The following is a 112,524-nucleotide window of genomic DNA, read 5'->3' as shown; positions in this document are numbered from 1 at the left end:
ACCCGATCAGCGAGGCGAGCATCAGGCCCGGGTCGACCCGGGAGACGGCCTGGTCGGTGGGGAGCAGCCCGTACGCGGCCCAGGGTTGGCGGCCGACCTCCCGGGCGAGCCAGCCGAGGATCACCGCGACGAACGGCAGCGGCAGGGCGAGCAGGACGAGCCAGAGCGGGAAGCGCAGCCGGATCGCCAGGTCCCGCCAGAGCAGCGGCAGCAGCAGCCACACGCAGCCCAGGGTGAACCCGATCAGGATCATGAAGCCGAGTCCGACGTTGGACAGCGCCGGTGGGGTGTAGTCACCGGGGCCGAACCGGGTGGTCCACTCGGCGATCCGGGCGTCGGCGGTCGGGCCGGTGTCGAACTTGGTGGGTTGCAACTCGCCGACCGGCCCGAACTGGGCGAAGCCGAAGCCCTGCACCAGGCTGACCGACAGGGCGGCGGTGACCAGCCCGATCCGCAGCGCGGTGCGGTGCAGGGCGACGTCGGCGGTCCGTCGGATCAGGTGCCAGGCGCTGACGGAGGCCATCAGCATGCCGCCGGTGAGCAGGCTGGCGGCGATCACGTGGCCCAGCGCCATGCCGAGGGTGGGGTTGGTGAGCAGGGCCCCGATGTCGGTCAGGTGGGCGACCCCGTCGTCGACCCGGTAGCCGACCGGGTGCTGGAGCCAGGCGTTCGCCACCATGATCCAGAAGGCGGAGGCGTACGCGGTGAGCGCGACCCCCCAGAGCAGCGCCAGGTGGACGCCGCGCCGCAGCCGCTGCCAGCCGAAGATCCACATGCCGAGGAACGTCGACTCCAGGAAGAACGCCACGAGCGTCTCGATCGCCAGTGGGGCCCCGAAGACGTTGCCGACGTAGCGCGACAGCCCGCTCCAGTTCAGCCCGAACTGGAACTCCATCACGATGCCGCTGGCGATGCCGAGCACGTAGTTGATCACGTAGAGCTGGCCCCAGAACCGGGTCAGCCGTTCCCACTTCGGGTCCCCGGTCAGCGCCCAGGTGGTCTGGAGGCCGACCAGCAGGGTGACCAGGCCGAGGGTGACCGCCACGAAGAGGAAGTGGATCGAGGTGGTGGTGGCGAACTGGAGGCGTGCGAGGAGCAGGGTGTCCATGGACCTCTCCAGAGGTAGTCCCGCTTGTCGTAGCGATGCTACACGTAGCCTGGCTACCTATAGGCGCGCGTGGCACCGCCGGCCGACGCGGGCGGCGTCAGCTCAGGAACAGCGAGATCGGCAGGGCGGCCAGGGTGGTCGTCACCGCCAGCGCGGCGGCCCCGAGCAGCCGGGGCGGCCGGTCGGCGACCAGCAGCCGCTGCACCCGGACGTCGAGGTCCCGGTCACCGAGACCGAGCGTGCCGGCGGGGGTGATCCGGTGCCCGGCGGCGGCGAACCGGCGCAGCGCCCCCGCCAGCGGCGCCTCGGCGTGCAGCGCACGGGCCTTGTCGTCGGCCCGCATCTCGACCAGCAGGGCGACCCGCTCGTGGGCGGCACCGACCCAGCGGAACCACGGCAGCGCCCGGCGCAGCGCGGTGAACGGCAACAGCACCAGGTCGTGCCGCTCCTGGGCGTGCGCCCGCTCGTGGGCGAGCACCGCCGCCAACTCGGCCCGGTCCAGCAGGCTGAGGGTGCCGGCGCTGACCACCACCCGGGGCCGCACCCCGGGCAGGCAGTACGCGGCGGCGCCGGGATGGTCGAGCACCAGCGCGCCGGGGATCGCCGGGTCCCGGCGGGCCACCAGGGTGAGCAGGTCCCGGTGCCGGCGCTGGGCCCGCACCGTGGAGTACACGCTGCGGACGGTGGTGCCGAGCAGCACCGCGCCGATGCCGAAGCCGACCCCGACCAGACCCAGGTGGACGGCGGTCACCCCGGCCGGCAGCGTGCCGTGGGCCAGGTCGTCGGCGAGGGCCAGCAGCGCCCCGCCGGTCGGCCTGTCGTACGCGGTCAGCCCGAGCGCCATCGGCAGGCCCATCGCGGACAGGCCGAGCGCCAGCCCGACCGCCTGCCAGCAGACGATCGCGACCCGGGGGGCCCGCCACGTCCAGGTGGCGCGGGCCAGCACCTGGGCGGTCAGCCAGCAGGCCAGGACCGCCCCGGCGAAGTGCACGGCGTACGCCACGGCGGTCGCCCTACCGGTCCGTGGCCTCGTCGACGGCCCTGGCCCGGCCGGCGCGCGGGTCACCGACCCGGTCGGTCAGCCCGGCCCCGGTCGACCCGGCGTCGGGTCCGGCCGGTGCGGGGTCGGTCAGCCCCGCCTCCGCGCCGAGCGCCGCCCGCAGCACCTCGGCCTCGGTGCCGGTCACCGAGCGGGCGAACCGCACCAGTGCGGCGTCCCGGCTGCCACCGAGGTCGAGGGCGTCGAGCATGAGCTGGGCGATGTGCGCCTCGCGGCTGGCGGCGGCCCGGTAACGCCAGGCCCGCCCCTCGCGTTCGCGCTGCACCATGCCCTTGCCGGCGAGCCGGTCCAGCACCGTCATCACCGTCGTGTACGCCAACTCGCGCCCGTCCAGCGCCTCGGCGACCTCGCGTACGGTCACCCCGTCCGACGTGCCCGGGACCCCGTCCCAGAGCACGTCCATCACCGCCCGCTCAAGATCGCCCAACCGAGTCACCAGGTAATCCTACCCCCGGTAGTAGAACCCCTCCGGGGGCAGGACACCCGTGATCACACCCCCTTGGGGTGCCAGACCGTCTTCGTCTCCAGCAGCGCGGTCATCCGGCCCAGACCCGGGTCGCCCGTCCAGTCGTGGTCGGCCGGGACCGGTCGGAGCACCCGCTTGAGGTTCTCCGCCGCCCTGGCCTCCAGGTCGGTCGCCAGATCGGCATCGGTCACCCCGGCCAGGTCGATCGCGTTGACGTCCAGGTGCGCGGCCAGCGTCGGCGCGGTCTCGGTGATCCGGCCGGTGAGCAGGTTGACCACCCCGCCGGGCAGGTCCGAGGTGGCCAGCACCTCGGCCAGGGTCACCGCCGCAAGCGGTGCCGCCGGGGACGCCGCCACCACCACCGTGTTGCCGGTGACGATGGCCGGGGCGATCACGCTGACCAGGCCGAGCAGTGCCGGGGCCTCGGGGGCCACCACGGCCACCACCCCGGTCGGCTCGGGCGCGGACAGGTTGAAGTACGGCCCGGCGACCGGGTTCGCGCCGCCGTACACCTGGGGGAGCTTGTCGGCCCAGCCGGCGTACCAGACCCAGCGGTCGACCGCCGCGTCCACCTCGTCGCCGGGGACGCCGAGCGCCACGAACTGCTCGCGGCGGCCCTCCAGCATCTCGGCCACCCGGTAGAGAATCTGACCCCGGTTGTACGCGGTCGCGCCGGCCCAGCCCTGCACGGCGGCGCGGGCGGCGACCACGGCGTCCCGCGCGTCCTTACGGGAGGCCAGTGACACGTTCGAGTCCTGCACGAGATACGACCGTCCCGACTCGCTGCGCGGGAACTTCCCGCCGATGAAGAGCTTGTACGTCTTGCGTACCGCGACCCGCTCAGACATTGAGGTACGCCTCCAGCCCGTGCCGGCCACCCTCGCGGCCGTAACCCGACTCCTTGTAGCCGCCGAACGGCGAGGTCGGGTCGAACTTGTTGAACGTGTTGGCCCAGACCACCCCGGCGCGCAGCCGGTCGGCGGTCCACAGGATGCGCGAGCCCTTGTCGGTCCAGATCCCGGCCGACAGCCCGTACGGCGTGTTGTTGGCCTTCTCCACGGCCTCGGCCGGGGTGCGGAAGGTCAGCACGGACAGCACCGGGCCGAAGATCTCCTCGCGGGCGACCCGGTGCGCCTGGGTGACCCCGGTGAAGATGGTCGGCGCGAACCAGAACCCCCGCTCGGGCAGCTCGCACGGCGGCGACCACCGCTCGGCACCCTCGGCGGCTCCGGCGTCGGACAGCTCCCGGATGCGGGCGAGTTGGGCGGCCGAGTTGATCGCCCCGACGTCGGTGTTCTTGTCCAGCGGGTCACCGACGCGCAGCAGCGCCATCCGCCGCTTGAGCGCGTCGAGCACCTGCTCGGCGACGTTCTCCTGGACCAGCAGCCGGGAACCGGCGCAGCAGACGTGACCCTGGTTGAAGAAGATGCCGTTGACGATCCCCTCGACGGCCTGGTCGATCGGCGCGTCGTCGTAGACGATGTTGGCGGCCTTGCCGCCCAGCTCCAGGGTGACCTTCTTGCCGGTGCCGGCCACCGACCGGGCGATGGCCTTGCCGACCTCCGTGGAGCCGGTGAACGCGACCTTGTCCACGCCCGGGTGCTCCACCAGCGCCCGGCCGGTGTCGCCCGCGCCGGTGACGATGTTGACCACGCCGGCCGGCAGGTCGGCCTGCTGGCAGATCTCGGCGAACAGCAGCGCGGTCAGCGGGGTGGTCTCGGCGGGCTTGAGCACCACCGTGTTGCCGGCGGCCAGCGCCGGGGCGACCTTCCAGGCCAGCATGAGCAGCGGGAAGTTCCACGGGATGACCTGCGCGGCCACCCCGAGCGGTCGCGGTTCGGCCCCGAATCCGGCGTACGGCAGCTTGTCGGCCCAACCGGCGTAGTAGAAGAAGTGCGCGGCGACCAGCGGCAGGTCGACGTCCCGGGACTCCCGGATCGGCTTGCCGTTGTCCAGCGACTCCAGCACCGCCAGCTCGCGGGAACGTTCCTGGACGATCCGGGCGATCCGGTACAGGTACTTGGCCCGGTCCCGGCCCGGCATCGGACCCCACACCGTGTCGTACGCCGTGCGGGCGGCGCGGACCGCCCGGTCGACGTCCCGGGTGCCGGCCCAGGTGACCTCGGCGAGCACCTCCTCGGTGGCCGGGTTGACCGTCTTGTCGAGGTGCTCGCCGTCGATGAACTCGCCGTCGATGAACAGCCCGTAGGACGACCTGATGTCGACGATCGCGCGCGACTCGGGCGCAGGGGCGTATTCGAACATCATGCTCAGTCCAGGGTGAAGTAGTCGGGACCGGAGTAGGTGCCGGTCGTCAGCTTGGTGCGCTGCATGAGCAGGTCGTTGAGCAGGCTGGACGCGCCGAACCGGAACCAGTCCGGGTTGAGCCAGTCGGCACCGACGGTCTCGTTGACCATGACCAGGTACTTGATCGCGTCCTTGGTGTTCTTGATCCCGCCGGCCGGCTTGACGCCTACCTGCCGCCCGGTGGCGGCCCGGAAGTCGCGGACCGCCTCCAGCATCACCAGGGTCACCGGCAGGGTGGCGGCGACCGGGACCTTGCCGGTGGAGGTCTTGATGAAGTCGCCGCCGGCCAGCATCGCCAGCCAGGAGGCCCGCCGGACGTTGTCGTAGGTGGCCAGCTCGCCGGTCTCCAGGATCACCTTGAGGTGGGCGTCCCCGCACGCCTCCTTGGTGGCGACGATCTCGTCGTAGACCTCGGCGTAGCGGCCGGCCAGGAACGCGCCCCGGTTGATCACCATGTCGATCTCGTCGGCCCCGGCGGCGACGGCCGCCCGGGTGTCGGCGAGCTTGACGTCCAGCGGCGCCTGCCCGGACGGGAACGCGGTCGCCACGCTGGCCAGGTGCACGGCGCTGCCGCGCAGCACCTCGGCCACGTGCGGCACCATCGCCGGGTAGACGCAGACCGCGCCGACGTGCGGGCAGGTCGGGTCGGCCGGGTCCGGCCGCAGCGCCTTGGCGGCCAGGGCGCGCACCTTGCCCGGGGTGTCGGCCCCCTCCAGGGTGGTCAGGTCGACCATCCGGATGGCCAGGTCGATCGCCTGCGCCTTGGCGGTGGTCTTGATCGAGCGGGTGCCGAGCTGTGCCGCCCGCTGCTCCGCGCCGACCTGGTCCACCCCGGGCAGGCCGTGCAGGAAGGTCCGCAACGCGGTCTCGGATCGCCCCAGCTCGGACAGGTCCGACCGGGCCGACGTCGTTGTCGCCGTCATGCCCCGAATACTACGCAGCCGCGAGTCGGGTGATCCTGGTCACAGCGCCTCGGGGTGACCGGCCCGACCCGCCGGGCCGGGGGTGAGCGACGTCGCCGCCCGCCGCGCACCCGTACTCCCGGCCGACCGGGACCGGTAGGTTGAGCGATCGTGGACGTACACGTCATTGACCACCCGCTCGCCCAGTCCCGGCTGACCGCCATGCGGGACGCCCGGACCGACTCGTCGTCGTTCCGGGCCGCGCTGCACGAACTCACCACCATGCTGGTGTACGAGGCCGCGCGCACCTTCCCCGTCGAGAAGTACCCGGTGCAGACCCCGGTCACCGGTGCCGAGGGGACCCGGCTGGCGAACCCGCCGCTGCTGGTGCCGGTGCTGCGGGCCGGGCTCGGGATGGCCGACGCGGCGCTCGGGCTGTTGCCGGAGTCGTCGATGGGCTTCGTCGGCCTGGCCCGCGACGAGGAGACGTACGAGCCGCGCGCGTACATGGAGTCGCTGCCCCGGGAGTTGGCCGGTCTGCCGGTACTGGTGCTCGACCCGATGCTGGCCACCGGCGGTTCGCTGGAGCACTGCTGCCGGCTGCTCGCCGACCGGGGCTGCACCGACATCACCGTGCTCTGCGTGCTCGCCGCGCCGGTCGGCATCGCCCGGCTGGAACGGTCGGGGCTGCCGCTGCGGCTGGTCACCGCGTCGATCGACGAGGGGCTGAACGACAACATGTTCATCGTCCCCGGCCTCGGTGACGCCGGTGACCGCCAGTTCGGCGGAATGCCCCGCTTCTGACCGGCCCGGCGTGCGGCCGGCATGCCCCGCTCAGTTTGCGGCCGGCAGGCCCCGTTTCCGGCCCGTCCGGCTCCGGTGTTTCCGGGCTGGGCGGGTGGGCGGCCGGCACGTCGCGGGGGAGTGGTCGGACCGGCCGTGGGGGTCGCCTTCCCACCCAGAGCGAGTCGGTGAGCGCGGGGTGCGTTCAGGCGCTACCGTCTCGGGCCATGACTGGTGTTGCGCTGGCGGAGGAGTTGTTGCTCCTCGCGTATGACGATGAGACCGGCAAGGCGACCATGCCCCGGATCAGCCTCGACCTGGGGATGGCCGCCGCCGTCCTGGTCGAGCTGGCCCTTGCCGGCCGGATCGCGTACGTCGATGGGAACCTGGCGGTGACCGACCCGACGCCGGTCGGCGAACCGATCCTGGACGGGGTGCTGGGCCGGATGGCCGCCGACACCCCGCACAGCCCCTCCTCCTGGGTGCAGCGGCTGCGGCACGGCCTGCGTGACCGCATCCTCGGCGACCTCGTCGACCGGGGCGTGGTGCGCGACGTCGAGGAGACCGAGCTGGACTTCATCGTGGTGCACCGCTACCCGACCACCGACCCGTCGGTGGAGCAGGACAGCCGGCGGCGGCTGGCCGAGGCGTTGGCCGGCGAGCAGCTTCCCGACGAGCGGACGGCGGCGCTGGCCACCCTGGTGGCGGTGCTGCGGATGGAACCGGCGCTCGGCCTGACCGGCAGCGCCGCGCAGGACGCCCGGCGTCGGCTGGAGGAGATCGCCGGCGGGGCCGGGTTCTCCGGCACGATCAGCCTGGAGGAGTCGGTGGTCCGCCCGTCGGTCGCCCTGGTGGTCACCGCCCTCGGCCAGGCCGTCGACCAGGCACTCGGCAAGCGCGCCGTGGGCTGACCCGGCTTTCCCGGGCGGGTGCGGCGGCTTTGGCGGATACGCGAGGGCCGGTCCTCAGCGGGTGAGTCGGTGCGCCTTGACGTCGGTGACGAAGGCGGACCAGGCGGTGGGTGCGACGGTGAGGGTCGGGCCGGTCGGGTCCTTGCTGTCCCGGATGCCGATGATGCCGGGGAGGTTGTCGGCCACCTCGACGCACTCGCCGCCGTTGGTGCCGCTGCGGGTGCTGGTGCGCCAGCGGGCGTCGGTCAGGTCACTCATGGCACTCTCCCCGGATCGCGTCGATCAGCTCGGTCGATTGTCGTGCCGTCAGTGGGTCAGCCGGTGCGCCTTGACGTCGGTGACGAAGGCGGACCAGGCGGTGGGTGCGACGGTGAGGGTCGGGCCGGTCGGGTCCTTGCTGTCCCGGATGCCGATGATGCCGGGGAGGTTGTCGGCCACCTCGACACAGTCGCCGCCGTTGGTGCCGCTGCGGGTGCTGGTGCGCCAGCGGGCGTCGGTCAGGTCAGGCATGGCACTCTCCCCGGATTGCGTCGATCAGCTCGGTCGATTGTCCCGCGTCGAGGGCGAGGGAATCCAGCCCCTTCCATACCCGCTCGTAGGCGGCGATCTCCGCCGGCTGGTCGAGGTAGAGCGCGCCGGTGAGCCCTTCGACGTAGACGGTCGGCGGCTCGCTCGGGCTGCCGAGCGCCGAGGGTGGGAAGTCGAGCAGCACGAAGGTGCCGGCCTCGGCGGCCAGGGGCGGCCCGGCGGCCAGCGGCAGCACCCGGATCGTGATGTTGTGCCGCTCGCCGACGGCCGCCAGGTGCCGGAGCTGGTCGGCCATCACCGACCGGCCCGGCACCGGGCGGCGCAGCACCGCCTCGCTGAGGATCACCGTCAGCGCGGGGGCCGGTGGGAGCCGCCGGGCCAGCAGCCCCTGCCGCTGGAGGCGGAAGCTCACCGCCCTCTTCTGCTCCTCCTCGCCCAGTTCGGGCCGGTTGTGCTGGAAGAGCGCGGTGGCGTAGCCGGGGGTCTGCAACAGCCCCGGCACCAGCTCGGCGTTGTAATGACGGATGCTGCTGGCGACGTTCTCCAGGCCGACGTAGAGCGAGAACCAGGCCGGCACGGCGCTCCCGTGGGCGTGCCACCAGCCCTCGGCCCGGCTCACCTCGGCCAGCCCCAGCAGCACGCTCGTCTGGTCGGGGGTGGCCCGGTAAAGCTCGCAGAGCACCCGGACGTCAGGCGTCTTGGCCGCCGTCAGACCCCGCTCGATGCGCCAGAGCTTCTGCCGTGAGCAGTCCAACTCCCCGGCCGCCGCTTCGATGCTGAGTCGGGCGTCCTCCCGCAATTGGGTGAGCAGCCTGCCGAGCTGCCGTCGCGGCACGGTCGAACTGTTTGTTTCACGCACCGTGCAACACCTTTCCGGCTGAAATGAAACAACGGGTCGCCGACGATGCAACATCAGAGAGAACGCATACCGGTGACGTCAGGAAAATGGCGAGATCGATGCGCTGATGCTAATCACGCAAGCGGTCGGTGTGCAAGAGGTGACACCCAGTGATGTCGCTGCTGGTCCCAGCTCGCGGGCCCCGACCGAGCCCTGCCCAGCCACCTTCGGCAGGCTGCCCACCAGCCCGGGGCGGGATCGGGCGAATTCGGGGAAGAGTTGCGCCATGTCACCGATACAGCGGCATCCCCGGGCGCGGATACCGCTATTTAACCCACATCGAGTTGACTGCACGGCCGAGACCGCCCTATCGCGGTCGACCGATTCGTTGGATAAGGCCGCACGATGTCGCGGATATAGCGGTATCCACCTCGTCCGGATACCGCTATATCGGCCCCACTGAGTTGATCATGCGCCGGACGCGCGGCGAAGCACGCGGCGGGCCGGGGTCAGATGCCGAGGGCGGTGGCCACCTCGCCGCGCAGCGTGGTGAGCGCCGCCGCCGCGCGGGTCCGGGCCGCCGGCACGTCCCCGTCCGCGACCGGTTCCACCACCTCCAGGTACGCCTTGAGCTTCGGCTCGGTACCCGACGGACGGATCACCACCCGGGCGGCGGCGGTCCGCAGGATCACCACGTCGGCGTCGGGCAGCAGATCCTGCGCTTCGGTGACCGGCGCACCGAGCAGCGTGGTCGGGGTGGCCGCCCGGACCCGGGCCATCGCGTCGGCGATGATCCGCAGGTCGTCCACCCGGACCGACAACTGGTCGGTGTGGTGCACCCCGAACTCGGCGGCCAACTCGTCCAGCCGGTCGGTCAGCGTGCGCCCCTGCGCCTTCAGCCCGGCGGCCAGCTCGGCGACGGTCAGCGCGGCGGTGATGCCGTCCTTGTCGCGTACGTGGTCGGGGGCCACGCAGTAGCCGAGCGCCTCCTCGTAGCCGTACGCCAGTGGCGGGGTACCACCCCCGGCCCGGACGATCCACTTGAACCCGGTCAACGTCTCGTCGTACGCCCGGCCCCGGGCCGTACACATCGCCCGGAGCAGGGACGACGACACGATCGTGGTCGCGTACAGGCCGTCGACGCCGCGCCGCATCAGGTGGTCGGCGAGCAGCACCCCCACCTCGTCCCCGCGCAACATCCGCCACCCCGTCCCGGTGCCGGCCGGCTCGCGGACCACCACCGCGCAGCGGTCGGCGTCCGGGTCGTTGGCGATCGCCAGGTCGGCGTCGGTGGATTGGGCGAGGGCCACCAACCGGTCCACCGCGCCGGGCTCCTCCGGGTTGGGGAAACTGACGGTGGGGAAGGCCGGGTCCGGTTCCGCCTGGTCGGGCACCACGCCCGGGGTCGGGAAACCCGCCCGCGCGAAGGCCGCGGTCAGCACCGCCGCCCCCACCCCGTGCAGCGGGGTGTACGCCACCCGCAGGTCACGCGGCCCGCCCGGGGCGATCACCGCGACGGCCCGTTCCACGTACGCGGCGACCAGGTCGTCGCCGAGCACCTGGCCGGGCGGCCCCAGCGGCACCTGCGCCAGCGGGCCGACCGCCCGGATGGCCGCCTCGATACCGGCGTCGGCCGGCGGCACGATCTGCGCCCCCGCGCCGAGCGCCCCACCGAGCTGGGCACCCAGGTACACCTTGTAGCCGTTGTCCTGCGGCGGGTTGTGGCTGGCCGTCACCATCACCCCGGCCACGCCGCCGAGCTTGCGCACCGCGTAGGCCAGCACGGGCGTGGGCAGTGGCCGGGGCAGCAGCAGCGCCGGCCGGCCCGCGCCGGTGGCGACCTGGGCGGTGCGCTCGGCGAACTCCCGGGAACCGTGCCGGGCGTCGTACCCGATGACCAGCGGACCCTCGCCGCCCTCGGCGGCGAGCCAGCCGACCAGCCCGGCCGCCGCCCGGGTGACCACCGCGAGGTTCATGCCGTTCGGCCCGGCGCGCAGCGGGCCGCGCAACCCGGCCGTGCCGAAGGTCAACGGGCCGGCGAACCGGTCGGCCAGCTCCGGCGCGCTGGCCGGCAGCCGGTCGAGCACGGCCCGCAGCTCGTCCCGGCTGGCCGGGTCGGGGTCGTCGTCGAGCCAGCGTCGAGCCTGGTCGCGCATCCGGTCGAGGTCAGTGCTTTCCGCCGCCATTGCCCCTTGATAGCACGGCGGTGGTTCGCCGGGCCCGGTCGACCCGGATCACCTCGCCGGGCGGACCGGACCGGCCCGCCCGGCGACCGGCTCAGCTGGAGCCGGTGAGCTGGAACGACTTGACCATCTCGTCGAAGATCGGCTTGCTCTCGGTGAACCTGGCGTCGTTGGCGGTGAGGTAGAACGAGTAGATCCGGCCCTCGTGCACCAGACCCCGCCACACGCCGTGCCGCTTGGTGTCGCCCTTGCCGCAGGTGTACTCCAGCTCGGCGGCCGGCTTACCGGCCAGCGTGTTCTCGGTGATCCCCACCTGCTGGTAGGGCTCCACGCAGGACCGGGACCGGGTACGCAGGTTGTCGCCGGCCACCTCGGCCCAGCGGACCGAGGAACTGCCGCCCCGCTCGACCAGGATGCGGACCTTGCGGGTGTCGTCCTGCGGGTCGATGTAGTCGACCCAGTCACCGGCGCTCTTGCGTGCCCACCCCTTCGGCACGTTCACCCGGATGCCCTTGGCGTCGTGCGCCTGCGTCTCGAACCCCCCACCGGCGGGTGCGCTCGGGCCGGCCTGCGGGGGTGGGGTCGACTCCGGGTCGCCGCCGCCGAACAGCGCCACCGCGCCGATCAGCAACACCACGGCCAGGCCGCCGGCCGCCGCGAGCTGGAGCTTGCGCGGCCAGCCCTTCACCGTGCCGACCAGGCGACCGCCGGCACCCTTCGCCCGGCCGAGCGCGCCACCGCCGTCCCCGCCCGGCGGCGGGGGCGGCGACGTCCACGACTGACCGGTGCCGGGGATGGACCACTGCCCGCCGTACACCGCCTGGGTCGGCTCGGCGTTCCCGCCGCTGCCGTAGATGGCCTGGGTCGGCTCCGCCGCCCCGTAGGCGGGCCGGCCGGCCGGGGTGCCCGTGCCGATCCGCTGGGTGGCGTCGGCGGTGCCGCCACCGATGCGCTGGGTGGCCTCCGGCGGGGTGCCCGGGGTGATCCGCTGGGTGGCATCCGGGGTGATCCGCTGGGTGGCCTCGGTCCTGCCGTACGTCCCGGCGACCGGGCCGGTCGGCAACGCGCCGGCGGTGGACCCGGTCGGCGGCATCGCGCCGGTCGGGGTGTGCAGCGGGCCGGCGAGCGCGTCGGCGCTGGTGTCGTCGAGGGCACCGGCGGAGGAGGTCGCCACCGGCTCGGGGCGTTCACCCCGGCGCAGCTTCGCCAGCCGGTCGGTCAGCGACTCACCGGCGGCCAGCATCGCCCGCCCGCCGATCTGCCCGCTCGGCTTCGACTCCGCCGGCGGCGCGGCGATGGCCGGCGGCCCCGACGGACGCTGCACCGGCACCACCGAGTACGGGTCGGTGATCGAGTTGACCGCCGTCGCCGTGCTGGTCAGCGGGCCGGCGAGGAGTTCGCGCAGCATCGCCCGCGCGGTGTGCACGTCGAGCCGGCGGGCCGGGTCCTTCTCCAGCAGACCCATCAGCACCCGGGTCAGCGGGCCGCTGCGCTGCGGGGTGGCCGGCGGGTCCTCGACGACCGCATGCATGGTCTCGATCGGGTCGCCCTTGTCGAACGGGGGACGCCCCTCGACCGCCGTGTAGAGGGTCACGCCGAGCGAGAACAGGTCGCTGGGCGGGCCGAAATCCTGCCCCATGGCGCGCTCGGGGGAGATGAAGTGCGGCGAGCCGAGCACCATCCCGGGGGTGGTGAGCTGGACGTCGGTGGGCATCCGGGCCACCCCGAAGTCGGTCAGCACGCAGCGGCCGTCGGTGCAGATCAGCACGTTCGCCGGCTTGACGTCGCGGTGCAGCACCCCGTTGGCGTGCGCCACCTCCAGCGCGCCGAGCAGCGCGATGCCGATCTTGGCGACCGCGCGCCCGGCCACCGGGCCGTCCTCGATCACCATGTCGGCGAGGCTGCGGGCGTCCAGCAGCTCCATCACGATCCACGGCCGGCCACCCTCGGTGACCACGTCGTACACCTGGACCACGGCCGGGTGCTGGATCGCGGCGGCGGCGCGGGCCTCGCGCAGGGTGCGTTCGTACATTGCATCCCGGTCGCTGGGGGCCAGCCCCGGCGGCAGGACGACCTCCTTGACCGCCACGTCACGTCGCAGCAGGGTGTCTGTCGCGCGCCAGACCGTGCCCATGCCGCCGTTGCCCACCGAGGAGCGCAACTCGTACCGGCCGCCGATGGTGGTGCCGGGTGCTGCGCGTCCGTTGGGAGGACTCACTGGTCCGCCGCTCCACGTCGGGATCTGAGTCACAGGAAAAGCCACCGGGAAAGTCGAGGGGGCTGGGACACAACCTCTCTATCTTGCTGGTTCCGACGCCCGATGCGAAACCCGACGCGGCGGACCTTTGTGCTATCCGACCGTACCCACCCCCGGGTCGAACGGTGTGTACCTGGCCGTTCACCTCCCGTCGACCGATGCCGAACCGAGATGTGCGCCATCCCTCACCCCACCGACGGCCCCCCGCGTCCTACCATCCGTGGATGAGTGAAGCGCGGGCGAGCGAGTCGGGGTTCGCCATCAAGGGTGTGTACACGGCCGCGGACCTCCCCCCGGAGCTGGACTCCCGCCTGGGCGAGCCGGGTCGTTACCCGTACGCCCGCGGGGTCTACCCGACGATGTACACCTCCCGGCCGTGGACGATGCGGCAGTACGCCGGCTTCGGCACCGCCACCGAGTCCAACGCGCGCTACCACCAGTTGCTGAAGGCCGGCACGATGGGCCTGTCGGTCGCCTTCGACCTGCCCACCCAGATGGGCTACGACTCCGACGACGCCATCGCGCACGGCGAGGTGGGCAAGGTCGGGGTGGCGATCGACTCCATCGAGGACATGCGGCTGCTCTTCGCCGGCATCCCGCTGGACAAGGTCTCCACCTCGATGACCATCAACGCGCCCGGCTCGGTGCTGCTGCTGCTCTACCAGCTCGTCGCCGAGGAGAACGGCCTGTCGGGCTCGGCGCTCAACGGCACCATCCAGAACGACATCCTCAAGGAGTACATCGCCCGGGGGACGTACATCTTCCCGCCGAAGCCGTCGCTGCGGCTGGTCGCCGACACCTTCGCGTACTGCCGCAAGGAGGTGCCGAAGTGGAACACCATCTCCATCTCCGGCTACCACATGGCCGAAGCCGGTGCGACGCCCGCGCAGGAGATCGCGTTCACCCTGGCCAACGGCGTGGAGTACGTCCGGGCCGCACTGGCCGCCGGGCTGGCGGTGGACGACTTCGCCCCCCGGCTGTCGTTCTTCTTCGTGGCCCGCACCACCCTGCTGGAGGAGGTCGCGAAGTTCCGCGCCGCCCGGCGGATCTGGGCCCGGCTGCTGCGTGACGACTTCGGCGCGAAGGACCCGAAGTCGATGATGCTGCGGTTCCACACCCAGACGGCGGGGGTGCAGCTCACCGCCCAGCAGCCCGAGGTGAACCTGGTCCGGGTGGCGATCCAGGGGCTCGCCGCGGTGCTCGGCGGCACCCAGTCACTGCACACCAACAGCTTCGACGAGGCGATCGCGCTGCCCACCGAGAAGGCCGCCCGGCTGGCGCTGCGCACCCAGCAGGTGCTGGCGTACGAGACGGATCTGACCGCCACCGTCGACCCGTTCGCCGGGTCGTACGTGGTGGAGGCGATGACCGCCGAGATCGAGACGGCGGTCAACGACCTGATGGACCGGGTCTTCGACCACGGTTCGGCGGTGGACGCGATCGAGGCCGGGTTCCAGAAGCGGGAGATCGAGCAGTCGGCCTACCGGTTCGCCCAGCAGATCGACGCGGGGGAGCGGGTCGTGGTCGGGCTGAACCGGTTCCAGATCGACACCGAGGAGCCGTACGAGCCGCTGCGGGTGGACCCGACGATCGAGGCGACCCAGGCGGAGCGGCTGGCCCGGCTGCGGGCCGAGCGGGACGGCGCGGCGGTCGAACGGGCCCTGGCCGAGCTGCGGACCGCCGCCGAGGGCGACGAGAACGTGCTCTACCCGATGAAGGAGGCGCTGCGGGCCCGTGCCACGGTGGGCGAGGTCTGCGGCACGCTGCGCCAGGTCTGGGGGACGTACCGCCCGAGCGACCGCTTCTGATCTTGGTCGGACCACCACGGTCCCGGGTCGGCGCGCCGCCCGCGACCCGGCGGACGGGCCGACCCCCGACGCTGATCCGCACGGCGACCTCCGCCGGCAGTCCGCTGCCGGCAGGGGTCGCCGTCGTCGTCCGGTCGGGGCCGCTAGGGGTCGCCACCCGACGCCCGTGGGGCTACCGTCGGTGACAGTCTGGCGGTGCTGTGCCGGTCGGTTCGCCCGCCTGGTGGGCGGCCCGCCTGACCGGGGCGTGCGGTGCGTGGTTCGTGGGTAAGTCCGGGCAGGTGAACGGGACGGACAGCATGTCCGGGCGGGCCCGGAGACGGTGTGTCACCGTCGGGAGTCGGTTGATCACCCGGCGGCGTCGGCTAATTGTCGGAGCGGCGGCCAACCGGGGCGACGAATGCGACAATTCGGATACGACGGCCCCGGATCGATGCCGATTTCGCGACCGCCCAATCGGTTACGCGTTGTAGGAGGTGGGGGGCAGATGACGGCGTCCGACCGCGATCTACCTGCTATCCCGCAGATATTCGAGCCCTCCCACCAGGGCTTACGTGACGCTGTGCGCTCTGATCGCTACCGTAACGAGGTTGCGCAGCGTCACCATCGGAGGTCTAGGCTGTCTGCTGTCCTCCCCGAAGATCCATCCATTTCTAGTGATCGAGAATTCGACGTGACGAGTGCGTTGACGCTGCCGAACGGCAGCCAGCTGGCGTCGTCCTGGCCGGAGGCGCCGTCCGGGTCCCAGCCCCTGCCCCACGATCTGGATCACCTGCTCGCGCTGCGGGTACCCGGTCTGATCGCCACCCGCCGCCACCTCCACTCCCACCCGGAACTGTCCGGGGAGGAGTTCGAGACGGCCGCGCTGATCGCCCGGGAACTCACCCTCGCCGGGCTGCACCCCCGACTCCTGCCCAAGGGCAACGGGGTGATCTGCGACATCGACGGGCGGCCGGACGGCCCGATCGTCGCGCTCCGCGCCGACATCGACGCGTTGCCGCTGACCGACGTCAAGGAGGTCCCCTACCGGTCCACCGTGGAGGGGGTCTGCCACGCCTGCGGTCACGACGTGCACACCGCGGTGCTGCTCGGCGTCGGCATGCTGCTGGCCCAGCTCGCCGACTCAGGCCAGCTCGACGGCCGGGTCCGGCTCATCTTCCAGCCGGCCGAGGAGATCCTGCCCTGCGGCTCGCTGGAGGTCATCGAGGCCGGTGGTCTGGAGGACGTCGTGCAGATCTTCGCCCTGCACTGCGACCCCAACCAGCCGGTGGGCAAGGTGGGGCTGCGGGTCGGTCCGATCACTGCGGCGGCCGACAACGTCACCGTGAAACTCACCGGGCCCGGCGGGCACACCGCCCGCCCACACCTGACAGTCGACCTGGTCGACGCACTCGGCCGCCTGGTCACCGAGGTTCCGGCCCTGGTCAACCGCCGGGTGCCGGCCAACAGCGGGCTGCTGCTGGTGTTCGGCCACGCCTCGGCCGGCACCCGGTACAACGTCATCCCGTCCGAGGCGTGCGCGGCCGGCACCCTGCGGGTGATGGACCGCGACACCTGGGAGCAGGCCCCCCAGATCGTCGCTCAGGTCGTCCGGGACGTCATCGCGCCCACCGGCGCCACCGTCGACCTGGAATACCTGCGGGGCCGGCCACCGGTCAGCAACGACGCCCGCGCCATCGGTATCCTCACCGCCGCCACCGCCGCCGCGCTCGGCCCGGAAGGCATCGCGGAGACCCCGCAGAGCATGGGCGGCGAGGACTTCTCCTGGTATCTCGAACACGTTCCCGGCGCACTGGCCCGGCTCGGTGTCGGCCGGGTCGGCGGCCCCACCGTCGACCTGCACCGCGCGTCGTTCGACGTCGACGAGCGGGCCGTCCCGGTCGGGGTACGGCTCATGGTGCAGACCGCGTTGCGGGCACTGGCGGCGGTCCGCTAGGCGCCGGTGGGTGGCCCCCGCCCGGTCCCACGGGCGGGTGGCCCCCGCCGACCGGTCCCACCGGCGGCGCGGGCCGCCGCTGACGGCGTCGCCGACGCAGCAGCACCACGGCCACCGTCACCGGCACCCCGATGAGCAGCAGCCAGGGCAGCAGCGCCCCGAGCACGGTGAGCAGCACGCCCATCGAGGCGAGGAAGACGGTCCAGCCGCCGCGCAGACCCACCATGAAGCCGGTCCGGTCCTCGGCCTGCTCGTCGTCGGCCGTCGAGGCGTCCCGGCCGACGAAGGTCACCGTGACCGTGGAGAGCGCCGTCAGGTCGGCCAGCCGACGCTTCTTCGCCTCCAGCGAGGCCAGGTCCGCCTCCCGACGACTCACCTCGTTCTCCAGCGAGACCAGTTCGGCCACCGTGTCGGCCCGCGCCAGCAGCCGGCGGGCACTGTCCACCCGGGCCCGCTGGGTGGTGATCCGGGCGTCCAGGTCGACGGTCTCCTCGGTGACGTCCTGGGTACGGATCTCGCGGCGCTGCTGCCGGCCGTAGGTGGCCAACTCGTCGACGAGCGCGGTGAACTTCGCCGCCGGCACCCGCAACTCCAGTTCCGCCTGCGCGGACGCCGAGACACTGCGCCGCTGGTCCCCGCCGACGAACCCGCCGGTCGCGGTGACCGCCGCCACGGCCCGTCGGGCCGCCGCCTCCACGTCGTCCACCTGCACCCGCATCGTTCCGGTGTAGATGATCGCCCGCTGGTCGACCCGCAGGTCGGCAGCGCCCGTACCGGCCTGTCCCGCAGCCGCGTCGCGGTCCGGCGCCGCCCCACCCGGCGCCCCCTGCGCCGGTGCCTTCTCCTGCGGCGCGGAACCGGCCGAACTGCCGTCGCGGTCGGCCGCCCCGCACCCGGCCAGCAGCAGCGCCGCCAACCCCATCGCCGCCAGGGCCCGCGCCCCGGTTCCCGCCGTCCTCAGTGTCATCCCCGCTCCCGTCGTCGTCCGCGCCCCGGTCGCGGGGCGTTAGCTCGGACGCGGCGCACAGCCGCCCCGGTTCCGGCAGACTGCGCTGAGGAGATCACGATTCGATATTCGAGGAGTCACGATGCGGCTCACCAAGTACACGCACTCCTGCCTCCGCATCGAACGCGACGGGGCGGTGCTGGTCGTCGACCCCGGCGTGTTCAGCGAGGCGGCGGCGCTGGACGGGGCGGACGCGGTGCTGGTCACCCATGAACATCCCGACCATGTCGACGTCGCCGCGCTCACCAGGCGGCTGGACCGGGAGCCGCTGCCGGTGTACGGGCCGGCCGCGCTCGGCACGGTGCTCGGCGACGCGGCCCCGGCCCTCACCCCGGTCGCCCCGGGCGACACGTTCACCGCCGCCGGCATCCCGGTGCGTGCCGTCGGCGGCCGGCACGCCGTCATCCACCCCGACATCCCGGTGGTGGAGAACGTCGGCTACCTGTTCGACGACACGGTCTACCACCCCGGCGACGCGCTGTACGTTCCCACCGGCGTCGAGGTGCAGACGCTCTTCGCCCCGATCCACGCGCCCTGGTCGAAGTTCTCCGAGGTGGTCGACTTCATCCGGGCGGTCGCCCCGCGCCGGGCGTACGCCCTGCACGACGCGTTGCTCAACGACAACGGCTACGGTGTGCTCGACCGGCAGTACACGGCACTGTCACGGACCGACTACCAGCGGCTGGAGCCGGGCAGCCGGATCGACGCCTGAGTCGTGGCCGTCGACGAGTCCGAGCTGGTCCGGCAGCTCTACCGCACCCCGCCCGACCGGTTCGTCGCCGCCCGGGACGCCGCCGTCGCCGAGGCCCGCCGGGCCGGCGACCCGGCCACCGCCCGGCGGATCGCCGGCTGGAAACGGCCCACGGTGGCGGCCTGGCTGGTGAACCTGCTCGCCCTGGACCGCCCCGAACTGGTCGCCGACCTCGGGCCGCTGGCCGAGGCGCTACGCACCGCCCAGCGTGACCTCAAGGGCCCCCGGCTGCGCGAACTGTCCGCGCAGCGGCGGGAACTGGTCGCCGCCCTGGTCGCCGAGGTACGCCGGATCGCCGCCGGCCGGCCCGACGCGCCGCCGGCCGCCCGGCTGCCGCTGGCCGAGGTCGAGGCCACGCTGCACGCCGCACTCGCCGACACCGCAGTCGCCGAACAGGTCCGCACCGGACGGCTGCTGCGGGCGGTGCACCACTCCGGATTCGGCGAGGTGCCCCGTCCCCAACTGCGACTGGTCACCGGTGGCGTGGCGGAGCCCCCCGGTGGCGGTGCGGCGGACGTCGTACCGCAGCGGGAGACCGACCGGGGCGGTGCGCGACAGGGCCGTGCCGAGCGGCTGGCGGCGCGGGCCGAACGGGCGAAGCGTCGCCGTGCGCTGGACCGGGAGCTGGCGGCGGCCCGGGCCGCCCAGCGGCAGGCCGAACGGGAGCTGGACGGCACGGCCACGGCCGAGCGGGACAGCCTCGCGGCGCTCGACCGGATCGAGGGGGAACTGGCCGAACTGGAGCGTCGTCGGGCCGTCGCCGAACAGGAGCTGAGCCGGGCGAAACTGGCCCGCCGGGCGGCCGAGCGGACGCTGACCGCGGCCCGCCGCCGCACCGGTGAGGTCGAGGGGGCGATCGAGGCGGTGGACGCCGAAGAGGCGGACCCCACGGCGGGCGGTGAGGAGGCAGACTGAACGCGATGAATGCGTGTTACGGGCGTGCGGGATGACGCCGGAACAGGTGGCCGCCGGGAGCAAACCCGCCGTGCTGGAGCTGGGGGAGTTGTTCAGCCGCTGCCCGGGGACCCTGCGCCGGGCCAGGACGATGGGCATCCCGAGCTGGGCGTTCTATGTCACCGGGCGGGCCGGCGCACTGGGCGACATCCGGGCCGAGACGGTGGCGGCGGCGCTCGGCTTCCTCGCCCCGGAGGCGGTCGCCGACGGCTGGGACACCGCCGTGCGGGTGGTCCGGCCGCTGGAGGTGGCCACCGCCCACCTGACCGAGTGCTGCCGGTGGGGCGCCCAGCATCTCGACGACCTGCCCGGCACACCCCGGTTGACCGCCCTGCTGGAACGGGTGGTGGCCGCCGCCGACGCGACAGGCATGCCGCTGTTCGCCGCCTGGCGGGCGATGCCGCTGCCCGTGCACGCCGAGGGTGCCCGGGCCGCCGTGGCGCTCCTGCTGCTGCGGGAACACTTCACCGGGGCCTACCTGCTCGCCGTGCGGGCCGCCGGGATGACCCCGCTGGAGGCGGTGCTGGCCGGGCCGGAGGGGGAGGCCGGGGCGGCGGCGTGCGGGTGGTCCCCGCCGTACCCGCCGGTCGGGCCGCTGGTGCGGCGGCGGCTCTGGGCCGAGGCGGTGACCGACCGGTTGGCCTCGGCCGGTTTCCGGGCGCTGCGCCCGGCCGAGGGCCGGGAACTGATCGCGTTGCTCACCGACGTGCGGGCCCGGCTCCGCGCCGACGCGGACGGCTGACCTGCCGACCGGGGACCGTCCGACGGCGGCCCGGCCCGACGCGGCCGGGCGGCTGCCGGTCCGGCCCCACTCCGCCGGGCGGCTGGCGGTCCCGGCCCGGCCTGACCGGCCGGCGGCCCGGAAAATCGGCGGCGCAGCGGTGGGCGGGCTGCCAGGATCTGCGGCGTGACGCTCCCCGCCGGCTGGACCGCCCGCCGCCCCACCCTGGACGACGTGCCCGCGCTGCTCGCCGTGGTGCACGCCGCCGACACGTTCGCCATCGGCCACCCCGACTTCGACGCCGACGACGTCCGGGCCGCGCTGACCGCGCCGTTCTTCGACCCGCAGCAGGACTCCTGGGTGCTGACCGATCCTGATCAGCGGGTGGTCGGCTGGAGCGTGGTCGACAACCCGACCGGGGTGGGCCGCGAGTACCTCGACGTCTTCGTCGACCCGGAGCATGCGACGGCGCTGCGGGCCGTGCTGCTCGACCGGATGCTGCACCGGGTCGCCGAACGCGCCACCGAGCGGGGCCGGCCCGCGCTCACCGCCCGCGCCGCCGTGTGCGCGCCGGAGACCCGCTGGGCCGGCGAGCTGACCGCCGCCGGGTTCACCCGGGCCAAACGGTACGTGCGGATGAGCCGGTCGCTGGCCGACCTGCCCGCCGAGCCGCCGCCCCCGCCCGGGGTGACCGTCCGGCCGCTGCACGCCGGTGACGAGGCCGACCTGCGGTTGTTCCACCACATCCACGACACCGCCTTCCGGGACACCCCGGACTACGAGCCGGCCGGGTTCGAGGGCTGGCGGGACCGGCTCACCGACGGCGGGCGGGTCTGGGACGAGTGGTTCATCGCCGAGGTCGACGGCGAGCCGGCCGGCGCGCTCAACTCGTCGGACCAGGCGCTGGAGCAGGACATGGGCTGGGTACGCACACTGTCGGTGCTGCCCGCGTACCGGCGGCGCGGGGTCGGGGCGGCACTGCTGCGGCGGGCGTTCGCGGTCTACGCGGCCAAGGGCCGGGGCCACGCCGGGCTCGGCTTCGATCTGGCGAACCCGACCACCCCGGTCACCCTCTACCGCTCGGTCGGGCTGCACGAGACCCGCTGGATCGACCTGTACGAGCGGAGCGTGCCCGCCGCCTGAGCACGCCGACCCGGTACGGGCCGGCTGCCGTCAACGGCCCAGGTGTATGCCGGCTGCCCTCGGCGGGCCCGGCTGCCCTCGCCGGCCCGGCTGTCGGCAGCCGGCCCCGGTGTGTGCCGGGTGACGCCCGGCGGGGTCGCCGTCGGGTGGTCCCGCCGCCGGGAGCACACTGGACGGGTGCGATACGCGTTACGCCGAGGCGGTGCCGGTGGGGCGGGACCGCAGCTCGGAGACGTAGTCGTCGGGCGCGCCCGCCTTCTCGGCGGCGTTGGCGATCTCCGACAGGTACCAGGCGGTCGGCAGGCCACCCTCGTAGCCGTCGAAGACGTACACCCAGGCGGTCACGTCCCCGTCCAGCGTCGATACCCGCACGGTGAGCTTGCGGTACGTGCCGGCGGTGACGCCCTCCAACTCGTCGAGCTGGGCGGCGTCGTACGGGTCGATGTCGTACAGCGCCACGAAGACCCGGTCGCCCGGGGACTCGACCACGGTGCTGACGGAACCCTCCCAGCCGATCACGTCCTCACCGGCGAAGGTCAGCCGCCACCCCTCCAGCCAGCCGACGCCCACCATGGGCGAATGCGGGCAGTAGGCCCGCATCCGGGCGGGGTCCAGGTTTGAGCCGTAGGCCGCGTAGTGACGCACGGCGATGACGATAGCCCGGCGGACGGGTGGGGGAGAATACGACAGTGCGTGTCGGACGGGTTCGGGAGAAGAAAGTCACTATGAGCACCGAGGAAGGGCGAGGGCTGTGAGCCACATCGTGATCATCGGCGGGGGGCCGGCCGGCTACGAGGCGGCCCTGGTCGCCGCGCAGCTGGACGCCGACGTCACCGTGGTGGAGGCCGAGGGCGCCGGGGGGGCCTGCGTGCTCTCCGACTGCGTCCCGTCGAAGACCTTCATCGCCAGCTCGGAGGTGGTGACCGGCTACCGGGACACCGAGGAGTTCGGCATCCACTCCGACGGCCTGGAGGCGGTCACCGTCGACGCGCGGGCCGTGCACGAGCGGGTGAAGCGGCTCGCCCTGGCCCAGTCCGCCGACATCCACACCAAGCTGATCAAAGCGGGTGTGACCTTCGTCGCCGGCACCGCCCGGCTCGGTGAGGACACCCTCGGTCACACCCACCGGGTCGTCGTCACCCCCGCCGACGGCGGCGGGGAATACCCGATCGACGCCTCCACCGTGCTGATCGCCACCGGTGCCACCCCGCGTCAGCTCCCCACCGCGCTGCCCGACGGGGAACGGATCCTCACCTGGCGGCAGGTGTACGACCTGCCCGAGCTGCCCACCCACCTGATCGTGGTGGGGTCGGGCGTCACCGGTGCCGAGTTCGCCAGCGCCTACCAGGCGATGGGGGTCGAGGTGACGCTGGTCTCCAGCCGGGACCGGGTGATGCCGCACGAGGACGCCGACGCGGCGATGGCCATCGAGCAGGTGTTCCGCAGCCGGGGCATGAGCATCCTCAACAACTCCCGGGCGGACGCGGTCCGACGCGTCGGCGACGGCGTCGAGGTGGTCCTCTCCGACGGCCGGGTGGTGACCGGTTCGCACGCCCTGATCGCCGTCGGCTCGATCCCGAACACCGCCGACCTCGGGCTCGCCGAGTACGGCGTCGAGCTGGCCAAGGGCGGCTACGTCACCGTCGACCGGGTGTCGCGTACCAACGTCCCGGGCATCTACGCCGCCGGCGACTGCACCGGGGTCCTGCCGCTGGCCAGCGTCGCCGCCATGCAGGGCCGGATCGCGATGTGGCACGCCCTCGGCGAGGCGGTCCGGCCGCTGCGGCTGCGTACCGTCGCCGCGAACGTGTTCACCGACCCGGAGCTGGCCACCGTCGGCGTCTCCCAGGACGAGGCGGATTCCGGCCGTACCCTGGCCCGCCAGGTGATGCTGCCGCTGACCGGCAACGCCCGCGCCAAGATGGACGACCTGGCCGACGGGTTCGTCAAGCTGTTCTGCCGCCCGTCCACCGGGCAGGTGGTCGGCGGCGTGGTGGTGGCCCCCAAGGCCAGCGAGCTGATCCTGCCGATCACCATGGCGATCGAGAACAACCTCACCGTCAACGAACTGGCCCAGACCATCACGATCTACCCGAGCCTGTCCGGTTCGATCACCGAGGCCGCCCGCCAGCTCATGCTCCACGAACTCGAATGACCCCTGACCCGGGTCGGGCGTCGGTCGCGCTCCGGCCGATATCCGACCCGGGCCGGGACGGCGTGCGGTCAGGCCACGTTGAGCCGGATGTTTCCGATGCGGGCGACCACGTCCACCTGGCCGCCGAGGCCGGTGACATAGGCGCGGAGCGATTCCAGGCTGGTGTGCTCGCCGTTCTCGATCTGGCTGATTCGGGCCTGGGACAGGCCGGCGGCCTCGGCGAGCTGTTGTTGGGTCATGCCGAGCTGTCGGCGGATGTCGGCCAGTTGCGCGCCGCTGACGGAGGCGAGCATCCTTTCCCGGAACCGACCACGACGGGTGACCCGCTCGGGGTCGTCCCAGGATGGGTCGATCTCACGCGCCTTGGCCCTGACCTCACGCCAATCGGAACCGTTGCTCATCGTTGCGCTTCCTTAAGTGCGATCAGGTGTTCCTCGAACCTTGTGTCGCGAGCGGCACGGCCTTCCGGTACCAGCTCTGCCACTGACCCGACTTGTCGCCGGCGACCAGGAAGACCGCCTCACGTAGCGGATCGAAGGCGAAGATCATCCTGAGGCAGCCTGACGTCCCACACCTGCCAAATATAAGCGATCCTTATGAGCTTGCCGCGGTTTCCCGCACCGGAGACCGGGCCGGTCGCGCTGGCCACGGCCACCGTCGGTGACCGCGTGGCTGCGCACACCAGGGTGGTGTGCCGCCCGCCGCACGACGGCTGCCGTCCGGCGCGGCCGGCGGGAGGGGGTCGGCGAAGCGGAGGGCGTCGGCGTACCGTTGAGTACGCGGCCCCCACACCGTCAGGTCCCCCGTTCCTGACGAGCGGGCCGCCGAGGGTCGCCGGCAGGTCCCGTGCCGGCGACCCTCCCCCTTTCCGGCACCGACGGGTGCCACGCGTCACTGCCTGTGCTGCACGCCCGCGCCGGACAGCGCGGAGAATGCGGTCGCGCCGGGCATCCCGCAGGTCGTACGGTGACCGCATGCGCAGTGCCGTGGTGACCACGACGCCGGGAGATCCCGGCGTGCCGCACTGACGTTCACCGTCGACGAGGCCCCGGGCGATCCGCCCGGGGCCTCGTGGCGTCGCGGGCACGGTCGCCTCCGGGTCGTACCCGATCAAGGAGCGCGACATGATCGACCACCGTAGGCTCGGCCGCGAACTGGACCTGTTCGTCTCCGACCCGCTGGCGGGCGCCGGGCTGCCGATCTGGCTGCCGGCCGGCGCGGCGGCCCGGCACGCCGTCGAGGAGTACGTCCGCGAGCTGGAACGCCGGGCCGGCTACCAGCACGTCTACTCGCCACCGCTGGGCCGGCGCGAGTTGTTCGCGCTGTCCGGGCACCTCGGTCACTTCGCCGACGAGATGTTCCCACCGATGCGGATGGGCGACGACGAGTTGCTGCTCCGGCCGGCGCTCTGCCCGCACCACGCGCTGGTCTACCGGGCCCGGGGCCGCTCCTACCGGGAGTTGCCGCTGCGCGTCGGCGAGCTGGGTGGGATGTACCGGGCGGAACGGTCCGGGGTGCTCGGCGGGCTGGCCCGGGTGCGGGCGATCTCGCTCAACGACGCGCACAACTTCTGCACCCTGGAGCAGGTCGGCGACGAGGTGCGGGAGATCCTGCGGCTGATCCGCCAGGCGCACGCGGCGCTCGGCGTCCGCCCGGCCGGGTTCCGGTTGTCGCTGCGCGGGCCGGGCGCGAAGTACGTCGGGGACGACGCGTCCTGGGCGCGCGCCGAGGAGCTGCTCCGGGCCGCCCTCGACGGGGTGGACCACGTGGAGGTCCCCGGTGAGGCCGCCTTCTACGGCCCGAAGATCGACATCCAGATCGTCGACGCGGCAGGCCGGGAGTCGACCATCTCCACCGTGCAGATCGACTTCGACAAGCCGGAGAAGTTCGACCTGTCGTACACCGATGCGGCGGGTGCCCGGCGACGGCCGGTGCTGGTGCACCGCAGCCTGGTCGGGAGCATGGAACGGCTGTTCGCCCACCTGATCGAGGAGCATGAGGGCGCGTTTCCGCCCTGGTACGCCCCGGTGCAGCTGCTGCTCCTGCCGGTCGACGCCGGGCAGTCCGACGCGGTGGACCGGGTGGCCCGCCGGGCGGTCGACGCCGGGCTGCGGGTCGAGGTGGACGCGGGCGGCTCGCTGGGTGCCCGGGTCCGCGACGCGGCCCGCCGCCGGGTGCCGTACGTCGGGGTGGTCGGGGCCCGGGAGGCGGCCGACGACGCGGTCGCCCTGCGGCTGCGCGACGGTCGCAGCCTCGACCCGATGCCGGGGGTGGACGCGGTGCGGCTGATCGGCGCGGTGGTGGCGGCCCGCTCGGCGCAGCTGCTCCCGGCCGGCTGACGGTGCGGGGACCGGGGCACGACGCCCCGGCCCCCGCACCGTCTGTCACTCAGCCCCGGGCCGGTGCCGCCGCTGCCGGCTCGGCCTCGTCGTCGACCACCGCCGCGGCGAACTGCGCCTGGTAGAGCCGGTGGTACGCGCCCCGCGCGGCGAGCAGTTGCTGGTGGGTGCCCTGCTCGACGATCCGCCCGTTCTCCATCATCAGGATCAGGTGGGCGTCGCGGATGGTGGACAGCCGGTGCGCGATGACGAAGCTGGTCCGGTCCGACCGCAGCGCCGCCATCGCCCGTTGCAGCAGCACCTCGGTACGGGTGTCCACCGAGCTGGTCGCCTCGTCCAGGATCAGCAGCGACGGCTCGGCCAGGAACGCCCGCGCGATGGTGATGAGCTGCTTCTCCCCGGCGCTGACGTTGCTGCCCTCCTCGTCGATGACGGTGTCGTACCCGTCGGGGAGGCTACGGACGAACCGGTCCACGAAGGTGGCCCGCGCGGCGGCGAGGATCTCCTCCTCGGTGGCGTCCGGCCGGCCGTAGGCGATGTTGTCCCGGATGGTGCCGCCGAACAGCCAGGTGTCCTGGAGCACCATGCCGATCCGGCCGCGCAGGTCGTCGCGGCGCAGCGTGGTGATATCCACCCCGTCGAGGGTGATCCGCCCGGCGTCCAGTTCGTAGAAGCGCATCACCAGGTTGACCAGGGTGGTCTTGCCGGCGCCGGTCGGGCCGACGATCGCCACGGTGTGACCGGGTTCGGCGACCAGGGACAGGTCGTCGATCAGCGGCGTCTCCGGGTCGTACCGGAAGGAGATGTTCTCGAACTCGACCCGGCCGTGCGGTTCGACGACCCGGGCCGGGGTGGCCGGGTCGGGGCTCTGCTCGTCGGCGTCGAGCACGGCGAAGACCCGCTCGGCGGAGGCCACCCCGGACTGGAGCAGGTTCGCCATCGAGGCGACCTGGGTCAGCGGCTGGGTGAACTGCCGCGAGTACTGGATGAACGCCTGCACGTCACCGAGGCTCATCGACCCGGAGGCCACCCGCAGCCCACCGACCACGGCGATCGCCACGTAGCTGAGGTTCCCGACGAACATCATCGCCGGCATGATGATCCCGGAGATGAACTGCGCGCCGAAGCTGGCCCGGAACAGTTCCTCGTTCTTGGCGTGGAAGCTGGCCTCCACCTCCGGCGAGCGGCCGAAGACCTTGACCAGCTCGTGCCCGGTGAACGCCTCCTCGATCTGGCCGTTCAGCTCGCCGGTGTGGGTCCACTGGGCGATGAACTTCTGCTGCGACCGCTTGGCGATCTGCTGCGTCACGATCACCGACAGCGGCACCGCGACCAGCGCGACCAGCGCCAGCAGCGGCGAGATCCAGAACATCATCGCCAGCACGCCGACCACGGTCAGCAGCGAGGTGAGCAGCTGGCTCAGCGTCTGCGACAGGGTCTGCGAGATGTTGTCGATGTCGTTGGTGACCCGGCTGAGCAGCTCACCGCGCGGCTGCCTGTCGAAGTAGGGCAGCGGCAGCCGGTTGAGCTTCTCCTCCACCTCGGCGCGCAGCCGCAGCACGGTGGCCTGCACGACCCCGTTGAGCAGCCAGCCCTGCCACCACATCAGCAGGCTGGCGACCACGTACAGACCGAGGGCGAACAGCAGGGTCCGGCCGAGGGCGTCGAAGTCGATGCCCGCCCCGGGGACCACGTCCATCCGGGCGACCATGTCGGCGAGGTTGTCGTTGCCGGCGGCCCGCATCCCGGAGACCGCCTGGTCGACGGTGCTGCCCGCCGGCAACTGCCGGCCGATCACCCCGGCGAAGATGATGTCGGTGGCGTGGCCGAGGATCTTCGGCCCGATCACGCCGAACCCGACGCTGGTCACCGCCAGGGCGATGATGCCGGTCAGCGTCACCCGGTGCGGTCGTAGCCGGCCGAGCAGCCGGCGGGCCGACGGCCCGAAGTTCATCGACTTCTCCGCCGGCATGCCGGCGCTCATCCACGGCGGGCCGCCGGTGCGCCGGCCGGCCGCCGGCAGCCGCTTCGGCGTGGTCTCCTCCGGGGCCTTCTTCTGCTCGGGTACGGCGGTCATGCCGGCACCCCCGCCGTCTGCTGCGACGCCACGATCTCGGCGTACGTCGGGCAGGTGTCGAGCAGCTCGTCGTGTCGGCCCATCCCGACCACGCCTCCGTCCTCCAACACGATGATCTGGTCGGCGTCGATGATGGTGGAGACCCGCTGGGCGACGATCACCACTGCGGCGTCGGCGGTGACCGGGCGCAGCGCGGCCCGCAACCGGGCGTCGGTGCCCAGGTCGAGCGCCGAGAACGAGTCGTCGAACAGGTAGATCTCCGGCTTACGGACGAGTGCCCGCGCGATGGCGAGGCGTTGCCGCTGCCCGCCGGAGACGTTCGTGCCGCCCTGCGCGATCGCCGCGTCGAGACCACCGGGCATCTGGGCCACGAAGTCGCGGGCCTGGGCGATCTCCAACGCCGTCCACAGTTCCTCGTCGGTGGCGTCGGGGTTGCCGTAGCGCAGGTTGCTGGCCACCGTGCCGGTGAACAGGTACGGCTTCTGCGGCACCAGGCCGATCCGCCGCCACAGCTCCTCCGGGGCCAGTTCGCGGACGTCGACCCCGTCGACCAGCACCGTGCCGGCGGTCGGGTCGACCAGGCGGGGGATGAGGGTCAGCAGGGTGGTCTTGCCGGCGCCGGTCGAGCCGATCACGGCGGTGGTCCGCCCCGGGGTGGCCCGGAACGAGATGTCGTGCAGCACCGGCGCGCTGGCCCCCGGGTACTGGAAGGCCACGCCACGCAGTTCCAACTCACCGTGGCCGTCGACCCGGGTGACCGGGTCGGCCGGTGGCACCACAGTGGACTCCGTGTCCAGCACCTCGGTGACGCGTTCCGCGCAGACCGCCGCGCGCGGCACCATCATCAGCATGAAGGTGGCCATCATGACGGCCATCAGGATCTGCATCAGGTACGCCAGGAAGGCGGTCAGCGCACCGATCTGGATCTGCCCGGAGTCGACCCGCTGCGCCCCGAACCACAGCACGGCGACGCTGGAGACGTTGAGCACCAGCATCACCACCGGGAAGATCAGCGCCATCAGCCGGCCGACCCGCAGGGCGGTGGCGGTCAGGTCGGCGTTGGCCACCCCGAACCGCTGCGTCTCGTACGGTTCGCGGACGAACGCCCGGACCACCCGGATGCCGGTGATCTGCTCGCGGAGCACCCGGTTGACCGTGTCGATCCGGGTCTGCATGAGCCGGAAACCGGGCACCATCCGGCGGATGACCAGGCCGAGCGCGACGGCGAGCACCGGCACGCTGACCAGCATCAGCCAGGACAGGCCGATGTCCTCCCGCAGCGCCATCACCACCCCGCCGATGCTCATGATCGGGGCGGCGACCAGCATGGTGCAGCTCATCAGCACGAGCATCTGCACCTGCTGCACGTCGTTGGTGTTGCGGGTGATCAGCGAGGGCGCGCCGAAGCGGGCCACCTCGCGGGCGGAGAACCGGTTGACCTGCCCGAAGATCGCCGCGCGGACGTCCCGGCCGAAGGCCATCGCGGTCCGCGCGCCGAAGTAGACAGCGGTCACCGAGCAGGCGATCTGGACCAGGCTGACCAGCAGCATCCAGCCGCCGGTACGGATGATGTAGTCGGTGTCGCCCCGGGCCACCCCCAGGTCGATGATGTCGGCGTTGAGGCTCGGCAGGTAGAGCGAGGCCATCGTGCCGACGAACTGGAGCAGCACCACCAAGCCCAGCGGCCGGTGGTAGGGCCGCAGGTAGCGGCGCAGCAGGCTGATCAGCACGGATGGCTCCCGGGCTTCGGGTGGTCGGTCGATTCCTGGTCCTGTGTTGTTGTCAACCTCTTGTCCTCCCCGTCGGACATGGTCGTGATGACCTCGATCAGGAAATCCCGGATCACCTCACGTCGGGCCGGGTCGGCGTCGACGGAGGTGAGCGGGGTGTCGGTGCGCATCCGGCCGGCCAGGGAGCGGAGGTGTTCCCGCCCCTTGTCGGTCAGCGCCAGTCGTACGCTGCGCCGGTCGGCGTCGTCGCGGTGACGCTCGACGAAGCCGTCCCGTTCGAGGGTGTCGACGATCCCGGTGAGGGTGGCGGGCCGGACGAAGCAGCGGTCGGCGACGTCCCGGTGGGTGGCGTCGTCGAGGTGGTTCAGGGTGAACAGCACCCGCATCCCGGCCGGGGTCAGGCCGTGGTGCTCGGCCAGGTATCGACCCCAGTGCTGGTCGACGAGGTGGCCGGCGACCGACAGCAGTCGCCCGAGCGGCACGTCGCGGAGCACGGCGGGAAAGACGATGAGTGGTTCCCTCTGCACGCTGAGTATGTTAGTCCCCAAACCGTCAGGGGCCAAACAGAATGGTCAGGGCGGTGCCGACGTAGAGAATCTGCATCGCCGTACGGATGCCCAGCGGGGTGACCGGGCGGCCCGCCAGGGTCAGGCGTCGCCGGGCCGCCGAGACGTTCGCGGGGAACATCGCCACCATCAGCAGCGCCAACCCGGCGGCGGCCGGACGGGCGGTGGCCGGGATCAGCAGCCCGACCGCGCCGGCCAGTTCCAGCACCCCGGTGACGGTGACCAGCGTGCCGGGTCGGGGTAGCCGGGGCGGAACCATGGCGATCAGATCCTCCCGACGGGGCGAGACGAAATGGGCGAAACCGGTCATGACGAACAGTAGTGCCAGCCCGACACGGAGTGCGGGGTGCCAGCCGTCGAGCGCGTCCACGCCGGCCAGTCCGGCCAGGCGTGCGGCGACGGCGCCGACGAGCAGAGCGATGAACGGAACCATGGATGCCTCCTCGGTCGCAAATCTTTATGCTGACAAGATTGGATCGCGGATGGCCTTCTTGTCAATGCAAAGTTATCCTGGTGTCATGACCGTCACCCGGCCCTACCACCACGGCGACCTGCCCCGCGTCCTGCTCCAGGCGGCCGTTGCGGCGATCGAGGAAGCCGGGCCGGCGGCCCTGAGCCTGCGCGACCTCGCCCGCCGTACCGGCGTCTCCCACGCCGCACCGACCCACCACTTCGGCGACAAGGCGGGACTGCTCACCGCCCTCGCCGTCGAGGGGTTCGACCTGCTCGCCGCCGCCCTGACCGCAGCGGGCGACGACCTGCTCGACGTGGGCGTGGCGTACGTGGACTTCGCCGTCCGTCACCGCGCGCACTTCGAGGTGATGTTCCGACCCGACCTCTACCGGGCCGACGCCCCCGAGGTCCGGGCCGCCCGGGAACGGGCCGGCGCGGCGCTGCACACCGGCGTGGCGACGCTACCGCCCGACCGGGCCGAACCGGGCGAAGCGCGCACGGACGCGCTGGCCGCCTGGTCGATCGTGCACGGCTTCGCCACCCTCTGGCTCTCCGGCGCACTACCCCCCGACGTCGAGGCCGACCCCCGCGCCGCCGCCCGCACCGTCATCCGCCGCCTCTTCCCCCCACCCTGACCCTCCCCATCCCCGCCCGTCTCACCCCCGCCTCCGGTCCCCGTCTCCGCCTCCGGTCCCCGTCTCGCCCCGTCCGCTCCCGCCCCGTCTTGCCCCGGTGATCAAGAGGTTTACGTCAACTCGGCGCGATAATCTGACGCAAATCTCTTGATCATCGGCGCCGGTGGGGTGATTGGTGCGGTGATCAAGAGGAAAGCGTCAGCTGGTGGCGAATGGATGACGTAAACCTCTTGATCACCGGGGCGGGGCGGGTTGCTGGGCGGTGATCAAGAGGAAAGCGTCAGCTGGTGGGGCGCGGGTGACGTAAACCTCTTGATCACCGGGACAAGACGGGGCGGGGTGGGACGGGAGCGGGCGGGGCGGGGCGGGGCAAGGGCGGGGTGTGGGAGGGGGAGTTACCAGCTGGTGGGGAGGGGCATGCCTTCGGTGTAGCCGGCGTGACTCTGGACGCCGACCAGGGCGCGCTCGTGGAACTCGTCGAGGGTGCGGGCGCCGGCGTAGGTGCAGGCGCTGCGTACCCCGGAGATGATCTCGTCGATCAGATCCTCGACGCCGGGACGGGCCGGGTCCAGGTACATCCGGGCGGTGGAGATGCCCTCCTCGAAGATCGCCTTCCGGGCCCGGTCGAAGGCGCTGTCCTCGGCGGTCCGGGCGCTGACGGCCCGCGACGAGGCCATCCCGAAGCTCTCCTTGTAGCGTCGCCCGTCCGGCTCGGTGTAGAGGTCACCGGGCGACTCGTAGGTGCCGGCGAACCAGGAGCCCACCATCACGTTGGACGCTCCGGCGGCTAACGCCAGCGCCACGTCCCGGGGGTGGCGTACCCCGCCGTCGGCCCAGACGTGCCGGCCGAGGGCGCGGGCCGCCGCCGCGCAGTCCAGCACGGCGGAGAACTGTGGCCGGCCGACCCCGGTCATCATCCGGGTGGTGCACATCGCCCCCGGGCCCACCCCGACCTTGACGATGTCCGCGCCGGCCTCGACCAGGTCGCGTACCCCCTCGGCGGTGACCACGTTGCCGGCCGCCACGGGGACCGGCGGGTCGAGCTTGCGGACCGCCCGCAGCGCGGAGATCATCCGTTCCTGGTGCCCGTGCGCGGTGTCCACCACCAGGGTGTCGACCCCCGCCGCGAGCAGCGCCTCGGCCTTGCCGGTGACGTCGCCGTTGATGCCGACGGCCGCCGCGATGCGTAGCCGCCCCCGGTCGTCGACGGCCGGCTTGTAGAGGGTGGCCCGCAGCGCGCCCTGCCGGGTGAGCACCCCGACCAGGCGGCCGTCGTCGTCGACCACCGGGGCCAGTCGCCGCCGTCCCGCGTTGAGCCGTTCGAATCCGGTACGCGGGTCGGCGTCGGCCGGCACGGTGTGCAGCTCCGTCGACATCACGTTCTGGAGCTGGGCGAACCGGTCCACCTCGTGGGTGTCCGCCTCGGTGACCACCCCCACCGGCCGGCCGGCCTCGTCGACCACCACCACCGCGCCGTGCGACTTCTTGGGCAGCAGGTGGATGGCGTCGCCGACGGTGTCGGTCGGGCCCAGCGTGATCGGGGTGTCGTGCACCAGGTGCCGCTGCTTGACCCACTCGACCACGGTGGCGACCACCTCGATCGGGATGTCCTGCGGGATGACCGCGATCGCGCCGCGCCGGGCGACCGTCTCGGCCATCCGGCGGCCGGCCACCGCCGTCATGTTCGCCACCACCAGCGGGATGGTGGTGCCGGTGCCGTCACCGGTGGACAGGTCGACGTCGAGCCGCGAACCCACCTCGGAGCGGGCCGGGGCCATGAAGACGTCGTTGTAGGTCAGGTCGTGCGCGGGCACCGCGCCATGAAGGAACCTCACCCGACCATCATTCCCGCTTCCGGCCCGTCCCGCCGCCGTCGGTGGCTCACACCACCCCACCGCTGCGGGAGCCGTCCGGCGGCGGGAGGCCGGGGATCCGTCGGCCCCACCAGGGGGTACGGCGAAAGAACGGAACCGACGGCGGGGTCGTGAAGCGGCTCAGGAGATGGTGCAGATCGCCGCTCCGGCGGTGAGCACCGCACCGACCTCGGCGGCGAGCCCGGCGACCGTGCCCGCCTTGTGGGCGTGCAACGGCTGCTCCATCTTCATCGCCTCCAGGACGACCACCAGGTCCCCCTCGGCGACGGTGTCCCCGTCCGCGACGGCGATCTTGACGATGGTGCCCTGCATGGGGGAGGTGAGCGCGTCGCCGCTGACCGCCGTACCCGTGCCGGTGCCGCTGCCGCGACGGGCCGGCCGGCGGGCGGCGGGGGCGGCGGTGGTCGTACCCCCGGTGAGGCCGGCGGGGAGGGTGACCTCCAGCCGCTTGCCGCCCACCTCGACCACGACGGTCTCGCGTGCCGCCGCCGCCTCGGCGGGGCCGGCGGTCGGGGTGAACGCCGGGACGGTGTTGTCGAACTCGGTCTCGATCCACCGGGTGTGCACGGTGAACGGCTCGCTGGTGAACGCCGGGTCGCGGACGACGAGGCGGTGGAACGGCAGCGCGGTGGCCATCCCCTCGACGACCATCTCGTCGAGCACCCGGCGGGCCCGCTCGATCGCCTCGGCGCGGGTCTCGCCGGTGACGATCACCTTGGCCAGCAGCGAGTCGAAGTTGCCACCGATCACGTTGCCCGCGCTCACCCCGGTGTCGACCCGGACTCCGGGGCCGCTGGGCAGCCGCAGCGCGGTGATGGTGCCGGGGGCGGGCAGGAAGTTGCGGCCCGGGTCCTCGCCGTTGATCCGGAACTCGATGGCGTGCCCACGGGGGGTCGGGTCCGCGGTGAGCCGCAGCTTCTCGCCGTCGGCGATCCGGAACTGCTCGCGGACGAGGTCGACGCCGGCGGTCTCCTCGGTGACCGGGTGTTCCACCTGGAGCCGGGTGTTGACCTCCAGGAAGGAGATGGTGCCGTCCGCGCCGACCAGGTATTCCACCGTGCCGGCGCCGTGGTAGCCGGCCTCCCGGCAGATCGCCTTGGCGCTGTCGTGGATCTGCCGGCGCTGCGCGTCGGTGAGGAACGGCGCGGGGGCCTCCTCGACCAGCTTCTGGTGCCGGCGTTGCAGGGAGCAGTCCCGGGTGCCGACGACGACGACGTTGCCGTGCCGGTCGGCCAGGACCTGCGCCTCGACGTGCCGGGGCTGGTCGAGGTAGCGCTCGACGAAGCACTCGCCACGCCCGAACGCGGCGACCGCCTCCCGGGTGGCCGACTCGAACAGGTGCGGGATCTCCTCCAGGGTGCGGGCCACCTTGAGGCCCCGCCCGCCCCCGCCGAAGGCGGCCTTGATGGCGACCGGCAGGCCGTGCTCCACGGCGAAGGCGGTCACCTCGTCGGCGTCGGCGACCGGGTCGGCGGTGCCGGGGACCAGGGGTGCGCCGGCCCGCTGGGCGATGTGCCGGGCGGTGACCTTGTCGCCGAGGTCGCGGATCGCCTGCGGGGTCGGGCCGATCCAGGTCAGGCCCGCGTCCAGCACGGCCTGGGCGAAGTCGGCGTTCTCGGAGAGGAAGCCGTAACCCGGGTGTACGGCGTCCGCGCCGGCCCGCCGGGCCACCTCGATCAGCTTGTCGATGCGCAGGTAGCTGTCGGCGGCGGTGTCGCCGCCGAGGGCGTACGCCTCGTCGGCGAGGGTGGTGTGCAGGGCGTCCCGGTCGGAGTCGGCGTAGACGGCGACGCTGCCCAGACCGGCGTCGCGACAGGCCCGGATGACGCGGACGGCGATCTCGCCACGGTTCGCGATGAGTACCTTGCGCACCTGGTGCTCCTCCCGGGGTCGTTGCCTCGGGAGTGTATCGGCAGCCCGGAGGCCCCCTAACGATCATTCAGTGTGGGATGTCGCACTGTAGCCCGATGGGTTAGTCAAACTTGGCTATTACGCTTGTGCGGTGTCTGCGACTCGGATGATGATCCTGGGGCTGGTCCGGTGGATGCAGCCCGTACACGGCTACGACGTGCGCCGCGAGCTGTTGAGCTGGGGCGCCGACAAGTGGGCGAACGTGCAGCCCGGCTCGATCTATCACGCGTTACGCAAGCTGGCCGAGGAGGGGCTGTTGCGGACGGTCGCGACCGAGCAGGTCGGGGCCCGTCCGGCGCGTACCACGTACGAGGTGACGCCCAAGGGGGACGAGGAGTTCGAGACGTTGCTGCGGGCGCAGTGGTGGCAGCTGCACGAGGTGCCGGACCCGTTCGCGGCGGCCTTCTCGTTCCTGCCGGCGATGCCCCGCGAGGAGGCGGCGGCGGCTCTGCGCAACCGGGCGAACCTGCTGCGTGCCGGTGTCGAGTGGATGCGTGCCTCGTTGGACTCCGACTGGGCACGCAACAGCAGGCCGGTGCACGTGGCCTGGATGTTCGAGCTGTGGTTGGCCCGGGCCGAGGCGGAGATGGCGTGGTGCGGGCGGATCGCCGACCGGATCGACTCGGGGGTGTCGTACCTGCCTGCTGGGCTGGCGGGGGCGGACGTCTGGCCCGGCTGGACCGATGGTGGTTCGCCGTCCGACCGGAAAAGTAATAATCAAAGTTGACCATTGAAGCTATATCGCGTTAGCCTGCTCCCGACCCGATGGTGGGGAGTGCGCCGCACGGTGCCTCGGGGCAGAGAGCGGCCGGCACGACCCGGCCCGGACGACCAGGAGCAGAAATGATCGAGACCAGGGGGCTGCGGAAGTCGTTCCGCTCCCGGCAGGGTCGGGAGACGAAAACGGTCGACGCCGTCCGGGGGGTGAACCTTCAGGTCAAGGCGGGGGAGATCTTCGGCTTCCTCGGCCCCAACGGCGCCGGCAAGACCACCACCCTGCGAATGCTCGCCACGCTCATCGAGCCGGACGGCGGTGAGGCCACCATCGCGGGCGCCGACCTGCGCAAGGACCCGGCCGAGGTGCGCCGCCGGATCGGCTACGTCGCCCAGGGCGGCAGCACCTGGGACGAGAGCACCGCCCGCGAGGAACTCGTCCTGCACGCCCGGATGTACGGCATCGGCAAGGCCGAAGCACACCGCCGCGCCGTCCGCGCCCTGGAGGCCTTCCAGCTCACCGAGTACGCCGACCGCAAGTGCAAGACCTACTCGGGGGGTCAGCGGCGACGGGTGGAGATCGCCCTCGGCATCATCCACGAGCCGAAGATCGTCTTTCTGGACGAGCCGACCACCGGCCTCGACCCGCAGAGCCGCGCGCACATGTGGGACGAGATCCGCCGGCTGCGTACCGAGGGGATGACCGTCTTCATCACCACCCACTACCTCGACGAGGCCGACGCGCTCTGCGACCGGATCGCGATCATGGACCACGGCGAGGTGGTCGCCGAGGGTACCCCCGCCGAGCTGAAGCGGGAGATCTCCGGGGACGTGGTGTTCGTCGGCCTGGACCTGGTGAGCACCCCGCAGGCCGCCCAACTCCTCGACGGCGAGGAATACCTCAACAAGCTGGAGACCACCGACGAGGGTGGGCTGCGCCTCTACGTCGACGAGGGCGCCACCGCCATCCCGCAGATCCTGCGCCGGCTCGACCACGCCGGGCTGGCCATGAGCTCCATCGAGCTGCACCGCCCCAGCCTCGACGACGTCTTCCTCACCAAGACCGGCCGCTCGCTGCGCGAGTCCTGAGACACCGGAGACCACGGATGAAATTCGCCCGCGACACCTGGCTGATCTTCCAACGCCAACTTCAACTGCTGCTGCGCAACCCGGTCTGGGTCTTCGTCGGCGTCTTCCAGCCGGTGATGTACCTGCTGCTCTTCGCCCCGCTGCTCAAGCCGGCGCTGAACGCGCCCACCCAGGCCGCCGCCTACAAGATCTTCGTCCCCGGCCTGCTGGTGCTGCTGGCCATCTTCGGCGGGCTGTTCCAGGGCTTCGGCCTGATCGCCGAGCTGCGCGCCGGCGTCATCGAGCGGTCCCGGGTCACCCCGATCAGCCGGCTCGCCCTGCTGCTCGGCCGCTCCCTGCGCGACGTCGTCTCGCTGCTCACGCAGGCGGTCATCATCACCCTGCTGGCGCTCCTGTTCGATCTGCGGGTCTTCATCGGCGACCTGCTGCTGGCGTACCTGCTGCTGGCCCTGATCGCGCTGATGACCTCGGCCGTCTCGTACGGCGTCGCACTCAAGGTCAAGAGCGAGGACGCGCTCGCCCCGCTGATGAACACCGTGGCCCAGCCGGTGCTGCTGCTCTCCGGCATCCTGCTGCCGCTCACCTTCGCCCCCGGCTGGCTTCAGGGGGTCGCCGAGTGGAACCCGTTCTCCTGGGCGGTCGACGGCACCAGGGCGCTGTTCGCCGGTGACCTCGGCAACGACAAGGTCTGGCAGGGGCTGGCCATCATCGCGGTGCTCGCCGCCGCCGGCGTCTACTGGGCGGCCCGCCAGTTCGCCCGCAGCGTCCGCTGACGATCCCACCCCGGGGCGGGGCCCGCGCCCCACCCCGGGGTGATCGACCCATGTCGCCGCCGTAGCGCTATCGGTACGAGGTCGACACCGCACCATCGGCCCGGGTGAGCCGATCCTGCCGGGTGCCCGGCCGGTCGCTCAGCGCACCCGGGCCAGGGTGACGCCGTCGGCGAGGGGCAGCAGAACCGCGTCGACGCGTACGTCGGCAAGCACTTCGTCGTTGAAGGCGGCGATCGCCCGGTCGGCCTCGTCGCGCGGCGCGAGCACCCGGCCGGCGCGCAGCGTGTTGTCGACCGCGATCACCCCGCCGGCCCGCATCCGGGGCACCAGTTCCGCCCAGTACACCGGATAGCCGACCTTGTCGGCGTCGATGAAGGCGAAGTCCAGGTGACGCTCGTGTGGCAACTCCCGCAGCGTCTCGGCGGCCGGGCCGATCCGCAGCTCGATCTTCTCGGCCACCCCCGCCCGCTGCCAGTACGACCGCGCGATGCCGGTGAACTCCTCGGAGATGTCGAAGCAGGTCAACCGGCCGTCCTCGGGCAGCCCCCGGGCGATCGCCAACGACGACAGCCCGGTGAACGTGCCCACCTCGACCGCCTGCCGGACCCCCAGCAGCCGGGTCAGGAAGGTGAGGAACGCGGCCTGCTCCGGCGCCACCTGCATCTCGGCGTGTGCCGGCAGCACCGCCCGCGTCTCCTCCGCCAGGTCACGGATGATCTCGTCAGGTGGAGAACCATGGGCGACGATGTAGGCCTGTAGTTCCGGCGTCAGCGGCAACGGCTTCGTGGTCATGACCGGACGTTAGCCGAGCGGCCGGACCTCCTGGCCACCCGGCGCGACCTTCGTCCACAGGTCCGTGACGCTCAGCCCCAGATCGTGCAGGAGCCGACGGAGCAGCGGCAACGACAACCCGACCACCGTGCCCGGATCACCCTCGATCCCGGTCAGGAACGCCCCACCCAACCCGTCGATGGTGAACGCGCCGGCCACCGCCAACGGCTCGCCCGTGGCCACGTACGCCGCGATCTCCGCATCGGTGACGTCGGCGAAGTGCACGACCGTCGAGGCCACCGCCCCGACCCGTGATTCGTGTCCCACGTCGACCAGGTAGTGCCCGGTGTGCAGCACCCCGCTACGTCCGCGCATCCGCTCCCAACGGCGGGTAGCGTCGGCCGCGTCCGCCGGCTTGCCGAGGATCTCACCGTCGAACGCGAGCACCGAGTCACAGCCCAACACGAGCGTCCGCTCGTCCGGAGTGGAACGCAGCCGCCCGGCGACGGCCTGCGCCTTGCGCCGGGCCAACTCCAGACACAGGTCCTCGGCCCGTTCCGCAACCACCAGGGATTCGTCGACGCCGCTGACCAGCACGTCGGGTTCGATCCCGGCAGCCTGGAGCAACTTGCGGCGGGCGGGGCTCTGCGAGGCGAGCACGAGACGGAGCGGCAGGGAGTTCGACACGGGCCCGACGCTACCGGCTGATTCTCGGCGGCGGGTCGTCGGCACGTCGACGTCGACGCCACACCAGGAACCCACCGCCGGCCGCCACGATCACCCCCAACGTGACCCACCCCCGCACGACCGAACCCCCGTCACCGCCGTCGCCGGCCGGCTGGGCGGCGGCGCTCGTCGCACCGCTCGGCGGGGTCACCGTCGCACCCTCGAAACCCAGCGGCGGTACGTCGGCGGTGAGCGCGGCCACCAGATCGATGACGCCGTAGCCGTATTCGTCGTCCCGGCCGGGTGGACCCTTGTCGACAGCGGTCGCGGTGAGCCGGTGGACGACCTCGGCGGCGGGGAGGTAGGGGTACTTCGACCGGACCAACGCCGCCGCCCCAGCCACAATGGCGGTGGCATCGGACGTCCCGGTGCCCTTGCGGTATTTGCCGTTGATGCTGGTGCTGTAGATGTCCACCGCCGGAGCAACAACATCAATCTCTGGCCCACTGACAGAAATCGCTGCACGCTTACCGTCGCGGCCAATGCCCCCGACCGACAAAACTCCGCGTTCGCTGGCTGGGTACCCGACCGTTGAGGAATTTGGATGATTTCCCGCAGCTGCAACAATGATTATTTCCGCATCGAGTGCGGCCCTGACGGCCCGTTCTAGGCGGATACTGATTGAAGCCACAGCCGAAATGCTGATGACGTCCGCGTGCCTTGCTGTTGCATACTCGACTGCTGCGGCTAGATTGTCGATATCTCCATTTTCGTGGGGCGGTGAGTAAAATATCGGAAGTATTTTTGCTTTTGGCGCGATTCCAATGATGCCGCGACTGTTCGATTGGCCATGGGCGGCTATTAAGCCGGCCATTCCCGTGCCGTGGCCATCTCGATCTCTCCTGCCGTCGCCGCTGCCGCCGGGAATTAGATCAATCCCGGGTAAGATATTGCCGGTGAGGTCGGGGTGGCGGTCAACTCCGCTATCTGGAACTGCAACAACAATCCCCGATCCTTGATTTATTTCTTGTGCCTTCGAGGTATTCAGATATGAGAGGTGCCACTGTTTTTCACGATCATGATCGGCGGCTGCGTAGGCTTGCGGTGAAGTGGCTAATCCTGCAATTAGTGTGAGTGCTGCTACGGAATGGGTGACTTTTTGTCTCACCGGTTGAAGCCGATTACTGGTCCGGGGTCGATCGGGCCCTCGTCTTCAGGTGGCAATACGATCGGGTTGACCCCCTCGTCTGTCTCCCATGGGTTATCCTTATCCCAACCTCGAGGCAGTGCGTCGCTATGGTTGCGCCGATCGGGCCGGCTTTCATGACTGCGGTGGGTTCCAAAGTTGGGTGCCCCGCCGAATGGTGGTAGGCCGTTTAGTCCGCCGGATTGAGTGGTGCGGCCGATGCCGGGCCGAGTGCCGGCCGCGCCGGTTGGCGCAGTTCCGGCTGACCCCCCTCCGATGACGCCGCCGATAGGATTCACGTGCTTAGGTGAGGCTGCACTGCTTGGTGGCCCGAGATTCACGCCAGGAGGACTGCCGATTAATCCGCTAGGGAGTGCCGGTCGAGAAAGCGCAGAAGGTGGTCTGCCTTTCGGGTCGGAAGTTATGGGTATTCCGGGCGCGTGAATCTGGGCCGGGGGGTGTTGGGGTAATGCGGAGGGCCCACTTGTTTGAGGGCCTATGGTGCTCATCGGTGGCGTTGTCGGGGTGGCGCTAGGGGGGACCGTATTGATTAATTGAGAGCTGTTTGTTGCGCTAGCCCCACCTAGGATAGGTCCCGAGCGGGGTGCAGCCGAAGGGGAACTGGGTCGAGAGCTCGATGATGAACGATTGGCTCTTGTTGTGGGAGCGATGGGCGCGGGAATGATCGGGGGGATGAGTGGTCCCGATTGGCCATCTGTGATACCTGGGCGTACTTCATCGTCAACCTTTGGGACGGGTCGAGTAACAGGGGGTCTTTGGAGCATGGTTTGGGCTTGTTGGAGTTCACCGCTGAGCCCGAACATCAACCCCCGTGCCTGCACGTTGAGCCGTTCCAGGTCCGCATCGGTCACCGGCGGGTCCACCACCCGGCTGCCCGCCGCCGCCCTGGGGTCGGCAAGCGTCGCCTCGTAACCACGCTTGCGCGCGAGTTTCTCGGCGTAGTCGTCGCGTATCCGCTTGAGTTCCGGCCTGGTGCTGTCGATGGCGCGGGCGACGGCGGCGAGGGCATCATGGTTGGCGGCGGCCGTATCGTGGGTGCGCTGCACCTTGCTGATCAGCTCGTCCAGTTCTCCGAGGTACGTCCTGGCGGCGGCGTTCGTCGCCGGTGGCCACGCCTCGGCGAGGCCGGCGCGGTACCGCCGGAGTTCCCGCAGGTGGTTCTGGGCGAGTTCGCAGACCTTGCGCCAGCCGGCAACGTGTTTCCAGTGCCCCGGCGTGTCCTGGTCCTGGAGGCACGCCCACATGCTGAGCACGTCCATCAGTTGCCAGTCGGTGAGGCCGGACGTCCGGCCGCTGCCCCGTTCGATCACGGCAGCACCACGGGGCCCGGGTTCTCCGGACTGTTGGGTTCGGGGGTCGTCCACGAGGGACGGTCGGTGGGCGGGGTGGAGGCGGCGATCCGCGGGTCGTGCAGGGCGCGTTCGACGTCGGCCACCCGGGCGTCGGCGAACGCGTCGGAACCCTGGTAGTCGGCGGCGATCCGGTGGGCGGCGGCGGCCAGCCGGCCGGTGTTGCCGGCGAGCCCGTGCACCAGATCGGAGGTGGCCTGCTGGGTCTCCCAGTGCGCCTGGAGGAAGTGCACCAGTTCGATGAAGGCGTCGCACGGGTTGGGCACGGCGGCGGTCATGTCGTCGGCGATGTAGCGCAGATGCGGCGTGTAGTTCCGGTCGACCTCGTCCTGGAGGCGGTCGGCGAACTCCCGCATCTGCCGGATGTCGGCCTCGATGCCGCCATAGTCACCCACCCCGGAAGCTGGGCGGCCCTCCTCTGGGATCACTGGCCCTCCCGACTGTCACGACGCCGTCTCCCAGGGTGAGATTAGTGGCAAGGCGTCGATCTCGGCAGCCCCGAGCCGGGTAGCGGGGACGGACCGCGCGGTGGGGGAGAGCGTCAGCGGGGCAGGCCGGAGACGCGCCAGGCACCGCGACCGGGTGCGGGGGCTGCGCCGGCCGGCCGGGCGCTGTGCGCCCACGTGGATTTCGTCACCGGCGGGGGCGGACCCGCCGGCCGGGAACGGAGCGCGATCGCGCCCACCAGCGCGGCCAGTTCCTCGGCGGTCGGGACTCCCCGGACGACCCGGAACAGCGGCTCTTCGGCAGACATGACGCCAGGGTACGCGTCGACAAGTTGACCCACGTCGCACAGTGGCGTGCCGGCGGTGTACGCGTTGGTGGGGCCGGGTACCGTCTCACCGATGTCTGACGTGCCTTCCCAACTCGTCGCTGACCGGTACCGGCTGCTCTCGCCGCTCGGTCAGGGCGGCATGGGCCGGGTCTGGAAGGCCCGTGACGAGGTGCTGCACCGGGACGTCGCCATCAAGGAACTCGTCCCGCCGCCGAGCCTGACCGACGACGAGCGCCGCGAGATGCGGGAGCGGTCGTTGCGTGAGGCGCGGGCGATCGCCCGGCTCAACCACGTCAACGTGGTCCGCATCTTCGACGTGCTGCGCACCGACGGTGACCCGTGGATCGTCATGGAGTACGTGGCGTCGAAGTCGTTGCAGGACACCCTCGCCGAGGACGGTCCGGTGCCGCCGGCCCGTGCGGTGGAGATCGGCCTGGGCGTGCTGGGCGCGTTGAAGGCCGCCCACAAGGCCGGCGTCATGCACCGGGACGTCAAGCCGGGCAACGTGCTGCTCGGCACCGACGGCCGGGTGGTGCTGACCGATTTCGGACTGGCCACCATCCCCGGCGACCCGAACGTCACCCGCACCGGCATGGTGCTCGGTTCGCCCGCGTACATCGCGCCGGAGCGGGCCCGGGACGGCACCGCCGGGCCGGAGGCGGACCTCTGGTCGTTGGGGGCGACGCTCTACGCGGCGGTGGAGGGCAAGTCGCCGTACGCCAGGCCGTCGGCGATCGGCACCCTGGCCGCGCTGGCCACGGAGCCGCTGCCGCCGGCCCGCAACGCCGGCCCGTTGAAGCCGGTGCTGACCGGCCTGCTCCGCAAGGACCCGACCGAGCGGATCACCGCCGAGGTGGCCGAGCGCATGCTGCGCCGCGCCGCCGGCAAGCGGGCCAGGGGCATCTCCCTGCTCGACGGGGTACGCCGGCCGGGGCCGAACGGTCCACGTGAGCCGCGTACCCCGGTGGTGCCGGCGCCCCGCCCGGCGCAGGGCGGGACCGGCGCGAAGACCTCGTCGTCCCTGGCCGCCGCAGCGGGAGCCGCCACCGGCACCGCAGCCGCGAAGGCAGCAGCCGCGAAGGCGGCGGCGGACAGCGCCGCGAACGACAGCGACGCCACTCGGGTCACGGCGGGCGGTGCCACCACGACTGGTGGCGCGGCGGAGCCGACGGTCGTCACCGGGGCGTCGACCGTGGGTGCGGACGCCACCGCGGTGGTGCCGGCCGGGGTGGACGCCGGGCCCACCACCAAGGTCACCCCGCCGGCCGGTGCCGACGCCGCGCCGCCCGGCCCGGCGGATTCGGCCGACGCTCCGGCGACCGGCGAAGAGGCCGGGTCGGCCGCCGAGGCTGTCGCACCGGCCGACGCGGACGCCGCGCCGACCAGCATGATCGACCCACCGGTCCGTGCCGGCCGGGAAGACCCGCCCCCACCGGCCAACCCCACCGCCGTGCTCGACGCGCCGGTCAGCCCGCCCGCCGGGGCCGCCGGGGTCGCCCCCGTCCCGGTGTACGACGGGACGCCGCCGGACCACAAGCGCCGTAACCTGCTGATCGGCGCGCTGGTCGCGGTGCTGCTGGTGGGCTTGGCGCTGGCCGTCCCGCTGCTCACCCGCTCGGACGACCCGGAGAACGGCACCCCGCAGGGCACCGACCCGACGAGTGCCGCCGCGTCCTCTGCCGCCCCCACGTCGGCTCCGGCGGCTCCGCCCCCGACCAGCGCCGCGCCCAGCCCGACGCCGTCGGCCAGCCCCTCCACCGACCCGAACGCGCTGCCGGAGGGTTGGGAGATGTACCAGGGGCCGACGTTCAAGGTCCCGGTGCCGAAGGGTTGGCGGCGCAGTGTCCGTTCCGATGCGGTCGTCATCACCGAGCCGAACGGGGTGCGGGAGCTGTTCATCCAGTGGACGTCCAGCCCGCTCAAGGACGCGGTCGCCGACTGGAAGAGCAAGGAACCGGACCGGAGGAATTTCGTCAGCAACTACCAGTACATCGACATCAAGGCGTGTGGCGGCTACCGCACCTGCGCGGACTGGGACTGGCTGGAGACCCGGGACAACACCCGCATCCACGTCCGCAACCGGGGCTTCGTCACCGCCACCAACCGGGGGTACGCGATCCGGTGGGAGGTGGCGGCGAAGGACTGGAACGCCAACCTGGACAACTTCGCCCTGATCACCAGCCGGTTCGTGCCGGACCGGAGGAACTGATCCCGGGGATTCCCGCGGGGGGTGAAATCGTTTCGCATGACTTTCCGTCGTACGGGGTATCTGACCCGGGACGACGGAAGGAGGTAGCGAGATGAGTTACCGACGCAGGGACGCCCGGCCGAGACTGGCACTGTGGATGCTCGTCGCCCTCGGCGATGTCGTCCTGCTGCTGCTCAGCGCCGGCGTGGCCGCGCTGGTCGTGTCGATCGCCGTCGTGACGGTCGCCGCCGCCGTCCTCGCCGCTTGGCGGCTGAGCCGACGGACCGCGACGGCTACCGCCACGGATGCCGTGACCATGCCGTTGACCAGCCGGAAGAGCGCCTGAGCCGACGGGTCCACGACCCGGCGACGGCGGCAGCCGGACCAGCCATCGACCGTACGGTGATGACCGGTCCCGCTGCCGCCGAGCCGGCTGCGGGGGCGGTCAGGTGTTGTTCGCGAGCGCGACCAGCCGGGCCCGGGTGCCGTTCCAGTAGTTGCGGTCGACGTTGCCGCTGATCCCGGAGACGCTGCCGGTGCTGGTGTACTGCCAGAAGCTCCAGACCGAGGCGCCGGCGGGCAGGGTGCCCACCGAGCTCGCCCAGCGGGCCACCCAGAGCGGGTGGTTGGCCCACGGGCCCGTCCAGCTGCCGGTGCACTGGTTCCACCAGCTCGTGGTGGTGTAGATGACCGCATACCGGCCGGTGCGGGAGCGGTAGGTGTTGAGGAAGTCCTGGATCCAGTTGCGCATCCCGGTGGTGGTCAGCCCATAGCAGGTGCCGCCGCTGTAGGGGTTGGCCTCGACGTCGAGCGCGGCCGGCAGGGTGCGGCTGTCCGCCGACCAGGCCCCGCCGTTGCTGGCGAGGTAGTTGGCCTGGGTTGCGCCGGAGGAGATGTTCGGCCGGGCGAAGTGGTACGCGCCCCGGATCACCCCGGCGTTGTAGGCGTTGACGTAGTTGGTGTTGAAGTTGGGGTCCTTGTAGCTCGTACCCTCGGTGGCCTTGATGAAGGCGAACTCGATTCCGGCGTTGCGGGCGCTGGTCCAGTTGATGGAGCCCTGGTAGTGGGAGACGTCGACGCCGGCGGTGGTGGCGGCGGCCGCGGGTCCGGCCGTGGCGACGAGGGCCGTGGCCGCGGTGGCGGCCACGGTGAGACCGGCGGCGAACAGCCGGCGCAACGAGAATCTGGTACGGGTCATGGATTCCTCCAGGGACGCCAATCGATTGACGCCAATCTTTGGAGATTCCTGCCCTTGATCGCAAGGGGGCCTAAGGAAACTTTCATCGACAAGGGTCGGGCCGACGTCTGGTGATCCGAACCGGTCAGGGCAGGCCAGCGGCGGTATCAGGTAGCCGATCGGCTCAGCGCAGCGCGGCCGGGTCGAGCTGCCAACGGAACGGCTCAGCCAGGGTCAGCGTCTCGCCGGCCTTCGCGACCTGGTCCTCCACGTAGTGCGTGCCGTCGAGCCGGTGGAGCCGCACCGAGTGGGCGTCACCGTCCTGCTCGACCAGTAGGTACCACGGGATGCCGGCGAGCGCGTAGAGCGGCATCTTGACCAGACGGTCGGCGGCGGCGTTGCCCGGGGAGACGATCTCGCAGACCAGCGCGACCTCACCGGCCTCGACCACCGTGCCCTCGTCGTCGGTGTCGGCGACCACCACGTCGGGAATGACGATCCGGTCCACCCCGAGCCGCACGTTCACCGCCTTGAACACCAGCAGCCCGAGGGGCCGGGCGGCTGGCCGAAGACTGTCGACAAGGCTCCACGACACCAACTGGTGCCGCTTGCTCGGAGCAGGGCTCACGATCAGGCTCCCGTCGAGCAGTTCAATCCGGTTGGGGGTTTCGCCCATGGCGAGGTAGTCGGCCTCGGTCCAGAGGCCGACGTGGTGTTCCAGGGGAGCCGCGCTCACCGGCCCTCACCTCCCGCTCCGCTCGCCGCCGGTCAGTTTCACACGATACGAGGTGACGACCGTCGAGCGACACGATCCGGCCGGGTAGGCTCCCCGGCCATGGTGTCGATCGACGGGCTGGGCGATCTCTGGGACCGGCTGTTCAGCGCCCAACCCGACCCGCCGCCCCTGCTGGTGGTGCTCACCGCCATGGCCGCTCTGGTGGTCGTCGCGGTCCGGTCATCCTGGCGGGTCGCCCGCAACGCGGTGACCATCGCCCACGAGGGCGGTCACGCCCTGGCGGCGCTGCTCACCGGACGGCGGCTGCACGGCATCCGGCTGCACTCGGACACCTCCGGCCTCACCCTCAGCGCCGGCCGCCCCACCGGCCCCGGCATGATTCTCACCCTGCTCGCCGGATACGTCGCGCCCTCGCTGGTCGGCCTGGGCGGTGCCTGGCTGCTCGGCGGCAACCGGATCACCCTGCTGCTCTGGGTCGCGGTCGCGCTGCTGCTCGCCATGCTGCTGCTCGTCCGCAACGTCTTCGGGGTGCTCTCCCTGCTGGTCACCGGTGGGGTGGTGCTCGTCGTCTCCTGGTACGCCACCGCGCAGGTGCAGGCCGTGTTCGCCTGGACCTCGGTCTGGTTCCTGCTGTTCGGCGGCGTCCGGCCGGTCTTCGAGCTGCAACGGCTGCGCAGCCGGGGCCGGATGCCCGAGTCCGACGCCGACCAGTTGGCCCACCTGACGCCCTTCCCGGCGCTGCTCTGGGTGGTCGTCTTCGGGCTGGTCAACCTGTTCGCCCTCGCCGTCGGCGCGGTCCTGCTCGCCGGCCCGTTGCTCGCCGAGGCCGGCATCCCGCTCTGACTCAGCGACGGGATGTCCCGCTCTGACCGGCGGGCGGGCATCCCACCCCGAGCGGGGTTGGGCCGGCCGGGCCCGGGTGACCGGTGGCACCCCGACGTCGGGTCGCCTACCTGGGCGGATGCGGGCAGAATCGGTCGGGTGCGATACCTGATCATCGGAGCGGGCGCGGTCGGCGGCACCATCGGCGTACTGCTGGGGGAGGCCGGCCGGGACGTGACGCTGGTGGCGCGCGGACCGCACCTGGCGGCGATCCGGCGTGACGGGCTCACCCTGCGTACCCCCGACCGGGCGGTGACCTGGCGGGGGCCGGCCACCGACGGGCCGGGGCCCGAGCCGCTGCCCGCCGACACCGTGCTGGTGCTGACGGTCAAGTCGCAGCACACCTGGGCGGCCCTGGACACCTGGGCGGACGCCCCGGTGGCCGGCGGCGGTACGGCGGGACAGCGGCTGCCCCTGTTCACCGCGCAGAACGGGGTGGCCAACGAGCCCACCGCGCTACGACTGTTCGCGCACGTCCATCCGGTCTGCGTGTGGCTGCCGGCCACCCACCTCGACCCGGGCGTGGTGATCGCCAGCGGCCACCCGTACCCGGGGATGTTGCACGTGGGTCGTTACCCGGGCGGTGCCGACGAGATCGACGCGGCGGTGGCGGCGGACCTGACCGCCGCCGGTTTCCTCGCCCCCGTCCGCGAGGACGTGATGCGGTGGAAGTACGGCAAGCTGCTCAACAACCTCGGCAACGGGGTGCAGGCCCTGTTCGGCGCCGGCCTGCCGGACTGGCTGCTCGACCGGGTCCGGGCCGAGGGGGCCGCCGTGCTCGCCGCCGCGGGCATCGCCCACCCCACCGACGAGGAGGAACGCACCGAACGCGGGGACCGGGTCGGCACCCGGCCGGTCGACGGGCAACCGCGCAGCGGCAGCTCCACCTGGCAGAGCCTGACCCGGGCGGCCGGCACCACCGAGGTCGACCACCTCAACGGCGAGATCGTGCTGCTCGGCCGACGGCTCGGGGTGCCCACACCGGCCAACGCCGCCGTGCAGACGGCGGTCCGGCGGCTGGCCCGGGACCGCCTCCCCGCCGGCAGCTTCCCGCTCGCCGAGCTGACCGACCTGCTCGACCGGGCAGAATGACCGGCTGAGCACGCAACCCACCGGGGCGCGGCACGCGTGTCACCTCTGACCGCCACGGGGGAGGTAACCAGGGTGCCGGACGTCGACGGCTTCGACGAGTTCTACCGGGGTAGCCGGCAACGGCTGCTCGGGTTCGTCTACGCGCTCACCGGCAACCTGGCCGAGGCGCAGGACGCCGTGCAGGAGGCGTACATCCGGGCCTGGCAACGCTGGTCGACGGTGAGCGGCTACGACGACCCGGAAGCCTGGGTACGGGTGGTGGCCTCCCGGATCGCGGTGAGCAGGTGGCGCAGCCTGCGCAGCCGGGCCCGCGCCTACCTGCGGCACGGGGTGACGACCGAGAGCGTGCCCGGCCCCGGCACCGAAACCCTGGAGGTGGTCGCCGCCCTGCGGCAACTGCCCGAGGAGCAGCGCACCGCGCTCGCCCTCTACTACCTGCTCGGCATGCCCGTGGCCGAGGTGGCCCGGGAGACCGCCGCCCCGGTGGGCACGGTCAAGGCCCGGCTCTCCCGGGGGCGTGCCGCGCTCGCCGGGCTGCTCGCCGGTGGCGACCTGGAGGAGGTCCGATGAGTGAGGAGCTGACCTTCGTCGACCGGCTGCACCGGGACCTGCGTGAGGTCCGCTGGCCCGAGCCGGCAGAGCTGCGGGCCCGCGCCCGCCGCCGCAGCCGTCGTACGGCGGTGCTGTCGACGGTGACGATGCTCGTCGTGCTGGCCGGTGCCGCCGTGGCGGTACGGGAACGGCCCACCGGGCCGGCGACGCCCACCGCCCCGGTCGCGGCCCCCGGGTCGGCCCCGGTTCGGACGGAGATCCCCCTCGACGCCCTGCTGTCCCCCGCCGACCTGCCGACGAAGACCGGCGAGCGGCTCGGCGACACCGGCCTGGGGGAGGCCGTCCGGATCGACCCGCTGCTCGAATCGTGTGGGCGGGAACGCGACGTCGACGCCCAACTGTCGGTGTCCCGCGCCTCCCGGTCGCAGACCCTGCTCCGCCCGATCACCCGGGCCGGCCAGCCGGCCACGCCCGTACTCAGCCAGGACGTCTACCGCATCGAGCTGGCCCGGGGGCGGTGGCTGTTCGGCGAGATCGACCGGCTGCTCAACGCCTGCGCCGAGTGGACCCTCGACGCGTCCACGCTCGCCGCCGACCAGCAGCCGGTGGCCACCGAGCAGGAACACCGTTGGGAGCCGTCGGCGCGGGACTTCGCCGGTGACCAGTCGGTGCTGCTGCGGCACGTCGCGTCGCAGCCCCGGGCGCGGACCGGCGGGAAACCGGTCGGCGCGGCGGTGAGCGTCGACACCACCCTGGTGGTCCGGGTCGGTGACCTGGTCACCGTGGTGGTGCCCGCCCCGGACACGGTCGCCGACCGGGTCGACGGCGCCGGGCCGGGGATGGGCCAGGCCGACCTGATGGCATTGGCCGACCGGGCCGCGAAACGCCTCTGCCCGGCCGCCGACACCCCCTGCTGATCCGCCGGGACGTGCCGACCTGCGGCTACAGCGGGATGTTGCCGTGCTTCTTCGGCGGCAACGTCTCCCGCTTGGTCCGCAGCACCCGCAGCGCCCGGACGATCTGGGTGCGGGTCTCGTGCGGCGGGATCACCGCGTCGACGTACCCGCGTTCGGCGGCGACGTACGGGTTGGCCAGGGTGTCCTCGTACTCGGCGATCCGCTCGGCGCGGACGGCGGCCGGATCGTCGGCGGCGGCCAGTTCCTGCCGGTAGAGGATGTTCACCGCGCCCTGCGCGCCCATCACCGCGATCTGCGCCGTCGGCCAGGCGAAGTTCAGGTCGGCCCCGAGGTGCTTGGAGCCCATCACGTCGTACGCCCCGCCGTACGCCTTGCGGGTGATCACGGTGACCTTCGGGACGGTGGCCTCGGCGTACGCGTAGAGCAGCTTCGCGCCCCGGCGGATGATGCCGTCCCACTCCTGGCCGGTGCCGGGCAGGAACCCGGGAACGTCCACGAAGGTCAGCACCGGGATGTTGAACGCGTCGCAGGTGCGCACGAACCGGGCGGCCTTCTCGGAGGCGGCGATGTCCAGGGTGCCGGCGAAGTGCATCGGCTGGTTGGCGACCACTCCCACCGGGCGGCCCTCCACCCGGCCGTAGCCGACCACGATGTTCTGCGCGTAGAGCGGCTGCACCTCCAGGAACTCGCCGTCGTCGAGGACGTGCTCGATGACCCGGTGGATGTCGTACGGCTGGTTGGCCGAGTCGGGGATCAGCGTGTCGAGTTCCCGGTCGGCGTCGGTGACGTCGAGGTCGGCGGGCGCGTCGAGGACCACCGGCTCGTCGAGGTTGTTCGACGGCAGGTAGGACAGCAGCGCCTTGACGTAGTCGACCGCGTCGTCCTCGTCGGTGGCGAGGTAGTGCGCGTTGCCGCTGCGGGTGTTGTGGGTACGCGCGCCGCCCAGTTCCTCCATCGCGACGTCCTCGCCGGTGACCGTCTTGATGACGTCCGGGCCGGTGATGAACATGTGCGAGGTCTGGTCGACCATCACGGTGAAGTCGGTGACCGCCGGGGAGTAGACCGCGCCGCCCGCGCACGGGCCCATGATCAGGGAGATCTGCGGGATGACCCCGCTGGCCCGGACGTTGCGGAAGAAGATCTCGCCGTAGAGGCCGAGCGAGACGACACCCTCCTGGATGCGTGCCCCGCCGGAGTCGTTGATCCCGACCACCGGGCAGCCGATCTTCATGGCCAGCTCCATCACCTTGACGATCTTTCCGCCGAAGACCTCGCCGAGGGAGCCGCCGAAGACCGTGAAGTCCTGCGCGAAGACACAGACCTGCCGGCCGTCGACGGTGCCGTAGCCGGTGACCACCCCGTCGCCGTACGGGCGGGTGCGGTCCAGCCCGAAGTTGGTGGACCGGTGCCTGGCGAACTCGTCCAACTCGACGAAGGAGCCCTCGTCCAGGAGCATGTCGATCCGCTCCCGGGCGGTCTTCTTGCCCCGCGCGTGCTGCTTCTCGACGCCGCGTGCGCCCGCGTGCAGCGCCTCGTCGACCCGGCGCTCCAGGTCCGCCAGCTTGCCCGCGGTGCTGTGGATGTTGGTCCCGGTCTCGGTAGTCACCCTGGGAATATAACGATGGTTCAGGCCGACGCCGCTGTGCAGTACGCCTCAGTAGCTTCCGCCGGAGGCTGGTCGGGCGCACGTGTCGACCGGGCCCGTAGGCTGGCGGGATGCCGGGTTCGCCGTACACCGATCTGGACCGCCCGCCGCTGTCGGCGGCGCGGCTGTCCCGGGCGTTGACCGCGCCGTCGGGCCCCTGGCGTCGGCTGGACCTGCGGCCGGAGACCGGCTCGACCAACGCGGACGCGGCCGACGCCGCGCGGGCCGGCGAGCCGGAGGGCCTGGTCGTGGTCGCCGAGCGGCAGACCGCCGGCCGGGGCCGCCGCGGCCGGGCCTGGCAGTCGCCGCCCCGGGCGGGGCTCGCGACGAGCGTGCTGCTGCGGCCCGGCGAGGCCGTCACCGCCCGTGACTGGCCGCCGGCCGCCCCCACCGGGTACGGCTGGCTGCCGCTGCTCGCCGGTGTCGCGCTGGTCGAGGCGGTCTCCCGGCTGGCCGAACTGGACGCCGGCCTGAAGTGGCCCAACGACCTGCTGATCGGGGGGGCCAAGTGCGCCGGCATCCTGGCCGAGGCGGTGCCGGCCGCCGGTGCGGCGGAGCCTCCCGCGATCGTGCTCGGCATCGGGCTGAACGTGACGCTGCGCGCCGACGAGTTGCCGGAGAACCCGACCGGGCTGCCGGCGACCTCGCTGCAACTGGCCGGGGCCACCGCCACCGACCGGGACCCGCTGCTGCGGGCGCTGCTGCGCGCCCTTGCCGACTGGTATGACAGGTGGCGGCTGGCCGGCGGGGACGCCGACGCGTGCGGCCTGCGGGCGGCGTACCTGGCCTCCTGCGTCACGGTGGGCCGCCAGGTGCGGGTGCTGCTGCCCGACGGCACCGACCTGACCGGGCTCGCCACCGGGGTGGACGCCGACGGGCAACTGCTCGTCGAGACCGCCGCCGGGCAGCGTCGGCTGGCCGCCGGGGACGTGCTGCACCTGCGGTGACCGGCGGGCCCGCGGTCGGTTCGTGCGCGGGGTGCACGGCCGACCGCCCGGCTGATCCGGTGGGTCGCCCCGACCGGTTACGGTCAGCGCGTCCGATTGTCGCCGAGGAGGTACCCGTGGCGTTCCCCGAAGACGTGCTCACCGAGGACGAGCACGTCGTCCTGCACCTGCACCCGCACTGGAAGGCGCTGCTGCGGCCGGTCCTGGTGCTGGTCGTCGGTGTCGCGGCGGTGGTGGCGGGCTGGCTCCTGCTGCCCGACGGCGACGGTGGCGCGCTCGTGCTCGCCGTGCTCGCCGGTCTGTTCCTGATCGCGGTGCTCTGGCTGGGGTTGTGGCCGTTCCTGGTCTGGCGCAGCACGCACTACCTGTTCACCAACGAGCGGGTGCTGCTCCAGGAGGGCGTCTTCTCCCGGCACCGGCGGGACCTGCCGCTGGCCCGGATCAACGACCACTCGATGACCCAGCGGTTCACCGAACGGCTGCTGGGCTGCGGCACGCTCACCATCGAGTCGGCAGGCGAGCGGGGGCAGTCGGTGCTCGTCGACGTGCCCCGGGTCGACCGAGTGCAGACCACCCTCTACGAGCTGGTGGAGGCGCAGCACGACAAGCACACGCTGGGCGACGGGGAGATGCGCGACATTTTCGCCGACATGCGGGAGGGCAAGCCGTTGCGGGACACCAGCGGCTGATCCTGGCGGCCCGCCGGCCCCGGGTGTACCGGGGCCGATCAGGGTCGCGGCGTGCGGCGGGTGGTGCCGGCGTGCAGCTCGGCGGCCAGCTCCGCCTCCAGGTCGCCGCCGGCGACGGCCGGGCCGAGGGTGCCGCCCCGGCCCTGCTTCAACACCGGTTCGACGGTCGGGGCCGGCGTTCCGGCCGCCGGGGCGGTGCGGTCCTCGGCCTGGCTCTGGGCCTCTTCCAGCTCGCTCACCGATTCGGCCAGCTCGGCGACCGGGTCCAGCTCGGCCATGGTGTCCCACTCGTCGCGCTTGATGGAGTGCCAGGTCTCCTCGGCGTGCTGGGGGACCGGCTGGAAGACGAAGGTCCGGTAGGACCAGAACCGGAACAGGGTGGCGAGCAGCACGCCCCCGGTCTTGGCCACGTTGAGCGCGAGCAGGCTGGTGAACCCCAGGCCGTACTTGGCGGCGGCGAGGACGCCGAGTTCGATGATCAGACCGGCGCCGTTGAACAGGAAAAACAGGGCGTATTCGCGCTGGAGTGCCGCTTTCGGTCGATCCCGGTACGTCCAGTGGCGATTCATCAGATACGACGTGATCGTCGCCACGATGGTGGCGATGACCGTCGCCTTCAGTTGACCGTCGACGAAAACGGTGAGTGCCAGAGCATTGAACACCGCGTAATTGATGACGGTGTTGACGCCCCCGACGATGCCGAATTTGAGCGCCTCGCGGATGAACTTCTGCCAGCGCTCGGGCAGCAGACGGACAAGACGCATGCGCAACACCTTAGGGCTGAGGACGGTGCCGGGAACTCCGGCTGGACGGGATGGGCGACCGGTCACGACCCGGACGACGGGTCGCTGGTCGCCTCCGTGACGGCGGGAGTTCCCGCTTCGACGAAGACGAACCGTCGGTACGACCAGAACCGGAACATCGTGCCGAGCGCGGTGCCCACCACGTAGCTGGCGATATTGTCGGCCAGCGGGGTGCGGAACACGCCGGGCCAGATGCTGCCCAGCCCGTACCGGCTGCCCGCCAGGCAGGCCACCGCGATGCCCAGGCCGACCGCGTTGAAGAAGAAGAACAGTGCGTACTCGCGGGCCGGGTTGGAGCGGACCCGGTGCCGCCAGGTCCAGAACCGGTTGCCCACGAACGCGACGGTCGCCGCGATCACCGTGGAGACGACCCGCGCGGTCACCGGCTCGACGCCACGCCCCAGCGTGAGGTAGTTGAACAGCGCGAAGTCGACCAGGAAGGCCACCCCGCCCACGGTGGCGAACTTGCTCAATTCACGCAGCAGGTGGCCGAACCGGTCCAACAACGAACGGACCAGACCCGGGCGGGTCTGCGGGGCACCCGGCTGGTCCCCGGTCATCGTCGCGGCCACCTCGCGAGCGTACCGGTTGCCGGCTGATCGGACGGGGTGCCACCGGCGACCCGCCGCCGCGCCGTGGGTCGACCCGGGTCCCCCGTTGTCCCGGGGCCGTTCCCGCGCCCGCCGGCAGTTCGTCGAAGGATTTGCGTGAAAGTGCGCGTGAAAGCGGGTATCAGCTCGTGTTACCGCAGCCGGGCCGTACCTTGTGCAGTTCTTCACAACCAGTCCCACTGACTCGCGGGTCCGCCCGGTTTACGCTGAGGCCAATCCCAGGTTTCCACGAAGGCGACGCGGCAGGCGTCCGCCGAGACTCGTGCATCCCATAAATCGGTCAGCGTCGACCACAAGGAGATGAGTCATGGTTGCTCCGGCTACTGTGCGGGGGATCGATCAGGCCCCCACGACCCACCCCAAGCTGCTCGCCTGGGTCCGGGAGATCGCGGAACTGACCACCCCCGACCGGGTGGTCTGGGTGGACGGGTCCGACGAGGAGTGGCGGCGTCTCACCGACGAACTCGTCGACAACGGGACCCTCGTCCGGTTGAACCCGGAAAAGAAGCCGAACTCCTTCTACGCCCGCACCGACCCCACGGACGTCGCCCGGGTCGAGGAGCGCACCTTCATCTGTTCCGTGGACGAGGCGGACGCCGGCCCCACCAACAACTGGATGGCGCCGGCCGAGATGAAGCGGACGATGACCGAGCTGTACCGGGGTGCGATGCGCGGCCGGACGATGTACGTCATCCCGTTCTGCATGGGGCCGGTCGAGGCCGAGAACCCGATGTTCGGCGTCGAGATCACCGACAGCCCGTACGTGGTCGCCTCGATGCGGATCATGACCCGGATGGGTACCGCCGTGCTCGACGCGATGGGCGACGACGCCGACTTCGTGCACGCGCTGCACTCCATCGGCGCCCCGCTCGCCCCCGGCCAGACCGACGTGGCCTGGCCGTGCAACGAGACGAAGTACATCTCGCACTTCCCGGAGACCCGGGAGATCTGGTCCTTCGGCTCCGGGTACGGCGGCAACTCGCTGCTCGGCAAGAAGTGCTACTCGCTGCGGATCGCCAGCGTGATGGGGCGCGACGAGGGCTGGCTCGCCGAGCACATGCTGATCCTCAAGATCACCTCGCCGGAGGGGAAGGTGTACCACGTGGCGGGCGCGTTCCCGTCCGCCTGCGGCAAGACCAACCTGGCCATGCTGGAGCCGACCATTCCCGGCTGGAAGGTCGAGACCATCGGCGACGACATCGCCTGGATGCGGTTCGGCCCCGACGGCCGCCTCTACGCGGTCAACCCGGAGTACGGCCTGTTCGGCGTCGCCCCGGGCACCGACTGGAAGACCAACGCCAACGCGATGCGGACGTTGGACCGGGGCAACTCGATCTTCACCAACGTCGCCCTCACCGACGACGGCGACATCTGGTGGGAGGGCATGGGCGAGCCGCCGGCCCACCTGATCGACTGGAAGGGCAACGACTGGACGCCGGAGAGCGAGAACCTCTCCTCCCACGCGAACAGCCGGTTCTGCACCCCGATCACCCAGTGCCCGATCCTGGCCGACGACTACTTCGACCCGAACGGGGTGCCGATCGACGCGATCCTGTTCGGCGGCCGTCGCCGGGACACCATCCCGCTGGTCACCGAGGCCCGCGACTGGGTGCACGGGGTGTACCTGGGGGCGACGCTGTCCTCGGAGACCACCGCCGCCGCGTCCGGCGCGGTGGGCGTGGTGCGCCGCGACCCGATGGCGATGCTGCCGTTCATCGGCTACCACGCCGGTGACTACTTCAACCACTGGATCGAGATGGGCAAGGGCGTCGACGGCGACGCCGCCAAGCTGCCCAAGATCTACTACGTGAACTGGTTCCGTAAGGACGCCGAGGGCAACTTCCTCTGGCCCGGCTTCGGCGAGAACTCGCGGGTGCTCAAGTGGGTCGTCGAGCGGATCGAGGGCAGCGCCGACGCGGTCGAGACCCCGATCGGCATGGTCCCGACCGCCGACGCGCTGGATGTCGACGGGCTCGACATGACCCCGGAGGACGTCCGGATCGCCCTCAAGGTCGACCCGCAGGAGTGGCGCAACGAGCTGCCGCTGGTCACCGAGTGGTTCGAGAAGTTCGGTGACAAGCTGCCGGCCGTCCTGTGGTCGGAGCTGGACGCGCTGCGCGCCCGGCTCGACGAGGACCGGTCGCGGTGACCCGACGCCCAGCACCGCCCGTCGGAAGGCGGCAGGCACCGCGCTGACAGGTGTGCCGGCCGCCGGTACCGGGCAAGACCGGAAACCATGAGGACGGCCGCCGTGACGCCACCGGTCCGGCGGCCGTCCGCCGTCCGGGCGCTGACCACCCTGCTCGCGGTGACCGCCGCCGCCACCGTCGGGGTCGAGCTGCTCAACTGGTGGTACGCCCCGGAGCAGGAGTTCGGCCTCGCGGTGCGCACCGGCTGGGCGATGCTGCGGTCGCTGGGATTCCTGGTGCTGATCGGGCAGGTGAACCGGGGGCGGGCCGGGGCGAAGCCGTTCGGGCTGATCCTCGCCGTGACCACCGTGTTCGCGGTCGGCCGGCTGGTGGTGCCCCGGCAGGGCGTCCCGCCGCTGCCCGGCCTGCTCGGCTTCGCCGTGCTCACCGCGCTCTGCGTCGCCGTGGTCGTGCTGCTCTACCGCTGCGACGCGGTCGTCGGGCACCTGGTGCGCCACCGCCGGGGCCTGGTCGTCGAGGGCGGGACGATCGCCTGGCGGGAGGTCGCCCCGAAACGCCCCCAGGTCACCGCCTGGCTGCTCACCGCCCGGGTGGCCGCGTTCACGTACAGCCCGTTGATGCTGGTGCCCGCGCTGGTGGCCGGCGGCGCGGTGCTGGACGGCCGGCTCGGCGTCGTACCCGTGGTGCTGGCCTGGTTCGCCGCCGGCATCGTGGTGAGCTACCTGGTGCTGTTCTGTACGGCGTTCCTGCTGCGCGGCAGGCGGTGGGCCCGCCGCCTGCTGGTGACGGTCACCCTCGGCGTGCTCGCGGTGAACCTGCCGCTGTGCTGGTGGCTGCTCGGCCTGGACGGTCTGGTCCGCGAGGGCGCACCCCTGCTGGCGGCGGCCACCCTGGCCCTCTACGCCCTGCACCGCGCCCCCGCCACCCCCGCCTCCGCCGACGCCCCCGACGCCCCGCCCCGGTGATCAAGAGATTTCGGTCAGTGGACGGCCCATCGACGACGTATTTCTCTTGATCGCGCACGGAGTGCGCCACCGAGGCACTGATGTTCGGTGTGGGTCGCTACCCTGCAAGGTGATGACTCTGCGGAAACTTCTCTACTCCGTCTACGAGCGCCGGCTGACGGCCAGGCTCGCGGGTCGACCGGTGCCCCGGCACGTCGGCGTGATGTGCGACGGCAACCGCCGGTGGGCGCGGGAGATGGGCTTCGTCGACCCGAACGACGGTCACCGGATGGGTGCCGAGCGGATCAAGGAGCTGCTGCGCTGGTGCGACGCGGCAGGCGTCGGCCACGTCACGCTCTGGCTGCTCTCCACCGACAACCTGTCCCGGCCGGCGGAGGAGCTGGACCCGCTGCTCCAGATCATCGAGGATCTCAGCACCGAGCTGGCCGAGGAGGGCAACCCCTGGCGGCTGCGGATGGTCGGCGCGCTCGACGTGCTGCCCAACCAGCACGCCCAGGCGCTCAAGGCCGCCGAGGAACGCACCCGGGAACGCACCGGCGGCGCGCAGGTCAACATCGCCGTCGGCTACGGCGGCCGGCGCGAGATCACCGACGCGGTGCGGTCGCTGCTGGTGGAGCACGCGGCCAAGGGCGGCACTATCGAGGAACTGGCCGGCACGCTGGACGTCGACCACATCTCCGAGCACCTCTACACCCGGGGCCTGCCCGACCCGGATCTGATCATCCGGACCAGCGGCGAACAGCGCATGTCCGGTTTCATGCTCTGGCAGTCGGCGCACTCGGAGTTCTACTTCTGCGAGCTGAACTGGCCCGACTTCCGCCGGGTCGACTTCCTGCGCGCCCTGCGCTCCTACGGCACCCGGCAACGCCGCTACGGCACCTGACCGGCCGACGCGACGGGCGGGGGCTGCGGGCATGTCGGCCGATGCCCCCGCGCGCACGGTCAGGTCAGGTGATGCACGGCCCGGGTGAGGAAGTCGCCGAGCGCGGCGGGGGAGTCGATGGTGAGGTCGGCGGCCTCGGCGACCTCCCGGCCGGTCTCCGGGTTGGCCACCGCCACGCAGATGCCGAGGAACCCCGGATCGGCGGCGGAGCGGGCACGCAGCGCCGCGAACGCCTTGATGTCGGAGACGTCGTCGCCGAAATACCACGCGCCGCCGGCGTCCCGGACCACCTCGCCGATGACCAGCCCCTTGTCCCGGTCGACGGGGGGCTTGAGCTCCAGCACCATCCGGCCGGCCTGCACCCGCAGCCCGAGCCGGTCGGCCTGCGCCCGCCCCCACTGCTCGACCGCCGGACCGAGCTGCTGTGCGGTACGCCAGTGCAGGGCCACGCTCAGCCGCTTGAACTCGACCAGCGCCCCGGCGGGCAGTTCGGCGCGGGCCCGGTCGGCCAGCTCGGCCATGGTGGGCACCCAGGGCAGCGCGGCGGGCTCGGTGACGGTCTCGCCGCCGGAGTGGCTGTGCTCCAGGCCGTACAGTCCGTAGAGGTCGATCCCGGTGAGGCCACCGAGGTGGTCACGGAGGAAGTCGACGGGACGGGCGGAGACGATCGCCACCCGCTGCACCACCGGGGCGAGCGCCTCCAGGGCGGCGAGCACCTTGGGTGCGGGGCGTACCGCGGTGGGGTCGTCGTCGACCGGCGCGAGGGTGCCGTCGAAGTCGAAGAAGAGGACGGTGTCTGCGGCCCGCTCGGCGGTGGTACGCCAGGCGTGCTCAGCATCCAGCGGGGTCTGCGGCTGCTGGTTACCCAGATTCAACGGCGGCACGCGCGACAGCGTACCCCGGAGGCGGTGGATGATTCGTGGCTTCGGAGTGGCTTCTTGACACCGCCGGGGTATGTGGTCAGTGAGTGCTGCTCAGCGTTCGGCGGCCCCCCGCCCCCGCCGTCCCAAGGGCACCACGGTTGCCTCCCGGCCCTGATTGAGCAGGTAACCCTCGACGAAACCGGTGTTCCGGTCGCCGGTGCGGGTCTCGATCTCGTTGAGCCGCGCCACCAGGAACTCGGTGAGCGCGCTGACCCGGTCGTCGAGCCGGTCGTGCAGTTCGGCGACCACCGCCAGGACGACGGCGGTGCCGGCCACGGTCAGGGCGAAGAGGTTGACCACCAGCGGGATCTGCCCGCCCCCGCCCAGGCCGGCCACCAGGTTCGCGGTCACGCACGCGGTCAGGGAGACTGCCGCGACCACGACTGCCCACCACTTCAGGGTCATGGACAGACCCCTCCTTCTGTCCCGCAGGGCTGAGTTCGGCCTTGTCCCGTCCCCCCGCCGACGACGAGCCCAAGCAGTACGAATAGGGACGCTAGCGTGCCCGTTGCCGGCCCGGAGCGAAACGATCGGGTCTGCTCAGGCGTTCTTTCGCCATCTGAGGAACTACCCGGCCTGCTCTTCGCCCTTTCGGACATCGAGCGGAAGCGTGGGGCGGTATGCGAGGTAACGAATGGTTTCCCTGATGTGGAACTTCTCCGCGTCCGACACGGCGGGGTCGACCAGCCGGCGCAGCAGCGCCTCGACGTCCGGGTCCATCGGGGGAGCGCCGGGGGCGCCCCGGGGGGTGGCGGCCCGGTCCCAGCCGAGGGCGGCGAAGGCGGCGGCCGGGTTGAGGCCCAGCCCCTCACAGAACGCCACCACCCGTTCCGCCTCCGGGTCGCTGGCCCAGTCGCCGCGGACCCACCTGTTGATCGTCTGGCGGGAGACGCCGGTGCGCCGGGAGACCTCGGTGCCGGTCCAGGCGCGCATCGCCCGGGCATCGTCGAGCGCCCGACGAACGAAGGTGGCGAATGCGATCTTCCGGGCGGGGGCGGTCTCGGTCACCCCGAAACCGTACGACCGTAGCGCTCGTCCAGGCTGCCCGGGGCAGATCTTTGTCACGCATATGAGACGGCCTCGCCGGAGCGGCCGGACCGGCCCGGGAACCGGTGCGAAGGGGTCTCACCTGGGCATAATACCGCCGAGCGAGGTGGTCAGGAACCGGACGAAAAGCTGATACTGTCACGCTCATGGGACAATCTACGGTGTGTCACGTGCTTGAGACGATCAGTGCTCACATGCGTCACGCTCCCGGTGCGAGGGGGGCCAGGTGACCGAACTCGCGACCCGCGCCCAGGCGTTCGGCCTGATCGCGGAGGGGGTCGCCGCCGGCCTGAGCGCGCCCTGGCGGCTCTACCTCGCCCGGGGTTGCCGCTACCTGTCACTGAGCGTCGGCGACCGCGACGAGTGGAACGCCTGGCGGACTCATCTCGGCTGCCCGGAGATGAGCGTGCGGGTCTACGACTCCGGTGGCGAGATCCGCCGCTCCTCGATGGCCGAGGTCGTCCTGGACGGCTGCCGGATCAGCGTCGAACTGGTCGAGGAGGTCAGCACCGAGGACCTGGAACGGCTGCTCGTCGTCGACCCGACTCCGGCCGAGCCGGAGGACCGGTGACCCCGTCGCCGCGGCCCACCGGAGCCGCCCGATGAGCCCGCTGCTCGCCCTGTTCCTCGTCCTCGTCCTCGGGGCGACCAGCTACGCCGCCGGCCGGTTGCACGGTCAGCTCAGCTACCGGATCGGGTACCGCTTCGGCTACCGGCAGGGCTACTTCGACGGGGACCGGGGCGCCTGGAACCGGCGTCGGCGCGACGCCCAGGCCGTGCTCGCCTCGGCGCTCACCGCCCCGGCCGTGCCGGCCAACGCCGCGCGACGTCCCACAGCCGCGGTCCGCCAGGGCACCACGTACACCGGCTCCTCGTTCGCCAGCCCGCCGGGCCCGGTCGCCGGTCGGCACCCGACCGGCACCCTGGTCCGCCGGCCCGGCTGAACCGGCGGGAGCCGACAGCCGTCGGTGCGGCGTGCCGACACCGACCGCGTCGACAGGTGACTGCGGTTCCACCGGCCGGGATGCGCGCAGGGGGCAGGCATCCCGGCCGGTCCGCGCCGCCCGCCGGGTGGGGCGTACCCGGTGCGGGGAGATCCTCGTCCGCCCTCTAGCCGAGGCGGCCCGACGCCGCTAGCGTCTAGGCATGACCCGGGGTTTTCCCGGGTCAGCCGGCCGCCCGGATCTGCGACCTCGCGCACGGGGTTCCGCATCCGACCCCGTGTCACCGGGCACCGGAGGAGGCGGAACGCGGATGGCGGATGCCCGTCCGTCGGAGCAGGCCTGTGACGACTCGCCGTACGCCCGCCGGTGTCGACCAGATCCCGGCCGCGACTGCCACGACCCGCCGAGCCACCCGGAGCCGCCGTCCGGCGGCCGCCGCCCCGCCCGGCCCCGAGGAGCCCGGCCCAGCCGGCCAGGTGTTCGTTCTGGACACGTCGGTGCTCCTGTCCGACCCGGCGGCCTTCCACCGCTTCGCCGAGCACGAGGTGGTCCTGCCGCTCGTGGTGATCTCGGAACTGGAGGGCAAACGACACCACCCGGAGCTGGGCTGGTTCGCCCGCCAGTCCCTGCGCATGCTCGACGAGCTGCGGGTCCGGCACGGTCGCCTGGACCGTCCGGTGCCCGCCAACGAGTCCGGCGGCACGCTCACCGTGGAGCTGAACCACTCGGACGACGGCGTCCTGCCCCCCGGGTTCCGCAACGAGTCCAACGACGCGCGCATCCTGTCGGTGGCGCTGAACCTGGCCGCCGAGGGGCGGGAGGTGACGCTGGTCAGCAAGGACATGCCGCTGCGGGTCAAGGCCGCCTCGGTCGGCCTGCGGGCCGACGAGTACCGGCACGGCCAGGCCAGCGACCCGACCTGGACGGGGATGGCCGAGCTGGAGCTGGGCGAGGACGAGATCGGCCGGCTCTACGCCGGGGACTGCCTCGACCTGGACGCCGCCGCCGGCCTGTCCTGCCACACCGGCCTGGTGCTGCACTCCACCCGGGGGTCGGCGCTGGGGCGGGTGCTGCCCGACAAGACCGTCCGGCTGGTGCGGGGCGACCGCGAGGCGTTCGGTGTGCACGGCCGCTCGGCCGAGCAGCGGATCGCGCTGGACCTGCTGCTCGACGAGTCGATCGGGATCGTGTCGCTGGGTGGCCGGGCCGGCACCGGCAAGTCGGCGCTGGCGCTGTGCGCCGGGCTGGAGGCGGTGATGGAGCGCCGCCGGCACAAGAAGGTGGTGGTCTTCCGGCCGCTCTACGCCGTCGGCGGGCAGGAGTTGGGCTACCTGCCCGGGTCCGAGTCGGAGAAGATGTCGCCCTGGGCGCAGGCGGTGTTCGACACCCTCGGGGCGGTGGTGCACGAGAACGTGCTGGAGGAGGTCACCTCGCGGGGCATCCTGGAGGTCCTGCCGCTGACCCACATCCGGGGCCGGAGCCTGCACGACGCGTTCGTCATCGTCGACGAGGCCCAGTCGCTGGAGCGGGGCGTACTGCTCACCGTGCTGTCCCGGATCGGGCAGGGCTCGCGGGTGGTGCTCACCCACGACGTCGCCCAGCGGGACAACCTGCGGGTCGGGCGGCACGACGGGGTGACGGCGGTGATCGAGGCGTTGAAGGGTCATCCGCTCTTCGCGCACGTCACGTTGAACCGGTCCGAGCGGTCCCCGATCGCGGCGATGGTGACGGATCTGTTGGAGGACATCCCGGGCTGACCCGCGCGGGGGCGAGGTCCGCCCCTCATCGTCCGCATTCACTTTGTGGCGCAGGTCACAAATTGGCCGGTGGGTTTCCCATCAGCCTTACTGTGCGCGATGGTGTCCCACGAGCGCCCACGTCCCGGTGGGGGTGTTGGTGACCGTTCGTCCCCTTCTCAGGACGGGCAGCCACCCCCCTGCCGGTGCGTCGGTGGCGACCGGCTCAGGTCGGGGCGCTCGTGGCGCGGCCGCGCCCGTTCACGGCCGGTCCGTGCCGCGTCCTTGCCCCCGACGAAGGGACACTTCGTGAGTCGGCTGTGGAGCCGGTTCGGTGCCCGTACGGCCGCCGTCGCACTGCTCTCCGTGGGCGTTGCCGGCGGTTTCTATCTGGGCGAAGACCGGGAAACCCAGCAACAGGGCCTGACCGCACAGGTCGGCCTCCAGGTCGACCAGGCCGAGTACGACTACCAGCGCGACCGGCAGGCCGACCACCGGCGGGAGTCCGCCAAGCAGCGGGCCGCCGAGTACCAGGCGAAGCTGCGGGCCGCCGCGGCGGCCAAGGAGGCCGCCCAGCGGGCCAAGGCCGCCGAGGCCGCCGCCGCGTCGCGGAAGAAGGAGCGCGAGGCCGAGGCCAAGGCCAAGGCGGAGGACGGGAAGATCAAGGCCTACGCCGGCCCGGTCCCCGCCTCGTGCAGCTCGTACAGCGGGCACCGCAAGACCGGTTGCGCGATGCTCCTCCAGGCGGGCTTCAAGATCGACCAGATGCCCTGCCTGGACAAGCTCTGGAACAAGGAGAGCGGCTGGAACCCCAAGGCCAGCAACTCCTCGTCCGGCGCGTACGGCATCCCGCAGGCGGTGCCGGGCAGCAAGATGAGCTCGATCGCCAGCGACTGGCGGACCAACCCGGTCACCCAGATCAAGTGGGGCCTCGGCTACATCGAGGGCCGGTACGACAACCCGTGCGGCGCCTGGGCCAAGAGCCAGAGCGAAGGCTGGTACTGAGCGACGACACAGACGGCGGGACGGGTGGGCGACCACCCGCCCCGCCGTCGTCGTACCCCCGGTGGCACGGGACCCGGGTGGCGGTCGGCGAAGAATGCTGATAGCCATGGTGGGGTGACCCTGCACCCGACGGGCGGCGACCCCGACCGGTTCGGCACCGAGGCGTTCTACGCGTCGCTCGGCCGGGCCTTCGTCGCCATGTGCGCGGTGGTGCCGTTCCTCTTCCTCATCGAGGCCCTCGACCAGGGGCTCGGCTTCGGGCTCGACGTGGCCGCCGGGATCATCCCGCAGCGCGTCCAGGGGCTCGACGGGGTGTTCTTCTCGCCGTTCCTGCACCACGGCTTCGACCACCTCTACAGCAACAGCATCCCGCTGATCCTGCTCGGCACCTTCGTGCTGGCCGCCGGCACCCGCCGGTTCCTCTGGTCCACCCTGGTCATCATCCTGGTCAGCGGGCTCGGCGTCTGGTTCACCGGCTCGCCCAACTCGGTGGTCGTCGGGGCGAGCGGGGTCATCTTCGGCTACCTGGGCCTGCTGTTCACCCGGGGCATCGTCGAGCGGAGCTGGTGGAACTTCGGGGTGGTGCTGCTGGTCGGCCTGCTCTACGGCTGGCAGCTGCTCGGCATCCTCCCCACCGACGAGCGGATCTCCTGGCAGGGTCACCTGTTCGGGCTGCTCGGCGGGGTGGTCGCGGCGATCCTCTTCCGGCGTCGCCGCCCGTACGACCCGTACCGGGAGTACCGGGTGGAGTCCACCCTGAGCCCCTGACGCGGACGACCCGCCCGACCCGCGTGGCGGGAGCGGGAATGCTTGCCCGGACCGCACGTCGGGCCTACCGTCGGCAGCAGCACGTGTCGCCCGCCACCGGCGCGGCGCACGTTGACCGCCAGCGGAAAGCGACGGTACGCCCATGCGCGAGGTCGATGTCGCCGTGATCGGAGCCGGCCCGACCGGGCTGTTCGCCGCGTACTACGCGGGTTTCCGGGGGCTGTCGGTGGCGGTGGTCGACGCGCTGCCCGAGCCGGGCGGGCAGATCACCGCCATGTACCCGGAGAAGCTGATCCTCGACGTCGCCGGCTTCCCCGCCGTCAAGGGCCGGGACCTGGTCGCCAACCTGCTCGCCCAGGCCGCGCCCTACCACCCGGAGTACCTGCTCGGCACCCGGGCCGAGAAGCTCGCCCACACCGACGGCCGGCCGGTGCTGGGCCTGGCCGGCGGCGAGCAGTTGCGCTGCGGTGCGGTGCTGGTCACCGGCGGGCTGGGCAGCTTCACCCCGCGCCCGCTGCCGGTCGCGGACAGCTTCGTCGGCGACGGGATCGTCTACTTCGTACCGGAACCGACCGCGCTGGCCGACCGGGACGTGCTGATCGTGGGCGGCGGTGACTCGGCGTTCGACTGGGCGGCCACCCTGCAACCGTTGGCCCGCTCGGTGACCCTGGTGCACCGCCGGGAGCGGTTCCGGGCGCACGCCGCGACCGTGGCCCGGGTGTTGTCGCTGCCGGTACGGGTCGTGGTCAACGCCGAGGTGACCCGGCTGTACGGCGACGACACGGTCACCGCCGCCGAGATCACCGTCCGGGGCGGGGCGGCCGAGACGCTGCCTGTCGACACGGTGGTCGCGGCGCTCGGCTTCACCGCCGATCTGGGGCCGCTGGCCGAGTGGGGGCTGCGGCTGGACCGCCGGCACATTGTGGTGGACAGCGCGATGGCGACCAATCTGCCCCGGGTGTTCGCCGCCGGTGACATCACCGAGTACCCCGGCAAGGTGCGGCTGATCGCCACCGGCTTCGGCGAGGCCGCCACCGCCGTCAACAACGCCGCCGTCGCCATCGACCCGGCGGCCCACCTCTTCCCCGGCCACTCCTCCGACGCCGGCTGACCCACCGCACACCGCCGTGGGCCCGCATCGGCGCGCCTCCGGTCGATCCGCTGCGCGGTCGGGCGTGGGCGGACCGGGACGGTGACGCCCGGCGGGCCGGGTCAGGGGAGGCCGACGAGGTCGGCCATCAGGGCGGTCTGGTGGTCGAAGTAGGCGTCCCGGTGCGGGACGACCGGGTCGAGGCGGCCGAAGAGGTCGAAGCTGATCAGCCCGAAGAGCTGAGTCCAGCCGGCCATGCCCCGGGCGAGCAGGGCCTCGGGCAGGCCGGGGAAGAGCCCGGCGGCGATCTCGGCCAGGTCGGCCCGGACCGGCTCGGGCAGGTCGTCGTCGGGCGGGGTGATCCGGCCGGCGGCCACCCCGTCGGCGAGGATGCCGAGCAGGGTCAGCGGTGGGCGCTGCGCGGGGAGCACGGTGTCGACGGGGGCGGCGTACCCGGGCACCGGGCTGCCGTAGAGCAGGGCGTACTCGGCGGGGTGGGCCAGCGCCCAGGTGCGGGCGGCCCGGCAGGCGGCGTGCCAGCGTCCGCGCAGGTCGGCCCGGTCGACGGCGGCGTCGGCGGCCTCCACCGCGTCGCCGAGCGCCTGGTACGCCTCGATGATCAGCGCGGTGAGCAGGTCGTCGCGGCTGGGGAAGTAGCGGTAGATCGCGGACGAGACCATCCCCATGTCCCGGGCGACCGCCCGCAGTGAGAGGTCGGCGCCGTCGCTGGCGAGGTGGCGGCGGGCCACCGCCTTGATCTCGTCGATCATCTCGGCGCGGACCCGGGCGCGGATCGAGGAAGCCGGCATGCCCCCACTCTGCCACGGATCAGAGCGCCAATCAAAAGAGAGAGCACTGCTCTTGACTCGATGGACCAGGTCGGCCATGCTGGATGCAGCTCACCGAGAGCAGTGCTCTCGATCCGGTCTCCTGCTTCGAAAGGTTCTCCCATGTCGCTGCACGTGATCGTCGGCGCCGGCCCGGTCGGCACCGCCACCGCACAGCACCTCGCCCAGCAGGGCGAACAGGTCAGGCTCGTCACCCGGCGGGGCACCGGCCCCGTCGACCCGGCGATCGAGCGGATCGCCGCCGACGCCGCCGACACCGACCGGCTGACCACCCTCACCGACGGGGCGGTCGCGCTCTACAACTGCGCCAACCCGGCCTACCACCGGTGGGCCACCGACTGGCCGCCGCTGGCCGACGCGCTGCTCACCACCGCCGAGCGCACCGGCGCGGTGCTCGCCGCCGTCGGCTGCCTCTACGGCTACGGCCCGGTCGACGCGCCGATGACCGAGGACACCCCGCTCGCCGCCACCGGCACCAAGGGACGGGTCCGCAACCGGATGTGGACCGAGGCGCTCGCCGCCCACCGCGCCGGCCGGGCCCGGACCACCGAGGTACGCGGCTCGGACTACCTCGGTGCCGAGGGCAACTCGCTGCTGCCGCTGGTGCTGCCGAAGGTGCTCGCCGGCGAGCGGGTCGTCCTGCCGGTCAACTGGGACGCCCCGCACACCTGGACGTACGTCGGGGACGTGGTGCGTACCCTGGTCGCCGCCGCCACCGACGAGCGGGCCTGGGGACACGCCTGGCACGTGCCGAGCGGACCGCCGACCAGCGTCCGCGAGTTGGCCGTCCGAGCGGCCGAGCTGGCCGACGCACCGCCGCCGAAGCTGACCCGCCTGCCCTACCCGCTGCTCTGGCTCGGCGGCCTGACCGACCCCTTCGCCCGCGAGCTGCGGGAGACCGCGCACCAGTTCGCCGGGCCGTTCGTGATGGACTCGACCCGGGCCACCACCGTCCTCGGCATCACCCCGACCCCGGTGGACGAGGCGCTGACCGCCACCGTCCGTACCCTCACCGCCACCCTCGGGACGCCCACCCCGGCGGGCGCGACCCACTGACCGCCGTCCCCGCCGACCGTCCCGGCCCGCGCGGACGGTCAGGCCGGGTCAGCGGCGCGGAGCCGGGCCCAGCGCCGCCACCAGCACCGCGACCAGGGTGAGCGTCGCGCCGGCCAGGGTGGCCGGGCCCGGGTGCGACGCCGACGTCGGCAGCACCACGTCCAGCACGACCGCCCCGACGACCTGACCGGCGATGGTGGCCAGCCCCAGCAGCAGGACCCCGGTGAACCGGACGATCGCCGCCGCGACCGCGATGAAGACGATGCCGATCGGGCCACCCAGATAGAGCCACGGCTCGGTCGGCAGCGCGCCACCGGGAGCACCCCGGACCGCCAGGTCCACACCGAAGGTGATCAGCAGAGCCACCGTACCGACGGCGAAGTTGACTCCGGTGGCGACGAGCGCACTGCCCGACGCCCCCCGGACCAGCCCGTTGACCGCCTGCTGCCAGGCCAGCCCCAACCCGGCCAGCAACGGCAGCAGAGCCAGCGCCAGGGTGCCCGGGTCGCCGAGCCGGTCACCGACCGCCAGCAGCACGGCCAGCACGGTCAGCACCGCACCGGCCAGCCGGGGGACGGTCACCGGCTGCCGCCCGCCCGGCCCGATGCCCGCCCGGTCCACCACCAGGCTGCTGGCCGACTGCCCGGCCACCACCGCCACGGTGAACACCGCCACACCGAGCGTCCCGATGGTGAGCCCCTGGGTGGCGACCAGGAACGCCCCGCACACCCCGCCCAGCAACTGCCAGGGGCGCAACGCCCCGGACCGCAACGCCCCGCGCAGGTCGGCCAACCCGCGCCGCCCCCCGGGCAGGGCCGGGACCAGCACCAGCAGCACCAGCAACCCGAGACCGAAGGAGACCACCGCGGCGGCAATGCCGTCGGCCAGGCGTACGCCCAGCTCGCCGTTGATCCGGGACTGCACGGCCACGCCGACGCCGGCGGCGGTGGCCAACCCGATGCCGGCGATCCGCCGGGCGGTGGACAGGACGGGAGGGGCGGCGGTGCCGGAAACGGTCACTCCTGCTCTGCCAGCGGCCTGCCGTCGAAGTCCACCGCCGAGTAGAGGGCCAGCTTCTCCAACCGGTGGTAGGAGTCGATCACCCGGATCGTGCCGCTCTTGGAGCGCATCACGATCGACTGGGTGTACGCCCCGCCGGCCTGGTACCGCACCCCGCGCAGCAGGTCACCGGAGGTCACCCCGGTCGCCACGAAGAAGCAGTTGTCCCCGGTGACCAGGTCGTCGGTGCCGAGCACCCGGTCCAGGTCGTGCCCGGCGGCGAGCGCCTTCTCCCGCTCCTGCGCGTCCTGCGGCCAGAGCTTGGCCTGCATCGCCCCGCCCATGCACTTGAGCGCGCACGCCGAGATGATCCCCTCCGGGGTGCCGCCGACGCCCATCAGCACGTCGACGCCCGACTCGCCACGGGCGGCGGCGATCGACCCGGCGATGTCGCCGTCGGAGATGAACCGGATGCCGGCCCCGGTCCGCCGGATCTGCCCGACCAGGTCGTCGTGCCGGGACCGGTCCAGCACGCAGACGGTGACCTCGGCCACCTCGGTGCCCTTGACCTTGGCGATCCGCCTGATGTTCTCGGCCGGACCGGCCTCGATGTCCACCACGTCGGCGTACTCCGGGCCGACGGCCAGCTTCTCCATGTAGAACACGGCGCTCGGGTCGAACATCGCCCCCCGCTCCGAGACGGCCAGCACGGCGAGCGCGTTGGGCATGCCCTTGCTCATCAGCGTGGTGCCGTCGACCGGGTCCACCGCCACGTCCACCTCGGGGCCGGTGCCGTCGCCCACCTGCTCGCCGTTGAACAGCATCGGCGCGTTGTCCTTCTCGCCCTCGCCGATCACCACGACGCCGCGCATCTGGATCGAGTTGATCAGCTTGCGCATGGCGTCCACGGCTGCCCCGTCGCCACCCTCCTTGTCGCCCCGGCCGACCCACCGACCGGCGGCCATCGCCGCGGCCTCGGTGACCCGGACCAGATCGAGGGCGAGGTTGCGGTCGAGATCCTGCGGGACCCGCGTCCTGGTGTTCGTCATGGCGGCTTCCTCCTCGCGACGGTGCGGGGTGGGCCGGCAGGACGCCGGTCGCCCCGGCCGGCTGTGTCGCTGATCCTCACACGATGCCAGGTCCGGGGACGGGGCGGGGCGATGGTGCGCGGGTTCGCCCCACCGGGCGGCTGCGAGAATGGGCCGGTGGAAGCCGCCCAGCCCGCCGACCGCGTACCCGCCGACCCGACCCCGCCGGACGGCCGGCCGCCCGTGCCCCCGGCCGCCGCCGACGCACCCACCGGGTCCGCGCCCGGCGGCGGCGCGGCCACGACGGCCGGCGGCGGGCCCGAGCCGGCCCTCGTCGGCGGCGACCCGTCCCCGGTGCCCGTCGCCGGGGACCCCGGGCCGACGCCGGTCGCCGGGGACGGGTCGCCGGGCCGGGCGGCGACGGTACGCCCCGGACGCCCGGAGCGGCCCCGCTCCGAGCGCTCGCCCAAGGACATGGCCCTGTCGCTGCTGGTGCTGCTGGTGCCGATCGCCCTGCTGCTCGCCTTCTACCGGGGCTTCCTCGGCGGCGAGCAGCCCACCACGGTCGACGCCGCCCCCGCCTACGAGCAGGCCCGCGCGGCGAACGTCTTCCCCGTCACCGAGCCGTCCGGGCTCGGTGACGGCTGGCGTACGGTGAGCGCCAGTTTCCGTACCGTCGACGACGGCGCGAACCTGCGGGTGGGGTATCTCACCCCGGAGGGGCGGGGCGCCCAGCTGGTGCAGAGCAACGTGCCGCCGCAGCGGCTGATCCCCGCCGAGCTGACCGCCGAGGGTCAGCCGCAGGGGCCGGCCGACCTGGGCGGGGCGAACTGGCAGCGGTACACCGGGCGGGGCAACGAGCAGGCCCTGGTGCTCCTCGAACCGGGCCGTACGGTGATCGTGGTGGGCGACGCCCGCGACAACGAGCTGCGTGAGCTGGCCGGCGCGCTGCGCTGACCGGCGGCGCGGGTGGACCGTGCCGAGGGGGATTGCGGAAGGCGACGTCCGGGAACAGAAGGGACACGACCCCGGGCCGGCCCGACCGGGCGGGGACCGTGCGCCGCGCGGGAAGTGTCACGCCCGCGCCGGCACGCCCCCGGTGCCCGCCGGGGGTCGGACGACCCGACTGGAGAACCTGACGTGACCATTCGACGTTTCAGTACGGCGGTCTTCGCCGCAGCGCTGCTCACCCCCGGCCTGGCCGCCTGCAACAACTCCGGCACCGGCGAGGCGGGGACGTCCGCGTCCCCGTCGGTCTCCGGCAGCGTCGCCCCGGGCAGCGCCTCGCCCGGCACCTCCGAGGCCAAGCAGGCCCTGCTGAACTCCACCAACGAGATCCGCAACGGCAACTTCCGGTTCACCATGAGCGGGGTGGGGTCGACCGCCGAGGGGCAGGTGCACCAGCCCAGCCAGAGCGCCCAGATGAAGCTGAGCATCGGTGACGCGTCGTCGGACCTGATGATGAACCTGGACCTGATCCACGCCAAGCCGGACAGCTGGGTCAAGCTCGACCTGGGCGGCAAGTCCGCCAGCAGCATCCCCGGCGCGCAGAAGCTCAACCTCGGCAAGTACCAGCACCTCGACCAGACCCGGATCAAGGGCAACAAGTCCCTCGGGTTCGACTTCGAGAAGCTCGACCCGGCCGGCAGCGCCGTGCTGACCCAGGGCATCACGGAGGTCCGGCAGACCGGCGAGGGCAGCTACGCCGGCACCCTGGACGTGTCGAAGGCCGCCGAGGCCGGTTCCGTCGACCAGACGCTGATCAGCGCCCTGGGCGCGCAGGCGCAGTCGGTGCCGTTCACCGCGAAGCTCGACCCGCAGGGCCGGCTCAGCGAGCTGGTGCTCCAGATCCCGGCCGCCGGCCAGAGCGCAGCGCAGGACATCAAGATCACTTACTCGGACTACGGCAACGCCACCGCCGCCCAGAAGCCCGCCGCCGACCAGGTGGTCGAGGCACCGCAGGAGTTCTACAACCTGTTCAGCTGAGCCGGCGCACCGACGGCGGGGCGGCCCCCGGGGGCCACCCCGCCGTCGTCGTGTCCGCCCCGCCCGGCAGGCGCTGCGGTCAACCCCGGCTCAGAGCAGTTCCAGATAGTCGTTGACCCGGTCGTAGGCCACCGTCAGCAGGGTCAGCGGCTCGGGCGAGGCGGCCAGCAGCCGGCGGCACGCGGCGATGTTCGCGCCGGTCGACGGCCCCGCGCCGATGCCCTCGGACGCCATCAGCCGGCGCATCCCGTCGATCGCGTCCGCCTCGCTCACCGTGACCATCTCGTCGATGATCTCGGTGTTGAGCACCGGCGGGATCATGCCGATGGACAGCCCCTGGATGCGGTGCGGGACGAACACGTCGGCGAACATGTCGCACCCCTCCGGCTGCACGCCGAGGATGCGCAACCCGCCCTGGTGTTGCCGGAGCACCTCGCCGATGCCGGTCAGGTGACCGCCGGTGCCGATGCCGGCCACGTAGCAGTCCACCTGGGTGCCGTCCAGGTCGGCGATGATCTCGCGGACGGTGGTCAGCCGGTGGATCTCCGGGTTGGCCGGGTTGGCCGCCTGGTTGAGCATCACGTACTCGGGGTGCTCGAACTGGATCTCGGTAGCCAGCTCACCGTGCGAGTTGTTGCCCCGGGTGCTGTCCGAGAGCCGCACCTCCACCCCGAAACTGGCCAGCAGGCGACGCTTCGACTCGCTGTAGTTGTCCGGGATGACCAGCACCACCCGGTAACCGAGCACGGCGGCGGCGATCGCGATCCCCATCCCGGTGTTGCCGCCGGTGGGCTCCAGGATGGTCTGCCCGGAGCCCGGCTTGAGCAGGCCGTCCCGCTCCGCGGCCCGGATCATGTTCAACGCGATGCGCATCTTGTGGCTGCCGCCCGGGTTGTTCAGCTCCAACTTGAGCAGGATCTCCCCGGGCAGGTCGGCGGTGAGCCGGCTGAGCCGCACCAGCGGGGTGCCCCCCACGGTGTCCAGGATCGAGTCACGGATGCCCATCTCAGCCCACCTCCGCCGTCCGCCGCTGCGGGCCGGGCAGGAAACGCAGCTCGGTGTAGTCCCCGTCGACGCACCGGAACAACCGGGCCTCCCGGACACCGGTGTCGTCGATGCCGACCACCAACTGCGTAAGCGTCGGATAGAGCGGCACCCCGTCGACCAGGGCGTTGCGCCGGTCCTCGTCGCTGAAGTAGGCCCGCCCGTTGGGATGCGAGTGGTAGAGCACCACCACCGGGTCGTCCACGTCGAGGTTGTCCTCCAGGTACATCAGGTCGGCCGGGGCCAGCACGTAGCCGGTGGCGGCGGTACGCGGGAACCGGGCCGGGTCCTTGCGGTGCATCTCGTCGGCCATGTTGCGGGCCTCGTGCACCCGTCCGCTGGCGTGCACGAAACCGCACGCCTCGCCCGGGTAGGCGACCCGGGCGTGCTCGTAGATCGTGTCGAGGGCGGACCCGTCGAGCGCCGCCCCGTCGTCCGGGGTCAGCGGTGCGGGCGTCGCCGCCGACCCACCCCCGGTGGCCTTCTTGGTCAGCCCGAACGCGGCCAGCATGACCACCGCGAGGACCACCGCCAGGGCCGGCAGCGTGGCGTTCTCCAACAGCGCCGACCCGAACAGCGCCACCACCGGGAAGAGCACGAAGACGTACGACACCAGGACCGCGTCGACGTGCTGGAGCAGGTAGAAGTAGGCGGCGAAGCCGATCACCGAGCCGACCAGGCCGAGGTAGAGCACCCCGGTGAGGGACCGGCCGGAGATCGCGCCCAGGTCGGGCCGCTCGACGAACGCCCCGAGCACCACCAGCCCCACCGCGCCGAGCCCGATCGGCAGGGTCTCCTGGGTGAGCACGTGCACCGTGCCGCCGTAGCGGGCCATCACCGCGTACGTCAGGGCGTGCATGACCGCGGCGAGCAGCACGGCGGCCGGGGCGAGCAAGCCCCGGGCGCTGATCCCGGCGGTGAGCTGGACGATGCCGACCAGGCAGCCGAGCCCGACCACGACGCCGGCCCACTGCGTCCAGCTCACCGCGATCCGCGAGATCAGCACCGAGAAGAGCAGCAGGAAGACCACGACCGACGAGAAGATCAACGCTGCCAGGCCGGAGCTGATGTGCTGCTCGCCGTAGTTGATCAGTGCGTACGGGACGGCGATGTAGACCACCGCGATGAACGGCACCACCCAGCGCCGGCCCGGCGGCGGTAGCAGCGACACCCCGGGCGTGGCGAGGCAGACGGCGAGCAGGAACGGGAAGGCCACCAGGAAGCGCAGCCCGGCCGCGGTGATCGGCGGCAGCGTCTCCACGCTCATCTTCATGCCGTACCAGGTGGTGCCCCAGATCAGGCACACCAGTAGGTAGAGCAGCCCGAGCTGCCAGCGGCCGGCGCGGGGACCGGTGTGGTTCGTCATGTCATCTCCTGGTCACGCGAAGCCGAACTCGTCGAGCGCTCGCCAGAGTTGCTGGAGGTTGTAGAGGACCGTCTCGTTCCCGCAGGTGTCGATGATCCGCAGTCGTTCGTCGGTGCCGGGACGGTTCACCGCGCACCGGACCCGCCGGTCGTCGCGTTCGAGCACCACCACCGGCCGGTGCTGGCCGGTGCTGGTCACCAGGTCCACCTCGATCGAGGCGAGGCCGGTGCCGTGCACCTCGACCACACCCTCGCAGACCGGTACGACGCCGAAGACCCGGACGTTGCACTCGCCGGAGGTGCCCTGGTACTGGTTGAGCAGCCGGACCCGGCGGTGGCTCGGCACGTCGTTGGTGACGATGATCCCGGGCCCGATCAGCACGTCGTCGCCGACCGTCACCGCGCCGAGGATGCGGGCGAACGCGCCCACCTCGACCCGGTCGCCGAGCCGGGGGTGCCGTCGGCCGCTGGGGTTGTCGGCGATACCCCGCGCGCCGAGCACGACCCCCTGGAGGATGTACGCGTCGTCGCCGATCTCGGTGGTCTCGCCGACCACCGTGCCGAGCCCGTGGTCGATGACCAGTCGCCGCCCGATGCTGGCAGCCGGGTGGATCTCCACGCCGGTACGGACCTTGGCGGCCTCGGAGACCCGGCGGGCCAGGGCGAGCCGGACGTCCGGGCCCAGCGGGGTGTCCTCGGCCCGGTGGACCGCGTGCGCCACCCGGTAGGCGAGGGTCGCCCGGTAGGCGACGTAGCTGTCCCAGACATACTGCCACGAGTTGCCGGCGGCCGGATCCCGGCGGGCCAGCGCCAGCAGATCCTCCGTGGCGAGCTCGCAGATGGCGCGCAGCCGCTGCGGGGTCAGCAGCGTCTGGGTCACCGCCGAGGACGCCTCGGCCTCGACGAGGCGGACGACCTCCGTGCGCAGCAGCGGCAGCAGGGCCTCGGTCGACGCCGGATCGGCCGGCGGCGGTGTGCCGCCGGAAGAGGTGGCCGGTCCGGACGCGGCGCGGGGGGCCGGTATGCGCTGCCCCGTGCCGTTCGAGCCCGCAGTTGCGTGCAGCGACGACTCCATGCGGCTCCCGCTCCCCGTTCTGCCTGGAACCGTCTCCTTCGGCGGCTCAAGTGAGGTGACACTCGGTGCGGCGTCACGCCTCGGAAGCGGACCAGGCCGCAGGGCGGGCGGGTGCGGTGCCAGATCGTAGTCACAGCCCCCCGCTAACGTGACGATGGACTATTGCTCAAGTCAGTGGCTGAGGGAAATAGCCAATCCTCAGTCCATTGGGGGGAGAGCATGAACGCGGAAGAGTTGGCCGCTCAGCTCGGTACGTGGAAGAACGACCAGACCCGGCTCTACCGCGGGCTGGCCGAGCAGCTGCGGCTGCTGATCCGGCTCGGATCGCTGCCCCCGGGCAGTGAACTGCCCCCGGAACGCCGGCTCGCCGTGGCGCTGGCCGTCAGCCGGACGACCATCGCCCAGGCGTACAGCTCGCTCAAGGAGGAGGGCTGGCTGGTCAGCCTCCAGGGCAGCGGGACCCGGGTGGCGCACGCCCAGCCCGCCGTCGCGCCCCCCTCCGACTACGGTGCGGCGGCGAGCGGCTTCATCGCCGACGTCGTCCGTGACCGGGTGCGTACCGTCGACCTGACGGTCCCGTCGCCCCCGCCCGGCCCGTGGCTGATGGCGGCGATGTCCCGGCTGCCCGCCCTGGCCGCCGCCGCGCTGCCCGGCCGGGTGTACGAGCCGGCCGGCTATCCCGCGCTGCGGGATCGGATCGCCGGCAAGCTGACTGCCGACGGCCGGGTCACCGCCGCCGAAGAGGTGATCGTCACCAACGGCGCGACCCAGGCGTTGTCCCTGTTGGCGGGGGTGCTGACCCGGCGGGGCGACACCGTGTTGGTCGAGGAGCTGACCTGCCCGACGGTGCTGGCGTCGCTGCGTACCGCCGGGTTGCGGCTGGTCGTCGTGCCGATCGAGCGGGAGGGCGCCGACCCGCAGGCGGTCGAGGCGGCGGTCCGCCGGTACGAACCCTCCTTCATTTACGTCATCCCGACATACCACAACCCGACCGGGTGGACGATGACCGAACGTCGGCGTGCGGCACTCGCCTCCATCGCCCGCCGGTACGGGGTGCCGCTGGTCGAGGACCTCACCCTCGCCGACACCCGGATCGACGGTCCGGTCCCGCCGCCCCCGATCGGCGCGTACGCCCCCGGCGGGCAGATATACACCGTCGGCAGCCTCAGCAAGGTCTGCTGGCCGGGGCTGCGGATCGGCTGGCTGGTCGGCCCCCGCCGCGAGCTGCAACGGATCGTGCACCTGCGGGCCATGTACGACCTGGGCTGCCCGCTGCCCACCCAACTGCTCGCCGTCGAGCTCCTCGACGACCTGCCGCAGATCCGCCTCGACCGGCAGCGGGAACTGCTCGGCCGCCGCGACACCCTGCTCGCCGCGCTCGCCGAACACCTGCCGCAGTGGCGGTACGAGTCACCCCACGGCGGGCTCAGCGTCTGGTGCGCCACCCCCCGGCCACTGCAACAGTTCAACCACGTCGCCCAGCACCACGGCATGCAGCTGATGCTCGGTTCGCACTTCGCCGTGGGGGCACGCTCCTACCTGGACCACGTCCGGCTGCCCTTCACCCTCGACGAGGCGGAGCTGACCGAGGTGGTCAGGCGGCTGGCCGGCTACTGGGCCGAGGCCGGGCGTGGCTAGTCTCACGGTGCGCGACGATCGGTAGTACGCTGCGCCCCCATGGGCATCTCCCACCACGGACGCACCGAGCGTCTCGACCTCGCCGACCCGTCCCTGCGCGAGTGGACCTGCCGAGTCGTGCACGTCGATCCCGAACGTGGCATCGTGCTGGACCGCTCCGCCTTCTACCCCGGTGGCGGCGGCCAGCCGCCGGACCACGGCGTGCTGCTGTGGCAGGGGGTGCAGACCCGGATCGTCGGCACCCACAAGGGTGACGACCTCTACCTGATCCCCGCCGAGGGCGACCCGACGCCCCCGGTCGGGGCCGAGGTCCGGGGCGCGATCGAGGACGAACGCCGGTTCACCCTGATGCGCACCCACTCCGGGCTGCACGTGCTCTGCGGCGTGGTGTTCCGCGACTTCGGCGCGCTGGTGACCGGCGGCAACATGGAGCCGGGCGAGGCCCGGATGGACTTCAACCTGCCGCAGCCCCCGGAGGGCTTCAAGGGCCTGCTCGAAGAGGCGGTCAACAAGGAACTCGCCACCGACCGGCGGGTCTCCGTCCGGGTGCTGCCCCGCGACGAGGCGCTGGCCATCCCGGACATCGTCCGCACCCAGACCAACCTCATCCCGCCGGACGAGCAGGAGGTCCGGATCGTCGACATCGAGGGTCTCGACGTGCAGGCCGACGGCGGCACCCACGTCGCGTCCATCGGGCAGGTCGGGCGGATCCAGGTGGTCAAGGTGGAGAGCAAGGGCAAGCAGAACCGCCGGGTCCGCATCCGCCTGGTCAGCTGACCCCGGTTCAGGCGTCGGCGGAGGACCGCGCGGCGTCGATCCGGGCACGGGCACCGTCGAGGGAGCGTTGGCAGGCGGCGGCGAGCCGCTCGCCACGCTCCCACAGCGCCAGTGACTCCTCCAGCGACGTGCCGCCGGCCTCCAACCGCTCCACCACCTGGGCCAGCTCGGAGCGGGCCTGCTCGTAGCTGAGCTGCTCGTCGGGTTTCCGGTCGCTCATCTCGTCCTCCTCATCGCTCGACGGTCGCGGTCAGCTCGCCCTCGGCCAGGCGTATCCGCAGCCGGTCGCCCGCGGCCACCTCGCCGGCCGCCCGGACCACGTGTCCGTCGGCCCGCTGCACGATGGCGTAGCCCCGGTCGAGGGTGGCGGCGGGGGAGAGCCCCCGCAGCCGGGCCAGGGTGTGCCGCAGGTCGGCGCTGGCCGCGTCCAGCCGGTGGTCGAGGGTGCGGCCGGCCCGGTCCCGCAACGCGGACACCTCGGCCGCGCGCTGCTCGACCATCACCTGCGGGCGGGCCAGCACCGGCCGGGACCGCAGCAGGGTCAGCCGGTGCGACTCCCGGTCGACCAGGTTGCGGACCGCCCGCTCCAGCCGGGAACGGGCCTGCCCGATCAGCCGTACCTCGTCGGCCAGGTCGGGCACGACCCGCTTGGCGGCGTCCGTCGGGGTGGACGCGCGGACGTCGGCCACGTAGTCGACCAACGGGGCGTCCGTCTCGTGGCCGATCGCGCTCACCACCGGGGTACGACAGGCGAAGACCGCCCGGCACAGCGCCTCGTCGGAGAAGGGCAGCAGATCCTCGATGCCACCGCCACCCCGGGCCAGGATGATCACGTCAATGGTCTCGTCGGCGTCGAGGACCCGCAGCGCGTCGACGATCTGCGACACCGCGCCCGGCCCCTGCACCGCCACGTTGACCGTGCGGAACTCCACCGCCGGCCAGCGCCGCCGGGCATTGGTCAACACGTCCCGCTCGGCCGCCGACGCCCGACCGGTGACCAGGCCGATCCGCTGCGGCAGGAACGGCGGCCGGCGTTTGCGGGCCCGGTCGAACAGCCCCTCGGCGGCGAGCAGCTTCTTGAGTTTCTCCAGCCGGGCCAGCAGCTCACCGAGCCCCACCTGGCGGATCTCGTCGGCGCGCAGGCTGAGCGTGCCCCGCGCCGCGTAGAACTCCGGCTTGGCGTGCAGCACCACCCGGGCGCCCTCGCGCAGCTCCGGCGCGCCCGAGTCGAGGACGTCCCGGTTGGTGGTGACGGTGAGGCTGAGGTCGGCCGACGGGTCGCGCAGGGTCAGGAAGACCGTGCCGGCCCCCGGCCGGCGGCTGATCTGCGCCACCTGCCCGTCGACCCAGACCCAGCCGAGCTTGGCGATCCACGCGCCGACCTTCTGGCTGACCACCCGGACCGGCCAGGGTTCCTCGGGGGTGCTGCGCGGGGCGTCGGTCACCCGCCCACCCTACGGTCCGCCTCCGACGACCCGCCGCTGCCGGGCCGCCCGCCGCGACCCGTACCCCCGCTGTGGTACGGGTCGCAGCTCCTGCCGGGGGAGATGTCGACACGTACGATGGTCGGGTGACCGAGGCTGAGGCGACCCCCAAGACCGGCAAGCGCGTGCTCCTGGCCAAGCCCCGCGGCTACTGCGCCGGGGTGGACCGGGCGGTGCAGACCGTCGAGGAGGCGCTGAAGCTCTACGGTGCGCCGATCTACGTCCGCAAGCAGATCGTGCACAACAAACACGTGGTGCAGACCCTGGAGGCGCGGGGCGCGATCTTCGTGGAGGAGAACGAGGAGGTGCCCGAGGGCGCCACCGTCATCTTCTCCGCGCACGGCGTCGCCCCCGAGGTCTACGAGCAGGCCAGGGCCCGGTCGCTGCGGGCGATCGATGCGACCTGCCCGTTGGTGACCAAGGTGCACCAGGAGGCCAAGCGGTTCGCCGCCGAGGACTACGACATCCTGCTGATCGGTCACGAGGGGCACGAGGAGGTCATCGGCACCGCCGGGGAGGCCCCCGCCCACATCCAACTCGTCGACGGCCCCGACGACGTCGACCGGATCACCGTGCGTGACCCGAACAAGGTCGTCTGGCTCTCCCAGACCACGCTGTCGGTGGACGAGACGCTGGAGACGGTGGCCCGGCTCAAGACCCGGCTGCCGCTGCTCCAGTCGCCGCCCAGCGACGACATCTGCTACGCCACCTCCAACCGGCAGCACGTGGTCAAGGAGATCGCCCCCGACTGCGACGTGGTGATCGTGGTCGGCTCGCGCAACTCGTCCAACTCGGTACGCCTGGTCGAGGTGGCCCTGGACGCCGGGGCCCGCGCCGGGCACCTGGTCGACTTCGCCCACGAGATCGACGACGCCTGGCTGGCCGACGCCCGGACGGTGGGCCTGACCTCCGGCGCGAGCGTGCCCGACGAGTTGGTCCACGAGGTGCTGGCCCACCTGGCCGAGCGGGGCTTCACCGATGTCGACGAGGTGGTCACCGCCAACGAGCGGCTGACCTTCTCGCTGCCGCAGGAACTCAAGCGTGACATGAAGGCCGCCGCGCGCGGCTGACCACGGGCCGGCTGCGGCGGGGTCGAGCCGGCACGGAAGCCTCGCGCCGCCCCGGGCACCGGGTGGCGCGCCGATCGTGGGTCGGCGTGCTCGTCGGCGGCCTGCCGGCACCGGTGTCCGTCGTCGGGGGGTTCCCGGCGGACGGAACGGATCACGGGAGGGGTACGTCCCAGTGGGTATGAGAACTCCTCGGATGGCGGTCGTCGTGCTGCTGGCCGCCGGTGTGGCGCTCGCCGCCTGTGGCGACGGTGCCGACGTCACCGGCCCGCCGGCCACGCCGACCAGTTCCCCCACCCTCACGGTCACCCCGACGGACCCGGTCACCCCGACGGGGACCGTGCCGCCGTCCGCGCCGTCGGCCTCGGTGGCCCCGTCCGCGCCGCCGGCCGGGTCGGTGCCGCCCGGCGGGCTGAAGCCGCCGCCCGGCGGCCCACGGCTGCCGCCCGGTCCGGGTGCGACGGAGCTGACCGGCACCGTCGAGGCGGGCGTCGAGCCGGGGTGCCTGCTGCTCGACGGCCACCAGTTGGTAGGCGGCCCCACCGACGTGCTCGTGAAGGGCGCCCGGGTCACCGTCACCGGCCGGGCCCAACCCGACCTGATGAGCACCTGCCAGCAGGGCGTCCCGTTCCTGGTGGAATCGGCCCGCCGCTCCTGACCCGTCCCGCCCGTGTGCCCGTCCGGGTCAGGGGCGGTCGTCGAGGAGTTCGGGGGCCTGGGGTTGGCGGGGGGTCAGCTCGACCTGGGCCGGGACGGTCAGTTCCTGGTCGGAGACGCCCAGCTCGGCCAGTTTGCGTGCGCTGACCAGGACCCGGGCCTCCAGCGAACCGACCGCCCGGTTGTACGCCGTCACCGCGCCACCGAGCGAGCTGCCGAGCTTGCCGACGTGCTCGCCCAGGGTGGACAGTCGGCCGTACAGCTCGCGGGCCAGCGCGTGCACCGCCACCGCGTTACGGGCCAGCGCCTCCTGCCGCCACGAGTACGCCACCGTGCGCAGCAGCGCGACCAGGGTGGCCGGGGTGGCGAGCACCACGTTGCGGGCGAACGCGTGCTCCAGCAGCGTCGGGTCGCGCTGCAACGCCACGTCCAGGAACGGGTCGGCCGGGACGAACAGCACCACGAACTCCGGGCTGTCGTCGAACGCCGCCCAGTAGGTCTTCGCGGCCAGCGCGTCGACATGCCCACGCAGGTGTTTGGCGTGCCGGTCGAGGTGGGTGTCCCGGCTGCGCTCGTCGCGTGCCTCCATCGCCGTCAGGTAGGCGTCGAAGGGCGCCTTGGCGTCCACCACCACCGTGCGCCCGCCGTGCAGCCGGACCACCAGGTCGGGGCGGACCCCCTGGTGGTCGGTGGCGGCGGTGACCTGCTCGCTGAAGTCGCAGTGTTCCAGCATGCCGGCCGCCTCGACGATCCGGCGGAGCTGGTGCTCGCCCCAGCGTCCGCGTACCTGCGGGGCGCGCAGCGCGGCGACCAGCTGCTTGGTCTCGGTGCGCAGCTCGCTGGAGACGGCACCCATCGAGCGGACCTGTTCGCGCAGCTCGGCGTAGGCGTCGACGCGGTCGCGTTCCAGCTCGCCGACCCGGGTCTCGTAGCGGCGCAGGGTGTCGTGCAGCGGGGCGACCGCGCGGGCCACCGCCTCCTGGGACTGGGCGGTGGCCTCGTAGCTCAGCGCCCGCATCGACTGCTCCAGCCGGCCCTCGCCCTCCCGGGTGGCGGCGAGGGTGGCCTCCAGCCGGGCGATCTCGGTGGCCGACCGGGAGCGGGCGGCGTACCAGCCGACCGCCCCGCCGGCGGCGAGGCAGACCACCACCACGGCCAGCGTCGAGAAGTCCATCACCAGAGCTTGCCAAACGGGTACGACTCGACGCCCCCGGGTACGTTCGGAGAATGGAATTTCTGCTCGTGCTCATCCTGGTCGCCATGCTGGCCGGTGGTTTCGTCTGGTGGCGGCGGGAGAAGGCGGCCCGGGAGGCGCGCAGCCTCGCCGACGTACGCGCCGACGCCCAACGCTGGTACGAACGCCTCGGTGGCCAGGTGATGAACCTGCACGGCGACGACCCGGCGGTACGCCAGGCGCTGGTCGACGCGGGTGAGCGGTACAACGCGGCGGGCAGCCAGTTGGAGCAGGCCCGTACGGTGCACCAGTTCCGGCTGGCCCGGGAGACCGCGTTGGAGGGGCTCGCCTACGCGCGGGCGGCCCGGGTGGCGCTCGGCCTGGACCCGGGCCCGGAGCTGCCCCCGCTGGCCGCCGCGCAGGGGGCCGGGGAGATCACCCGGGAGCGTCAGGTGGACGTGCAGGGGCAGACGTTCAGGGCCGGCCCGCAGCCCGGCCGGGATACCCCGTACTACTACCCGGGCGGCCGTTACCAGGGCCGGCCGGTGCCGGCCGGCTGGTACTCGACGCCGTGGTGGAAGACCGCGCTGGGGGCGGGCGTCGGTGTGGTCGGCGGGATGCTGATCGCCGACGCACTCTTCTCGCCGGCCTTCGCCGACCCGGGCTACGACGCCGGTTACCAGGAGGGTTTCGGCGACGGCACCGACTTCGGCGGTGACTTCGGCAGCGCCGGGGACGTCGGCGGCGGCGACTTCGGCGGGGGTGACTTCGGCGGCGGCGGGTTCGGGGGCGGCGACTTCGGCGGTGGCGACTTCGGCGGTGGCGGCGACTTCTGACGCCGGGGCCGCCGTCGTGGCGTCCGACCGGTCCCCACCCGCCGCGCACCCAACGTGCTTCCGGGCAGGCCCGGACGGGTCCCGGGCAGGCCCGGATGTGCTCCGGCGGCCGGTGCGGAGCGGGCCCCTGCGGTAGCCGAGGCGTCGGCAGGGGCCCGGCGCGTCAGCCGGTGTTGCGCATCCCGGCGGCGATGCCGTTGACCGTGGTGAGCAGGGCGCGCTCCAGGGCCGTACCGTCGCTGGGGGCGCGCCGGCCGCCCGGCGCGGTGATCACCGCACGACCGGCGGCGCCGGAGTCCCGGTACTGCCGCAGCAGCGCCACCTGGAGGTGGTGCAGCGGCTCCAGGTAGGTGTCGCGCACCGCCAGGGTGCGCTGGAGCACCGGCGAGTTCTCCAGCAGGGCCGGCGACGAGGTGACCGCCAGCACCTCCTGCTTGGTCAGCTCGTACTCCTGCTGGATCTTGTCGAAGATCGGGTGCAGTTCCTCGGGGACCAGCGTCTCGACGTACCGGCGGGCGATGCTGAGGTCGGTCTTGGTCAGCATCATCTCCACGTTGGACAGGAACGTGCGGAAGAAGTGCCAGTTGCGGTGCATCTCGGCCAGCACGTCCTCCAGCCCGGCGGCGCGGGCGGCGGCGAGGCCGGAACCGACCCCGAACCAGCCGGGCACGATCTGCCGGGTCTGCGTCCAGCCGAACACCCACGGGATGGCCCGCAGCCCGCCCAGGCCGGCCCCGGTGTTCGGCCGCTTCGCCGGCCGGGAGCCGATGTTCAGCGCGCCGAGCAGCTCCGTCGGCGTGGACGCCCAGAAGTACGCCGGCAGGTCCGGGTCCTCCACCAGGCCCCGGTACGACCGGAAGGCCGACTCGGAGACCACGTCCATCGCCGCGTCCCAGCGTTCCAACTGCTCGGCGGGCTGCCGGGGGGCGGTGTGCAGCAGCGTCGCCTGGAGCACCGCGGCCACGGTCAGCTCCAGGTTCTCCCGGGCCAGCGCCGGCAGGGTGTACTTGTCGGAGATGACCTCACCCTGCTCGGTCACCTTGATCGCGCCGTCCAGGGTGCCGTACGGCTGGGCCAGGATCGCCTCGTGGGTGGGGCCGCCGCCGCGCCCGACGGTGCCGCCCCGGCCGTGGAACAACCGCAGGTGTACGCCGTGCTGGGCGGCCACGTCCCGCAGCGCCCGCTGGGCCCGGTGGATGGACCACTGGCTGGTGGTGATGCCGGCCTCCTTGTTGGAGTCGGAGTAGCCCAGCATCACCTCCTGCACGTCGCCCCGGGCCGCGACCAGCGCCCGGTAGGCCGGCAGGGAGAGCAGTTCGTTGAGCATCTCGCCGCCGGCGTTCAGCTCGGCCGGGGTCTCCAGCAGCGGGACGAAGCCGATCCGGGCCCGCCCGGTGTGCACGTCGACCAGGCCGGCCTCCCGGGCCAGCACCACCGCCGCGAGCACGTCGTCCACACCCAGGGTCATCGAGATGATGTACGACTCGATGACCTCGCCGCCGAACCGGTCCTGCGCCTCGCGGATCGTCCCGAACACGTCGAACGTCTTGCGCGCCCCCTCGGTCAACGGGGTGTCCAGGGCGGACAGCGGCCGACGGCCGGTCAGCTCGTCGGCGAGCAGCTTGGTGCGCTCCAGCCGGGTCAGCGACGGGTAGTCCGACACCTCGCCGACCGCCGCGTAGAGCTGGGTGAGTACCTCGTGGTGCTTCTCGGCGTGTTCCCGGACGTCCATGGTGGCCAGGTGCAGCCCGAACGCGGAGACGGTACGGATGGTGGAGGCGAGCCGGCCGACGGCGGTGAGCTGCCCGGAGTTGCGGGCCAGTGAGGCGCGCAGCAGCTCCAGGTCGGCGATCAGCTCGCCGGAGCCCTGGTAGTCCCGGCCCGGCACGTGCGGGGTGCCGGCGCGCAGCCGCTCCCGGGTGTTGGCCAGCTTCGCCTTCACGCAGCGGGCCTTGAGCCGGTAGGGCTCCTCGGCGTTGACCCGGCGGAACCGGGGGGCCACCTCGGGCAGCGCGTCCAGGTCGGCGGCGAGACTGGCCGACAGGTCCAGCGACACGGCGCGCAGCCGGCGGGAGACGGAGACCTCGTTGACCAGGTGCTCCATCGCCGCCTCGGTGGCCGCGATGCCGTGCTCGTGCTGGATGCGCAGCACCTCCCGGGTGACCACGGGGGTGACGAACGGGTTGCCGTCCCGGTCGCCGCCGATCCAGGTGCCGAAGGTCAGCGGGCGCGACGTCGGCGAGGTCTCCACGCCGAGGGTGCGCAGCGTGTCGGCCAGGTCGTCGAGCACCTGCGGGGCGGCCTCGGCGTACAGGTCGCGCAGGTAGTAGATGGCGTTGCGGGCCTCGTCGGTCGGGTCGGGCCGGTCGAGGCGCAGCTCGTCGGTCTGCCACATCAGGTCGAGCAGTTCGGCGAGGCGGCGGTTGGCCGGGGCCTCGTCGCTGGCGCCGTAGAGGATGGCGTTGGCGGTCTCGGCGTCCAGCTCGTCGGCGATGGCGCGCAGCTTGGACAGGATCGACCGGCGGGCCGCCTCGGTGGGGTGGGCGGTGAAGACGGGGCGTACCGCGAGGCGGCGGGCGGCGGCGGCGATCTCCTCGGCCGGCACCCCGCGCTCGGCGATCATCTTGGCCGCCTGGTCCAGCCAGCCGCCCTGGATCGCCCGGCGGCGGCGCAGGTCGCGGGCCCGGTGCACCTGCTCGGTGATGTTGGCCAGGTGGAAGTAGGTGGAGAAGGCGCGGGCCAGCTTGGTGCCGGTGGACACGTCGAGCCCGCCGAGGCGCTGCGCGGCGGCCGGGGCGTCGGAGCGGACCTGGGCGCGGATCTCCTCGACCAGGTCGAGCAGCGGTCGCCCCTCCTGCCGGGCCAGGGTCTGGCCGAGCAGGGTGCCGAGCCGACGGATGTCGGCCCGCAGTGCGGCGTCGGGCCCGTCGTGATCATGCTGGTCGGTCACCGTGCGCTCCTTACGTGAGTACGAAGGACAGCGCTGTCCGACTCCCTGGATGGTATCTGCGTGGCCCGGTCCGGGAGGAAGGGGTTCGGTGTGTCACCTTCCCCACGATCACCGCCCGCCCCGCCCGGCCCCGGCCCGGCGTTCCCGGAACAGGGCGGCGGTGAGCAGGCCGAACAGCCCGAGCGTGACCCAGATGAGCAGCCCGGCCAGCGGCCAGCGGGCCGACCGCCAGTCGAAGTAGACGGCCGATTTGAGTAGGTCGGTGGCGAGGCCGGGGACGTTCCAGCGGTGCATGCCGCGCAGCGCGGCGGGCAGGAACTCGGGGGCGTAGATGCCGCCCGAGCCGGGGTTGCCGAGCACCACCAGCAGCAGGATCACCAGCCCGGTGCCGAGCAGACCCAGCCAGCCCTGCACGGCGGCGGCCACCATCGCGGCGGTGAAGACGGTGAGCATGCCGACCGCCGCCACCGTGACCAGGTCGTGGTCCCAGACGTCGAGGACCGGGCCGACCAGCACCGCGCCGATGGTGCCGAGCAGCACCGCGTGCACGGCCAGCGAGCCGATCCGCAGTCCGGCCCGGCGCAGCCCGCGCGGGGCGGTGCCGAGCGAGACGCCGAGCGCGGTCGAGGCCAGGTAGCCGCCGAGCACCAGCCCGACGGCCAGGTAGAACGGCACCAGGCCACGCGGGTCGTCGGGGGAGACGGGCACCTGGTCGGTGACGGTGAGCGGCACCCCGGCCTGCCGGGCGGCCGGGGTGAGGACCCCGGTGACCAGTTCGGTGGCGGCCGGCGCGGAGGCGCTGGCGGTGGCCAGGGTGAACGTGCCGTCGGGGGCGGAGGTGAGCACGGCGTACACCTGGCGGGCGGTGAGGGCGTCGTCGGCCGTGCCGGGGTCGGCGTACCCGACGGACTTGATCGTGTCGGTGCGGGCCCGTACGGCGGTCAGCAGCGCTTCGGCGCGCTGGTCGCCGGTCACCACCCCGACCGGCACGTCCCGGGGGCGCGGCTGGTGCAACGCGCCCACGTAGGCCGCGATGAACGCGGTGGCCAGCACCAGCGTGCCGAGCAGCAGCGCCGCCGTGCGGGGCAGCCAGTCCCGGGTCCGCGGCTCCTCGTCCACCGGCCCAGCCTATGGCCGCAATGCCCGACCTGTAGGGCTTTGTCGGGCGAAAAGCGCTGGTGGTGGGCGGTAGGTTCCGCTCGTGGCCCTTCCCGCATACCCCACCAAGCCGAAGCCGGGCGACCGGGTCGCGGTGGTCTCCCCCTCCGCCGGCCTGGCGGGTCTCTTCCCGCACGTCTACGAGCTGGGCCTGCGCCGGCTGCGCGAGGAGTTCGGCCTGGAGCCGGTGGAGTACCCCACGACCCGGCAGACCCGGGCCGACCCCCGGGACCGGGCACGCGACCTGACCGCCGCCTTCGCCGACCCGACGGTCACCGCCGTGCTCGCCACCGTCGGCGGCGACGACCTGATCACCGTCACCCCGCACCTCGACGACGCGGTGCTGCGGGCCAACCCGAAGCCCTACTTCGGCTACTCGGACAACACCAACGTCCTCAACCACCTCTACCGGTTGGGGATGGTGGCCTACCACGGCGGCTCGGTGCTGGTGCACCTCGGCCGGCCCGGCGCGCCGCACCCGCTGACCCTCGACTCGCTGCGCGCCGCCCTGTTCACCTCCGACTGGTACGAGCTGACAGCCGCGCCGCAGTGGGGTGACGAGCCGGGCGACTGGCGGAACCCGGCCACACTCGCGGTCGAACCGCCGATGCTGCCCGGCGAGGGCTGGCGCTGGCGGGGCCCGTCGACGGTGGTCGAGGGCCGGACCTGGGGCGGCTGCCTGGAGATCCTGCACTGGCTGATGGCCGCCGACCGGGTCCCGTCGGCCGCCGAGCTGGCCGGCTCGGTGCTCGTCGTCGAGACCTCCAACGAGCTGCCCGACGCGCAGGAGGTGTTCCGGATCATGCGGAACATGGGGGAGCGGGGGCTGCTCGCCGCCTTCCCGGCGGTCGTCGTCGGCCGGCCCAAGGCGTGGGACTTCGACCGACCGCTGCCGGTGGCGGACCGGCTGGCGTGGGGTTCCGCCCAGTGTGGCGCGATCGTCCGGGCGCTCGCCGCCTACCACCCGGACGCGGTGGTGGTCTTCGACGTCGACCTCGGCCACACCGACCCGCAGTTGATCGTCCCGTACGGCGGGGAGATCCGGGTCGACGCGGTCGAACGCCGGATCATGGTGCGCTACTGACGGCTCCGGTCGCCGTGATCCGCGCTACCGGGCATCTCGTTTCAGTACGAAGACACCGGCACCTGGTGCGCCTTCCACCAGTCCGCGCGCCTTGAGCCAGTCGATGGCGGAGCGCACCACCTGGCGCGACACCTCGAACTCCGCGCACAGCTCGGTGCCCGAGGGCAGCTTGCTGCCCGGCGGGTACTCGCCCGACTCGATGCGGTGGGTGAGGGTGTCGATGAGTTGCTGCTTCTTCGTGTAGGCAGGCATGGGCAGACTTCCGTGGCAGGTGAAGCCCATGTGATCACGGTGGCCGGCAGAGCGTCAATCAGGAGTGCTCACAGGTATTGACCTGGCATGACAGGTAGTCATAGGTTGAGGGTGGCGACCGTGGCAGGTCCGCCGCGTCGGTACCGGGTGGCCGTGGCAGGACCGCCCGTCGAAACAGGGCGGCCCGGGGCGGAGCTGGCACTCCGCTCCCCGGGCCTTGACCAGGAAAGGACCCTGGCCCATGGGCAACCTACCGAATTCCCCGCACCTGGTGAGTCCCGTCCGACCGTCGGGCTCCGGCCATCCGCCGTGGTGCCTGCGTGGTCCGGACTGCGCCGGCCCGAACGACCTGCACCTGTCCCGACTCCTCGACGCGGCCGTACACGGCTACGAGGTGATCCAGGTCCGGCTCGGCCTGTGGTGCATGGATATCGGCCCGACCCCGCCGTCCGGGCTGCTGTTGGAGTGCTCGGCCGGCGAGGAGGTCGACCGCTGGCCGATCGGCCTCGCCCAGTCCCGCCGCCTGGCCCGCCTGTCCCACCATCTGATCAGCCAGCTCGACCCGCGCCTGACCCGCGCCGCCTGAACACCTCGGGGGTGGGGCGTCGCAATGTCATGGATGTAGTGGTGTCTGCGAGCGGGGATGCCGCTACATCCGCGACATCAAGATGATCTTGGGTGGGGTGAGGGGCTCCTCGGGTGGGCGGGGATAGGGCGGTGGGCGGGGATAGGCTGGTCGACGTGCACCCCCCGTCCGGCCGGACGAGGGGCAGCAGTCGTGCGCGTCGACTCCCTGGAAGTGATCACTGATGCTCACCGGACTCTTCTCCGCCGCCCTGGCCGACCCCGGGCTTACCCGGGCGCGTGACCTGGCGCGCTCCGGTGCCGCCCAGGTCGACGGGCTGGACCTGACCGCCCCGACCGCGCTGCGCCCGTTCGCCGTGGCCGCCGTCGCCGCCGACCCGGCCGCCGGTGGGGCCGGCCGGCCGGTGCTCGCCGTGACCGCCACCAGCCGGGAGGCCGACGACCTGGCCGCCGCGCTGGGCAGCCTGCTCCCCGCCGGGCAGGTGGCGGTCTTCCCGTCCTGGGAGACGCTGCCGCACGAGCGGCTCTCGCCCCGCTCCGACACCGTCGGCCGGCGGCTGGCCGTGCTGCGCCGCCTCGCCCACCCGGACGCGCCGGGCCCGCACACCGCCCGCGCCGACGGCAACGCCGACGCCGGCCCGCTGCGGGTGGTGGTGGCACCGGTGCGCTCGCTGCTGCAACCGCAGCTCAGGGGCCTCGGTGACCTGGAGCCGGTGCAGCTTTCCACCGGTGAGGAGGCCGACCTGGAGGAGGTCGCCCGCCGGCTCACCGACCTGGCGTACGCCCGGGTCGACCTGGTCACCAAGCGCGGCGAGTTCGCGGTACGCGGCGGCATCCTGGACGTCTTCCCGCCCACCGACGAGCACCCGTCCCGGGTCGAGTTCTGGGGCGACGAGGTGGAGGAGATCCGCACCTTCGCCGTCGCCGACCAGCGCACCATCGAAGGCGTACCGCAGCTCTGGGCCCCGCCGTGCCGGGAGCTGCTGCTGACCCCGGCGGTGCGTCGGCGGGCCGCCGCGCTCGCCGGGGAGCACCCGGAGCTGGTCGAGATCCTCGACAAGCTGGCCGAGGGCATCCCGGTCGAGGGGATGGAGTCGCTGGTGCCGGCGCTGCTCGGCAGCGAGAGCCTGGAACTGCTGGTGGACACCATGCCGGCCGGCACCCACGTGCTGCTGTGCGACCCGGAGCGGATCCGCACCCGGGCGCACGACCTGGTGCGTACCTCGGAGGAGTTCCTCCAGGCGAGCTGGGCCGCGGCCGCCGTCGGTGGCCAGGCCCCGGTCGACCTCGGCGCCGCCGCCTTCAAGTCCCTGGCCGAGGTACGCGCCGCCGCCCGCGCCCTGCGCCAGCCCTGGTGGACCCTCGCCCCGTTCGGACTGGTCGAGGCGGACGCCGCCGCACCGGTCCGGCAGCCCTGGGAGGACGCACCGGCCCAGGCGGACGTGACCCCCGACGACGCGATCGCGGTGAGCCTGGCCGCCCAGCCGGCCCCGCTCTACCACGGTGAGACCGACCGGGTGGTTGACGACCTCAAGCGCTGGACCGGTGAGGGCTGGTCGGTGGCGCTGGTCTTCGAGGGGCACGGTCCCGCCCAACGGGCCGTCGAGGTGCTCCGCGACGCCGGCCTGGGCGCCCGGCTCACCGAGCAGGTGCCGGCCGCGCCCGCCCCCGGCGAGGTGCTGGTCTCCTGCGGCCGCCTGACCGCCGGCTTCGTCGACGAGGCGTCGAAGTTCGTGCTGCTCACCGGCAACGACGTCACCGGCGGCCGGGGCGCCACCACCCGGGACATGCGCAAGATGCCGAGCCGGCGACGCAACACCATCGACCCGCTGGAGCTGAAGGCCGGCGACTTCGTCGTGCACGAGCAGCACGGCATCGGCCGGTACGTCGAGCTGGTGCAACGCACCGTCAACGGCGCGTCCCGGGAATACCTGGTCATCGAGTACGCGGCCAGCAAGCGCGGCCAGCCCGGCGACCGGCTCTTCGTCCCCACCGACCAGCTCGACCAGCTCTCCCGCTACGTCGGCGGCGAACAGCCCACCCTGCACAAGATGGGCGGCTCGGACTGGCAGAAGTCCAAGGCCCGCGCCCGCAAGGCGGTCAAGGAGATCGCCGCCCAGCTCATCCAGCTCTACGCCGCCCGCAAGGCGTCCAAGGGGCACGCGTTCGCCCCGGACTCCCCGTGGCAGCGGGAGCTGGAGGACGCCTTCCCGTGGCAGGAGACGCCCGACCAGCTGGCCGCCATCGAGGAGGTCAAGCGGGACATGGAGCAGACCGTCCCGATGGACCGGCTGATCTGCGGCGACGTCGGGTACGGCAAGACCGAGATCGCCGTCCGGGCGGCGTTCAAGGCGGTGCAGGACGGCAAGCAGGTGGCGGTGCTGGTGCCGACGACGCTGCTGGTGCAGCAGCACTACAACACGTTCGCCGAGCGGATGAACCAGTTCCCGGTGACCATCCGGCAGCTGTCCCGGTTCCAGACCGCCAAGGAGAGTGAGCGGACGCTGGAGATGGTCGCCGACGGCACGGTCGACATCGTCATCGGCACCCACCGGCTGCTCCAGGCGGCGACCCGGTTCAGGTCCCTCGGCATGGTGGTCATCGACGAGGAGCAGCGGTTCGGCGTCGAGCACAAGGAGCACCTCAAGACGCTGCGCGCCTCGGTCGACGTGCTGAGCATGTCGGCCACCCCGATCCCGAGGACGCTGGAGATGGCGATCACCGGCATCCGGGAGATGTCGACCATCGCCACCCCGCCGGAGGAGCGGCACCCGGTGTTGACCTTCGTCGGGGCGTACGACGACCGGCAGGTGGCCGCGTCGATCCACCGGGAGTTGCTCCGCGACGGGCAGGTCTTCTACCTGCACAACCGGGTGGAGTCGATCGACCGGACCGCCCGGAAGCTGCGCGAGCTGGTGCCCGAGGCGCGGGTGGCGGTGGCGCACGGGCAGATGGGCGAGGAGGCCCTGGAGAAGGTGATGGTCGGCTTCTGGGAGAAGGAGTTCGACGTCCTGGTCTGCACCACAATCGTCGAGTCCGGCATCGACATCCCGAACGCCAACACCCTGATCGTGGAGCGGGCCGACCTGCTCGGCCTGGCCCAGCTGCACCAGATCCGGGGTCGGGTCGGCCGGGGCCGGGAGCGGGCGTACGCGTACTTCCTCTATCCGCCGGAGAAGCCGCTCACCGAGCATGCGCACGAGCGGCTGGCCACCATCGCCCAGCACACCGAGCTGGGCGCGGGCATGTACGTGGCGATGAAGGACCTGGAGATCCGGGGCGCCGGCAACCTGCTCGGCGGCGAACAGTCCGGGCACATCGAGGGCGTCGGGTTCGACCTGTACGTCCGGATGGTCGGCGAGGCGGTGTCGGCGTTCAAGGGGGAGAGCGCCGAGGAGGAGACGGACGTCAAGATCGACCTCCCGATCGACGCCCACCTGCCGCACGACTACGTCGGGGTGGAGCGGCTGCGGCTGGAGATGTACCGCAAGCTCGCCGAGGCACGCGACGACGCCCGGCTGCGCGAGGTGGTGGCCGAGATGACCGACCGGTACGGCGAGCCGCCCGCCCCGGTGCAGAACCTGGTCGCGGTGGCCCGGTTCCGGCTGCTGGCCCGCCGGTACGGCCTGACCGACGTGAGCATGCAGGGCAAGCACCTGCGGTTCGGCCCGCTGCCGTTGCCCGATTCCAAGCAGTTGCGGCTCAAGCGCTACCACCCGGACTCGGTCTACAAGCAGGCCACCGACCAGGTCAGCGTGCCCCGGCCGAGCACCCGCCGGGTCGGCGGCGAGCCGCTGCGCGACCAGGCGCTGCTCGACTGGTGCGCCCAACTCCTCTCCGACGTCCTCGGTGAACCGGCCGCGCTGGCGGGGGCGCGGGGATGAGCGGTCCGTCGCCCGCCCGGTGCGGGGCGTCGGGCGGGCCGTGGCGCACGGTGGGCGGCGTCACCGTACACAGGGAGGCATGAGAGAGTGACCGTCATGCGTGCACGCCGTCTCATCGCCGCCGCCAGCGTCGCGGCCCTGGGTGTCCTCTCCCTCACCGCCTGCGGCAAGGCATCTCCTGATGTGGCCGCATACATCGGCGACAGTCGCTACTCGGTGGCCCGGGTCGACGCGATCTACGACGACGCGCAGACGAGGTACGCCGAGGCGGTGCGGCAGAGCGCGGCCCAGTCCGGCCAGACTCCCGGCCCGGAGCAGTTGCGGGCCGGGCTGACCCGGCAGGACGTGGTGAACCTGCTGGTCAGCATCGACCTGGGCAAGCGGGTCGCGGCCGAGAAGAACCTCCAGGTCCCCGACCAGATCACCCCGGACCAGCTGGCCCAGCAGCTCCAGATGCCGCCGCAGGCGGAGTTCGCGAAGCTGTGGGGTGAGTGGGCCGACCTGTTCGTGGTGCTCAGCCAGCAGTTGCCGCCGGCCGACCTGAGCGACGAGTCGGTGATGGCGGTCTACCACGCGATCGAGAAGACCGGCGGCATCGACAAGGGGCTGCCGGTGGCGCAGGTGCGGCAGCTCTTCGGCGACGGCGGTTTCGTCCGCAGCTCCTCGGCGTTGAGCGCCGCGCTGGGCGAGCAGGCCGACAAGGTCGACGTCGAGGTCAACCCCCGCTACCGGCCGCTCGGCGTCCCCGCCTGGGTCAACAAGGGCCAGGAGCTGGTCTTCTACGCGCTGCCGTACATCGACGCGAGTGGCCCGGTGACCGACGTGTCGACCCCCGAGCCGGTCGCCAGCCCGACCCCGGAGCAGGGGCCGGCGGCCTCCTGAGCATGTCCGACCGGATCGTCCTGCTGGTCACCTCACCCCGGTTGCCGGCCGGTCTGCTGACCGCCGCCGCCTGGGACACGCTGCGCGCCGCGCCGGTGCTGACCGGCGCGGAGAGCGCCCAGGTCACGGCGGTACGCGCGGCGGGCGTCCCGGTCACCGTCGTCTCCGCCGGGGCCGGCGACGCGCTGCTCGACGCGGCGGCGGCGCACGGTACGGCGGTCTGGCTGGCCGGCCCGACCGGCGACGAGTCCCTGGCCCGGGAGGTGGGCCTGCGGCTGGCCCGCCAGCCGGGGCTGGCCGAGCTGGAGCTGATGTACGGCTCGTGGGACCCGCCGGGGGCCCGGCTGCTCGACGCGGTCGAGGTGATGGACCGGCTCGCCTCGCCGGGCGGCGACCCGTGGAAGCGGGCGCAGACCCACCGCAGCCTCGCCGGCTTCCTGATCGAGGAGTGCTACGAGGCGTACGACGCGATCAGCGACGGCGACACCGACGCGCTGCGCGAGGAGTTGGGCGACGTGCTGCTCCAGGTGCTGCTGCACGCCCGCCTCGCGGAGAACCTGCCCGAGGACGAGCGGTGGAGCGTTGACGACGTGGCCGGCACCCTGGTCGACAAGATGGTCCGCCGTAACCCGCACGTCTTCTCCGGTGCGCAGGCGGGTTCGCTGGCCGAGATCGAGGCGAACTGGGAGCGGATCAAGCAGGCCGAGAAGGCCCGCGCGTCGGTGCTCGACGGCATCGCCCTGAGCCAGCCCGCCCTGGCCCTGGCGGCCAAGGTGCTGGACCGCGCCGGCCGGGCCGGGCTGACCGTGCCGCCGCCGTCCCCCGACACCCAGCCCGACCCGGAGTCCCGCCTCGGCGCCACCCTGCTGGCCCTGGTCGCCGAGGCCCGCCACGCCGGCCTGGACCCCGAGGCCGCCCTGCGCCGCACCACCCTGGCGCACACCCACACCCTCCGCACCACCGAACCCCCCACTCCGTCGAGTTGATCAAGAGGTATGCGTCATCCCCGCACGCTGCGGTGACGCGAACCTCTTGATCGACGGGGTCGGCGCGCGGCCGGCGCGCGGCCGGTGGGGGCCGGTGGGGTGGGTAGGGTCGGGGGATGGGTGAATTCGTGCCGCTGGCGGAGCGGATCGTCGAGGCCGTGCTGGAGAGCCGACCCGGGTTCGCCACGTCGGCCGGTGACCACCGCTATGACGACCGGCTGCCCGACCTGTCCGCCCCGGCGGTCGCCGCCGACCAGGCGATGCTGCGCGAGGCCGCCGACGCGCTCGCCGAGGTCGACGCGGACTCGCTCGACGTCGAGGAACAGGTCGACCACGCGCTGCTCGCCGCCCTGGTCGACCGGGAACTGTTCGAGCGCAGCGAGATCCGGGCCTTCGAGTGGGACCCGTTGGTGCACAACCCCGGCCCGCTGCTGCACGCCCTGCTCGCCCGCCCGTACGCGCCGGTGGAGCAGCGGCTGGCGCACCTGGTGGGGCGGCTGACCGCCGTACCCGACGCGTTGGCGACCGCACGGGCGACGCTGCGGGACATGCCCCGGGTGCACGCCGAGACGGCGGTCGGGCAGTTCGCCGGCAGCGCCGCGCTGATCCGCGACGAGGTGCCGCTGCTGCTCGCCCAGGCCCCCGCGCTGGCCGGCACGGTGCAGCCGGCGGCGTCGGCGGCGATCGCCGCGCTCGACGAGTTCGTCGGCTGGCTGCGCGCCGGGCTGGCCGCCGACGCCGGGCCGGGCCGCGACCCCCGGCTGGGCCGCCGCCGCTGGGAGGCCCGGCTCTGGCACACCCTCGACACCGAGCTGGGCGCGGCCGAGGTGCAGCGCCGCGCCTGGGCCAACCTGGACCGGGTCACCGCCGAGATCCGCACCGCCGCCGTCGAGCTGGTCGGTGGCCCGTCCGACGACGAGACGGTACGCCGGGCGCTGGACCTGCTCGCCGCCGAGCACCCCGACGACCACTCCATCGTGGACCTCGCCTCGGTCACCCTCGACGAGGCCGTCGACTTCGTCCGGGCGCACGACCTGGTCAGCCTGGTCGACGACCCGTGCGTGATCCAGGAGATGCCGGAGTTCGCCCGGGGCGTCGCGGTGGCCTACTGCGACTCGCCCGGCCCGCTGGAGCCGGCCGACCTGCCCACCTTCTACTGCATCGCGCCCACCCCGGCGGACTGGCCCGCACACCGGGTCGACTCGTTCTACCGGGAGTACAACGACCACATGATCCGCAACCTGACCGTGCACGAGGCGATGCCGGGGCACTTCCTCCAGCTCGCCCACGCCCGCCGGTACGCCGGCCCCACCCGGGTCCGGGCGCTGACCGAGTCGGGGGTGTTCATCGAGGGCTGGGCGGTCTACACCGAGGAGCTGATGGCCGGCCTCGGCTTCGGTGGCCTGCCGGTCCGCCTCCAGCAGCTCAAGATGCAGCTGCGGATGACCATCAACGCGCTGCTCGACCAGCTGGTCCACTGTGACGGGATGACCGAGGCGGACGCGTTGGCGTTGATGACCGAACGCGGCTTCCAGGAGGAGGGTGAGGCGGCCGGCAAGTGGCGGCGGGCGCTGCTCACCTCGACCCAGCTCTCCACGTACTTCGTCGGCTACAGCGAGCTGGCCGACATCGCCGCCGCCCGCCCCGCCGGGGTGCCGCTGCGCCGGTGGCACGACGCGATGCTGGCCCACGACTGCCCGCCGCCACGCCACCTGCGTACCCTGCTCGGCGTCTGAGCCGGCCCGGGTTCAGCCCCGGGCCACGACCGCGTCGATGAGCCAGCGGGAGATCGAGTACGCCGGTGGCAGCTCGGCCGGCAGTGCGTCCACCGGGAACCAGCGGGCCCGCACCAGCTCCCGCCCGTCCACCTCCGGCTCGGCGGTGGGGTCGGCGGCGGTGGCGAAGAAGCCGGCGAGCAACACCCCCGGCCCGGAGATCGCCCAGGGCTGGCTGCCGAAGTAGTCGACGCTGCCCAGGGCCAGCCCCACCTCCTCGGTGACCTCGCGGCGGACCGCCGTCTCCAACGACTCGCCGGCCTCGACGAAGCCGGCGACCAGCGCCCACAGCCCGGTCGGGCCGGACGCGTGCCGCACCAGCAGCAGCTCGGTGGGGCCGCCGACCGGCCCCGGACGGGTGATCGCGGCCAGCACCGCCGGGGAGAGCCGCAGCGGCACGTACAGGTCGCAGGCGGGGCAGCGCCGGGCCGTCCCGCCGGGCAGGTCGGCCAGTTCCGCCCGGCAGGCCCCGCACCAGCGGTGGGTACGCCGGAAGGTGACCACGGCCACCGCCCGCCCGGCGAGCGTGGCGAGCGGTTCGGGCAGCTCGGCGGCGAGCGCCCGCCAACTGCGCCAGCGCCCGGCCGGTCGGGTCGCCTCGTCCGGTGCCGCCGCCGCCCAGGCCGGCACCCCGTCCAGCGTGCCCACCGGCACCCAGCCGGTCCCGGCCGGCAGCTCGCCGACCCGGGGCAGGCCCCCGTCGGGGGTGGTGAGGAGCCGGTGGCCGGCCACCAGCAGGCCCAGGTCGCCGGGCGCGGGCGACGGGTCGGCGGCGGGGGTGGGGTCTGCGGGTGGAGGGACGGTCACGACGTCGCCGGCCGGCGGTCGGTCACCCCGGCGCCGGCGGGCAGGTCGAACGCTGTCGGTGTCACCGAGTCGGTGTAACGGTCCAGGGTCAACTCGACGGGTTGGCCGTCGAGGACCCCGGTGAAGCTGCCGAGCACACCCTCGCTGGTGACGCAGGTGTCGAAGTTCCCGGCGGCCCGGCGGACCTCGACACAGGTGGCGTGGTGCCCGGTGATCGTGGTGTCGGTCTGCTTGACCTGGGCCGCCGGGTCGAGGGCGGCCTCGGTGAGCAGGCCGATCACCGCCGGCGGGGTGACCAGCCCGGCCTTGCGGGCCTCGGTGAACAGCGGCACGGCGGCCTTGCCGGACATCAGCACCGGCGGCTCGACCGTGCAGGTGGTCCGCCCGGCGGTGGTCGCGCACCTGGTGATGGCCTGCTCGGAGACGGTGATCTTGCCGGCCGTCCAGGTGTACGCGGACCGGGCCGGCTCCTTCGTCTGGGCGATGGTGAAGTCCCGGCCACCGGCGAGCCGGTACTCGGCGGTCCAGGTCCGCACCAGCGACTCGTCGAGCCGGGTGGCGAGATCGTTGATCAGATCGGCGCGGCCGAGGGTGCGCCCGGCGTCGTCGAGGGTCTGACAGCCGGTGACGGTGAGCGACGCGATGACCGACACGGCGAGCACGCGGAGGGTGGTCGAGACGGCGGGCATGGCGACCAGCGTGGTCGATCGGGTCCACCCGGCGCAAACCGGTTGCCGGTTCAGGGGTGAGAATCCGGGAATGTCCGTCCCGGCGTACCGATTAGGGGTGGGCTACGTGTCCCCGGACGCCGTGCGGCCGGACGCCGCCCGATACGCTGCGTTCAACACACCTGCCTCAGCCGCACCGTCGCGGCCCGAACCGGATTCGCACACACGAACGAGGAGCGACTCAGTGGCAACCATCGAGGGAATCGTCGCCCGGGAGATTCTCGACTCGCGGGGCAACCCCACGGTCGAGGTCGAGGTAGGGCTGGACGACGGCACGATCGCCCGCGCCGCCGTACCCTCCGGCGCCTCCACCGGCGCCTTCGAAGCGGTCGAACTGCGCGACGGTGACAAGGGCCGCTACCTGGGCAAGGGCGTCGAGAACGCGGTCGCCAACATCGAGGACAAGATCGTCGACCAGCTCATCGGCTACGAGGCCAGCGAGCAGCGGCTGATCGACCAGAAGATGCTCGACCTCGACGGCTCCGACAACAAGGGCGAGCTGGGCGCGAACGCGATCCTCGGGGTCTCGCTGGCGGTGGCCAAGGCCGCGGCCGGCAGCGCCGAGCTGAGCCTGTTCCGCTACCTGGGCGGCCCCAACGCCCACCTGCTGCCGGTGCCGATGATGAACATCCTCAACGGTGGGGCGCACGCCGACTCGAACGTCGACGTGCAGGAATTCATGATCGCGCCGATCGGGGCACCCAGCTTCCGGGAGGCGCTGCGCTCCGGGGCCGAGGTCTACCACGCGCTGAAGTCGGTGCTCAAGAAGAAGGAGCTCTCCACCGGCCTGGGTGACGAGGGCGGCTTCGCCCCCAACCTGCCCAGCAACGCCGCCGCGCTGGACCTGATCGCCGAGGCGGTCGAGAAGGCCGGCTACCGGCTGGGCACCGACATCGTCTTCGCCCTCGACGTGGCCGCCACCGAGTTCTTCGACAACGGCACCTACACGTTCGAGAGCGCGGCCAAGAGCGCCGAGGAGATGAGCAACTACTACACCAAGCTCATCGGCGACTACCCGATCGTCTCCATCGAGGACCCGCTGGCCGAGGACGACTGGAGCGGCTGGGCCACCCTGACCGCCGCCGTCGGCGACCGGATCCAGATCGTCGGCGACGACCTGTTCGTCACCAACCCGCAGCGCATCGCCCGGGGCATCACCGAGAAGGCCGCCAACGCGGTGCTCGTCAAGGTCAACCAGATCGGCTCGCTGACCGAGACGCTGGACGCCGTCGACCTGGCCCACCGGGCCGGCTTCACGTGCATGATGAGCCACCGCTCCGGCGAGACCGAGGACACCACCATCGCCGACCTGGCCGTGGCCACCGGCTGCGGCCAGATCAAGACCGGTGCCCCGGCCCGGTCCGACCGGGTCGCCAAGTACAACCAGCTCCTGCGGATCGAGGAGGAGTTGGGCGACGCGGCGCGGTACGCCGGCGTCGGCGCGTTCCCGCGTTACCGTTCGGCCTGACCCGGGCGAACCTCGGGGGGAGGGGTGTGACGATGCAGCAGCGCCGCACACCGGGTGGCCAGCGCCCGGCCCGCCGGCCGACCGGTCGGCCGGGCGGGGCCCGGGGCGCCCGCACGCCGGTGCGCGACGGCGGGGTCCGTGCCGAGACGCGGACCACCGCGGCCCGCTCGCGCGGTGTCGACGGTGTCCGGTCGGCCAACCGCCCGGCGGCGGCCCGCCGCACGGCGGCCGGCGGCACCATCCGCCGGCTCACCGCACCCCACCCCCGACGGTTCACCGGGCGGGCCACCGTCCTGTTCGCGGTGCTGCTCGCGCTCGCCCTGGCCTACACCTACCCGGTCCGGGTCTACCTCGACCAGCAGGTCGACATCGAGCGGATGGAGGCCAGCCAGGCCGCCCAACGCGAGGAGATCGCCGAGCTGTCCGCCCAGGCGGCGAAGTGGCAGGACCCCGAATACATCAAGATCAAGGCGCGGGAACGGTTCTACATGGTGGCCCCGGGCGAGACGCCGGTGATCGTGCTCAACGACGCGGACGGAGCGGCCCGTGACGCCAACGGCGGTCGGCCGCCAGCCCCGCCCAAGGCCCCCGTCCCCTGGTACGACACCCTGTGGTCGAGCGTCCGGGCGGCGAACGGCGAAGCCGCCGACCAGTGAGCAGCACCCGCGTACCGAACGAGAGATGGGCACCGTGACTGTCGTACCACCGCAGGAGCCGGCGGCGGACTCCGTACCCCCGCCGGAGCACCAGCCGGCCACCGAGGCCGACCTGGCCGCGGTGGCCGCGCAGCTCGGTCGCCCGCCCCGGGGCACCCGGGCGGTGGCCCACCGCTGCCCGTGCGGCCTGCCCGACGTGGTGCAGACGACGCCCCGGCTGGCCGACGGCACCCCCTTCCCGACGCTGTTCTACCTGACCTGCCCCCGGGCGACGGCGGCGTGCAGCCGGCTGGAGTCGGCCGGGCTGATGAAGGAGATGGCCGAGCGGCTCGCCGACGACCCGGAACTGGCCGTCCGGTACCGGGCCGCGCACGAGGACTACCTGGCCCGCCGGGCCGCGATCGGCGAGGTGCCGGAGATCGCCGGCATCTCCGCCGGGGGGATGCCCGGCCGGGTGAAGTGCCTGCACGTGCACGTGGGCCACGCGCTCGGCGCCGGGCCCGGCGTCAACCCGTTCGGCGACGAGACGCTCGCCCTGGTGGAGAAGTGGTGGGCGGCCGGGCCGTGCGTGGACGTGCCGACGGCGCAGTGAGATGACCGACGAGATCGTGGTACGCCGGGCCCGCACCGGCGACGTACGCGGCATCCGCCGGCTGGTCGACACCTACACCGACGACCGGCGGCTGCTCAGCAAGGCCACCGTCACCCTCTACGAGGACGTGCAGGAGTTCCGGGTCGCGGTGACCGCCGACGGGCGGGTGGTCGGCTGCGGCGCGCTGCACGTGATGTGGGAGGACCTCGCCGAGATCCGCACCGTGGCCGTCGACCCGGCCTGCCGGGGGCGGCGGCTCGGCCACCGGATCGTCACCGAGCTGATCGACGCCGCCCGGGAACTGGGCATCGCCCGGATCTTCGTGCTCACCTTCGAGACGGCGTTCTTCGGCGCGTTCGGGTTCACCGAGATCGACGGCGCACCGGTGCCCCAGCCCGTCTACGAGCAACTGCTGCGCTCCTACGACGAGGGTGTCGCCGAGTTCCTCGACCTGGAACGGGTCAAGCCGAACACCCTGGGCAACACCCGGATGCTGCTGCGCCTCTAACCGTCGGGCGGGCCCGGGCCCGGTGCTGCTGCCCGGCGGCGCGCAGAGACCCGGCCCGGTCTTGACCCGGCCCGGCACCCTGGGCCGGTGACGATCCTGCGTCGGTTGGTTGCGGTGCCCGCCGCCCTGGTGACCCTGTTCGCGCTGGTGGGCGTGGCCCGGCTGATCGCCCCGGCGACCGGTGGCGTCGACCGCCAGCCGCCCGGGGTGGACCGGCAACTCGACTACCTGCGCGCCGAACTGGACGACGGTGCCGGTGAGGACGCCCAGGCGATGTTCCCGGAGGGCTGGTTCTTCGCCCACGCGCTGTACGGGCTGGCCCGGGTGGAGACCGGCCTGCGGCAACCACCGCAGGAGCGCGACGAGGCGCTGCGGGAGGCCCGGTGGGCGCTGGCCCGGCTGGAGTCCCCGGCCGGCACGGCCCCGTTCAGCCCCGACCTGACCCCGGCGTACGGCGTCTTCCACGCCGGCTGGACGAACTGGCTGCGCGGCGGGGAGCTCGCCCTGCAACCGACGTCGGGGCGGGACCCGGCCGAGGTACGCCGGTTCGCCGAGACGTCGGCGACGCTGGCCGCCGCGTTCGACGCCTCGGCCACGCCGTACCTCGCCGCCTACCCGGGGCAGGCGTGGCCGGTCGACTCGACGGTGGCGGTGGCCTCGCTGCGGCTGCACGACCACCTGCTGCCGCCCCGGTTCGAGCGGACCACGGCACGCTGGCTGGACGGCGTACGCCAGCGGCTCGACCCGCGTACCAGCCTGCTGCCGCACCGGGTCGACCCGGGCAGCGGTGCGCCGGCCGAGGTGGCCCGGGGCACCTCGCAGAGTGTCATCCAGCGGTTCCTGCCGGAGATCGACCCGACCTTCGCCCGCGACCAGTACCTGCGCTTCCGCACCGGGTTCGTGGTGTCCCCGCTGGGGCTCGGCCCGGCCGTGCGGGAGTACCCGCGCGGCCTGGACGGCCCGGGTGACGTCGACTCCGGTCCGCTGCCGCTCGGGGTGAGCTTCTCGGCCACCGTGGTGACCCTCGGGGCGGCCCAGGTGCAGGGCGACGACGCGCTGGCCGGGGCGCTGGCCAACTACGGCGAACTGGTCGGCTTCCCGCTGGACACCCCGCACACCCGCCGGTACGCCTTCGGCCTGCTCCCGATCGGTGACGCCTTCCTGGCCTGGTCGAAGACCGCCCGCCCATGGGTCTCCGCGCCCGCCGACCCGCCACCGGCGACCGTGGACCCGTGGTGGCGCGCGCCGCTGGTGGCGCTGCTGGTGCTGCTCGCCGTGCTGGCCTGGGCACCGTGGCTGCTACTGCGACGACTCTCCCGGCGTCGGTGACCGCTGCCGTTCGATGCCGGCCGTTGCCGGCCGGCGGTTGCGCGCGGTCGGTGCCCCCGGGGCTGGTCGGGCGCTACGCGTGCCTGGTCGGCGCTGCCGTGCGTGGTCGGGCGCGGTGCGTGCCCGGTCGGCGCTGCCGCGCGTGGTCGGGCGCGGTGCGTGCCCGGTCGGCGCTGCCGCGCGTGGTCGGCGGCTGCCGTAGGGTTGCTGCCGTGACGACGCGTGTGGCCGCCATCGACTGCGGGACCAACTCCATCCGCCTGCTGGTTGCCGACCTGCCCGACCCGTCGGCCGGGCCGCAGGCCCCGCTGGTCGACCTGGCCCGTCGGATGGAGATCGTCCGGCTCGGGCAGGGCGTCGACCGCACCGGCCGGTTGGCCCCGGAGGCGATCGAGCGGACCCGGGTGGCGCTGGCCGGGTACGCCGCGGAGATCGACAAGCTGGGCGTCGACCGGGTCCGGATGTGCGCCACCTCGGCGTCCCGCGACGCCAGCAACGCGGCCGACTTCCGGGCCATGGTCACCCAGACCCTCGGGGTCGCGCCCGAGGTGGTCAGCGGCGACGAGGAGGCCCGGCTGTCGTTCACCGGCGCGGTCCGGGGGCTGCCCGCCGACGCGGAGCCGCCGTACCTGGTGGTCGACATCGGCGGTGGTTCGACCGAGTTCGTGGTGGGCACCCGCGAGGGTGGGGTGCAGTCGGCGATCTCGGTCGACATCGGCTGCGTCCGGATGACCGAGCGGCACCTGCACGGCGACCCGCCGACAGTCGACGAGGTCGCCGCCGCGCAGGCCGACATCGCCGCCGCAGTGGACCTGGCGCTCGCCGCCGTCCCGGGTCGCGAAGCCGCCACGCTGGTCGGCCTCGCCGGGTCGGTCACCACCGTCGTCGCCATCGCCCAGGACCTCCAGGAGTACGACCCGGAGCGCATCCACCACGCCCGGGTGTCGTACGAGCGGGTGGTCGGGGTGACCGCCGACCTGCTGGCGAAGACCGCCGCGCAGCGGCTGGCGATCCCGGTGATGCACCCGGGCCGGGCGGACGTGATCGGGGCGGGTGCGCTGGTGCTCAAGGTGATCATGGAGCGGGCCGGGATGTCCTCGGTGGTCGCCTCCGAACACGACATCCTCGACGGCATCGCCTGGAGCCAGCAACCCGCCTGACGCCTGACCACCACCCTTTCTCCGGCCCTCTCCGCCCTCGCCCGCTCGACATCGAGCCTGGCGATCAAGAGATTTGCGTCAAAACCCCGTCGGATCATGACGCAAACCTCTTGATCACGGGGCAAGGGCGTGGTGATCAAGAGGTTTGCGTCGGGAATCTGGGCGGGGATGACGCGAACCTCTTGATCACCGGGGCCGGGGGCCGGGGAAGCGGGGAGGGGAGCGGGTGCGGGGCGGGGAGTGGGGGCGGGGGGCGGCACTGGGTGGCCGGGGAGGGCGGGGGGCCGGGCCTGGTATTGCGTTGTTGACGGTACTTCGCACTGCGCAGTAGTGTGTGTTGCGTGGACACCACACAACTGCTCAAAGGTGTGCTCGACCTGGCCGTGCTCGCCGTGCTGCGGGATTCCGACGGTTACGGCTACGACATCCTGCGCCGGCTGCGCGAGGCCGGGCTGGAGGAGGTGGGCGACGCCTCGGTCTACGGCACCCTGCGCCGGCTCTTCGCCGCCGGCCTGCTCACCACCTATGTCGTGCCGAGCGAGGCCGGCCCGCACCGCAAGTACTACGCGCTCAACGCCGCCGGCCGTGACCAGCTCACCCGCTCCGGCAAGACCTGGCGCGCGTTCGCCACGACGATGGACCAACTGCTCGACGATCGGGGGATGGCGGCATGACCGTCACTGGGCAGGAAATCACGGACTACGTCGAGCGGGTGCGGGCGGCGCTTGCCGACCTGCCACCGCAGACCCGCGAGGAGTTGACCGAGGATCTACCCGAACACCTCGCCGAGGTCGCCGCCGAGGCCGACGGTTCGCTGGTCGACCGGCTCGGCACCCCCGAGGCGTACGCGGCGGAGCTGCGCGCCGCCGCCGGAGCGGGTGACCCGGCGGCCGGCCGGCGGGCGCTGGAACGGCGGATCGCCACTGTGCTGGGGCGGGCCCGCGCCCGGGTCGACCGGTTCGACGCCCAGCTCGGCCCGGTGTTCGGCCACGCCACGGCGGGGGAGTTCCTGCGGCTGCTGCGCCCGGCGTGGTGGGTGGCCCGCGCCTACCTGGCCGCGATGCTGCTCACCGCGATCAGCACCGACGGCCCGCTCGGCCTGCTGCCCCGGCTCGACGGCCACGGGTTCGTCGGCCTGCTGATGTTCGTCGGCCTGCTGTACGGCTCCGTCTGGTTGGGGCGACGCACCCACGAGCTGCGGTCCTGGCGGCGCTGGGCGTTGCACGCCAGTTCGGCGGTGCTGGCGCTGTTCGCGGTCGCCGCGGTGGCGGACGTGGACGACCACGCCCGCTCCGGCTACGACTACGGCTACGAGTCGACCTCGGTGGACAACCCCTACAACGAGGTGCAGGACGTCTACGTCTACGACAGCGAGGGGCGGTTGGTGGAGAACGCCAGGCTCTTCGACCAGAACGGCACCCCGATCCGGTTGGGCTGGCCGGCCTGCGACGATCCCGCCCTGCCCGACGTCAACCCGGTGCAGCGTGGCTACCCGTACTGCCCGCAGCAGGCGCCGTTCCGGCCGCATCCGCCGGCCGCCGTCCCGCTGCCGCCCGGGTCCGGCGGGTCGCCCACGCCGACCGGGCCCGGTCCGGAGCCGACGGCCACCGGGCCGGAGGTGACGCCGACGGCCACCGTACCGGGCGCTCCGGTGCCCACCGCATCCGTGCCGGTCGGGTCACCCTCGGTGTCCGGGTCGGCGGGGGTGCCTCTGCCCACCACCACCGGTTGACCTGTCGTTCCTGGGAAATGGCTGAACGGACGATGGGGACGGGGCAGCACGCGCTGATCTTCGTCGCTACGTTGTCGTCTGCTCATCCCCCCTCGGAAGGAAATTCAGTGTCAGAGCAGGTCGCATCGTCCCCCGCGCCGCAGGCGGAGCAGGTGGCCCAGTCCGAGTCGGTCACCCCGGCCCCCGCCGCACAGCCGGAGGAGCCGAAGGGTGGCGGCGCGAAGAAGGCGCTCGGCATCATCGGCGCGATCGTCGCCTTCCTGGTGATCGCGGCGCTGAAGTTCGGCGTCGCCAGCGCCATCGGCAACTTCCTCAACCCCGACGAGACGGCCGAGGCGAAGGCCGGCGACTGCATCGCCGAGCTGCCGGAGGTGACCGGCACGCAGGAGAAGTCGGTGAGCGACGCCAAGGTGGTCACGTGCACCTCGACCGAGGCCGTCTACAACGTGGTCGGCCGGGTGGAGGAGCAGACCGAGGCGCAGGCCAAGACCGGCAAGGCGTGCGAGCAGTACATCAAGGAGGGTGAGGACGGCTACGTCTTCTACAACATCGCCCCGGGCGGCAAGGGCTACCTGCTCTGCCTGACCAAGAAGGCCTGACCGGCAGGCCCAGCGGCCAGGTCGGGGCACGGATAGCCCGGCCGGACGACGATCCGCCGACGGCGGCGCGGGAATCCCGCGCCGCCGTCGGCGTGTTGCATGCCACCGTCCGGTGAACGGGAGGTATATGCCACTGTTCCGGCATCTTCCCGGCACGCGTACGGCGTGGCAGGCTACCGACACGTAGGAACGCCCTGCGACCAGCCAACGATGACTGACCGACAGGAGGACGGGCCGATGGGTGAGATGGTGCGTTACCGCCGTGACGCGGGGACCGGCGAGGGGTATCTCGCGATACCGTCCAGCGGCACGGCCAGCCCGGCGGTCATCGTCATCCAGGACTGGTGGGGCCTCGTCCCGCACATCCGTTCGGTGGTGGACCGGTTCGCCGACGCCGGCTTCGTCGCGCTGGCCCCCGACTTCCGGCACGGCCAGCCGGCCAGCAAGCCGAGCGAGCCCCGGCAGATGCTCAACAGCACCCAGATGGACGAGGCGGCGGCCGACATCGCCGTGGCGGCGGAATACCTGGCCGGCCGGGCCGAGGTGACCGGCAAGGTGGGCTGCGCCGGGTTCTGCGCCGGGGCCAGCCTGGCGCTGTGGGCGGCCACCCGGGCCGAGCGGATCGTCGCCACCGCCGCCTTCTATCCCCGGCTGCCGTGGGACGGGATGCCCGCCGAGTGGACCGACTACGCGGGCAAGGCGGCCGTCGTGCACTGCTCCGAGGCCGACGGCCTGTCCGCCGCCGACGGCGTGCAGACCGTGCGCCGGGCCGTGGAGAACGCCGGCGGCACCTGCCAGACGTACGACTACCCGGGCACCGCGCACGCGTTCTTCAACGAGGACCGGCCGGAGAACTTCGACCAGCGGGCCGCCGCCACCGCCTGGGCCCGTACCCTCGAACTCTTCCGGGCCAAGCTTGGCTGAGCGCCGGTCAGCCGACGGGCGGGGGCGTTGACGGTGCCCGGGCCGGCCGTGTCCCGTACCCCCGCCGAGGTGGTCGCCCGCGCCGCGCGGGCGACCGACCTGGCCGACCTCGACGGCGCGATCACCGACTGCTTCGCCTGCCCCCGGCTGGTCGACTGGCGGGAGGAGGTCGCCCGCACCAGGCGGGCCGCGTTCCGCGACCAGGACTACTGGGGTCGCCCGGTGCCCGGCTTCGGTGCCCCGGACAACCGTGCCGGGCGCGGTGGCGCGGGCCCGCCGGCCACCGGGCCGGGTCCGGCGTCCGAGGCCCGGATCGCCATCCTCGGGCTGGCCCCGGCGGCGCACGGGGGCAACCGGACCGGCCGGGTCTTCACCGGGGACCGCTCCGGCGACGTGCTCTTCGCCGCCCTGCACCGCGCCGGGCTGGCCAACCAACCCACCAGCGTCGCCGCCGACGACGGTCTCACCCTGGCCGGCGTGCGGATCTTCGCCGCCGTGCGCTGCGCCCCGCCGGACAACAAGCCCACGCCGGCCGAGCGGGACACCTGCGCCCCCTGGGTGCACCGGGAGGTGGCGCTGATCCGACCCACCCTGCGGGTGGTCGTCGCGCTCGGCGCGTTCGCCTGGGCGGCGTGGTGGCCGGTGCTACGCCAGGTGTACGGCGTCCGGCCGCCCAGCCCGCGACCGGTCTTCGGCCATGGGGCACACTGGTCCGGGTCGGCCGCTCCCGATCTGCTCGGTTGCTACCACGTCAGCCAGCAGAACACCTTCACCGGGCGGTTGACCACACAGATGCTGGACGATGTGTTCGCCCGGGCGAAACAGCTCGCGGGGGTGGACTGAGCAGCGTGGGACGGTGGCGATGGACCTCGGCGTACTGCGCAGGTGGTGGCCCGTCGCCCTGGTGACGCTGCTGCTGCTCGCCGCCGCGCTCGCCGCCGGGCACTCCTCGATCGGCGCGAGCCGCATCCCGCCGGCCGCCGACAACATCCCGTACGTCCCGGACTACCCCACGGCGGAGCCGGCCGCGTCGATCCCGATCGAGCCGCGTACCGAGGCCGCGCAGACCCGGCCGAGCGTCCCGCAGTGGATCGCCACGGCCGCGATCGTGCTGCTCGCCACGGCGATCCTGGCCGCCCTCGGCTACCTGGCCTTCACCCTGCTGCGCGGCGCGTTGCGGCGGACCACCCGGACGGTCCCGGTGGCGCGGGCCCGACGTACCGCCGAGGGCACCGCGCGGGAGGTGGTGGCCGCGCTCGACGCCGGTCTGGAGGAGTTGGACGACGCCGACACCGACCCGCGTACGGCCGTCATCGCCTGCTGGGTGCGGCTGGAGGAGGCCGCCACCGAGGCGGGCGTGCCGAGGCTCACCGGGGACACCCCGACCGACCTGGTGACCCGGCTGCTGCGCGGCGACCCGGCGGCCGGGGTGCCCGCGATCGCCAGCGCCGACGTGCTGGACGGCTTCGCCCACGTCTACCGCGAGGCCCGCTACGCCACCCGCAGCGTCGACGCGCGGATGCGGGACCAGGCCCGGGGGGCGCTGCGCCGGCTGCGCGGTGAACTCGCCGCCCTGGCCGACCCGCAGGTGCCGGCGTGACCGCCCGCCACGCACCCGGCGGGGTGTCGGGGTGAGCGAGTCGGCCGGTCTGGACGACCTGTTCAGTTTCGAGGAGGAGCCGCCGGCCCGGTCCGGTCGGGCCCGGGGCGGGCGCGTGCGCTGGCTGTTCCGGCTGCTGCTGACCGCCGCCGGGGTGACCGCCGTGGTCGTGGTCGGGCTGCGCGCGGTCGGCCTGCAACTGTCGCTCGGCATCGTGGTGGCCGGGGTGCTGGCGGTGCTCACCGTCCGCCGGGTCACCGCCGCACTGTCCCCGCCGCCCCCGCCCCGCAGCGGTGCCCGGACCCCCGCCGGGGAGGAACCGGGTGCCTACAACTGGGCGGCCCGGGACGCGCTGCGGGCCGCGATCAACGGCTGGGAACGACCGCTGGACTGGTCGTCGGGCAACCAGGAGCGGTTCACCGAGCGGATCCTGCCCCGTCTCGGCGAACTGGCCGACGAGCGGCTGCGCCAACGCCACGGCCTGACCCGGGAGTCCGACCCGACCCGGGCCCGCGCACTGCTCGGGGACCCGCTGTGGAGCTTCCTCGACACCCCCTCCCGCCGTCCCCCGTCGCCGCGCGACCTCGCGGCGATCGTCGCCGAACTGGAGAAGATCTGATGAACGACGTGGACCGCAGCATTCCCGCCACGGAGGTCGGCCACCTGGCCCGGGCGGTGCTGGACGCGGTCGGCACGGTCGTGGTCGGCAAACGGGAGGCCCTGGAACTGGTCCTCGCCGGCATCCTGGCCGGCGGGCACGTGCTGCTGGAGGACCTGCCCGGCCTGGGCAAGACGCTGACCGCGCGGTCCTTCGCCCAGGCCCTCGGGTTGGATTTCCGCCGGCTCCAGTTCACCCCCGACCTGCTGCCCGCCGACGTCACCGGCTCGTTCCTCTACGACCAGCGCAGCGGCGACTTCTCCTTCCGGGCCGGCCCGCTCTTCACCAACCTGCTGCTCGCCGACGAGATCAACCGGACCCCGCCGAAGACCCAGTCGGCGTTGCTGGAGGCGATGCAGGAGAAGCAGGTCTCCGTCGAGGGTGTCACCTACCGGCTCGACGAGCCGTTCCACGTTCTGGCCACCGCCAACCCGATCGAGTACGAGGGGACGTACCCGCTGCCGGAGGCGCAGCTCGACCGGTTCCTGCTGCGGGTGTCGTTCGGCTACCCGCAGCGCGACGAGGAGTGGGAGGTGCTGCGTCGCCGGATGGACCGCCGCCGGGAGGAGGCGCAGATCGAACCGGTGGTCGACGCCGGAACCCTGCGGGCCATGCAGGCCGCGCTGGAGGACGTGGTGGTGGAGGACTCCGTCGGCAGGTACATCGTGGACCTCACCGCGGCCACCCGGGAGCACCCGTCGGTGCTGGTCGGCGCATCCCCCCGGGGCTCGCTGGCGTTGCTGCTGCTGGCCCGGGTGCGGGCCGTCTTCGCCGGTCGGGACTACGTGGTGCCGGAGGACGTCAAGGAGGTGGCCGCCCCCGCACTGGCGCACCGGATCACGTTGCGTCCGGAGATGTGGCTACGCCGGGTGGACCCGTCGTTCGTGGTCGGTGAGGTGCTGGAGCAGACCCCGGCCCCGGCCAGCGGCGCGCTGCCCAGCTACGCGGCCGGCCGGGCCGGGCGCTGATCGTCGTGCCGGACCGTCAGGAGCCGACGGCGGGCTGGTCGCCCACCTGGGCGCTGGGCCGGGCGGTGCTGCTCACCGGATTGTTGCTGATCGCCGCCGTGCTGCTCGGCCGGGCCGACCTGGTGGTGCTGGCCACCCCGTTCGCGCTCGGCACCGCGTACGCCCTGCGCCGCCGGCCGACCGCCGCCCCGCAGTTGGCGATCACCGCCGAGGACGCCCAACTGGTCGAGGGCGGTGACCTGGCCGGCGCGGTGGCGGTGGGCAACCCGGACACCGTGCCGTACGACGTGGTGGTGGTCCGGACCCGGGTCTCGCCGTGGCTGTCGGTACGCCGGGCCGACTTCGGCGGGATCGGGTTGGACGTCAGCCGCTCCGGTGGCATGGACCGGCCCTTCGTGACGGCGCTGTCCAGCGGCACCGCCGTCGACCTGGAACTGACCGGCACCGCGCTGCGCTGGGGGCGGCACCCGATCGGCCCGGCCGGTGCCCGCGCCGCCGCCGCCGACGGGCTGCTGGTCTCCCGCGCGGTGCTCACCGAACCGGTGCGGATGCGGGTCTACCCGAAGACCGAACCGTTCGAGGCGGTGGAGGCGATGCCCCGGGCCGCCGGGCTGGTCGGCGCGCACCGCTCGCGGCGGCCGGGGGAGGGCGGCGAACTGGCCGGGGTACGGGTCTTCGGGCCGGGGGACCGGCTGCGCCGCATCGACTGGCGGGTGTCGCTGCGGACCCGGCAACTGCACGTGGCGTCGACCCTGTCCGACCGGGACGCCGAGGTGGTCGTCCTGCTCGACGTGCTGGCCGAGGCGGGCCGCTCCGGCGGGGTGGCCGGGGCGGCGTCCGTGCTGGACACCACGGTCCGGGCCGCCGCCGCGATCGCCGAGCACTACCTGCACCGGGGTGACCGGGTGGCGCTGCTGGAGTACGGTCCGGCGGCCCGCCGGCTGCGCCCGGCCACCGGCCGCCGGCAGTACCTGACGGTGCTGGAGTGGCTGCTCGACGTGCACGCCGAGTCGGCCCCGCACGATTCGTACGACCAGGTCTTCGGCCCGCAGGTGCTCTCCGCCGACGCGCTGGTGGTGGTGCTCACCCCGCTGCTCGACGAGCGGTCCGCGCAGATGCTGGCCCGGTTGGCCCGGGGCGGTCGCTTCGTGGTGGCGGTGGACACCTTGCCGACCGATCTCGCCCCGCCCGGTGACCGGGGGTGGGCGCCGGTGGCGTACCGGTTGTGGCGGCTGGACCGGGACACGATGATCGCCCAGCTCCGGGAGCACGGGGTGCCGGTGGTCGGGTGGGCCGGCGCGGGCAGCCTGGACCAGGTGCTGCGGGACGTCGCCCGGTTGGCGACCGCACCCCGGGTGGGTGGCCGGTGAGCCCGGTCGAGGCGGCCCGGGAACGGGTCCGCCAGGCGGGTACGGCGGTGCGCCGGGTGGCCCTGCTGCCGTTGCTGGTGCGCGGCCTGGTCTTCCTGGTGGTGCTGGCCGGCCTGCTGCTGGCGTACCCGGTGGAGCTGTTCCAGGCCCGGTCGCTGCTCGCGCTGACGGTGGTGGCGGTGCTGCCGGCGGTGGCCCCGCGCCGGATCTGGCCGACTTTCGCCGCGTTGGTCACGGTGGGCGGTTGGGTGTTCGCCTCGGCCGGTTACGACAGGCCGATCGCGTTGTGGCGGTTGTTGGCGGTGGCGACCCTGCTCTACCTCGGACACACCCTCTGTG

The 112,524-nt window shown here is 72.7% G+C and carries 109 protein-coding genes (2 of these 109 cut by a window edge); 61 read left to right on the top strand and 48 right to left on the bottom strand.

All coding sequences use genetic code 11. The features are described from left to right. The 6 genes from ACWCHM_RS23645 to deoC form a co-directional block, all read right to left on the bottom strand. Window positions 1-1,108: the 5' portion of a cytochrome ubiquinol oxidase subunit I gene (locus ACWCHM_RS23645; RefSeq protein WP_454219856.1), read on the bottom strand. The gene continues 146 nt to the left of window position 1, outside the view; 1,108 of the gene's 1,254 nt are visible here — the first part of the coding sequence; the start codon lies at window positions 1,106-1,108; the stop codon falls past the left edge of the window. Between the two features lie 97 nt (window positions 1,109-1,205). Continuing rightward, window positions 1,206-2,111 (bottom strand): M56 family metallopeptidase, encoded by a 906-nt coding sequence (locus ACWCHM_RS23640; protein WP_204956395.1) that lies wholly within the window; start codon window positions 2,109-2,111, stop codon window positions 1,206-1,208. 10 nt (window positions 2,112-2,121) lie between these two features. Beyond that, window positions 2,122-2,604, bottom strand: coding sequence for a BlaI/MecI/CopY family transcriptional regulator (locus ACWCHM_RS23635; RefSeq protein ID WP_204927437.1), 483 nt, complete (start codon window positions 2,602-2,604; stop codon window positions 2,122-2,124). A 53-nt stretch (window positions 2,605-2,657) separates the two neighbouring features. Then, window positions 2,658-3,482 carry an aldehyde dehydrogenase family protein gene (locus tag ACWCHM_RS23630; RefSeq protein WP_454219854.1) on the bottom strand — a complete coding sequence of 275 codons (825 nt, stop codon included), beginning with the start codon at window positions 3,480-3,482 and terminating at the stop codon, window positions 2,658-2,660. Beyond that, on the bottom strand, window positions 3,475-4,899 hold the full coding sequence (locus tag ACWCHM_RS23625; RefSeq protein WP_454223159.1) for an aldehyde dehydrogenase family protein: 1,425 nt from the start codon (window positions 4,897-4,899) through the stop codon (window positions 3,475-3,477). The genes ACWCHM_RS23630 and ACWCHM_RS23625 overlap by 8 nt, the downstream gene beginning before the upstream one ends. 5 nt (window positions 4,900-4,904) lie before the next feature. Further along, a complete protein-coding gene (deoC, locus tag ACWCHM_RS23620) occupies window positions 4,905-5,864 on the bottom strand; it encodes a deoxyribose-phosphate aldolase (RefSeq protein ID WP_454219853.1) in 960 nt (319 codons plus the stop codon). A gap of 150 nt (window positions 5,865-6,014) precedes the next feature. Here deoC and upp point away from each other — a divergent pair, with 150 nt between their 5' ends. Next, entirely contained in the window at window positions 6,015-6,647 is a 633-nt protein-coding gene (gene upp, locus ACWCHM_RS23615; RefSeq protein WP_088643926.1) for a uracil phosphoribosyltransferase, read from the top strand. Between the two features lie 206 nt (window positions 6,648-6,853). Beyond that, on the top strand, window positions 6,854-7,537 hold the full coding sequence (locus ACWCHM_RS23610; RefSeq protein WP_454219851.1) for a GOLPH3/VPS74 family protein: 684 nt from the start codon (window positions 6,854-6,856) through the stop codon (window positions 7,535-7,537). A gap of 54 nt (window positions 7,538-7,591) precedes the next feature. Here ACWCHM_RS23610 and ACWCHM_RS23605 read toward each other — a convergent pair whose 3' ends face one another. The 5 genes from ACWCHM_RS23605 to ACWCHM_RS23585 all read right to left on the bottom strand — a co-directional run bounded on the left by ACWCHM_RS23605 (window position 7,592) and on the right by ACWCHM_RS23585 (window position 13,337). Next, complete coding sequence (locus tag ACWCHM_RS23605; RefSeq protein WP_454219850.1) at window positions 7,592-7,795, bottom strand: DUF397 domain-containing protein; 204 nt, start codon at window positions 7,793-7,795, stop codon at window positions 7,592-7,594. A gap of 48 nt (window positions 7,796-7,843) precedes the next feature. Beyond that, a complete protein-coding gene (locus tag ACWCHM_RS23600; protein WP_454219849.1) occupies window positions 7,844-8,047 on the bottom strand; it encodes a DUF397 domain-containing protein in 204 nt (67 codons plus the stop codon). Beyond that, on the bottom strand, window positions 8,040-8,924 hold the full coding sequence (locus ACWCHM_RS23595) for a helix-turn-helix domain-containing protein (protein ID WP_281900591.1): 885 nt from the start codon (window positions 8,922-8,924) through the stop codon (window positions 8,040-8,042). The genes ACWCHM_RS23600 and ACWCHM_RS23595 overlap by 8 nt, the downstream gene beginning before the upstream one ends. A gap of 488 nt (window positions 8,925-9,412) precedes the next feature. Further along, window positions 9,413-11,089 (bottom strand): phospho-sugar mutase, encoded by a 1,677-nt coding sequence (locus tag ACWCHM_RS23590; protein ID WP_454219848.1) that lies wholly within the window; start codon window positions 11,087-11,089, stop codon window positions 9,413-9,415. A 91-nt stretch (window positions 11,090-11,180) separates the two neighbouring features. After that, entirely contained in the window at window positions 11,181-13,337 is a 2,157-nt protein-coding gene (locus tag ACWCHM_RS23585; RefSeq protein WP_454223157.1) for a protein kinase domain-containing protein, read from the bottom strand. Window positions 13,338-13,567: 230 nt separating this feature from the next. On the opposite strand from ACWCHM_RS23585, the gene ACWCHM_RS23580 reads away from it, so the two are divergent. Continuing rightward, window positions 13,568-15,151, top strand: coding sequence for an acyl-CoA mutase large subunit family protein (locus ACWCHM_RS23580; protein WP_204956402.1), 1,584 nt, complete (start codon window positions 13,568-13,570; stop codon window positions 15,149-15,151). 673 nt (window positions 15,152-15,824) lie between these two features. Then, window positions 15,825-17,087 carry an amidohydrolase gene (locus tag ACWCHM_RS23575; protein WP_454219847.1) on the top strand — a complete coding sequence of 421 codons (1,263 nt, stop codon included), beginning with the start codon at window positions 15,825-15,827 and terminating at the stop codon, window positions 17,085-17,087. On the opposite strand, the gene ACWCHM_RS23570 is transcribed toward ACWCHM_RS23575, so the two are convergent. Continuing rightward, window positions 17,044-18,054 (bottom strand): DUF4349 domain-containing protein, encoded by a 1,011-nt coding sequence (locus ACWCHM_RS23570; protein ID WP_239484609.1) that lies wholly within the window; start codon window positions 18,052-18,054, stop codon window positions 17,044-17,046. The genes ACWCHM_RS23575 and ACWCHM_RS23570 overlap by 44 nt on opposite strands. Before the next feature lie 121 nt (window positions 18,055-18,175). Between ACWCHM_RS23570 and ACWCHM_RS23565 the strand changes: the two genes are divergently transcribed. The 4 genes from ACWCHM_RS23565 (at window position 18,176) to ACWCHM_RS23550 (ending at window position 21,662) form a co-directional block, all read left to right on the top strand. Further along, complete coding sequence (locus ACWCHM_RS23565; RefSeq protein WP_454219846.1) at window positions 18,176-18,805, top strand: MBL fold metallo-hydrolase; 630 nt, start codon at window positions 18,176-18,178, stop codon at window positions 18,803-18,805. 3 nt (window positions 18,806-18,808) lie between these two features. Beyond that, window positions 18,809-19,759 (top strand): hypothetical protein, encoded by a 951-nt coding sequence (locus ACWCHM_RS23560; RefSeq protein ID WP_454219844.1) that lies wholly within the window; start codon window positions 18,809-18,811, stop codon window positions 19,757-19,759. A gap of 31 nt (window positions 19,760-19,790) precedes the next feature. Continuing rightward, window positions 19,791-20,540: an SCO6745 family protein gene (locus tag ACWCHM_RS23555; RefSeq protein WP_204956406.1), complete on the top strand. Its 750-nt coding sequence runs from the start codon at window positions 19,791-19,793 to the stop codon at window positions 20,538-20,540. A gap of 165 nt (window positions 20,541-20,705) precedes the next feature. Then, window positions 20,706-21,662: a GNAT family N-acetyltransferase gene (locus ACWCHM_RS23550; protein WP_204956407.1), complete on the top strand. Its 957-nt coding sequence runs from the start codon at window positions 20,706-20,708 to the stop codon at window positions 21,660-21,662. Window positions 21,663-21,851: 189 nt separating this feature from the next. Here ACWCHM_RS23550 and ACWCHM_RS23545 read toward each other — a convergent pair whose 3' ends face one another. Next, on the bottom strand, window positions 21,852-22,307 hold the full coding sequence (locus ACWCHM_RS23545; protein ID WP_067304651.1) for a gamma-glutamylcyclotransferase: 456 nt from the start codon (window positions 22,305-22,307) through the stop codon (window positions 21,852-21,854). Between the two features lie 106 nt (window positions 22,308-22,413). On the opposite strand from ACWCHM_RS23545, the gene ACWCHM_RS23540 reads away from it, so the two are divergent. After that, complete coding sequence (locus ACWCHM_RS23540) at window positions 22,414-23,817, top strand: NAD(P)H-quinone dehydrogenase (RefSeq protein ID WP_204956408.1); 1,404 nt, start codon at window positions 22,414-22,416, stop codon at window positions 23,815-23,817. 68 nt (window positions 23,818-23,885) lie between these two features. Here the strand turns inward: ACWCHM_RS23540 and ACWCHM_RS23535 are convergent, their stop codons facing one another. Together ACWCHM_RS23535 and ACWCHM_RS23530 are read right to left on the bottom strand one after the other, a co-directional pair. Further along, entirely contained in the window at window positions 23,886-24,218 is a 333-nt protein-coding gene (locus tag ACWCHM_RS23535; protein ID WP_088643940.1) for a helix-turn-helix domain-containing protein, read from the bottom strand. A gap of 22 nt (window positions 24,219-24,240) precedes the next feature. Then, entirely contained in the window at window positions 24,241-24,366 is a 126-nt protein-coding gene (locus ACWCHM_RS23530) for a hypothetical protein (RefSeq protein ID WP_454219843.1), read from the bottom strand. A 575-nt stretch (window positions 24,367-24,941) separates the two neighbouring features. On the opposite strand from ACWCHM_RS23530, the gene thrS reads away from it, so the two are divergent. Next, window positions 24,942-26,156: a threonine--tRNA ligase gene (gene thrS, locus ACWCHM_RS23525; RefSeq protein WP_454219842.1), complete on the top strand. Its 1,215-nt coding sequence runs from the start codon at window positions 24,942-24,944 to the stop codon at window positions 26,154-26,156. Window positions 26,157-26,205: 49 nt separating this feature from the next. Here the strand turns inward: thrS and ACWCHM_RS23520 are convergent, their stop codons facing one another. From ACWCHM_RS23520 to ACWCHM_RS23505, 4 genes are read right to left on the bottom strand one after another with little or no spacing between them, the layout of a single operon-like run. Continuing rightward, window positions 26,206-28,233 (bottom strand): ABC transporter ATP-binding protein, encoded by a 2,028-nt coding sequence (locus ACWCHM_RS23520; RefSeq protein ID WP_454219841.1) that lies wholly within the window; start codon window positions 28,231-28,233, stop codon window positions 26,206-26,208. Beyond that, window positions 28,230-29,963: an ABC transporter ATP-binding protein gene (locus ACWCHM_RS23515; RefSeq protein WP_454219840.1), complete on the bottom strand. Its 1,734-nt coding sequence runs from the start codon at window positions 29,961-29,963 to the stop codon at window positions 28,230-28,232. Before ACWCHM_RS23515 ends, ACWCHM_RS23520 begins: the two co-directional genes overlap by 4 nt. After that, a complete protein-coding gene (locus ACWCHM_RS23510) occupies window positions 29,957-30,490 on the bottom strand; it encodes a MarR family winged helix-turn-helix transcriptional regulator (protein WP_204956412.1) in 534 nt (177 codons plus the stop codon). The genes ACWCHM_RS23515 and ACWCHM_RS23510 overlap by 7 nt, the downstream gene beginning before the upstream one ends. A 25-nt stretch (window positions 30,491-30,515) precedes the next feature. Then, complete coding sequence (locus tag ACWCHM_RS23505; protein WP_454219838.1) at window positions 30,516-30,962, bottom strand: DoxX family protein; 447 nt, start codon at window positions 30,960-30,962, stop codon at window positions 30,516-30,518. Between the two features lie 85 nt (window positions 30,963-31,047). On the opposite strand from ACWCHM_RS23505, the gene ACWCHM_RS23500 reads away from it, so the two are divergent. Further along, window positions 31,048-31,617, top strand: a complete 570-nt coding sequence (locus ACWCHM_RS23500; protein ID WP_204956414.1) for a TetR/AcrR family transcriptional regulator — start codon at window positions 31,048-31,050, stop codon at window positions 31,615-31,617. 395 nt (window positions 31,618-32,012) lie between these two features. On the opposite strand, the gene ACWCHM_RS23495 is transcribed toward ACWCHM_RS23500, so the two are convergent. Together ACWCHM_RS23495 and ACWCHM_RS23490 are read right to left on the bottom strand one after the other, a co-directional pair. Then, the gene (locus tag ACWCHM_RS23495; RefSeq protein ID WP_454219837.1) at window positions 32,013-33,452 is read right to left on the bottom strand and encodes a GuaB1 family IMP dehydrogenase-related protein; all 1,440 of its coding nucleotides are present in this window, start codon (window positions 33,450-33,452) and stop codon (window positions 32,013-32,015) included. 159 nt (window positions 33,453-33,611) lie between these two features. Next, complete coding sequence (locus tag ACWCHM_RS23490) at window positions 33,612-35,363, bottom strand: acetyl/propionyl/methylcrotonyl-CoA carboxylase subunit alpha (protein WP_454219835.1); 1,752 nt, start codon at window positions 35,361-35,363, stop codon at window positions 33,612-33,614. A gap of 145 nt (window positions 35,364-35,508) precedes the next feature. Here ACWCHM_RS23490 and ACWCHM_RS23485 point away from each other — a divergent pair, with 145 nt between their 5' ends. From ACWCHM_RS23485 to ACWCHM_RS23475, 3 genes are all read left to right on the top strand, one after another. Then, window positions 35,509-36,129 carry a PadR family transcriptional regulator gene (locus tag ACWCHM_RS23485; RefSeq protein WP_204957250.1) on the top strand — a complete coding sequence of 207 codons (621 nt, stop codon included), beginning with the start codon at window positions 35,509-35,511 and terminating at the stop codon, window positions 36,127-36,129. Window positions 36,130-36,245: 116 nt separating this feature from the next. Continuing rightward, window positions 36,246-37,205, top strand: coding sequence for an ATP-binding cassette domain-containing protein (locus ACWCHM_RS23480; protein ID WP_454219834.1), 960 nt, complete (start codon window positions 36,246-36,248; stop codon window positions 37,203-37,205). A 17-nt stretch (window positions 37,206-37,222) separates the two neighbouring features. Beyond that, the gene (locus ACWCHM_RS23475; RefSeq protein WP_204956418.1) at window positions 37,223-37,978 is read left to right on the top strand and encodes an ABC transporter permease; all 756 of its coding nucleotides are present in this window, start codon (window positions 37,223-37,225) and stop codon (window positions 37,976-37,978) included. 138 nt (window positions 37,979-38,116) lie between these two features. On the opposite strand, the gene ACWCHM_RS23470 is transcribed toward ACWCHM_RS23475, so the two are convergent. The 5 genes from ACWCHM_RS23470 to ACWCHM_RS23450 all read right to left on the bottom strand — a co-directional run bounded on the left by ACWCHM_RS23470 (window position 38,117) and on the right by ACWCHM_RS23450 (window position 42,725). Beyond that, window positions 38,117-38,770, bottom strand: a complete 654-nt coding sequence (locus tag ACWCHM_RS23470; protein WP_204956419.1) for an O-methyltransferase — start codon at window positions 38,768-38,770, stop codon at window positions 38,117-38,119. A gap of 9 nt (window positions 38,771-38,779) precedes the next feature. After that, window positions 38,780-39,436 (bottom strand): Maf family protein, encoded by a 657-nt coding sequence (locus ACWCHM_RS23465; RefSeq protein WP_454219833.1) that lies wholly within the window; start codon window positions 39,434-39,436, stop codon window positions 38,780-38,782. A 10-nt stretch (window positions 39,437-39,446) separates the two neighbouring features. Next, complete coding sequence (gene mycP, locus ACWCHM_RS23460; protein ID WP_454219832.1) at window positions 39,447-40,583, bottom strand: type VII secretion-associated serine protease mycosin; 1,137 nt, start codon at window positions 40,581-40,583, stop codon at window positions 39,447-39,449. A gap of 1,345 nt (window positions 40,584-41,928) precedes the next feature. Continuing rightward, the gene (locus ACWCHM_RS23455) at window positions 41,929-42,399 is read right to left on the bottom strand and encodes a hypothetical protein (RefSeq protein WP_454219831.1); all 471 of its coding nucleotides are present in this window, start codon (window positions 42,397-42,399) and stop codon (window positions 41,929-41,931) included. Between the two features lie 113 nt (window positions 42,400-42,512). Continuing rightward, window positions 42,513-42,725 (bottom strand): acyl-CoA carboxylase subunit epsilon, encoded by a 213-nt coding sequence (locus tag ACWCHM_RS23450; RefSeq protein ID WP_454219829.1) that lies wholly within the window; start codon window positions 42,723-42,725, stop codon window positions 42,513-42,515. Between the two features lie 91 nt (window positions 42,726-42,816). On the opposite strand from ACWCHM_RS23450, the gene ACWCHM_RS23445 reads away from it, so the two are divergent. Next, a complete protein-coding gene (locus ACWCHM_RS23445; RefSeq protein WP_454219828.1) occupies window positions 42,817-44,955 on the top strand; it encodes a serine/threonine-protein kinase in 2,139 nt (712 codons plus the stop codon). A gap of 91 nt (window positions 44,956-45,046) precedes the next feature. Beyond that, window positions 45,047-45,280 (top strand): hypothetical protein, encoded by a 234-nt coding sequence (locus ACWCHM_RS23440; RefSeq protein ID WP_454219827.1) that lies wholly within the window; start codon window positions 45,047-45,049, stop codon window positions 45,278-45,280. 99 nt (window positions 45,281-45,379) lie between these two features. On the opposite strand, the gene ACWCHM_RS23435 is transcribed toward ACWCHM_RS23440, so the two are convergent. Together ACWCHM_RS23435 and ACWCHM_RS23430 are read right to left on the bottom strand one after the other, a co-directional pair. After that, window positions 45,380-46,132: a GH25 family lysozyme gene (locus tag ACWCHM_RS23435; RefSeq protein WP_204956426.1), complete on the bottom strand. Its 753-nt coding sequence runs from the start codon at window positions 46,130-46,132 to the stop codon at window positions 45,380-45,382. Between the two features lie 163 nt (window positions 46,133-46,295). Continuing rightward, window positions 46,296-46,847, bottom strand: a complete 552-nt coding sequence (locus ACWCHM_RS23430; protein ID WP_454219826.1) for a Uma2 family endonuclease — start codon at window positions 46,845-46,847, stop codon at window positions 46,296-46,298. 99 nt (window positions 46,848-46,946) lie between these two features. Here ACWCHM_RS23430 and ACWCHM_RS23425 point away from each other — a divergent pair, with 99 nt between their 5' ends. The 4 genes from ACWCHM_RS23425 to ACWCHM_RS23410 all read left to right on the top strand — a co-directional run bounded on the left by ACWCHM_RS23425 (window position 46,947) and on the right by ACWCHM_RS23410 (window position 50,290). Continuing rightward, window positions 46,947-47,690: a M50 family metallopeptidase gene (locus tag ACWCHM_RS23425; protein ID WP_204956427.1), complete on the top strand. Its 744-nt coding sequence runs from the start codon at window positions 46,947-46,949 to the stop codon at window positions 47,688-47,690. Between the two features lie 138 nt (window positions 47,691-47,828). Next, a complete protein-coding gene (locus tag ACWCHM_RS23420) occupies window positions 47,829-48,821 on the top strand; it encodes a ketopantoate reductase family protein (protein WP_454219825.1) in 993 nt (330 codons plus the stop codon). Window positions 48,822-48,893: 72 nt separating this feature from the next. After that, complete coding sequence (locus ACWCHM_RS23415; protein ID WP_145917901.1) at window positions 48,894-49,391, top strand: SigE family RNA polymerase sigma factor; 498 nt, start codon at window positions 48,894-48,896, stop codon at window positions 49,389-49,391. Further along, window positions 49,388-50,290, top strand: a complete 903-nt coding sequence (locus ACWCHM_RS23410; RefSeq protein ID WP_454219824.1) for a hypothetical protein — start codon at window positions 49,388-49,390, stop codon at window positions 50,288-50,290. Before ACWCHM_RS23415 ends, ACWCHM_RS23410 begins: the two co-directional genes overlap by 4 nt. Window positions 50,291-50,315: 25 nt before the next feature. On the opposite strand, the gene ACWCHM_RS23405 is transcribed toward ACWCHM_RS23410, so the two are convergent. Next, complete coding sequence (locus tag ACWCHM_RS23405) at window positions 50,316-51,896, bottom strand: acyl-CoA carboxylase subunit beta (protein ID WP_454219823.1); 1,581 nt, start codon at window positions 51,894-51,896, stop codon at window positions 50,316-50,318. A 110-nt stretch (window positions 51,897-52,006) separates the two neighbouring features. On the opposite strand from ACWCHM_RS23405, the gene ACWCHM_RS23400 reads away from it, so the two are divergent. Together ACWCHM_RS23400 and ACWCHM_RS23395 are read left to right on the top strand one after the other, a co-directional pair. After that, the gene (locus tag ACWCHM_RS23400; protein WP_454219822.1) at window positions 52,007-52,882 is read left to right on the top strand and encodes a biotin--[acetyl-CoA-carboxylase] ligase; all 876 of its coding nucleotides are present in this window, start codon (window positions 52,007-52,009) and stop codon (window positions 52,880-52,882) included. 116 nt (window positions 52,883-52,998) lie between these two features. Next, window positions 52,999-53,571 (top strand): PH domain-containing protein, encoded by a 573-nt coding sequence (locus tag ACWCHM_RS23395; protein ID WP_454219820.1) that lies wholly within the window; start codon window positions 52,999-53,001, stop codon window positions 53,569-53,571. 38 nt (window positions 53,572-53,609) lie between these two features. Here ACWCHM_RS23395 and ACWCHM_RS23390 read toward each other — a convergent pair whose 3' ends face one another. Both ACWCHM_RS23390 and ACWCHM_RS23385 read right to left on the bottom strand, forming a co-directional pair. Further along, window positions 53,610-54,335: a GtrA family protein gene (locus ACWCHM_RS23390; RefSeq protein WP_204956433.1), complete on the bottom strand. Its 726-nt coding sequence runs from the start codon at window positions 54,333-54,335 to the stop codon at window positions 53,610-53,612. A 62-nt stretch (window positions 54,336-54,397) separates the two neighbouring features. After that, a complete protein-coding gene (locus ACWCHM_RS23385) occupies window positions 54,398-55,153 on the bottom strand; it encodes a GtrA family protein (RefSeq protein ID WP_204956434.1) in 756 nt (251 codons plus the stop codon). A gap of 139 nt (window positions 55,154-55,292) precedes the next feature. Between ACWCHM_RS23385 and ACWCHM_RS23380 the strand changes: the two genes are divergently transcribed. The 3 genes from ACWCHM_RS23380 (at window position 55,293) to ACWCHM_RS23370 (ending at window position 58,983) form a co-directional block, all read left to right on the top strand. Beyond that, window positions 55,293-57,134, top strand: a complete 1,842-nt coding sequence (locus ACWCHM_RS23380; protein WP_204956435.1) for a phosphoenolpyruvate carboxykinase (GTP) — start codon at window positions 55,293-55,295, stop codon at window positions 57,132-57,134. Window positions 57,135-57,221: 87 nt separating this feature from the next. Further along, a complete protein-coding gene (locus tag ACWCHM_RS23375; RefSeq protein WP_454219819.1) occupies window positions 57,222-58,100 on the top strand; it encodes a hypothetical protein in 879 nt (292 codons plus the stop codon). A 112-nt stretch (window positions 58,101-58,212) separates the two neighbouring features. Continuing rightward, window positions 58,213-58,983 (top strand): isoprenyl transferase, encoded by a 771-nt coding sequence (locus tag ACWCHM_RS23370; RefSeq protein ID WP_204956437.1) that lies wholly within the window; start codon window positions 58,213-58,215, stop codon window positions 58,981-58,983. Between the two features lie 59 nt (window positions 58,984-59,042). Here ACWCHM_RS23370 and otsB read toward each other — a convergent pair whose 3' ends face one another. The 3 genes from otsB to ACWCHM_RS23355 all read right to left on the bottom strand — a co-directional run bounded on the left by otsB (window position 59,043) and on the right by ACWCHM_RS23355 (window position 60,914). After that, window positions 59,043-59,867 (bottom strand): trehalose-phosphatase, encoded by an 825-nt coding sequence (gene otsB, locus ACWCHM_RS23365; RefSeq protein WP_204956438.1) that lies wholly within the window; start codon window positions 59,865-59,867, stop codon window positions 59,043-59,045. 90 nt (window positions 59,868-59,957) lie between these two features. Further along, window positions 59,958-60,311 carry a hypothetical protein gene (locus tag ACWCHM_RS23360; RefSeq protein WP_204956439.1) on the bottom strand — a complete coding sequence of 118 codons (354 nt, stop codon included), beginning with the start codon at window positions 60,309-60,311 and terminating at the stop codon, window positions 59,958-59,960. Between the two features lie 162 nt (window positions 60,312-60,473). Next, window positions 60,474-60,914, bottom strand: a complete 441-nt coding sequence (locus ACWCHM_RS23355) for an XRE family transcriptional regulator (protein ID WP_204956440.1) — start codon at window positions 60,912-60,914, stop codon at window positions 60,474-60,476. Window positions 60,915-61,179: 265 nt separating this feature from the next. Between ACWCHM_RS23355 and ACWCHM_RS23350 the strand changes: the two genes are divergently transcribed. From ACWCHM_RS23350 to ACWCHM_RS23325, 6 genes are all read left to right on the top strand, one after another. Then, the gene (locus ACWCHM_RS23350; protein ID WP_204956441.1) at window positions 61,180-61,524 is read left to right on the top strand and encodes a hypothetical protein; all 345 of its coding nucleotides are present in this window, start codon (window positions 61,180-61,182) and stop codon (window positions 61,522-61,524) included. A gap of 31 nt (window positions 61,525-61,555) precedes the next feature. Next, window positions 61,556-61,897, top strand: a complete 342-nt coding sequence (locus tag ACWCHM_RS23345; protein WP_454219818.1) for a hypothetical protein — start codon at window positions 61,556-61,558, stop codon at window positions 61,895-61,897. Between the two features lie 341 nt (window positions 61,898-62,238). Then, entirely contained in the window at window positions 62,239-63,654 is a 1,416-nt protein-coding gene (locus ACWCHM_RS23340) for a PhoH family protein (RefSeq protein ID WP_088643978.1), read from the top strand. A gap of 288 nt (window positions 63,655-63,942) precedes the next feature. After that, window positions 63,943-64,638 (top strand): aggregation-promoting factor C-terminal-like domain-containing protein, encoded by a 696-nt coding sequence (locus tag ACWCHM_RS23335; protein ID WP_088643979.1) that lies wholly within the window; start codon window positions 63,943-63,945, stop codon window positions 64,636-64,638. A gap of 114 nt (window positions 64,639-64,752) precedes the next feature. Further along, the gene (locus ACWCHM_RS23330; RefSeq protein WP_454219817.1) at window positions 64,753-65,406 is read left to right on the top strand and encodes a rhomboid family intramembrane serine protease; all 654 of its coding nucleotides are present in this window, start codon (window positions 64,753-64,755) and stop codon (window positions 65,404-65,406) included. Between the two features lie 142 nt (window positions 65,407-65,548). After that, window positions 65,549-66,517: an NAD(P)/FAD-dependent oxidoreductase gene (locus tag ACWCHM_RS23325; protein ID WP_454219816.1), complete on the top strand. Its 969-nt coding sequence runs from the start codon at window positions 65,549-65,551 to the stop codon at window positions 66,515-66,517. A gap of 101 nt (window positions 66,518-66,618) precedes the next feature. On the opposite strand, the gene ACWCHM_RS23320 is transcribed toward ACWCHM_RS23325, so the two are convergent. Then, on the bottom strand, window positions 66,619-67,305 hold the full coding sequence (locus ACWCHM_RS23320) for a TetR/AcrR family transcriptional regulator (protein ID WP_421489339.1): 687 nt from the start codon (window positions 67,303-67,305) through the stop codon (window positions 66,619-66,621). A gap of 141 nt (window positions 67,306-67,446) precedes the next feature. Between ACWCHM_RS23320 and ACWCHM_RS23315 the strand changes: the two genes are divergently transcribed. Then, window positions 67,447-68,400, top strand: coding sequence for an NAD-dependent epimerase/dehydratase family protein (locus ACWCHM_RS23315; RefSeq protein ID WP_281900518.1), 954 nt, complete (start codon window positions 67,447-67,449; stop codon window positions 68,398-68,400). Window positions 68,401-68,448: 48 nt separating this feature from the next. Here the strand turns inward: ACWCHM_RS23315 and ACWCHM_RS23310 are convergent, their stop codons facing one another. Next, window positions 68,449-69,420 (bottom strand): DMT family transporter, encoded by a 972-nt coding sequence (locus tag ACWCHM_RS23310; protein WP_281900516.1) that lies wholly within the window; start codon window positions 69,418-69,420, stop codon window positions 68,449-68,451. Continuing rightward, window positions 69,417-70,448, bottom strand: coding sequence for a class II fructose-bisphosphatase (gene glpX, locus ACWCHM_RS23305; protein WP_204956449.1), 1,032 nt, complete (start codon window positions 70,446-70,448; stop codon window positions 69,417-69,419). The genes ACWCHM_RS23310 and glpX overlap by 4 nt, the downstream gene beginning before the upstream one ends. 156 nt (window positions 70,449-70,604) lie before the next feature. Between glpX and ACWCHM_RS23300 the strand changes: the two genes are divergently transcribed. Together ACWCHM_RS23300 and ACWCHM_RS23295 are read left to right on the top strand one after the other, a co-directional pair. Next, complete coding sequence (locus ACWCHM_RS23300; RefSeq protein WP_454219814.1) at window positions 70,605-71,384, top strand: DUF4245 domain-containing protein; 780 nt, start codon at window positions 70,605-70,607, stop codon at window positions 71,382-71,384. 183 nt (window positions 71,385-71,567) lie between these two features. Continuing rightward, entirely contained in the window at window positions 71,568-72,413 is an 846-nt protein-coding gene (locus ACWCHM_RS23295) for a hypothetical protein (RefSeq protein WP_204956451.1), read from the top strand. Between the two features lie 90 nt (window positions 72,414-72,503). On the opposite strand, the gene ACWCHM_RS23290 is transcribed toward ACWCHM_RS23295, so the two are convergent. From ACWCHM_RS23290 to ACWCHM_RS23280, 3 genes are read right to left on the bottom strand one after another with little or no spacing between them, the layout of a single operon-like run. Continuing rightward, window positions 72,504-73,418 (bottom strand): PLP-dependent cysteine synthase family protein, encoded by a 915-nt coding sequence (locus ACWCHM_RS23290; RefSeq protein ID WP_204956452.1) that lies wholly within the window; start codon window positions 73,416-73,418, stop codon window positions 72,504-72,506. 1 nt (window position 73,419) lies between these two features. Further along, window positions 73,420-74,823, bottom strand: coding sequence for an EamA family transporter (locus ACWCHM_RS23285; protein WP_454219812.1), 1,404 nt, complete (start codon window positions 74,821-74,823; stop codon window positions 73,420-73,422). Between the two features lie 12 nt (window positions 74,824-74,835). After that, window positions 74,836-75,897, bottom strand: coding sequence for a serine O-acetyltransferase (locus ACWCHM_RS23280; protein WP_204956454.1), 1,062 nt, complete (start codon window positions 75,895-75,897; stop codon window positions 74,836-74,838). Between the two features lie 219 nt (window positions 75,898-76,116). On the opposite strand from ACWCHM_RS23280, the gene ACWCHM_RS23275 reads away from it, so the two are divergent. Both ACWCHM_RS23275 and ACWCHM_RS23270 read left to right on the top strand, forming a co-directional pair. Beyond that, complete coding sequence (locus ACWCHM_RS23275; protein WP_204956455.1) at window positions 76,117-77,535, top strand: aminotransferase-like domain-containing protein; 1,419 nt, start codon at window positions 76,117-76,119, stop codon at window positions 77,533-77,535. 39 nt (window positions 77,536-77,574) lie between these two features. Continuing rightward, on the top strand, window positions 77,575-78,312 hold the full coding sequence (locus ACWCHM_RS23270; RefSeq protein ID WP_204956456.1) for an alanyl-tRNA editing protein: 738 nt from the start codon (window positions 77,575-77,577) through the stop codon (window positions 78,310-78,312). A gap of 7 nt (window positions 78,313-78,319) precedes the next feature. Here ACWCHM_RS23270 and ACWCHM_RS23265 read toward each other — a convergent pair whose 3' ends face one another. Together ACWCHM_RS23265 and xseA are read right to left on the bottom strand one after the other, a co-directional pair. Continuing rightward, on the bottom strand, window positions 78,320-78,532 hold the full coding sequence (locus ACWCHM_RS23265) for an exodeoxyribonuclease VII small subunit (protein ID WP_204956457.1): 213 nt from the start codon (window positions 78,530-78,532) through the stop codon (window positions 78,320-78,322). 10 nt (window positions 78,533-78,542) lie between these two features. Continuing rightward, window positions 78,543-79,757 (bottom strand): exodeoxyribonuclease VII large subunit, encoded by a 1,215-nt coding sequence (gene xseA, locus ACWCHM_RS23260; RefSeq protein ID WP_454219810.1) that lies wholly within the window; start codon window positions 79,755-79,757, stop codon window positions 78,543-78,545. A gap of 125 nt (window positions 79,758-79,882) precedes the next feature. On the opposite strand from xseA, the gene ACWCHM_RS23255 reads away from it, so the two are divergent. Further along, entirely contained in the window at window positions 79,883-80,866 is a 984-nt protein-coding gene (locus ACWCHM_RS23255) for a 4-hydroxy-3-methylbut-2-enyl diphosphate reductase (RefSeq protein ID WP_204956459.1), read from the top strand. Window positions 80,867-81,044: 178 nt separating this feature from the next. Beyond that, entirely contained in the window at window positions 81,045-81,521 is a 477-nt protein-coding gene (locus tag ACWCHM_RS23250) for a hypothetical protein (RefSeq protein WP_204956460.1), read from the top strand. 27 nt (window positions 81,522-81,548) lie between these two features. Here the strand turns inward: ACWCHM_RS23250 and ACWCHM_RS23245 are convergent, their stop codons facing one another. After that, window positions 81,549-82,694, bottom strand: a complete 1,146-nt coding sequence (locus tag ACWCHM_RS23245) for a DNA recombination protein RmuC (protein ID WP_281900499.1) — start codon at window positions 82,692-82,694, stop codon at window positions 81,549-81,551. Between the two features lie 53 nt (window positions 82,695-82,747). Here ACWCHM_RS23245 and ACWCHM_RS23240 point away from each other — a divergent pair, with 53 nt between their 5' ends. Next, entirely contained in the window at window positions 82,748-83,530 is a 783-nt protein-coding gene (locus ACWCHM_RS23240) for a hypothetical protein (protein ID WP_454219808.1), read from the top strand. Between the two features lie 163 nt (window positions 83,531-83,693). Here ACWCHM_RS23240 and ppc read toward each other — a convergent pair whose 3' ends face one another. Further along, a complete protein-coding gene (gene ppc, locus ACWCHM_RS23235; protein WP_204956463.1) occupies window positions 83,694-86,480 on the bottom strand; it encodes a phosphoenolpyruvate carboxylase in 2,787 nt (928 codons plus the stop codon). Window positions 86,481-86,588: 108 nt separating this feature from the next. Next, a complete protein-coding gene (locus ACWCHM_RS23230; protein ID WP_454219807.1) occupies window positions 86,589-87,599 on the bottom strand; it encodes a hypothetical protein in 1,011 nt (336 codons plus the stop codon). A gap of 82 nt (window positions 87,600-87,681) precedes the next feature. Here ACWCHM_RS23230 and ACWCHM_RS23225 point away from each other — a divergent pair, with 82 nt between their 5' ends. Next, entirely contained in the window at window positions 87,682-88,722 is a 1,041-nt protein-coding gene (locus ACWCHM_RS23225) for a S66 family peptidase (protein ID WP_454219806.1), read from the top strand. Window positions 88,723-88,746: 24 nt separating this feature from the next. On the opposite strand, the gene ACWCHM_RS23220 is transcribed toward ACWCHM_RS23225, so the two are convergent. Then, window positions 88,747-89,004: a winged helix-turn-helix domain-containing protein gene (locus ACWCHM_RS23220; RefSeq protein WP_281900490.1), complete on the bottom strand. Its 258-nt coding sequence runs from the start codon at window positions 89,002-89,004 to the stop codon at window positions 88,747-88,749. A 211-nt stretch (window positions 89,005-89,215) separates the two neighbouring features. Between ACWCHM_RS23220 and ACWCHM_RS23215 the strand changes: the two genes are divergently transcribed. From ACWCHM_RS23215 to ACWCHM_RS23195, 5 genes are all read left to right on the top strand, one after another. Further along, window positions 89,216-89,560 (top strand): hypothetical protein, encoded by a 345-nt coding sequence (locus ACWCHM_RS23215; protein ID WP_454219805.1) that lies wholly within the window; start codon window positions 89,216-89,218, stop codon window positions 89,558-89,560. A 223-nt stretch (window positions 89,561-89,783) separates the two neighbouring features. Then, window positions 89,784-93,443 (top strand): transcription-repair coupling factor, encoded by a 3,660-nt coding sequence (gene mfd, locus ACWCHM_RS23210; protein ID WP_454219804.1) that lies wholly within the window; start codon window positions 89,784-89,786, stop codon window positions 93,441-93,443. Between the two features lie 96 nt (window positions 93,444-93,539). Next, complete coding sequence (locus ACWCHM_RS23205) at window positions 93,540-94,325, top strand: hypothetical protein (protein WP_454219803.1); 786 nt, start codon at window positions 93,540-93,542, stop codon at window positions 94,323-94,325. 2 nt (window positions 94,326-94,327) lie between these two features. Beyond that, window positions 94,328-95,311, top strand: coding sequence for a nucleoside triphosphate pyrophosphohydrolase (locus ACWCHM_RS23200; protein ID WP_454219801.1), 984 nt, complete (start codon window positions 94,328-94,330; stop codon window positions 95,309-95,311). Window positions 95,312-95,427: 116 nt separating this feature from the next. Further along, on the top strand, window positions 95,428-97,047 hold the full coding sequence (locus ACWCHM_RS23195; protein ID WP_454219800.1) for a DUF885 domain-containing protein: 1,620 nt from the start codon (window positions 95,428-95,430) through the stop codon (window positions 97,045-97,047). Window positions 97,048-97,059: 12 nt separating this feature from the next. Here ACWCHM_RS23195 and nudC read toward each other — a convergent pair whose 3' ends face one another. Beyond that, window positions 97,060-97,893, bottom strand: a complete 834-nt coding sequence (nudC, locus tag ACWCHM_RS23190) for an NAD(+) diphosphatase (RefSeq protein WP_454219798.1) — start codon at window positions 97,891-97,893, stop codon at window positions 97,060-97,062. Beyond that, a complete protein-coding gene (locus ACWCHM_RS23185; RefSeq protein ID WP_204956471.1) occupies window positions 97,890-98,582 on the bottom strand; it encodes a hypothetical protein in 693 nt (230 codons plus the stop codon). Before ACWCHM_RS23185 ends, nudC begins: the two co-directional genes overlap by 4 nt. 223 nt (window positions 98,583-98,805) lie before the next feature. On the opposite strand from ACWCHM_RS23185, the gene eno reads away from it, so the two are divergent. The 16 genes from eno to ACWCHM_RS23105 form a co-directional block, all read left to right on the top strand. After that, on the top strand, window positions 98,806-100,089 hold the full coding sequence (eno, locus tag ACWCHM_RS23180; RefSeq protein WP_454219796.1) for a phosphopyruvate hydratase: 1,284 nt from the start codon (window positions 98,806-98,808) through the stop codon (window positions 100,087-100,089). A gap of 32 nt (window positions 100,090-100,121) precedes the next feature. Next, window positions 100,122-100,745 (top strand): septum formation initiator family protein, encoded by a 624-nt coding sequence (locus ACWCHM_RS23175; protein WP_454219794.1) that lies wholly within the window; start codon window positions 100,122-100,124, stop codon window positions 100,743-100,745. A gap of 34 nt (window positions 100,746-100,779) precedes the next feature. Next, complete coding sequence (locus ACWCHM_RS23170) at window positions 100,780-101,337, top strand: DUF501 domain-containing protein (protein WP_454219792.1); 558 nt, start codon at window positions 100,780-100,782, stop codon at window positions 101,335-101,337. A gap of 1 nt (window position 101,338) precedes the next feature. Beyond that, window positions 101,339-101,845, top strand: a complete 507-nt coding sequence (locus ACWCHM_RS23165; RefSeq protein WP_204956474.1) for an amino-acid N-acetyltransferase — start codon at window positions 101,339-101,341, stop codon at window positions 101,843-101,845. Between the two features lie 87 nt (window positions 101,846-101,932). After that, entirely contained in the window at window positions 101,933-103,174 is a 1,242-nt protein-coding gene (locus ACWCHM_RS23160; RefSeq protein WP_454219790.1) for a hypothetical protein, read from the top strand. Between the two features lie 224 nt (window positions 103,175-103,398). Continuing rightward, on the top strand, window positions 103,399-104,334 hold the full coding sequence (locus ACWCHM_RS23155) for a Ppx/GppA phosphatase family protein (protein WP_454223154.1): 936 nt from the start codon (window positions 103,399-103,401) through the stop codon (window positions 104,332-104,334). Window positions 104,335-104,675: 341 nt separating this feature from the next. Then, window positions 104,676-105,008, top strand: a complete 333-nt coding sequence (locus tag ACWCHM_RS23150) for a PadR family transcriptional regulator (RefSeq protein WP_088642881.1) — start codon at window positions 104,676-104,678, stop codon at window positions 105,006-105,008. Further along, window positions 105,005-106,066: an HAAS signaling domain-containing protein gene (locus ACWCHM_RS23145; RefSeq protein WP_454219788.1), complete on the top strand. Its 1,062-nt coding sequence runs from the start codon at window positions 105,005-105,007 to the stop codon at window positions 106,064-106,066. The genes ACWCHM_RS23150 and ACWCHM_RS23145 overlap by 4 nt, the downstream gene beginning before the upstream one ends. 107 nt (window positions 106,067-106,173) lie before the next feature. Then, window positions 106,174-106,665, top strand: coding sequence for an LppU/SCO3897 family protein (locus tag ACWCHM_RS23140; RefSeq protein WP_281900470.1), 492 nt, complete (start codon window positions 106,174-106,176; stop codon window positions 106,663-106,665). Between the two features lie 237 nt (window positions 106,666-106,902). After that, on the top strand, window positions 106,903-107,589 hold the full coding sequence (locus tag ACWCHM_RS23135) for a dienelactone hydrolase family protein (RefSeq protein WP_204957255.1): 687 nt from the start codon (window positions 106,903-106,905) through the stop codon (window positions 107,587-107,589). A gap of 48 nt (window positions 107,590-107,637) precedes the next feature. After that, window positions 107,638-108,432 (top strand): uracil-DNA glycosylase, encoded by a 795-nt coding sequence (locus ACWCHM_RS23130; protein WP_454219786.1) that lies wholly within the window; start codon window positions 107,638-107,640, stop codon window positions 108,430-108,432. A 19-nt stretch (window positions 108,433-108,451) separates the two neighbouring features. Continuing rightward, entirely contained in the window at window positions 108,452-109,189 is a 738-nt protein-coding gene (locus tag ACWCHM_RS23125; RefSeq protein ID WP_204957257.1) for a DUF4129 domain-containing protein, read from the top strand. Between the two features lie 31 nt (window positions 109,190-109,220). Next, window positions 109,221-109,808, top strand: a complete 588-nt coding sequence (locus ACWCHM_RS23120; RefSeq protein WP_454219784.1) for a hypothetical protein — start codon at window positions 109,221-109,223, stop codon at window positions 109,806-109,808. Next, window positions 109,808-110,815, top strand: coding sequence for an AAA family ATPase (locus ACWCHM_RS23115; RefSeq protein WP_145917951.1), 1,008 nt, complete (start codon window positions 109,808-109,810; stop codon window positions 110,813-110,815). Before ACWCHM_RS23120 ends, ACWCHM_RS23115 begins: the two co-directional genes overlap by 1 nt. Window positions 110,816-110,820: 5 nt before the next feature. After that, window positions 110,821-112,185, top strand: a complete 1,365-nt coding sequence (locus tag ACWCHM_RS23110; RefSeq protein WP_454219782.1) for a DUF58 domain-containing protein — start codon at window positions 110,821-110,823, stop codon at window positions 112,183-112,185. Next, a protein-coding gene (locus tag ACWCHM_RS23105; protein ID WP_454219781.1) for a hypothetical protein crosses the window boundary here: on the top strand, window positions 112,182-112,524 show its 5' portion. It continues 227 nt past the right edge of the window; the window shows 343 of its 570 coding nt (coding positions 1-343); it begins with the start codon at window positions 112,182-112,184; its stop codon lies off the right edge, out of view. The genes ACWCHM_RS23110 and ACWCHM_RS23105 overlap by 4 nt, the downstream gene beginning before the upstream one ends.

The organism is Micromonospora sp. SCSIO 07396, from assembly GCF_053667945.1.
The sequence above is the reverse complement of the archived record's forward strand: the minus strand, read 5'-3'. Positions and strand labels throughout refer to the sequence as shown.

Bases quoted from the DNA above. Each gene is read 5' to 3' on its own strand.
- deoC (WP_454219853.1), bottom strand. From the start codon at position 5,864: ATGACGGCGACAACGACGTCGGCCCGGTCGGACCTGTCCGAGCTGGGG.
- ACWCHM_RS23375 (WP_454219819.1), top strand. From the start codon at position 57,222: ATGAGGACGGCCGCCGTGACGCCACCGGTCCGGCGGCCGTCCGCCGTC.
- ACWCHM_RS23265 (WP_204956457.1), bottom strand. From the start codon at position 78,532: ATGAGCGACCGGAAACCCGACGAGCAGCTCAGCTACGAGCAGGCCCGC.
- ACWCHM_RS23600 (WP_454219849.1), bottom strand. From the start codon at position 8,047: ATGCCTGACCTGACCGACGCCCGCTGGCGCACCAGCACCCGCAGCGGC.
- ACWCHM_RS23185 (WP_204956471.1), bottom strand. From the start codon at position 98,582: ATGCCCGCCGTCTCGACCACCCTCCGCGTGCTCGCCGTGTCGGTCATC.
- ACWCHM_RS23565 (WP_454219846.1), top strand. From the start codon at position 18,176: ATGCGGCTCACCAAGTACACGCACTCCTGCCTCCGCATCGAACGCGAC.
- ACWCHM_RS23400 (WP_454219822.1), top strand. From the start codon at position 52,007: ATGCCGGGTTCGCCGTACACCGATCTGGACCGCCCGCCGCTGTCGGCG.
- ACWCHM_RS23605 (WP_454219850.1), bottom strand. From the start codon at position 7,795: ATGAGTGACCTGACCGACGCCCGCTGGCGCACCAGCACCCGCAGCGGC.
- ACWCHM_RS23445 (WP_454219828.1), top strand. From the start codon at position 42,817: ATGTCTGACGTGCCTTCCCAACTCGTCGCTGACCGGTACCGGCTGCTC.
- ACWCHM_RS23625 (WP_454223159.1), bottom strand. From the start codon at position 4,899: ATGTTCGAATACGCCCCTGCGCCCGAGTCGCGCGCGATCGTCGACATC.
- ACWCHM_RS23390 (WP_204956433.1), bottom strand. From the start codon at position 54,335: ATGCGTCTTGTCCGTCTGCTGCCCGAGCGCTGGCAGAAGTTCATCCGC.
- ACWCHM_RS23555 (WP_204956406.1), top strand. From the start codon at position 19,791: ATGACGCCGGAACAGGTGGCCGCCGGGAGCAAACCCGCCGTGCTGGAG.
- ACWCHM_RS23500 (WP_204956414.1), top strand. From the start codon at position 31,048: ATGACCGTCACCCGGCCCTACCACCACGGCGACCTGCCCCGCGTCCTG.
- ACWCHM_RS23480 (WP_454219834.1), top strand. From the start codon at position 36,246: ATGATCGAGACCAGGGGGCTGCGGAAGTCGTTCCGCTCCCGGCAGGGT.
- ACWCHM_RS23410 (WP_454219824.1), top strand. From the start codon at position 49,388: ATGAGTGAGGAGCTGACCTTCGTCGACCGGCTGCACCGGGACCTGCGT.
- ACWCHM_RS23275 (WP_204956455.1), top strand. From the start codon at position 76,117: ATGAACGCGGAAGAGTTGGCCGCTCAGCTCGGTACGTGGAAGAACGAC.
- ACWCHM_RS23325 (WP_454219816.1), top strand. From the start codon at position 65,549: ATGCGCGAGGTCGATGTCGCCGTGATCGGAGCCGGCCCGACCGGGCTG.
- ACWCHM_RS23215 (WP_454219805.1), top strand. From the start codon at position 89,216: ATGGGCAACCTACCGAATTCCCCGCACCTGGTGAGTCCCGTCCGACCG.
- ACWCHM_RS23285 (WP_454219812.1), bottom strand. From the start codon at position 74,823: ATGACGAACCACACCGGTCCCCGCGCCGGCCGCTGGCAGCTCGGGCTG.
- ACWCHM_RS23475 (WP_204956418.1), top strand. From the start codon at position 37,223: ATGAAATTCGCCCGCGACACCTGGCTGATCTTCCAACGCCAACTTCAA.
- ACWCHM_RS23570 (WP_239484609.1), bottom strand. From the start codon at position 18,054: ATGACACTGAGGACGGCGGGAACCGGGGCGCGGGCCCTGGCGGCGATG.
- ACWCHM_RS23530 (WP_454219843.1), bottom strand. From the start codon at position 24,366: ATGATCTTCGCCTTCGATCCGCTACGTGAGGCGGTCTTCCTGGTCGCC.
- ACWCHM_RS23240 (WP_454219808.1), top strand. From the start codon at position 82,748: ATGGAATTTCTGCTCGTGCTCATCCTGGTCGCCATGCTGGCCGGTGGT.
- ACWCHM_RS23345 (WP_454219818.1), top strand. From the start codon at position 61,556: ATGAGCCCGCTGCTCGCCCTGTTCCTCGTCCTCGTCCTCGGGGCGACC.
- ACWCHM_RS23440 (WP_454219827.1), top strand. From the start codon at position 45,047: ATGAGTTACCGACGCAGGGACGCCCGGCCGAGACTGGCACTGTGGATG.
- thrS (WP_454219842.1), top strand. From the start codon at position 24,942: ATGATCGACCACCGTAGGCTCGGCCGCGAACTGGACCTGTTCGTCTCC.
- glpX (WP_204956449.1), bottom strand. From the start codon at position 70,448: ATGACGAACACCAGGACGCGGGTCCCGCAGGATCTCGACCGCAACCTC.
- ACWCHM_RS23505 (WP_454219838.1), bottom strand. From the start codon at position 30,962: ATGGTTCCGTTCATCGCTCTGCTCGTCGGCGCCGTCGCCGCACGCCTG.
- ACWCHM_RS23320 (WP_421489339.1), bottom strand. From the start codon at position 67,305: ATGCCGGCTTCCTCGATCCGCGCCCGGGTCCGCGCCGAGATGATCGAC.
- ACWCHM_RS23195 (WP_454219800.1), top strand. From the start codon at position 95,428: ATGGGTGAATTCGTGCCGCTGGCGGAGCGGATCGTCGAGGCCGTGCTG.
- ACWCHM_RS23435 (WP_204956426.1), bottom strand. From the start codon at position 46,132: ATGACCCGTACCAGATTCTCGTTGCGCCGGCTGTTCGCCGCCGGTCTC.
- ACWCHM_RS23165 (WP_204956474.1), top strand. From the start codon at position 101,339: ATGACCGACGAGATCGTGGTACGCCGGGCCCGCACCGGCGACGTACGC.
- ACWCHM_RS23470 (WP_204956419.1), bottom strand. From the start codon at position 38,770: ATGACCACGAAGCCGTTGCCGCTGACGCCGGAACTACAGGCCTACATC.
- ACWCHM_RS23270 (WP_204956456.1), top strand. From the start codon at position 77,575: ATGGGCATCTCCCACCACGGACGCACCGAGCGTCTCGACCTCGCCGAC.
- ACWCHM_RS23380 (WP_204956435.1), top strand. From the start codon at position 55,293: ATGGTTGCTCCGGCTACTGTGCGGGGGATCGATCAGGCCCCCACGACC.
- ACWCHM_RS23610 (WP_454219851.1), top strand. From the start codon at position 6,854: ATGACTGGTGTTGCGCTGGCGGAGGAGTTGTTGCTCCTCGCGTATGAC.
- ACWCHM_RS23290 (WP_204956452.1), bottom strand. From the start codon at position 73,418: ATGGGCATCCGTGACTCGATCCTGGACACCGTGGGGGGCACCCCGCTG.
- ACWCHM_RS23205 (WP_454219803.1), top strand. From the start codon at position 93,540: ATGCGTGCACGCCGTCTCATCGCCGCCGCCAGCGTCGCGGCCCTGGGT.
- ACWCHM_RS23145 (WP_454219788.1), top strand. From the start codon at position 105,005: ATGACCGTCACTGGGCAGGAAATCACGGACTACGTCGAGCGGGTGCGG.
- mfd (WP_454219804.1), top strand. From the start codon at position 89,784: ATGCTCACCGGACTCTTCTCCGCCGCCCTGGCCGACCCCGGGCTTACC.
- ACWCHM_RS23245 (WP_281900499.1), bottom strand. From the start codon at position 82,694: ATGGACTTCTCGACGCTGGCCGTGGTGGTGGTCTGCCTCGCCGCCGGC.
- ACWCHM_RS23250 (WP_204956460.1), top strand. From the start codon at position 81,045: ATGAGAACTCCTCGGATGGCGGTCGTCGTGCTGCTGGCCGCCGGTGTG.
- ACWCHM_RS23485 (WP_204957250.1), top strand. From the start codon at position 35,509: ATGATGATCCTGGGGCTGGTCCGGTGGATGCAGCCCGTACACGGCTAC.
- ACWCHM_RS23125 (WP_204957257.1), top strand. From the start codon at position 108,452: ATGGACCTCGGCGTACTGCGCAGGTGGTGGCCCGTCGCCCTGGTGACG.
- ACWCHM_RS23315 (WP_281900518.1), top strand. From the start codon at position 67,447: ATGTCGCTGCACGTGATCGTCGGCGCCGGCCCGGTCGGCACCGCCACC.
- ACWCHM_RS23220 (WP_281900490.1), bottom strand. From the start codon at position 89,004: ATGGGCTTCACCTGCCACGGAAGTCTGCCCATGCCTGCCTACACGAAG.
- ACWCHM_RS23200 (WP_454219801.1), top strand. From the start codon at position 94,328: ATGTCCGACCGGATCGTCCTGCTGGTCACCTCACCCCGGTTGCCGGCC.
- ACWCHM_RS23280 (WP_204956454.1), bottom strand. From the start codon at position 75,897: ATGGAGTCGTCGCTGCACGCAACTGCGGGCTCGAACGGCACGGGGCAG.
- ACWCHM_RS23580 (WP_204956402.1), top strand. From the start codon at position 13,568: ATGAGTGAAGCGCGGGCGAGCGAGTCGGGGTTCGCCATCAAGGGTGTG.
- ACWCHM_RS23115 (WP_145917951.1), top strand. From the start codon at position 109,808: ATGAACGACGTGGACCGCAGCATTCCCGCCACGGAGGTCGGCCACCTG.
- ACWCHM_RS23630 (WP_454219854.1), bottom strand. From the start codon at position 3,482: ATGTCTGAGCGGGTCGCGGTACGCAAGACGTACAAGCTCTTCATCGGC.
- ACWCHM_RS23360 (WP_204956439.1), bottom strand. From the start codon at position 60,311: ATGACCCTGAAGTGGTGGGCAGTCGTGGTCGCGGCAGTCTCCCTGACC.
- ACWCHM_RS23535 (WP_088643940.1), bottom strand. From the start codon at position 24,218: ATGAGCAACGGTTCCGATTGGCGTGAGGTCAGGGCCAAGGCGCGTGAG.
- ACWCHM_RS23590 (WP_454219848.1), bottom strand. From the start codon at position 11,089: ATGGCGGCGGAAAGCACTGACCTCGACCGGATGCGCGACCAGGCTCGA.
- ACWCHM_RS23425 (WP_204956427.1), top strand. From the start codon at position 46,947: ATGGTGTCGATCGACGGGCTGGGCGATCTCTGGGACCGGCTGTTCAGC.
- ACWCHM_RS23135 (WP_204957255.1), top strand. From the start codon at position 106,903: ATGGGTGAGATGGTGCGTTACCGCCGTGACGCGGGGACCGGCGAGGGG.
- ACWCHM_RS23450 (WP_454219829.1), bottom strand. From the start codon at position 42,725: ATGTCTGCCGAAGAGCCGCTGTTCCGGGTCGTCCGGGGAGTCCCGACC.
- ACWCHM_RS23520 (WP_454219841.1), bottom strand. From the start codon at position 28,233: ATGACCGCCGTACCCGAGCAGAAGAAGGCCCCGGAGGAGACCACGCCG.
- ACWCHM_RS23370 (WP_204956437.1), top strand. From the start codon at position 58,213: ATGACTCTGCGGAAACTTCTCTACTCCGTCTACGAGCGCCGGCTGACG.
- ACWCHM_RS23175 (WP_454219794.1), top strand. From the start codon at position 100,122: ATGCAGCAGCGCCGCACACCGGGTGGCCAGCGCCCGGCCCGCCGGCCG.